Source organism: Desulfatitalea alkaliphila, from assembly GCF_022968795.1.
Taxonomy (GTDB): domain Bacteria; phylum Desulfobacterota; class Desulfobacteria; order Desulfobacterales; family Desulfosarcinaceae; genus Desulfatitalea; species Desulfatitalea alkaliphila.
Map to the genome: position 1 here is coordinate 57,672 of NZ_JALJRB010000001.1, position 115,343 is coordinate 173,014.

The 115,343-nt window shown below is 58.0% G+C and carries 94 protein-coding genes and 2 pseudogenes (1 of these 96 only partly in view); 52 read left to right on the top strand and 44 right to left on the bottom strand.

Annotated features, from left to right (window positions below):
• The 4 genes from MRX98_RS00225 to MRX98_RS00240 form a co-directional block, all read right to left on the bottom strand.
• A protein-coding gene (locus MRX98_RS00225; RefSeq protein WP_246901985.1) for an SDR family oxidoreductase crosses the window boundary here: on the bottom strand, positions 1-985 show its 5' portion. 110 nt of this gene lie to the left of the window's left edge; the window shows 985 of its 1,095 coding nt (coding positions 1-985); it begins with the start codon at positions 983-985; its stop codon lies beyond the left edge, outside the window.
• The gene (locus tag MRX98_RS00230) at positions 982-2,814 is read right to left on the bottom strand and encodes an AMP-dependent synthetase/ligase (protein WP_246901987.1); all 1,833 of its coding nucleotides are present in this window, start codon (positions 2,812-2,814) and stop codon (positions 982-984) included. The genes MRX98_RS00225 and MRX98_RS00230 overlap by 4 nt, the downstream gene beginning before the upstream one ends.
• Before the next feature lie 7 nt (positions 2,815-2,821).
• Positions 2,822-3,970, bottom strand: coding sequence for an adenine nucleotide alpha hydrolase family protein (locus MRX98_RS00235; protein ID WP_246901988.1), 1,149 nt, complete (start codon positions 3,968-3,970; stop codon positions 2,822-2,824).
• Between the two features lie 113 nt (positions 3,971-4,083).
• Positions 4,084-5,385 carry an N-acyl amino acid synthase FeeM domain-containing protein gene (locus MRX98_RS00240; RefSeq protein ID WP_246901990.1) on the bottom strand — a complete coding sequence of 434 codons (1,302 nt, stop codon included), beginning with the start codon at positions 5,383-5,385 and terminating at the stop codon, positions 4,084-4,086.
• 343 nt (positions 5,386-5,728) lie between these two features.
• Between MRX98_RS00240 and MRX98_RS00245 the strand changes: the two genes are divergently transcribed.
• From MRX98_RS00245 to ligA, 3 genes are all read left to right on the top strand, one after another.
• Positions 5,729-6,391: a response regulator gene (locus MRX98_RS00245; RefSeq protein ID WP_246901992.1), complete on the top strand. Its 663-nt coding sequence runs from the start codon at positions 5,729-5,731 to the stop codon at positions 6,389-6,391.
• Between the two features lie 128 nt (positions 6,392-6,519).
• On the top strand, positions 6,520-8,241 hold the full coding sequence (gene polX / locus MRX98_RS00250) for a DNA polymerase/3'-5' exonuclease PolX (RefSeq protein ID WP_246901994.1): 1,722 nt from the start codon (positions 6,520-6,522) through the stop codon (positions 8,239-8,241).
• Between the two features lie 56 nt (positions 8,242-8,297).
• The gene (gene ligA, locus MRX98_RS00255; RefSeq protein ID WP_246901996.1) at positions 8,298-10,346 is read left to right on the top strand and encodes an NAD-dependent DNA ligase LigA; all 2,049 of its coding nucleotides are present in this window, start codon (positions 8,298-8,300) and stop codon (positions 10,344-10,346) included.
• A 99-nt stretch (positions 10,347-10,445) separates the two neighbouring features.
• Here ligA and MRX98_RS00260 read toward each other — a convergent pair whose 3' ends face one another.
• Together MRX98_RS00260 and MRX98_RS00265 are read right to left on the bottom strand one after the other, a co-directional pair.
• Positions 10,446-12,083, bottom strand: coding sequence for an ABC1 kinase family protein (locus tag MRX98_RS00260; protein ID WP_246901997.1), 1,638 nt, complete (start codon positions 12,081-12,083; stop codon positions 10,446-10,448).
• Between the two features lie 286 nt (positions 12,084-12,369).
• Complete coding sequence (locus tag MRX98_RS00265; protein ID WP_246901999.1) at positions 12,370-12,573, bottom strand: hypothetical protein; 204 nt, start codon at positions 12,571-12,573, stop codon at positions 12,370-12,372.
• 305 nt (positions 12,574-12,878) lie between these two features.
• Here MRX98_RS00265 and MRX98_RS00270 point away from each other — a divergent pair, with 305 nt between their 5' ends.
• Together MRX98_RS00270 and MRX98_RS00275 are read left to right on the top strand one after the other, a co-directional pair.
• Positions 12,879-13,787, top strand: coding sequence for an ABC transporter ATP-binding protein (locus MRX98_RS00270; RefSeq protein WP_246902001.1), 909 nt, complete (start codon positions 12,879-12,881; stop codon positions 13,785-13,787).
• Positions 13,784-14,575 (top strand): ABC transporter permease, encoded by a 792-nt coding sequence (locus MRX98_RS00275; protein WP_246902003.1) that lies wholly within the window; start codon positions 13,784-13,786, stop codon positions 14,573-14,575. Before MRX98_RS00270 ends, MRX98_RS00275 begins: the two co-directional genes overlap by 4 nt.
• Positions 14,576-14,668: 93 nt before the next feature.
• Here the strand turns inward: MRX98_RS00275 and MRX98_RS00280 are convergent, their stop codons facing one another.
• The 5 genes from MRX98_RS00280 to MRX98_RS00300 form a co-directional block, all read right to left on the bottom strand.
• Positions 14,669-15,208 (bottom strand): YIP1 family protein, encoded by a 540-nt coding sequence (locus tag MRX98_RS00280; RefSeq protein WP_246902004.1) that lies wholly within the window; start codon positions 15,206-15,208, stop codon positions 14,669-14,671.
• Between the two features lie 34 nt (positions 15,209-15,242).
• Positions 15,243-17,411 carry a heavy metal translocating P-type ATPase gene (locus MRX98_RS00285; protein WP_246902006.1) on the bottom strand — a complete coding sequence of 723 codons (2,169 nt, stop codon included), beginning with the start codon at positions 17,409-17,411 and terminating at the stop codon, positions 15,243-15,245.
• An 89-nt stretch (positions 17,412-17,500) separates the two neighbouring features.
• A complete protein-coding gene (locus MRX98_RS00290) occupies positions 17,501-18,832 on the bottom strand; it encodes a glycosyltransferase (protein WP_246902011.1) in 1,332 nt (443 codons plus the stop codon).
• Positions 18,833-18,840: 8 nt separating this feature from the next.
• On the bottom strand, positions 18,841-21,099 hold the full coding sequence (locus tag MRX98_RS00295) for a hypothetical protein (RefSeq protein ID WP_246902016.1): 2,259 nt from the start codon (positions 21,097-21,099) through the stop codon (positions 18,841-18,843).
• A gap of 114 nt (positions 21,100-21,213) precedes the next feature.
• Positions 21,214-21,780, bottom strand: coding sequence for an HdeD family acid-resistance protein (locus tag MRX98_RS00300; protein WP_246902018.1), 567 nt, complete (start codon positions 21,778-21,780; stop codon positions 21,214-21,216).
• Positions 21,781-22,065: 285 nt separating this feature from the next.
• Between MRX98_RS00300 and MRX98_RS00305 the strand changes: the two genes are divergently transcribed.
• The 7 genes and pseudogenes from MRX98_RS00305 to MRX98_RS00335 all read left to right on the top strand — a co-directional run bounded on the left by MRX98_RS00305 (position 22,066) and on the right by MRX98_RS00335 (position 29,923).
• Positions 22,066-23,709 (top strand): alkaline phosphatase family protein, encoded by a 1,644-nt coding sequence (locus MRX98_RS00305; RefSeq protein ID WP_246902534.1) that lies wholly within the window; start codon positions 22,066-22,068, stop codon positions 23,707-23,709.
• Between the two features lie 224 nt (positions 23,710-23,933).
• Positions 23,934-24,599 (top strand): DUF5752 family protein, encoded by a 666-nt coding sequence (locus MRX98_RS00310; protein ID WP_246902019.1) that lies wholly within the window; start codon positions 23,934-23,936, stop codon positions 24,597-24,599.
• Between the two features lie 79 nt (positions 24,600-24,678).
• Positions 24,679-24,996, top strand: a pseudogene (locus tag MRX98_RS22230) (hypothetical protein); the annotation flags it as partial.
• On the top strand, positions 24,944-25,399 hold the full coding sequence (locus MRX98_RS00320) for a glycosyltransferase (protein ID WP_425523864.1): 456 nt from the start codon (positions 24,944-24,946) through the stop codon (positions 25,397-25,399). The pseudogene MRX98_RS22230 and the gene MRX98_RS00320, both read left to right, overlap by 53 nt.
• A 58-nt stretch (positions 25,400-25,457) precedes the next feature.
• Entirely contained in the window at positions 25,458-25,772 is a 315-nt protein-coding gene (locus MRX98_RS00325) for a hypothetical protein (RefSeq protein ID WP_246902024.1), read from the top strand.
• Between the two features lie 184 nt (positions 25,773-25,956).
• The gene (locus MRX98_RS00330; RefSeq protein WP_246902026.1) at positions 25,957-27,186 is read left to right on the top strand and encodes a cation:proton antiporter; all 1,230 of its coding nucleotides are present in this window, start codon (positions 25,957-25,959) and stop codon (positions 27,184-27,186) included.
• A 10-nt stretch (positions 27,187-27,196) separates the two neighbouring features.
• The gene (locus MRX98_RS00335) at positions 27,197-29,923 is read left to right on the top strand and encodes a cation-translocating P-type ATPase (RefSeq protein WP_246902028.1); all 2,727 of its coding nucleotides are present in this window, start codon (positions 27,197-27,199) and stop codon (positions 29,921-29,923) included.
• Between the two features lie 49 nt (positions 29,924-29,972).
• Here MRX98_RS00335 and MRX98_RS00340 read toward each other — a convergent pair whose 3' ends face one another.
• Both MRX98_RS00340 and MRX98_RS00345 read right to left on the bottom strand, forming a co-directional pair.
• On the bottom strand, positions 29,973-31,169 hold the full coding sequence (locus MRX98_RS00340; RefSeq protein WP_246902030.1) for an AI-2E family transporter: 1,197 nt from the start codon (positions 31,167-31,169) through the stop codon (positions 29,973-29,975).
• 294 nt (positions 31,170-31,463) lie between these two features.
• Entirely contained in the window at positions 31,464-32,216 is a 753-nt protein-coding gene (locus MRX98_RS00345) for a PRC-barrel domain-containing protein (RefSeq protein WP_246902032.1), read from the bottom strand.
• A 309-nt stretch (positions 32,217-32,525) separates the two neighbouring features.
• On the opposite strand from MRX98_RS00345, the gene MRX98_RS00350 reads away from it, so the two are divergent.
• From MRX98_RS00350 to MRX98_RS00385, 8 genes are all read left to right on the top strand, one after another.
• A complete protein-coding gene (locus MRX98_RS00350) occupies positions 32,526-32,837 on the top strand; it encodes a hypothetical protein (RefSeq protein WP_246902034.1) in 312 nt (103 codons plus the stop codon).
• A 59-nt stretch (positions 32,838-32,896) separates the two neighbouring features.
• Positions 32,897-33,076, top strand: coding sequence for a hypothetical protein (locus MRX98_RS00355; protein WP_246902036.1), 180 nt, complete (start codon positions 32,897-32,899; stop codon positions 33,074-33,076).
• A 65-nt stretch (positions 33,077-33,141) separates the two neighbouring features.
• The gene (locus MRX98_RS00360) at positions 33,142-33,456 is read left to right on the top strand and encodes a BON domain-containing protein (RefSeq protein ID WP_246902038.1); all 315 of its coding nucleotides are present in this window, start codon (positions 33,142-33,144) and stop codon (positions 33,454-33,456) included.
• Positions 33,457-33,630: 174 nt separating this feature from the next.
• Entirely contained in the window at positions 33,631-34,632 is a 1,002-nt protein-coding gene (gene gap, locus MRX98_RS00365; protein ID WP_246902039.1) for a type I glyceraldehyde-3-phosphate dehydrogenase, read from the top strand.
• A gap of 404 nt (positions 34,633-35,036) precedes the next feature.
• Complete coding sequence (gene kaiC, locus MRX98_RS00370) at positions 35,037-36,515, top strand: circadian clock protein KaiC (RefSeq protein ID WP_246902041.1); 1,479 nt, start codon at positions 35,037-35,039, stop codon at positions 36,513-36,515.
• A gap of 1 nt (position 36,516) precedes the next feature.
• Positions 36,517-36,840: a circadian clock KaiB family protein gene (locus MRX98_RS00375; RefSeq protein WP_246902043.1), complete on the top strand. Its 324-nt coding sequence runs from the start codon at positions 36,517-36,519 to the stop codon at positions 36,838-36,840.
• A gap of 134 nt (positions 36,841-36,974) precedes the next feature.
• Positions 36,975-38,252, top strand: coding sequence for a PAS domain-containing sensor histidine kinase (locus MRX98_RS00380; protein ID WP_246902045.1), 1,278 nt, complete (start codon positions 36,975-36,977; stop codon positions 38,250-38,252).
• A gap of 416 nt (positions 38,253-38,668) precedes the next feature.
• Positions 38,669-39,064: a class II SORL domain-containing protein gene (locus MRX98_RS00385; protein ID WP_246902047.1), complete on the top strand. Its 396-nt coding sequence runs from the start codon at positions 38,669-38,671 to the stop codon at positions 39,062-39,064.
• 127 nt (positions 39,065-39,191) lie between these two features.
• Here MRX98_RS00385 and MRX98_RS00390 read toward each other — a convergent pair whose 3' ends face one another.
• Positions 39,192-39,950 (bottom strand): TVP38/TMEM64 family protein, encoded by a 759-nt coding sequence (locus MRX98_RS00390; RefSeq protein ID WP_246902048.1) that lies wholly within the window; start codon positions 39,948-39,950, stop codon positions 39,192-39,194.
• 294 nt (positions 39,951-40,244) lie between these two features.
• On the opposite strand from MRX98_RS00390, the gene MRX98_RS00395 reads away from it, so the two are divergent.
• From MRX98_RS00395 to MRX98_RS00420, 6 genes are all read left to right on the top strand, one after another.
• Complete coding sequence (locus MRX98_RS00395; RefSeq protein WP_246902050.1) at positions 40,245-41,339, top strand: sulfurtransferase; 1,095 nt, start codon at positions 40,245-40,247, stop codon at positions 41,337-41,339.
• Positions 41,340-41,341: 2 nt separating this feature from the next.
• Positions 41,342-41,869, top strand: coding sequence for a YeeE/YedE thiosulfate transporter family protein (locus tag MRX98_RS00400; protein ID WP_246902052.1), 528 nt, complete (start codon positions 41,342-41,344; stop codon positions 41,867-41,869).
• Positions 41,869-42,420 (top strand): YeeE/YedE thiosulfate transporter family protein, encoded by a 552-nt coding sequence (locus MRX98_RS00405; RefSeq protein WP_246902054.1) that lies wholly within the window; start codon positions 41,869-41,871, stop codon positions 42,418-42,420. The genes MRX98_RS00400 and MRX98_RS00405 overlap by 1 nt, the downstream gene beginning before the upstream one ends.
• Positions 42,401-43,030 carry a hypothetical protein gene (locus tag MRX98_RS00410; protein ID WP_246902056.1) on the top strand — a complete coding sequence of 210 codons (630 nt, stop codon included), beginning with the start codon at positions 42,401-42,403 and terminating at the stop codon, positions 43,028-43,030. The genes MRX98_RS00405 and MRX98_RS00410 overlap by 20 nt, the downstream gene beginning before the upstream one ends.
• Positions 43,031-43,116: 86 nt before the next feature.
• Positions 43,117-43,881 carry an ABC transporter ATP-binding protein gene (locus MRX98_RS00415; RefSeq protein WP_246902057.1) on the top strand — a complete coding sequence of 255 codons (765 nt, stop codon included), beginning with the start codon at positions 43,117-43,119 and terminating at the stop codon, positions 43,879-43,881.
• Positions 43,862-44,782, top strand: a complete 921-nt coding sequence (locus MRX98_RS00420) for a SufB/SufD family protein (protein ID WP_246902058.1) — start codon at positions 43,862-43,864, stop codon at positions 44,780-44,782. The genes MRX98_RS00415 and MRX98_RS00420 overlap by 20 nt, the downstream gene beginning before the upstream one ends.
• A 157-nt stretch (positions 44,783-44,939) precedes the next feature.
• Here MRX98_RS00420 and MRX98_RS00425 read toward each other — a convergent pair whose 3' ends face one another.
• Positions 44,940-47,117 (bottom strand): bifunctional alpha,alpha-trehalose-phosphate synthase (UDP-forming)/trehalose-phosphatase, encoded by a 2,178-nt coding sequence (locus MRX98_RS00425; RefSeq protein WP_246902059.1) that lies wholly within the window; start codon positions 47,115-47,117, stop codon positions 44,940-44,942.
• A gap of 411 nt (positions 47,118-47,528) precedes the next feature.
• On the opposite strand from MRX98_RS00425, the gene MRX98_RS00430 reads away from it, so the two are divergent.
• The 3 genes from MRX98_RS00430 (at position 47,529) to MRX98_RS00440 (ending at position 52,183) form a co-directional block, all read left to right on the top strand.
• Positions 47,529-50,255: a cation-translocating P-type ATPase gene (locus tag MRX98_RS00430; RefSeq protein ID WP_246902060.1), complete on the top strand. Its 2,727-nt coding sequence runs from the start codon at positions 47,529-47,531 to the stop codon at positions 50,253-50,255.
• Positions 50,256-50,703: 448 nt separating this feature from the next.
• On the top strand, positions 50,704-51,150 hold the full coding sequence (locus tag MRX98_RS00435; RefSeq protein WP_246902061.1) for a universal stress protein: 447 nt from the start codon (positions 50,704-50,706) through the stop codon (positions 51,148-51,150).
• Positions 51,151-51,250: 100 nt separating this feature from the next.
• Complete coding sequence (locus tag MRX98_RS00440; protein WP_246902062.1) at positions 51,251-52,183, top strand: L-lactate dehydrogenase; 933 nt, start codon at positions 51,251-51,253, stop codon at positions 52,181-52,183.
• A gap of 266 nt (positions 52,184-52,449) precedes the next feature.
• Here the strand turns inward: MRX98_RS00440 and MRX98_RS00445 are convergent, their stop codons facing one another.
• Both MRX98_RS00445 and MRX98_RS00450 read right to left on the bottom strand, forming a co-directional pair.
• Positions 52,450-53,214 carry a TraR/DksA family transcriptional regulator gene (locus tag MRX98_RS00445; RefSeq protein ID WP_246902063.1) on the bottom strand — a complete coding sequence of 255 codons (765 nt, stop codon included), beginning with the start codon at positions 53,212-53,214 and terminating at the stop codon, positions 52,450-52,452.
• 60 nt (positions 53,215-53,274) lie between these two features.
• Complete coding sequence (locus MRX98_RS00450; protein ID WP_246902065.1) at positions 53,275-53,583, bottom strand: isoamylase early set domain-containing protein; 309 nt, start codon at positions 53,581-53,583, stop codon at positions 53,275-53,277.
• A 200-nt stretch (positions 53,584-53,783) separates the two neighbouring features.
• On the opposite strand from MRX98_RS00450, the gene MRX98_RS00455 reads away from it, so the two are divergent.
• The gene (locus tag MRX98_RS00455; protein ID WP_246902066.1) at positions 53,784-54,071 is read left to right on the top strand and encodes a sll1863 family stress response protein; all 288 of its coding nucleotides are present in this window, start codon (positions 53,784-53,786) and stop codon (positions 54,069-54,071) included.
• A 17-nt stretch (positions 54,072-54,088) separates the two neighbouring features.
• Here MRX98_RS00455 and MRX98_RS00460 read toward each other — a convergent pair whose 3' ends face one another.
• Together MRX98_RS00460 and ppsA are read right to left on the bottom strand one after the other, a co-directional pair.
• A complete protein-coding gene (locus tag MRX98_RS00460) occupies positions 54,089-54,499 on the bottom strand; it encodes a CBS domain-containing protein (RefSeq protein ID WP_246902067.1) in 411 nt (136 codons plus the stop codon).
• Between the two features lie 354 nt (positions 54,500-54,853).
• Positions 54,854-57,247, bottom strand: a complete 2,394-nt coding sequence (gene ppsA / locus MRX98_RS00465; protein ID WP_246902069.1) for a phosphoenolpyruvate synthase — start codon at positions 57,245-57,247, stop codon at positions 54,854-54,856.
• 377 nt (positions 57,248-57,624) lie between these two features.
• Between ppsA and otsB the strand changes: the two genes are divergently transcribed.
• The gene (gene otsB / locus MRX98_RS22125; RefSeq protein ID WP_246902071.1) at positions 57,625-61,683 is read left to right on the top strand and encodes a trehalose-phosphatase; all 4,059 of its coding nucleotides are present in this window, start codon (positions 57,625-57,627) and stop codon (positions 61,681-61,683) included.
• 77 nt (positions 61,684-61,760) lie between these two features.
• Here the strand turns inward: otsB and MRX98_RS00475 are convergent, their stop codons facing one another.
• From MRX98_RS00475 to MRX98_RS00505, 8 genes and pseudogenes are all read right to left on the bottom strand, one after another.
• Entirely contained in the window at positions 61,761-63,476 is a 1,716-nt protein-coding gene (locus MRX98_RS00475) for a transketolase (RefSeq protein WP_246902073.1), read from the bottom strand.
• 63 nt (positions 63,477-63,539) lie between these two features.
• Positions 63,540-64,217: a 6-phosphogluconolactonase gene (gene pgl, locus MRX98_RS00480; protein ID WP_281432146.1), complete on the bottom strand. Its 678-nt coding sequence runs from the start codon at positions 64,215-64,217 to the stop codon at positions 63,540-63,542.
• Positions 64,218-64,328: 111 nt separating this feature from the next.
• Positions 64,329-64,910 carry a glucose-6-phosphate dehydrogenase (NADP(+)) gene (locus tag MRX98_RS00485; RefSeq protein ID WP_246902077.1) on the bottom strand — a complete coding sequence of 194 codons (582 nt, stop codon included), beginning with the start codon at positions 64,908-64,910 and terminating at the stop codon, positions 64,329-64,331.
• Between the two features lie 6 nt (positions 64,911-64,916).
• Positions 64,917-65,378: an NADP(+)-dependent, decarboxylating phosphogluconate dehydrogenase gene (locus MRX98_RS00490; RefSeq protein WP_281432137.1), complete on the bottom strand. Its 462-nt coding sequence runs from the start codon at positions 65,376-65,378 to the stop codon at positions 64,917-64,919.
• 16 nt (positions 65,379-65,394) lie between these two features.
• Positions 65,395-65,685: pseudogene (locus MRX98_RS22235) on the bottom strand (NAD(P)-binding domain-containing protein); the annotation flags it as partial.
• A gap of 26 nt (positions 65,686-65,711) precedes the next feature.
• The gene (locus MRX98_RS00495) at positions 65,712-66,182 is read right to left on the bottom strand and encodes an RpiB/LacA/LacB family sugar-phosphate isomerase (protein WP_246902078.1); all 471 of its coding nucleotides are present in this window, start codon (positions 66,180-66,182) and stop codon (positions 65,712-65,714) included.
• A gap of 64 nt (positions 66,183-66,246) precedes the next feature.
• Positions 66,247-66,855 carry a lytic transglycosylase domain-containing protein gene (locus tag MRX98_RS00500; protein WP_246902080.1) on the bottom strand — a complete coding sequence of 203 codons (609 nt, stop codon included), beginning with the start codon at positions 66,853-66,855 and terminating at the stop codon, positions 66,247-66,249.
• A gap of 151 nt (positions 66,856-67,006) precedes the next feature.
• Positions 67,007-67,438 carry a hexameric tyrosine-coordinated heme protein gene (locus tag MRX98_RS00505; protein WP_246902082.1) on the bottom strand — a complete coding sequence of 144 codons (432 nt, stop codon included), beginning with the start codon at positions 67,436-67,438 and terminating at the stop codon, positions 67,007-67,009.
• A gap of 467 nt (positions 67,439-67,905) precedes the next feature.
• Between MRX98_RS00505 and MRX98_RS00510 the strand changes: the two genes are divergently transcribed.
• The 3 genes from MRX98_RS00510 to MRX98_RS00520 are packed head-to-tail and all read left to right on the top strand — an operon-like array spanning position 67,906 to position 70,015.
• Complete coding sequence (locus tag MRX98_RS00510) at positions 67,906-69,093, top strand: ferredoxin reductase family protein (RefSeq protein WP_246902084.1); 1,188 nt, start codon at positions 67,906-67,908, stop codon at positions 69,091-69,093.
• A gap of 20 nt (positions 69,094-69,113) precedes the next feature.
• A complete protein-coding gene (locus MRX98_RS00515) occupies positions 69,114-69,470 on the top strand; it encodes a c-type cytochrome (protein WP_246902086.1) in 357 nt (118 codons plus the stop codon).
• Between the two features lie 50 nt (positions 69,471-69,520).
• Entirely contained in the window at positions 69,521-70,015 is a 495-nt protein-coding gene (locus MRX98_RS00520) for a ferritin family protein (protein ID WP_246902088.1), read from the top strand.
• A gap of 166 nt (positions 70,016-70,181) precedes the next feature.
• Here the strand turns inward: MRX98_RS00520 and MRX98_RS00525 are convergent, their stop codons facing one another.
• The 3 genes from MRX98_RS00525 to MRX98_RS00535 form a co-directional block, all read right to left on the bottom strand.
• Positions 70,182-70,679 carry a hypothetical protein gene (locus MRX98_RS00525; protein WP_246902090.1) on the bottom strand — a complete coding sequence of 166 codons (498 nt, stop codon included), beginning with the start codon at positions 70,677-70,679 and terminating at the stop codon, positions 70,182-70,184.
• Entirely contained in the window at positions 70,676-71,587 is a 912-nt protein-coding gene (locus MRX98_RS00530; RefSeq protein WP_246902092.1) for a baeRF7 domain-containing protein, read from the bottom strand. Before MRX98_RS00530 ends, MRX98_RS00525 begins: the two co-directional genes overlap by 4 nt.
• Positions 71,588-71,723: 136 nt before the next feature.
• On the bottom strand, positions 71,724-73,010 hold the full coding sequence (locus MRX98_RS00535; protein ID WP_246902094.1) for a class II D-tagatose-bisphosphate aldolase non-catalytic subunit: 1,287 nt from the start codon (positions 73,008-73,010) through the stop codon (positions 71,724-71,726).
• Between the two features lie 271 nt (positions 73,011-73,281).
• Here MRX98_RS00535 and MRX98_RS00540 point away from each other — a divergent pair, with 271 nt between their 5' ends.
• From MRX98_RS00540 to MRX98_RS00565, 6 genes are all read left to right on the top strand, one after another.
• Positions 73,282-75,333, top strand: a complete 2,052-nt coding sequence (locus MRX98_RS00540) for an OmpA family protein (RefSeq protein ID WP_246902095.1) — start codon at positions 73,282-73,284, stop codon at positions 75,331-75,333.
• Between the two features lie 138 nt (positions 75,334-75,471).
• On the top strand, positions 75,472-76,056 hold the full coding sequence (locus tag MRX98_RS00545; RefSeq protein WP_246902097.1) for a hypothetical protein: 585 nt from the start codon (positions 75,472-75,474) through the stop codon (positions 76,054-76,056).
• Between the two features lie 45 nt (positions 76,057-76,101).
• Positions 76,102-76,554 carry a PaaI family thioesterase gene (locus MRX98_RS00550; protein ID WP_246902099.1) on the top strand — a complete coding sequence of 151 codons (453 nt, stop codon included), beginning with the start codon at positions 76,102-76,104 and terminating at the stop codon, positions 76,552-76,554.
• Positions 76,555-76,717: 163 nt separating this feature from the next.
• The gene (locus tag MRX98_RS00555; RefSeq protein ID WP_246902101.1) at positions 76,718-77,029 is read left to right on the top strand and encodes a hypothetical protein; all 312 of its coding nucleotides are present in this window, start codon (positions 76,718-76,720) and stop codon (positions 77,027-77,029) included.
• Positions 77,030-77,153: 124 nt separating this feature from the next.
• Positions 77,154-78,287: an MFS transporter gene (locus MRX98_RS00560; protein WP_246902102.1), complete on the top strand. Its 1,134-nt coding sequence runs from the start codon at positions 77,154-77,156 to the stop codon at positions 78,285-78,287.
• A 51-nt stretch (positions 78,288-78,338) separates the two neighbouring features.
• Positions 78,339-79,187, top strand: a complete 849-nt coding sequence (locus MRX98_RS00565; protein WP_246902104.1) for a class I SAM-dependent methyltransferase — start codon at positions 78,339-78,341, stop codon at positions 79,185-79,187.
• A 167-nt stretch (positions 79,188-79,354) separates the two neighbouring features.
• On the opposite strand, the gene glnA is transcribed toward MRX98_RS00565, so the two are convergent.
• From glnA to MRX98_RS00595, 6 genes are all read right to left on the bottom strand, one after another.
• Positions 79,355-80,767: a type I glutamate--ammonia ligase gene (gene glnA / locus MRX98_RS00570; protein WP_246902106.1), complete on the bottom strand. Its 1,413-nt coding sequence runs from the start codon at positions 80,765-80,767 to the stop codon at positions 79,355-79,357.
• Between the two features lie 258 nt (positions 80,768-81,025).
• Entirely contained in the window at positions 81,026-81,364 is a 339-nt protein-coding gene (locus MRX98_RS00575) for a P-II family nitrogen regulator (protein WP_246902108.1), read from the bottom strand.
• A 41-nt stretch (positions 81,365-81,405) separates the two neighbouring features.
• Complete coding sequence (locus MRX98_RS00580; protein ID WP_281432138.1) at positions 81,406-82,701, bottom strand: ammonium transporter; 1,296 nt, start codon at positions 82,699-82,701, stop codon at positions 81,406-81,408.
• A 39-nt stretch (positions 82,702-82,740) separates the two neighbouring features.
• Positions 82,741-85,371, bottom strand: a complete 2,631-nt coding sequence (glnD, locus tag MRX98_RS00585) for a [protein-PII] uridylyltransferase (protein ID WP_246902110.1) — start codon at positions 85,369-85,371, stop codon at positions 82,741-82,743.
• Positions 85,372-85,747: 376 nt separating this feature from the next.
• On the bottom strand, positions 85,748-87,148 hold the full coding sequence (locus tag MRX98_RS00590; RefSeq protein WP_246902112.1) for an ammonium transporter: 1,401 nt from the start codon (positions 87,146-87,148) through the stop codon (positions 85,748-85,750).
• Positions 87,149-87,194: 46 nt separating this feature from the next.
• A complete protein-coding gene (locus tag MRX98_RS00595; RefSeq protein ID WP_246902113.1) occupies positions 87,195-87,533 on the bottom strand; it encodes a P-II family nitrogen regulator in 339 nt (112 codons plus the stop codon).
• 397 nt (positions 87,534-87,930) lie between these two features.
• Here MRX98_RS00595 and MRX98_RS00600 point away from each other — a divergent pair, with 397 nt between their 5' ends.
• Together MRX98_RS00600 and MRX98_RS00605 are read left to right on the top strand one after the other, a co-directional pair.
• Positions 87,931-89,412, top strand: coding sequence for a metallophosphoesterase (locus tag MRX98_RS00600; protein WP_246902114.1), 1,482 nt, complete (start codon positions 87,931-87,933; stop codon positions 89,410-89,412).
• Between the two features lie 139 nt (positions 89,413-89,551).
• A complete protein-coding gene (locus MRX98_RS00605; RefSeq protein WP_246902115.1) occupies positions 89,552-90,286 on the top strand; it encodes a lysophospholipid acyltransferase family protein in 735 nt (244 codons plus the stop codon).
• Here the strand turns inward: MRX98_RS00605 and glnE are convergent.
• Positions 90,267-93,206: a bifunctional [glutamate--ammonia ligase]-adenylyl-L-tyrosine phosphorylase/[glutamate--ammonia-ligase] adenylyltransferase gene (glnE, locus tag MRX98_RS00610; RefSeq protein ID WP_246902116.1), complete on the bottom strand. Its 2,940-nt coding sequence runs from the start codon at positions 93,204-93,206 to the stop codon at positions 90,267-90,269. The two genes, MRX98_RS00605 and glnE, sit on opposite strands and share 20 nt — an antisense overlap.
• Before the next feature lie 511 nt (positions 93,207-93,717).
• On the opposite strand from glnE, the gene MRX98_RS00615 reads away from it, so the two are divergent.
• The 6 genes from MRX98_RS00615 to purF all read left to right on the top strand — a co-directional run bounded on the left by MRX98_RS00615 (position 93,718) and on the right by purF (position 105,431).
• Positions 93,718-94,848 (top strand): class II glutamine amidotransferase domain-containing protein, encoded by a 1,131-nt coding sequence (locus MRX98_RS00615; RefSeq protein WP_246902117.1) that lies wholly within the window; start codon positions 93,718-93,720, stop codon positions 94,846-94,848.
• On the top strand, positions 94,812-96,446 hold the full coding sequence (locus tag MRX98_RS00620; RefSeq protein WP_246902118.1) for a glutamate synthase-related protein: 1,635 nt from the start codon (positions 94,812-94,814) through the stop codon (positions 96,444-96,446). Before MRX98_RS00615 ends, MRX98_RS00620 begins: the two co-directional genes overlap by 37 nt.
• Before the next feature lie 330 nt (positions 96,447-96,776).
• On the top strand, positions 96,777-99,137 hold the full coding sequence (locus tag MRX98_RS00625) for an FAD-dependent oxidoreductase (RefSeq protein ID WP_246902120.1): 2,361 nt from the start codon (positions 96,777-96,779) through the stop codon (positions 99,135-99,137).
• Positions 99,138-99,408: 271 nt separating this feature from the next.
• The gene (gene carA / locus MRX98_RS00630) at positions 99,409-100,551 is read left to right on the top strand and encodes a glutamine-hydrolyzing carbamoyl-phosphate synthase small subunit (RefSeq protein ID WP_246902122.1); all 1,143 of its coding nucleotides are present in this window, start codon (positions 99,409-99,411) and stop codon (positions 100,549-100,551) included.
• Positions 100,552-100,765: 214 nt separating this feature from the next.
• Positions 100,766-103,999, top strand: a complete 3,234-nt coding sequence (gene carB / locus MRX98_RS00635; protein WP_246902124.1) for a carbamoyl-phosphate synthase large subunit — start codon at positions 100,766-100,768, stop codon at positions 103,997-103,999.
• Complete coding sequence (gene purF / locus MRX98_RS00640; protein ID WP_246902126.1) at positions 103,986-105,431, top strand: amidophosphoribosyltransferase; 1,446 nt, start codon at positions 103,986-103,988, stop codon at positions 105,429-105,431. The genes carB and purF overlap by 14 nt, the downstream gene beginning before the upstream one ends.
• A gap of 35 nt (positions 105,432-105,466) precedes the next feature.
• Here purF and MRX98_RS00645 read toward each other — a convergent pair whose 3' ends face one another.
• Positions 105,467-105,976 (bottom strand): bacteriophage T4 gp5 trimerisation domain-containing protein, encoded by a 510-nt coding sequence (locus MRX98_RS00645; protein ID WP_246902128.1) that lies wholly within the window; start codon positions 105,974-105,976, stop codon positions 105,467-105,469.
• A 794-nt stretch (positions 105,977-106,770) separates the two neighbouring features.
• Between MRX98_RS00645 and MRX98_RS00650 the strand changes: the two genes are divergently transcribed.
• Both MRX98_RS00650 and MRX98_RS00655 read left to right on the top strand, forming a co-directional pair.
• The gene (locus MRX98_RS00650) at positions 106,771-107,334 is read left to right on the top strand and encodes a cyclic nucleotide-binding domain-containing protein (RefSeq protein ID WP_246902129.1); all 564 of its coding nucleotides are present in this window, start codon (positions 106,771-106,773) and stop codon (positions 107,332-107,334) included.
• The gene (locus MRX98_RS00655) at positions 107,334-108,350 is read left to right on the top strand and encodes a radical SAM protein (RefSeq protein ID WP_246902131.1); all 1,017 of its coding nucleotides are present in this window, start codon (positions 107,334-107,336) and stop codon (positions 108,348-108,350) included. Before MRX98_RS00650 ends, MRX98_RS00655 begins: the two co-directional genes overlap by 1 nt.
• A gap of 97 nt (positions 108,351-108,447) precedes the next feature.
• On the opposite strand, the gene MRX98_RS00660 is transcribed toward MRX98_RS00655, so the two are convergent.
• Both MRX98_RS00660 and MRX98_RS00665 read right to left on the bottom strand, forming a co-directional pair.
• A complete protein-coding gene (locus tag MRX98_RS00660; RefSeq protein ID WP_246902133.1) occupies positions 108,448-109,470 on the bottom strand; it encodes a KamA family radical SAM protein in 1,023 nt (340 codons plus the stop codon).
• A gap of 21 nt (positions 109,471-109,491) precedes the next feature.
• On the bottom strand, positions 109,492-110,529 hold the full coding sequence (locus tag MRX98_RS00665) for a DUF933 domain-containing protein (protein WP_246902135.1): 1,038 nt from the start codon (positions 110,527-110,529) through the stop codon (positions 109,492-109,494).
• A gap of 311 nt (positions 110,530-110,840) precedes the next feature.
• On the opposite strand from MRX98_RS00665, the gene MRX98_RS00670 reads away from it, so the two are divergent.
• Positions 110,841-111,974 (top strand): PAS domain S-box protein, encoded by a 1,134-nt coding sequence (locus tag MRX98_RS00670; protein WP_246902137.1) that lies wholly within the window; start codon positions 110,841-110,843, stop codon positions 111,972-111,974.
• 29 nt (positions 111,975-112,003) lie between these two features.
• On the opposite strand, the gene MRX98_RS00675 is transcribed toward MRX98_RS00670, so the two are convergent.
• The 3 genes from MRX98_RS00675 to MRX98_RS00685 form a co-directional block, all read right to left on the bottom strand.
• Positions 112,004-112,291: a hypothetical protein gene (locus MRX98_RS00675; protein WP_246902139.1), complete on the bottom strand. Its 288-nt coding sequence runs from the start codon at positions 112,289-112,291 to the stop codon at positions 112,004-112,006.
• Positions 112,292-112,301: 10 nt separating this feature from the next.
• Complete coding sequence (locus MRX98_RS00680; protein WP_246902140.1) at positions 112,302-113,186, bottom strand: exopolyphosphatase; 885 nt, start codon at positions 113,184-113,186, stop codon at positions 112,302-112,304.
• Between the two features lie 276 nt (positions 113,187-113,462).
• Positions 113,463-113,771, bottom strand: a complete 309-nt coding sequence (locus MRX98_RS00685; protein ID WP_246902142.1) for a hypothetical protein — start codon at positions 113,769-113,771, stop codon at positions 113,463-113,465.
• A gap of 324 nt (positions 113,772-114,095) precedes the next feature.
• On the opposite strand from MRX98_RS00685, the gene MRX98_RS00690 reads away from it, so the two are divergent.
• Entirely contained in the window at positions 114,096-114,410 is a 315-nt protein-coding gene (locus MRX98_RS00690; protein WP_246902143.1) for a hypothetical protein, read from the top strand.
• Between the two features lie 29 nt (positions 114,411-114,439).
• Here the strand turns inward: MRX98_RS00690 and map are convergent, their stop codons facing one another.
• A complete protein-coding gene (gene map / locus MRX98_RS00695; RefSeq protein ID WP_343217714.1) occupies positions 114,440-115,330 on the bottom strand; it encodes a type I methionyl aminopeptidase in 891 nt (296 codons plus the stop codon).
• Positions 115,331-115,343 lie beyond the last annotated feature (13 nt).

Consider the following 115,343-nt stretch of genomic DNA (forward strand, 5'->3'; position numbering starts at 1 on the left):
GCCGTTCCTTGAGGTAGGCGAAGAAAAAGGGCAGCGCGTCCAAGCGACGGCGATGGCGGCGGGTGACCATGGGGCGTGCCAGACGCAACAACCCCTGGTAGAGGGGCAACGGCACCTGGCGCAGCGGCGGCAAACGGCGTCCGTGGGCGGCGAAACGGCTGCGCACTCGCCGAATCAGGTGGGTCAATGGTACGGCACCCGCGGGTCCGGCGCAGGCATGGAGAATGGGCGGTGTCGGCGGAGCCGTGCACAGGGCCGTTTCCAGCACCGCCGCCACATAATCGCACGGTATGATGTCCAGCCGCATGTCGCCGACCTTTGGAATCCAGCCCATGGTCCGCGCACCGCTGAGAAATTCGCACAAATGGTAAAACACTTGAAAGGTGCCGGCATGGCCGCTGCGGGAATCGCCCACCACCATGCTCGGCCGGATGACGGTAATGGGCCGGCGGGCGTCGCCGGCGGCCCGCACCAGCTGCTCGGCCTCGGCCTTGGCGGCCTCGTAGGTGTTGCGGAAGACACGCGGCCGGGTCAGCCAGTTCTCCGGGACCTCTCCGGTCATGTGTCCGGCCACGCCCACGGTACTGACATAGGCCAGCGGCGCACGTCCCCCCATGGCATCCCTCAGGGACAAGATGCGGCGTGTCATGCCCAAGGTTTCGTCACGGGCGGCGGCCAGCGGCAGATTCATGCGCACATTGCCGGCGCAGTGCACCAGGTGGGTGCAGTGGCCGACGATGTGGGCATGATCCGCGGCGGACAGCCCGAGACGCGGCTGCTGCAGGTCCCCTGCCACGGCATGAATGCGATCCGGCGCCGCATTGATGCGGTACTGGGCCAGCAAATGGACCATGCGGGCTTGCGCCGCGGAGGGTGTCGCCGCCCTCAGCAGCAGGGTGATGCGGGCATCGCCGACGGCCATGCGTTGCAGAAAGGCGCTGCCGACGGCACCCGTGCCGCCGGTTAAAAAGTAATGGGCCGTCACTTGTCGCCGACCTTTCCCGTCCGTTGCCCGGTCGGTTCGCCCGGCGTGGGTATGGTGCCGGCAGATGCATCGAATCGCTGACCGGCGTCCATGGGGGATGCATCGCCACGACGCCGGTAGAGGGGCTCCAGCACTCCGGCATATTTTTCCAAGACAAACATGCGCCGTAATTTCATATTGGTTGTCAGCTCTCCGGTCTGGTGGGTGAACGGTTGCTGCACCACCGCGATGTCCACCGGCCGGCAGTAGACGGGCAGATGGGCACAGGCCTGCCGCGCCGAATTGCGTAAATGATCCAGCGCGCCTTGTGTCCCGTTGTGGGTTTGCTGCAGGCGTTGCCAGCGCTCCGAAGTCAGGTTGAGCAGCGCCGTCACATAACGGCGATCCGCCCCGGCGGCCACGGCGAAATCCACATCCTCGATGGTCTCCAGGGCCGCCTCGATGGCCGCCGGTGTCACCTTGCGCCCCGTGGAAAGCTTGAACAGATCGGCCTTGCGACCGGTCAGCCACAGATAGCCATCCGCGTCCAGACGGCCCAGGTCGCCGGTTCTAAGGAAACCATCATGGGTCACCGGGATCGCCTCGGCCGCGACACCGATACCCTTGACCAGGATCTCGCCATCGGCGGCCAACCGAAGGGTGTTTTCGGACAAAGGCCGTCCGACACTGCCCAAACGAATGGCGCCGGGCACATTCATGGCCATGGGGACAATGTTTTCGCTAATGCCGTAGGCCTCCAGAACAGGCCACCCCAAGCCCTCGAAGGCTTGGCTCAATGCGAGCGGCATGGCGGCCGATCCACTGATGCCGTATCGCAACCGGTCCCCCATGATATTGCGGATACGACGCAACACCAAGCCATCGGCCAGCCGGTGCCGCCATCGCAAAAGCGGTGTCGGCCGCTCCCCGCGCGCCAGGGTTTGCCGGTACCGCCGCCCCGTGCGCACCCCCCATTGCACCAGGGCACGCTGTGGGAGGGCCATATGGTCGATGCGCCGCTGGATGCCGTCCATCAATTTTTCGTAAAAGCGTGGCACGGCGGCAAAGATGTGGGGAGTGATCCGCGGCACCGCCTCCATGATGGCAGCCGGCGCCGGCACCATGAACGCCTTCCAGTTCATTGCCACCGCGCAGAAATTGATAATGCGCTGGAAAGGATTGGCCAAGGGCAACCAGCAAGCCGTATGGGCCTGTGCGGGCAGTTCATCGAAATGGCGCACAATGGCTTTTACGGCCGCAGCCAGTTGGCGATGCCGATAGGAGAACGCCTTGGGACGGCCGGTGGTGCCGGAGGTCAGCAGAATGGTGGCGACGGCATCGGGGTCCACCTGCACCGGCAAAGCATCGGCGGCGGAAGCCGGTAAACGGTCCAGGAAATGCAAAGGTGTTTGCGAGCGGGGAGGCGCCCCATCTTCATGTTGGACGACGATCCGGCGCAGGCGGCGGCAGGCCTCGGGGGAGAGTTGTTGCAAGCGCTCCATGCGGTCGACGAACAACAGGGTGGGCCGGCAAAGGGAAAAGATGTCGTCGATACGGGCAGGCGGATCGTTCAAGTCCAGACCGATCACCACGCCCCCCAGGCGATACACGGCATGCTGCAATCGCTCCCACTGCAGGCCGTTGGGCATCAGGATGGCCGCCCTGTCGCCGGCGGCCAGGCCCAGCGCCTGCAACCGCAAAGCCAGATCGCCAACGGCGGCTTCGAAGGCGTCCCAGCGAACAGGGCGCCACCGGCCATCGTCGCCCTTTTCCATGAAGGCCGTATCGCCGGGCGTCGCCCGAACCCGCATCGCCAGCAGCGCCGGTATGGTTTCCCAATCCCAACCCATATCTCTTTCAGCGCCCGCCTTTGAGGCCCAGATCGGCGCGTTGCAGTGAAAGCCGGTCCAGGATTTCGTCGATGGATTTTCCTAAAAAGCGGCCGCTGCGGGCAGCGTACTCCATGGTCTCGAAAAGGTGCAGCCAATAGGTCCTGTCCGCCTGGCCCCGGCGCACCATGGCGGCGAACTCCGGCTCGAAGGAGGAGTAGCCCAATTGCACCATGTCGACGATGCCCATCAGGGGTATCAGCTGGTGGTTGGTCATCAAGGGGCTTTCATCCCCGCGGGGCATCAACCCCAAGCGCCCCACCTCCTTTTTGATGAAGGTCTCGGGCAGGTCCCACACCTGGAACGGAAAGACCATCTGCGGTCGGCGATCCGAGGGCCAGGCCGGACCGTTCCACCAGTAGTGCATTTCCTCCTCGTCGAAGACGTCGCGCAAGCGGATGCCGGCCACCGCTTCCCGCGGCCGGGCCTCGTCCGCCGGGTCGGTGAGGAAGTCGTCGAGCCCCAGAATCTGCTCCAGTTGTGTCGGCGAAAGCCCCCAGAAGATATAGGGGATCTCCATGCGGGCGGCCAGGTTGCGCGCCAGGTCGGAAAAGAAATCGCCATCGAACTGATCCACCGTGCCGGCGCACCCCTTTGCATTGAGATGGGTAATGGCGTAGCGAAACATTTTCTCCATGGTGGCCGCCCGTGGTCGCAGCATCAGATGATCCACATCAAAGCGACGAATGAGTTCACGAACGTTTTCCATGGCCACCGGGCTCATGAACGTATTGTCCACGGTCACGGCCAATATGCGCAGGGCCGGGTATGTTTGGCGCAGTCGGTGCAGCATGTAGCAGCTGTCCTTGCCGCCGCTGAACAACAGCATGATGTGGTATGCCGGGTCCTGTTGCGCGATGCGCTGTTGGATGAGCGCATCAAAGGCCCGCGCCATTTCAGCCTTGTCGCGCTTAACGGCCGCGGGGGGCGTGCTATTCGTCTCACGGCAGTAAAAACAGATGCCACCCACCAAGGGCGTATAACTCTCCGGCAGAATGCAACGGCGGCAGCGAGGGGTCAGCAAATTGCGCACGAACAAGCGGTAGAACGGCCAAAGATGACGAATGAAAAACTCCAGCAGGCGAACTTCACGAACAACGTGATCGGCGGCAAGCATGAATGACAACTCCTATGGGATGAAAGCAATGCAGCGAGTATACCCCTGCGCGGTCAAAAGCCAAACCAAAAACATGCACCCATCAATCCGTAACCCTGCCCACACCGACGGCGTCACGCCATCTGCGCCAGCGGCTCCGCGGATGCGTCGGCGCCGCCGGATGTGCCGGCCTCGGCCATGCGGGCCATGCGATTTTCCATATAGTCAATGAATCGATGCCAGTCGGTATCGGCCGAAACCACGCGCAGGCCGACGGTGGCACCATTGCGCCAGCGGCAATCGGCCACCACGCGCGCCCGTTTGCTGCGCCCCACGGCCACCTCCAGCAGCGAGCGGTCCAGATAGCGCAGGGGCATGTCGGCACGCAGGCGCAGGCCTGCACGAGACGCATCCAGCACCGGCAACACACTTCCCTCTCCCGAACAGCCGACGATTACGGCGTTGCAGGTCACATCAAAACGCCGATGGCCCCTGTCGCGCGCCGTTTCGGCGAACATGTGCCGGGGCCAGACCGACGCATAGGCTTGTTCCTGGTAGATATGACGCAAAATGCCCACCTTGCGCGAATCGAGATGGCAGAAGAAATCGGTGCACTGGTTGAAAAAGTAATTCATGATGTCGGGACTCATCACCGGATCCATCGCCGTGTAGTAGCGCCGCTCGGGAAAGCGGAACTGGCGCTTTTCCGCAAGGCTGTAAGGCCCGAAGAAAAATTGATAGATATTGCGACGCTGCGGGCGGCCGGCGTATATCCGCTGGAAATTCTGCTCCAAGTGCATCAAGTCCAAGGTGGCGCACACCCCCGGTGCGTTGTTGGCGAAAGAATAGGTGCGCACGGTGGCGGCGGGGATGCGCTTGAAGGCCAGAATCGATTCGTAAAGGGTGATGCGATTGGGATTGACCACGATCACGAAACGGTCCAGCCCGAAGAAGTACATGCTGTAGTGCAACATGTACTTGAACAGGTGAAACATCACCTCTCCGGATCGGCCCCGGAAGCGCGGGTTGATGGCCAAGGACGAAACCTCGCCCAGACGCTCGCCACGGGCGCGACAACCGGAAAAATCGGCGACCGCATCGGCCGGCAAACCAAAAGGGCCGTCCCGAATCACCGATATGGTGGCGACCACCTCCTCCTTGCATTTGGCCAGCAATGTGGTCGTTGACGGCAGGGCGTGATAATCGGTGACCCGTCGTCCACTGATGTGGGGTTTGCTGAAGCCCTCCTTAACATAAGCGTCATGCAGCAATTGAAACGCCTTGTCCAGATCGGACCGGCTGCGGGCGATTTCAAAGACCAAGCCGCGGGACAATGGTTTCAAATTCAGGCGGGACCGGAAAACACGGTCCCGCAGCACCTTGGGCGATCGACGCAGCGCTGTGAACATGACCTTGCGCATCATCTTCCATACCATGGAAAAGGCACCTCCTTTTCGATGTGTTCAAACCCAAACACACACCATCCACCGTGCCCGAAAAGGCGGGCCCGGCAACACCGAGGAGCGCGACAATACAAGTTCAGACCAGAAGCCTGCTGTTCAGAATCAGTGCCGAAGGAAGGGAGCAGCAAAACAACAGGTGCGCGACACACCGCAGTTTTGCCACCCACAACGCACTATGCCACAGCCCGTATTGAGGGTCAATGGTCTTGCGCTCCAAGGAGGAGAACGTCCCCTTTTCCCTGAGCTTCTTTGTTTACAAAATGGCTGAAACCGCTTAGAATGCCTTGAGAATCACAACGAACAACGGAGCATGCCGATGAACCCGAAAACCAAGGTTGTCATTGCAGAGGACCACCGTCTTTTCAGGGAAGGATTGAAATCGATGTTGACATCCCATGGAGCGCTCGAGGTGGTCGCAGAAGCGCGGGATGGCCTTGAAGCAATAAAAACCGTGAGAAACTTTTTACCGGATCTTTTAATCCTGGATCTTTCCATGCCGCGACTCGGCGGCATCAGTGTTATCAACGAGGTATCCACCCTGTTTCCCGAAATCAAGATATTGGTGTTGACCATCCACGAATCGGATCAACATGTGCTGGAAGCATTCAAGGCCGGCGCCAAAGGTTACTGCATCAAGGATGCCAGCCGCCAAGAACTGCTGCTTGCCATCGACAGCGTGTTGGAGGGAAAGACATACATTAGCCCCGGGATAGCCGATGACGTCATGGAGGGGTATCTTGAAGGGCGACAATCCATGAAAAAAACGACCAAATGGGACACTATTACACAGCGGGAAAAGGAGGTACTCAAACTCCTGGCGGAAGGCCACGCGAACAAAGAGATCGGAGATTTACTTAACATCAGCGTCAAAACCGTCGAAAAACACCGCTCCAACCTCATGGGCAAGCTGGACTTGCATCATGTGGCCGCTTTGACCGCTTATGCTATTGAAAAGGGATTGGTCAGTCCCAAGGTATAGCAGCTGACGCCACTGCCCTGTAACGCCCGCGCCGATAGCGCGCAAATGAACGCCCCCCTCCCCCTTGTTTTGGCTCTCTGCGATACGAAGGACGCTTGCGCTTAGGGCGCGCGAAAAATGGATTTGAAATGCCCACCCAAAATGCTCATATCGCGCACATATTCAATAAACTAGCCGATCTTCTTGAAATCGAAGGGGCCAATCCGTTCAGGGTCCGTGCGTACCGCAATGCCGCCCGGAAAGTTGCAAATCTCGGCCGCAGCGTATCCGATATGGTCATAGCGGGTGAGGACCTGACGGCATTAACAGGAATCGGCAAGGATCTTGCCGACAAGATCAGGGAAATTGTCGAAACCGGGCGCCTTTCGCAATTGGAAGAAACCGAGGCCAAAACTCCGGGTGAATTGAGTCGTTTGATGCGCATCGCTACCTTGGGCCCTAAGCGGGTCAAAACGCTTTACCAGGAACTGGGCATTACTTCCCGCGAAGCATTGAAAGATGCGGCCGAAAAGGGCAAGGTTCAGGAACTGGAAGGCTTCGGCAAAAAAAGCGAGCAGGTGATCCTCGAGGAGCTCCGCAGGGCAAATCGGCAAGACGATGCACGCATCAAATTGTTTGAAGCGGAGCAGGCGGCGACGAACCTGACCACCTTTTTGAAAAAGGCAAAGGCGATCAAGGCAATCACCGTTGCCGGCAGTTTCAGACGCAAAAAGGACACCGTGGGCGATTTGGACATCCTGGTGACCAGTAAGCGAGGATCCGGGGCAATGAAACATTTTTTGGCTTACGATGATATCCACAAGGTGTTATCGCAGGGGAAAACGCGCTCCACCGTGGCATTGCGGTCGGGTCTGCAAGTGGATTTGCGCGTAGTGCCCGAAGTGAGCTACGGTGCCGCACTGCACTATTTCACCGGATCCAAAAGCCACACTGTCGCCATTCGCAAATTGGGGGTCAAGCAAGGATATAAAATCAACGAATACGGCGTCTTCAAAGGCGACAAGCGAATAGCGGGCAGAACCGAAAAGGAGGTATACGCAAAAGTGGGGCTGCCCTACATTGAACCGGAGCTGCGTGAAAATCAGGGAGAATTGCAGGCGGCCCGAAAAGGCCGGTTGCCCGAACTGGTGGCATTGAAAGATCTGCGCGGCGATTTGCACAGTCACACCATCGCCACGGACGGTCAAAGCAGTCTCGAGGAGATGGCGCAAGCCGCCAAACGTCGCGGTTATGAATACCTGGCCATCACCGAACATTCGAAGAAGGTGGCCATGGCCAGGGGATTGAATGTCGAACGACTCGCCGGCCAGATTGAAGCAATCGACCGCCTTAATGAAGAACTCGAAGGGATCATACTGCTCAAAGGGATCGAGGTAGATATCCTCGAAGATGGTTCACTGGATCTTCCCAATGATATCCTGAAAAGGCTCGACCTCCGCGTCTGTTCTGTGCACTACAACCATCGCCTGTCTCGGAAAAAGCAGACGGCCCGTATTATCCGGGCCATGGACAATCCCTATTTCAATATCCTCGCCCATCCGACGGGGCGTCTGATCAACGAGCGCAAACCCTACGCGGTGGATCTGGAAAAGGTCATGACCGCGGCTATCGAACGGGGGTGCTTTCTGGAAATCAACGCCAATCCGGACCGGTTGGATTTAGCCGATCGCTATTGTCGCATGGCCAAAGAGATGGGGCTCAAGTTGGCCGTCTCGACGGATGCCCACAGCCCCGCCAATCTGGACTTCATCCGTTTCGGGGTCGATCAGGCGAGACGAGGGTGGCTTGAGGCGGACGATGTGATCAATACCCGCGGCTTGAGCGAACTCAAAGCCATGATGAAGCGCTAATAGGCCGCGGCATCACCCCGGACCGGATGTTCCCTTTCGGGCCAAGGAGTTCGGCAATGGATTACAAAAGAAACCCGCCTGAAACGTTCAAGGATGTCGACGCCATGAGCGGGGAGGAGGCGCAACGCGAGGTCAAGGCATTGCGCGAGGGGATCGAATTTCATGATTATCGCTATTATGTGAAAAATCAACCCGTCATCGCCGATGCCCTTTATGACAAACTCTTCCGGCGCCTTCAGGAACTGGAATCGGCTTTTCCGGAATTGCAGTCCGAAACATCCCCCACCCGGCGTGTGGGTGCCGCAGCGGTCAGCCGATTGAAAAAAATCAACCATTGCGCTCCCATGCTCAGTCTCGACGCAGGCCTGGAAGCAGCCGACGTCGCCCGCTTTATTGACTTCGTGCGCCGAAATGTCGGGGATGAAGAGACAGCGTTTGTACTGGAGCCCAAGTTCGATGGCTTTTCGGTGGAGATCGTCTATGACCGCGGCGTTCTGAAATACGGCGCCACACGGGGGGATGGACAGGCGGGGGAAGACATCACCCACAACTTGAAAACCATTGCCGCCGTCCCGTTGCGTTTACAGCGGAGAAACGACGCTCCGGACACCCTCTCTGTGCGCGGAGAGGTATTCATGCTCAGAAAAGGTTTTCAGCAGCTCAATCGACGGCGCATCGAACAGGGGGAAGCGCCTTTCGCCAACCCGCGCAATGCGGCGGCGGGGACCATGCGCCAACTCGATCCCAAGAATGTGGCCGGAAAACCGCTGGATATTGTCTTCTATGAAATTCTTTCTACCGACGGTGGCATGCCGGCCACCCACTCGGAAATGTTGAAACAACTTTCCGAATGGGGCCTCAAAACATATGATCGCAACCAAAAAGTTCGCTCCCTGGAGCAGATCAAGTCCTATCGAAACAACCTGGCCGAAGAAAGGGCCCATATCGAGTGGGACATCGACGGCCTCGTGATCAAGCTGAACGATTATGCGCAACGCGAGCGCCTGGGGGTGCGCCACCGGAGTCCGCGCTGGGCATTTGCCTGGAAGTTTCCGCCCAAGGAGGAGGTGACGACCCTCGAGGATATTGTCGTGCAGGTCGGTCGTACCGGTATACTGACGCCCGTAGCGCTGCTCGCACCGGTGGACGTGGGGGGCGTTACGGTCAGCCGGGCGACGCTGCACAATGAGAGCGAAGTCAAAAGGAAAGATGTCCGGCCGGGTGACCAGGTCCGCATTGCCAGGGCCGGCGATGTGATCCCGGAGGTTGTGGAACGTGTCGATCGGCCGGGAAAAGCACGTGGCGATCCTTTCGCCATGCCGAGTCAATGTCCGGCCTGCCATGGGCGTGTCCACAAGGAAGGAGCCTACCATTTCTGTTCCAATCGGTTGCAATGTCCCGCGCAATTGATCGGCGCCATTATTCATTACGCGTCGCGGCCCGCACTGAACATCGACGGGTTGGGGGAAAAAACCGCGGCGCAACTGGTGCATAGAGAACTGGTCAAAGACATTTCCGATCTCTACCGTCTCACGGAAGCCGATTTTCTAAAGTTGACCGGGTTTGCTGAAAAATCGGCCCGTCAACTTCATCAGGCGATCCAAGCCCGCACCCGCCCCGGGTTAGACCGTTTTATTTACGCCCTGGGGATCCGACACGTTGGACAGCGGATCGCACGCATCCTGGCGGAAACATTCGCGCATTTCGACCGATTGGCGCGCGCCGATCGGTCGGAGCTGGAAGCCATTGCGGAGATCGGACCGGAAATCGCGCAAAGCGTGACGTCCTTTTTCGGGCAGGATGACAACCGACAGGTACTCGCGCGTCTCGAGCAGGCCGGGGTGCAGGTGGTCGGCACGACGGATGCGGGGCGATCCCGACCTTTGGAAGGCAAAACCTTCGTTTTCAGCGGCAAACTGGATGAATACACCCGAACGGAAGCCGAGGCAAAGGTGGCGGCTTTGGGTGGACGTGCCACTTCCAGCGTAAGCGGCAACACCGATTACATGGTGGCAGGACACGATCCTGGAAGCAAATACGAGCAGGCCCGCAAACAGAACATCCCCATCATCGATGAAGATGGGTTCAAAAAGCTCGTCTCGTAGCAATTGATTTCGACGACCTCATGTTGTCCCGCGACTACAGTTCCATGCCGGCCTAAGCTCGGAGCAAACCGGCCTGGCCATTTTCACTTGTAAACAGGATCACCGGTTGCGCAGAATATCGTAAACCACCCACAGGGCCATCAAACCGGCGAACAGGTAGCCGATCAGGCCCAACAAGGAATATCCGGCGACCTTGGGTGGCAGTTCGGTCACCAGCAGCAGGGACGAGCCGATGATTGTGGCGCCGGCGATGATGCCCAGCGTCAGACGGCTGAAGGTTTTTTCGAGCGTCAGCCGCATATCGCCGAGGTTGTGGTGTTCGAATCGCAACCGCAGTTCACCGCGTTGCATCTTTTCCACCACCTCCGCCACTTGACGGGGAAACTGGATAGGGGAAGTGACCAGTTTGAAGGCCATGGACTGAAACCGTTGCCAGATGCGGGTCGGTTTGAAGCGGGCCAAGGCCAACCGCCGCAGGTGAGGCTCGATTTCGGCGATAATGTCCAGTTTGGGATCGATCAGCCGTGCCGTGCCTTCGGCGGTGACCAGGGCTTTGATCATCAAATACAGGTCCAGCGGCACCTGCAGGCGGTGCGCGCGCAGCAGGTCGCTGATGTCCAGCAGCAACATGCCCAGGTTGATTTCCTCCACCGCGGCGACGCTGTGCATGTCGAGCAACTCCATCACATCGATCTGCAGGGATCGGCGGTCAATGTTCATCGGCGCACTGTTGAGCGTCAGAATGGCATCCACCAGATCGTCGCTGTCCCTGCTGACCACGGCGCCGATCAAATCGATCATATCATTGCGATCCTTGGGTGTCAGACGTCCCACCATGCCCCAATCGAGAAGTGCGAGTGTCTCGTTGCCCATGATCAGCATGTTGCCGGGGTGGGGATCGGCATGGAAAAATCCGTTCTCCAGGATTTGTCGGATCGAGGCCGCCAAACCGATGCGGGCCAAATGCGGCGCGTCCGCTGTAACGCCATCGCCCGGCCGCCATCCTTCCACATGATCCATGACCAGCACTTTTTCGCTGCTCAGTTCGCGCACCACCGCCGGTATGAAGATGCCACGCAGATCCATGTGCTGCTCACGGGCAACATTCATGTACCGGGCTTCACGCAGGAAATTGAGCTCCCGGTCCAGGGTTTTGCGCAGCAAGTCGACCATACCCGGCAAATTGTAGATCTGCAGGCTTTCCACACGTTCATGGAGACGCCGCGCGATGAAGTTGAAGATGTCCAAGTCGCGATCAATATCGGCGCGGATGCCGGGCCGCTGTATTTTAAGGGCCACGACACGGCCGTCGGCCTGCAGCACCGCCCGGTGCACCTGTGAAAGCGACGCCGAGGCCATGGGCTGCCGCTCGCATCGGACGAACACATTGTCCACCGGAAGTGGCAGGTTTTCCTCGAGAACCGCCCGCATTTTCTCCCAATCCACGGGGGCGGCATTGTCCTGAAGCCGTTCCAGCTCTACGATCAAAGAGCGGGGAAGCAGATCGGAGCGCAGGCTCATGACTTGACCGAATTTGACGAATGTGGGGCCCAATTCCTCGAAGGCCATGCGGATACGTTCATAGGGGCTCAGCCCTTCGGGCACTTTGGTCACTTTTTGCGCGGTGCGTTTGCCCGGCAGGTGCAGAAAGCCCATGACGTCTTCGAAACCGTATTTGACAAAGGCGCCCACGATCTCTTTGAAGCGTAATGGACTGATGGTCGGCGTAAGATTCATATTACCTGACATAAGCCATTTCAGCCCGGCACTCCAGGCGAAACCATCGGGAAGAAGGGGTGTTGCAGCAGCGCGAGGCACCCACCACGGAACCTGAGTATCGGATGACGTTCTTCGGGCACAAAATTCCACCCACCACCCCCTGTGAGATTGCCGCCCAAGCCATGGGGTGTCATGAGATCATGCGATATTGCTATGCCGGATCCTTATGGAATGTTTTTGTGGTCTTGTGCCGCACGATCGCCCCTTCCAAATGTCAAACGACGAACATCGAGATCGCATTGCATCAGGAACCCGTCTTGATTTCACAGCTCTCCGTCAAATGGGAACGGAAGAAGTAAAAGGCCAGGACAAAAAAAGGAACGGCGATGAATAACCCGATGTAGGGCAAGATGGTCAACCCGAGGACCACCATCCCCAAGCCGAGCAGGCAAAAGACAATGCCGATGGCTGCCTTTGAAATCTTCTCCGGCATACAATTGAAACGCATAATACCTCCTTTTGGCTTCCAAAACGAACGCGCGATACTTGTGACATATTAAATGCAAATCGAGGTCGGCACCATAGGGCATTTCCCTTATCTGTGCAGCCGGATAAGCGTATTTTTGCATCGATATCGCGTGGCACACCCTTGGCAGCTCGGTGAACGCCGTTTTTGACAAGCATAAATGGGCAACCGGCGGGAGGGGACGAAGGAAAAATCCTGCCGGTCAATTGCCATCGCATGATTAATGGATTAGTTTATCGATAATTTATAGCATTGATGGCAACACCATTACCTCGCAAGGATGCCGTATGCATATTATAGAGGCCATAGGCGTGGTAAAACGGTTCGGCGATCTGACCGCGGTGGACGGCGTACATTTTACCGTCGAAAAGGGCGAATTCTTCGGTTTTCTGGGTCCCAACGGGGCAGGTAAAACATCGGCCATTCGCATGATTTACGGCTTTTCTCCGGTGACCAGCGGGCAAATGAAGGTTTTTGGTTTGGATATCGTCACCGACTGGCGCCGGATCCGATCAGGGCTGGGGATCTGTCAGCAGGAAAACACCCTGGATCCCGATTTGACGGTGGAGCAAAACTTGCTGCTTTATGCTCGCTATTTTGAGATGAACAAACACAAGGCCCGGGAGCGGGCCGAGGAACTGCTCCAATTTTTCGCCCTGACCAACAAGCGTCATGCCAAGGTGATGGAATTGTCGGGCGGCTTGGCACGACGGCTGCAATTGGCCCGTGCGATCATGGCCGAACCGGCACTGCTCATTCTGGACGAACCGACCACCGGGCTCGATCCCCAGTCCCGCCATCAGATGTGGAACCGATTGACGGCACTCAAAAAAAAGGGGCTGACCATGCTGTTGACGACACACTATATGGATGAAGCCGAGAGCCTGTGTGATCGCCTGCTGATAATGGACAACGGACGAATCATCGCCCAAGGCCGGCCGCGGGATCTGATTGTCGAACATGCAGCCGAGAATGTCATCGAAATCGAGGGCGCCGATGAACAGCTCAGAACCTATGTCAAGGATCACGATGTCAAGCATGACGACCTGGGTGAACGCATGATCGTCTACGCCGCAAGCGATGGTAATCTGGAAAACGATATACGCGACCGATTTTGCATGGACGCCTGCCAATTTCGCGCGGGCAATCTCGAGGATGTCTTCCTGCGACTGACCGGAAGGGAACTTCGCGAATGAGCCGAATTCAACTGTCCGCCATCTCGCCACGCTTCCGCCACATCTGGTTTCGGAATCTGATCACCTACCGCCGCATCTGGCAGGTGAACTTTATCGTGCCTTTGCTCGAACCCGGTTTTTACATCCTCGCCTTCGGACTGGGGTTTTCGGGGCTGATCGGCGGGGTATCGTATGCCGGTTTGGATTTGGCCTACACCCGCTTCATGGCACCGGCCCTTGTGGCAACGGCCTGTATGTGGAATGCTTTCTTTGAAACCACCTATACGTCTTTCGTGCGCATGTACTACCAAAAGACATTCGACGGCATTCTGGCAACGCCCATCAGCCTGGAAGAGATCATCGTGGCCGAGATCGTATGGGCCGCATCCAAAGCCGCAGCCGCCGTGTCCTTGATGCTGATCGTGCTGATCCCCATCGGTTACGCCAACTTTCCGGGCGCTCTGGCCTGCATCCCCCTGGCCTTTCTGGGTGGGCTGGCTTTCGGCGCCATCGGTATGTTCTTTACCGGCATCATCCCCACCATCGACATGTTCAATCTGCCCATCTTTTTGTTCATCACGCCGATGTTTCTCTTCTCGGGCACCTTCTTTCCGGTGTCCGGCATTCCGGACTGGGCCGCTATCTTCACCCTCATCTTTCCTCTCTATCATCTGGTGGAACTGACCCGCTTTTTCTGCATCGGCGCCATGGAATCCAACCCCGTTCTCAATGTCACCTACCTGGTGCTTTTCACGGTGCTCTTCACCTATTTGGGGCTGTTGATGATGAAGCGCCGACTCATCAATTAGCAACTTTGTGATCCATCCGTTCACGGCCTGAGAATGTGGGCGGGTTCCTGGCAGGACGGGCATCAAGCCCAGCCGGGTGCCCGATGCATGGTGTCAAGCGCCGGCCGCTTGCCCGCCGGTGCCGAAGATCGCGACGAACAGGGCCATCAGGGCGATTTGGATAATCCAGCCAATGACGCACACGCCAACGGCCCTGAGCGTGCTCTCATAATCCAAAGCCTGCCGGACAGCGATCACCATGGCCACCAGCATCCAGATGCCGGCGATGAAAAACACCAGCGTCATCAGGCCTGGAATGACACCCACGACACGGATCAGGCCCGGTGCACTGGAAAAACCGATGGTGCGCAGCAATTGGCCGTAATCGGCCCGGGTCCGGGGCGTCGGCAATACCTTGGTGCCGATGAGGTAGGTTAAAAAAGCCCAAACGAACCAGCCGATCAGGGCACCCAGAATGCCGCCGATAAATGCGACACCACCTCCCTGGGACAACGAACCGATGCCTGCGGCCACACTGGAAAGGACGACGACTCCCATGGCCTGGGCCATGGCCGAGGGATCAGCTTCAACCTCTTCGTACAACGCGGCATCCAGTTTAGCTGCGCGTAACAAGCGATTGAGAAAATTGTTCATGCAAACCTCCTTCGGTTTAGGCACCAGCGCGGGTTTATAGTTCGAGGCGTCTCAACAACTGCGCGTTGATCGCCACGATCACCGTAGAAGCGGACATCAGGATGGCGCCCACCGCCGGAGCGAGCAAAATCCCGGCCCACGCCAGCACGCCCGCCGCAAGGGGAATTGCCACGATGTTGTATCCGGCGGCCCACCAAAGGTTCTGAATCATCTTGCGGTATGTGGCCCGGCTGAGCTTTATGAACCGCGCTACGTCGCGCGGATCGTTTCTCACCAGAACCACGTCGCCGGCCTCCACCGCCACATCTGTTCCCGCGCCGATGGCGATACCGATATCGGCCGTTGCCAAAGCCGGCGCGTCGTTCACCCCGTCCCCGACCATGGCTACCCGCCGTCCGTCTCGCTGCAGTTCCTTTATTTTGTAGGCCTTGTCATCCGGCAGCACCTCCGCGAATACGGTATCGATGCCCAGCTTTTTTGCAACGGCCTCAGCCACGGCCCGGGAATCCCCCGTCAGCATGGCAACGGTCATGTTTTCTTTCTGAAGATCTCTCACCGCATCAACGGATTCGGGACGTATGGCGTCGGCAATGGCAAACACACCGCGCACACGATCGCCTTCGATCAGATAGACAACGGCCTGTCCTTCATCCGAAAAACGCTTCACAGCATCTCTAATGTCATCGGGAGGATCGATTGAGAATTTTTTTAATAAGGCGGGACCTCCGACCTTCAGGTCGCGCCCCTCGACACGGGCTTCGACACCGTGACCGGGAATGGCATGAAAATCCTCGGCACCCGGAACCTGCAACTCCGATTCCCGGGCACTTTCGCTCAAAGCGCCGGCAATCGGATGCTCCGAATCATGCTCCGCGGCCGCGGCCAAACGCAGGGCTTCGTCAGCATCGACGCCTTCCGCCGTCACAACGTCTATTACCCGGTGTTCTCCCAGCGTCAGGGTGCCGGTCTTATCGAAAACAATCACCTGCAGATTTCTCGCTTGCTCCAGTCCCCGCCGGTCACGAACGAGCAGGCCGCCGTGGGCGCCCAACGTTGTCGATATGGCGATCACCAAAGGGATCGCCAGTCCCAGTGCATGCGGACATGCAATGACCAGCACGGTGACCATTCGGGTAATGGAAAAGTCCAGCGACGCGCCGAACGCCAGCCATCCGGCAATCGTCAACCCGGCCGATCCGATGGCCACCAGCGCCAGGTAATAGGCCGCGCGATCCGCCAGGTCCTGGGAGCGCGAACGCGATCCCTGGGCTTCTTCCACCATGCGCATGATACCGGCAAGCGCTGTTTCTTCTCCTGCTTCGGACACCTCAACCCGCAGCGATCCTTCGCCATTGGCGGTACCGGCAATCACATGATCCCCCGCCGTTTTTTTTACGGGCTTGGACTCACCGGTGATCAGGGCTTCGTTGACGGCGCTTTTCCCATCCTGGACAATGCCGTCCACCGGAATGTTCGCACCCGGACGCACCATAACGAGGTCTCCTTCCCGCAACTCCTCAATCGGCACCTCCTCGGTACGATCTCCGTCAAGCAAACGCTCCGCCGTATCGGGCAACAGTTTGGCCAGCTCTTTGAGCGCTCCCTTTGCCTGAAAAATGGAGCGCATCTCGATCCAGTGGCCAAGCAGCATGATGGTCACAAGCGTTGCCAGCTCCCACCAAAGCGGTTGGCCCTCAAAGCCCGACAGTACCGCCACGCTGTAGAAAAAGGCAACACTGATGGCCAGTGCAATAAGGGTCATCATTCCCGGAAGCCGATCGGAAAGCTCGTGGAACGCGCCTTTTAAAAATATCCAGCCGCCGTATATGAAAACAATCGTTCCAAAAACGGCCGGTATCATACCGGCGCCCGGAAATACCGGCGCGCGGTAACCGAACCATTCCTGGAGCATGGGCTCCCATATCAGTGCCGGGATGCTCAGAATCAGACACACCCAGAACCGGGTGCGAAACATGGCCACGTCGTGACCGGCATGTTTGTCATGACCGTCATCGTGCGCATCATGGCCGCCATGCTCGCCATGGCCGTTGTGACCGTGATGTTTGTCCTCTTTCTTTTCCTTGGCGGCAGACGCATGATCATGACCGGACCTGTCGTGTTTGCCCGATTGATCTTCGCCCCGAGAATCATCCGAATCCTTATGGGAATGTGTTTTACGTAAGTTCAATACAGCCTCCCGCAAGAAATGGCGTTAAGAATGGCCTCTTGATCGGGCTGATAGCGCCACAAGCGACACGTTGCCTGCATCAACCAGCGTTTTCAGGAAACCTGTCAGCAGGGTGGCCCCTGCCCTTCCGGATCCGCTTCATCAGCGCCTATGTTCTTTGAATCCGATGTACCCACCGTGATAACGGCTCTGGCTTTTTCAACCAATAAGCCCCATTCGATTTCCAGCGCTTTGAGCAGATTGTCCCAGCCCATGATTTCCTTATCCCGGGACATATTTCGGCCAGGAAAGGCCTGCAAAGTGATTTGATATAGGTGTTCCAGAGTTTTGGCGCTCTTTGCGCGGGAGAAATGAGCAGCTGTTTCTTTTACGCCGCTGTTCCATTCTTCCAACGTTCCGGTGTCACGGTATACTTCACTGAGAATTTGCGCAAACTGTTCAGCAGATGTGTTCCCATCCAGCAGCCGGCCGTTCTTTTTATCAATGACCACTTCGCGGGCACCGGAAGCATCCAGGGCGATCACGGGAACGCCTGCCGCCATTGCTTCTGTCAGTACCATGCCCTGGGTCTCGGTTTTGGATGCAAACACGAAAAGATCAAACGCGTCATAGGCGTCGGCAAGATGGCTACCGGTCAGGGCACCGGTCATGATCAGCTGTTTTTGAACGCCCTCATGTTCGCAGATCCGCCTTATCGCATCATTGGACGGCCCCTCTCCGGCAACGACAAAAACCGACCCGCGGTGTTTCTTTAAAAAGATCGCCGCTGCCCCGGCCAAATATTCCAGGTTCTTCTCAGGGGCCAAGCGGCCTATATGTCCAAGGACAAATGTATTGGTGGCGATGCCGTGCCGCTGCCGAAACAGTTCCCCTCCGCCGGCGGCAAAAAAATCCGGATCGACGCCGGTGGGAATGACGGTAACGGGCGCATCGACCCCGCGATCCCGGATCAAATGCCGAATGCTTTCACTGGGTGCGATGACGTGGTCACAGTGATTGGCATAGCGTGTGGCGAGTTCGATGACAAAGCGTTTCATGGCGGGTGAATCGACCGGCGTATAATGGGTATAACGCTCGTAGAGCGTGTGATGGGTAAAAACCAACGGAAGATTGCATTTTCGCGCCATGCGCATGGCCGTGTCCCCCAACAGGAAGGGATGATGGCTGTGAATGATATCCGGTGCAAATGCATTCATTTTTTCAGAAACGATCAGCGGCAAGGGAATCCGGACGGAGAAATCACTACCGCTAAAATTCTGGATGGCGGGCAGTCGGACAACATCACTTTCTTTGTCGTCGGTTTTCTGCTCGCCGGCATCGGTATAAACCGGGGCCATTATCAATACCCGATGCCCCATTTTCCGGAGATCCCGCTTAAAACAAGATACGGATCTGGCGACCCCGCCCACATGAGGCAGGTAGGTATTGGTGAACATACATATTTTCATTGCCTCTCCAGTTCATAAGACTCCGTCCTGTCGGCTGTTTTCCGTGCGCGATAACCCGGCACCTGGATGATGATATCGGGCCGCTGATTTCTCCAGGAAGCGTCCAGGGTCAGTACCGGTTTTGGTTTTTCGCAATCGATGGACAGTGAAACGTCTCCGTAAGGGGTCGGAGAAGGGCCGTATGAAATGGACTGGCCGGCGGCCATCCATTCCGGAAAAATACCGGACCCGAGAATCAGGTGCTGATCCTCTTCGCGCACGAACAGATTGCGAATCATCATAATCCATTCGGCGGCCGCCCAGCCGTGCTGGCCGTCCCCCATGCATCCGCCCCGGGTTCTGGGATGTATCGCCTCGGGCCACTGACCCGTTGGAGATGCCAGATCCGCGATGGTCCGGATTAAATCTTCGTACCGCGCATCATCATTCCTCAAAAGGGTTTGCGCCAGGGACAGGGTCAGATAAGCATTGATGCCCGAATGAATCATATCCTGAAAAAATGCGCCTTCATGAAAACAGTTGCGCATTAAAAATTCCACGGTATTCAATATGCGCCGATCGCCCTTTTTTGCGAGTTGCAGCGGATAATCCGCGACAAGGCTGCCGATGGCGCCGGCATCCATTCGACGGTAAGGCGAAGCGGGCAAGCCGCCTTTGGACATATGATCAGGAATTCTGTTGATGCTGCTTGCAATCGCCTTGTCGAAATCCGCGGCATACCGCATGTATTTTTGCCGGTGGTCCTCATCGCCATAGTGGCCCGCCAGACGCGCAGCAGCATTGAAACCGGCCAGGCCCCAGAAATCGTCCCAGAAATAATAGTCATTGGGCCCGAAGTGTTCCGCGGAAAAGCCCGCCGGAAGCAATCCATGGTGGCGATCGGATGGATGTTTCAGCAACCGTTTTTTCTCAATCCAGTCCGCACCCCGCAATATCGGCTTCAACCAGCTTTCAGGCAACGGCCGGCCGGTCAATTCGAAAAACCGCCACATGATCCAGAGCACCTGGCCGTTTGAATCCCACTCCCCCTCCTGGGACTGAAAATAACCGGACATTTTCTGTTTAGCGGGAAAGGTGCCGAGCAATTTTGCCGCGCGGTCGGTAAAACCGGACACCAGAAGCGCATGCAGCATAAAACAGGCATCCCGGAACCAGAAACGGTTATAGGTATAGGGCCCCGGGACCACTTCATTGGATGACAGCAGGAGCAGGGTTCGCATGGCCGCCTGATACAAAAATTGAATCTGTTGATCCGGAATGGACAATTGCGCCTTCGCGCCGGTGACATTTTCCCAGTTCCGTCCTGACTGAACAATGGCGGAATAACGGGCGGGCGTCATTTCAGTTGCCAGCGGAACGTGGATCTCCAGGGATTGCCGGCCCTGCGTCGATACCGGAAACACGGCGGCAGCAGTTGCCATACCCACCCTACATGCAATTCGGGCCTGATCGCCGCAATGTTTCAAATGGTGTACCACATCGCCGTTCTGATAGTTTGAAAAGACCACATTTTCGGGCGTCTTTGAAAACAGCACAAGGGTTTTCTTGTTCACCCGCCAGGCGGAAGCGTCTTTGATGTGGTCCACGTTCTCAATGAACTGGATCCCTTCGGGATTATATGGCCGCAATGCCACGACCAGCCATCCCCCGGGACCCGTTTCCACTTCCAGTAGGATTTCAAGGACAGGACGGTATGGCGTTGTGAGCAAACGAGTGCGTGAAGTGATTCGGTTGCCGGTTATGCCGCATGTGGTCGTTACGGTCAGCTCATCATCCATCTCCAACTGCTGATCCGCATGATCGGCTTGAGAGGGAAACAGCGATTTCCCCTCAGGGCTGATGATCCAGAAATCAAGAGACCAGCCGTCCGGGATCGGCGTCACCAGTCCTCTTGGATCGATAATGGGATATACGGCCAGATCCGGATGGCCCACACTTGTCCAGTTCCGGTGGGTCAGGTTGACGTGGGAAAAGGAAAATGCCCTGGGAATAAAAGATTGATCGTTGGGATTGAATTGTTTTTCCACCCAGAAAGGCCAGATCCAGTCGAGGTTGTGTTGAATGGCCCGCGTGTTGATCAATCCCCTGGCATGAAACAATATACCCGCCCGCAAGAGCTCAATGGGTTCGGCAATTTCGGACGGCTGGGCAAAACTTCGCATTTTCGCGAGAATGTCCAAGGGGTTGATTACCCCGTAGCGCCGGGCAGCGACCTGCACCAGATAATTCCATGGTAGCCATTTAAATAAACGCATGATCCTGACTATAAACGTATTGGATGCATTGTCGGTATAAGGTGAATCCTGTATTTTGCTTCAGGATGTTTCTGCATTTTCGATTGGCGCCCGATTTTTCCTTCCAGGAGTCAATCATATAAGACTTGTCAGCCTGCTGCCCACGGCGAGCAGGGCAACACCCGAGAATATCAGGTCAATGCCGAGAATCAGGCCAATGGCCCATAACGCAGTGCCGGGCAGACCGATAAGAATGATCACCCCCAACAATATCGACATCAGGCCACTGAAAAGAATCCATCCCCAACCGGGCCGATCGCGCCATGCCAGGGCGGATTGAATCTTCAATATGCCGAGAAATATGAAAATGATACCCAGTATCCCCGTCAATGCAAACGCACCCCTGATAGGATAGGCAATAAACGCGAACCCCGATATCAGGAAAAGAACGGACAGTAGGATTTCCCACGTTACGGACCGCCATTTGCGAATGGTGTTGGCATGGGTCAAGTTCAAAACACCGGCAATCAAGAGCACCATGCCGATGAGAATCTGAACGGTTATGGTGGCGATGTGGGGAAGAATGACAGCAAGCAACCCGATGATCACCATCACCACTCCGATGGTTTTGAACCATTTTGCCATCGCCCCTATGTTTGACCTTTCAATCTCTGTAAATCGGACCAATGTTTCACTGCTCATATACAAAGCCTCCTCTCATGTATTGGTTCATGGTTTAACGCTTCGGGTATCATCTCAAAGCAGCACATCTATTATTTCAACAATTGGATCACTGAAACCGCATAAGGTAAATGGGGGCAAGCCGGTATTTTTGATCCAAAAGCCATTCTTCGGATCGCCGGCCATATCCATGGCCATTGTGCGGGACAAGGTTGCCCAAAATAAGCAACAGCCTTTATTCATCGGCTGGATAAATTCTGGTAAAAGGTTTGAGAGGTAAAATAGGAGAAAGAGGTATTGGGCTTTGTGAAAACAGATTGGAATGGCAAATTCGGCTTCTTGAACAAGCTTCGAGAGCGACTTTCAATCGGCGGCTGGTCTTTCCGGCTTTTGAACCGTCCGCAGCGCATTGAAAAAAAGGAGAATCCTGGCGTTATTCTTCTAAAAATCGATGGGCTCGGGTATGAGCTCTTTGAAAAAGCCCTGGCAAAAAAACGGCTTCCCTTTATCCGCCGGCTTATGCAAAACGCGTCGGTTTCCGTCAAACAGTTTTATTCAGGCATGCCCTCAACCACCCCGGCCGTTCAGGGAGAACTGTATTACGGGGTTAAAACAGCGGTGCCGGCCTTTGAATTTTTTGATCGTGAAAAAGCGGCCGTGATGACCATGTATACACCCTGGGCCGCCGATGCCACAGGGCATATGCTTGAAAAAAATGGGGAGCCGCTGTTGCGGGGGGGTACATCTTATTCCAACGTTTATGCAGCCGGCGCAAATGAAGCACGCTACTGTGTGCAAACAATGAACATGGATTCAATTTTGCGGGCAACCAATCCGATCAGGCTGGCGGCTATCCTTTTTTTTCACACAGGCAAAATTCTTCAGATGCTGGCTTATGCATTTCTGGAATTATTGCTTGCCGTAACGGATTTCTTCCGGGGCCTCATCGAGAAACAAAATATCATCAAGGAATTGAAATTTATTCCAACCCGCATTGTGATCTGCATTGTGCTGAGGGAGCTGATCCGATTTCGTGTAAAACTCAATATTGCCAGAGGGGTGCGCATCGTTCATGCCTCATTTCTTGGTTATGATGAACAGGCCCATCGCCGGGGGCCGGATTCACTTTTCGCCCTTAGAACGTTGAAAGGGATTGATGAGGTGATTAAGGATATTTATCAGACCGCCGAAAAATATGAAGGTAGACAATATCATATTTTCATCTACTCGGATCATGGGCAGGAACGGGTCCGAAGCTATGAGCAGCATGCAGGAAAGCCGATCCAAACCGCCTTAGGGGCCATCCTTTCAACAGTAGGGTCTATTGCCGATATTTCGGCGCCCGCTTTTCAAGAACAGCCCGTTTCCCACCATTATCAACGTGCACTGCGTCTTCTCGGCTTTAGATCCCGACAACGGACCAACGGGGAGAATGAAGCTTTTTCGATCCAGGATATCCATATAACCACCAAAGGACCCATCGGGCATATCTATTTCCCGGCCGCGATGACCGATTCACAAAAAACGACCATTGCAGAAAAACTGGTAAGGGAAGCCAGAGTGCCAATGGTCCTGACGCTCCTGGGGAATCGGGTGAACGCCTTCACCCGATCCGGCCAATTTGACCTGTTGACGCAATATACCCTGATTTTCGGAGACAAGCGGGAACATCCTTTTGCACGGCGGGTAGCGGCCGACCTGGGCCTTTTATGCCGCCACTCCCATGCCGGGGACCTCGTGCTTTCCGGATGGGGCCGCAAAGACCCACCTGTCTCATTCGCCATAGAAAACGGCGCTCATGGCGGTCCGGGTTCAAAGGAAACCAGAAGTTTTGTCATCCTTCCTCCGGTGATCCATTTCCCGGGGGATGTCCTCAGACCTCTGGATCTACGCAGCCAGGTGATGAGTCTATCCGACAGTTCCGAGTTTGATGGATATGCTGCAAAATAGGTCTTTAATGAATCCGGTTATGCACAAAGTCCAAGTTGGGACTTGCCCCTAGCCCGCTTCTTACCCAACTTGGGCTTTGTGCATAACCACTTTCTATAATACACCCAAATTTGCGATGGAATAAAGGCGAGACCTCATTCCAAACATGGCCCGTTGTCAGTATATTAAGAGGACGCATAACCCATTTGCGAACCGTCGATCGATCAAACCAGCGGAGTACCTTCATGAACCCTTTTACCGTAACCGACTGTTCCCTGATCGTCATGGCCACCGGAGAAAGCGCCCGCAACCTCAGGGAGCTGTTGGACCGCATTCAACGCCTGGATGACTATGCCATCATCTATTTTCACTTCTGGGACGGATTGCTGCGCCCTGATTTTGTAGACCCTGAGTATCAGAACGACTTTGCCTCCTGGGCCTACCATGACCTGCACGACCGGCGCCTGGCCGAACGGCTCTCGGTCTTGAATCCGGGGGCCTTCGACACCATGGAACCGTTGCGCGAACGCGTCATTGAAATCATCGAAGACCGCATGGACGAGACGGGCTTCGACCCGCGCATGGATGCCGAAAACCCGTTTTTTTTCATGCGATCTCAAATCATCCTGTTCGATACGCGCATAGCGCTGCACCAGCCGGTGGATCTTGCTCAACATATGCACCAAATACCGCTGGGCAGTATCTTTTACCATTTTATCGACGCCCGCCGGCGGACCGATTCGGGCCGGAATGATTTTACCGAGTGGCTTTGGGGATGGGGAGACCACTACGGTCCGCTGGCTGAAGAAATCGCCACCATCGATCCCTATTTTAAAAGCCTTTATGAACTCAGAGAACAGCTTGCCGACGTGGTCCGGACCCACGAGAAAAGGACCTTTGCCGATGGATAAAATGCTCGACCAATACGCGCCGGTCGTCGGAGAAACGGTGATCGATCAGTTGCACCAGCTGGCCCGCCCGCTCAAAGGCATGCGGGTGATTCACGTCAACTCCACCCGTGAAGGTGGCGGCGTGGCGGAAATTTTACACCGCTTGATTCCCTTGAAGCAGGAGCTGGGAATCGACGTCGGATGGGAAGTCGTGGCTGGAAAAGCGGCATTCTACCAGTGCACGAAGAAATTTCATAATAGCCTGCAGGGCATGCCCCAGGAGATCGACGATGAATTGTTGCATCAATATGAATCGACCAACGCCCGCAACTACGAACGATTGGCCGATGTATTGACCGAGGCGGATGTGGTGTTCATCCACGATCCGCAACCGGCGCCCCTGCTCAATTTGTGCACCGGACGAAAAGGCAAGTGGGTATGGCGCTGCCACATCGACGCGAGCCAACCGTATCGCCGACGTGGTGCTGCAAAAATCACTCAAAGAAGGCTTTGGTCTTACGGTGGCCGAAGCCATGTGGAAAGCCAAACCGGTCATCGGCGGCGATGTGGGCGGCATTCGCATTCAAGCGGTCAATCATCAGACCGGTTTTCTGGTGAACACGCCCGAAGGTGCGGCTTCGCGGATTCGTTACCTGCTCACCCACCGGGAGCGACTGCTGGAGATGGGGCGCAAAGCCAAACGGTTCATCCTGGAAAATTATCTGCTCACCCGGCATCTGCGTGAATATCTTTCAGTGATGTTGTCGATCCGCTCCAAGGAGCACAAACGCATCGATTTGCGTACCGCGCCCACCGAATAGAACGCTTCTTACGGATCGGGCATCCTTTCATTGAGAATCAAGGCTTAAGGAGCAGCCGATGCAATTGATGCGCCTGTTGCGACATCGCCGTCAAACCCGACGTATTGGTCCGGGCCTTGCCTATACGCAGCCCGGCGACGTGGCGGGTATCCGGGCGGGCGAGCCCGGCCGGCCACCCATTCAAGAGCCGCCCGACAGGCCGAAGCAGCCGCCGGTGGAAGAGCCTGAAAAACCACCTGAAAATCCCCCACCGCCCGACTTGCCGCCGGAAGGTGATCCCACACCCGAACCGCCGCCCCCGGTCGAAGATCCGCCCCCTAAAGCGCCCGACCGGGAACCACCCGAACCCCCGGTGCGGCGGGTGAGCTCATGATAACCGATCAAACCGCCGCGCACATGGGCCGAGTGCATTCGATCCGGGGCAGTATTGTGGGCGTGCGTTTCGATCGACGTCATATTCGCCCCCCGCTATTCCCGCACACTGATGCTGCTGTTTTCGGGCGTGGTGATCGATTGCCGGAACGCCTGGTACGGGATCGACCGGGAAAGCCGTCACGATGATGAGCGACAACCTTTTTATCATTCTTGTTTTAATGACCGGTGCGGTGATTGTGCTGAACCTGCTGGTCAAATCCGGTCTCCGGCGAATCAACCTGCCGCCGCTGGTTGGGTACCTGTGCATCGGCTTCGGATTGGGATGCCTGCAAAATGTCGGAGGGGTGCCGGGCACTCCGATGGACGAAATTTTTACTTTTCTAGGCAAAGCAGGATTGGTGGCGCTGCTTTTCCGGGTTGGGCTGGAAAGCGATCTGGGCGCGCTGCTGCACCAGCTTCGTGAGGCCAGCATAGTGTGGTGGGTCAACTTCTCGTTCAGCGGGATACTGGGTTACGGGTGCGCCTATTACCTGTTGGGTTTGCCTATGATCGCCAGCCTGGTCGTGGCAACCGCGTTTACCGCCACCAGTGTCGGCGTTTCCGTGGCGGTGTGGCAGGACAATGGCGCCCTCTCCTCACCCGACGGTCAATTGCTGATCGATGTGGCTGAACTGGACGACATTTCGGCGGTCGTGCTGATGGCACTGCTGTTTGCATTGCTGCCCGACTTGAAGCAAGGCGCTTCCGAAAGCGGCTGGGCGCCGGCCCTGGCCCGGCAAACCGCTTTCTTTTTGGTCAAACTGATCGGATTCGGGACGCTGTGTTATCTGTTCTCCCGGTTTGTGGAACGGCGCATGACCGCCTTTTTCCGTTCATTGGAGAGCCGGCCCGATCCCATGCTCTCCATTGTGGGCATTGGATTCGTAATCGCGGCACTGGCCGCCTGGTTCGGTTTTTCACTGGCCATCGGCGCATTTTTCGCTGGCCTGGTGTTCAGCCGCGATCCGCAGGCCGTTAAAATGGAATCCTCCTTTTTGCCGGTCTATGATTTGTTGAGCCCGTTTTTTTTCATCGTCATCGGTCTGCACATTGATCCCGGGGTATTGCGCGTCGCGGCCGGCTTGGGGGTTGTGCTGGCCCTGGCCGCCGTGGTCAGCAAATTGGCGAGCGCCGGCCTGCCCGTGTTCTTCACACGGGGCGGCCGCTCGGCACTGCTGATCGGCGCCAGCATGGTTCCCCGGGCCGAAATCAGCATGGTCATCATGGAAAATGCGCGGGCCCTGGGAGACTGGGCCGTTACCGCCCCGGTCTTTGCGGCCATGGTGTGCGTCACCCTGGTGACCTGTGTCGCCGGCCCGCTGGTGGTGCAGTCCATGCTGACGCGGGGCTTGCACCAAGCAAAGGTGAAATGAATCTATTTTGATGAACAACGAACAAAGATTCCGTAACGATTATCATGCCCGAGCGGTCGCATCGGTGGCCGAAGCGTTGTCCGTGGACATCGATCAAGGGCTCACTTCCGGACAGGTCACCCAAGCACGCGACCAATACGGCCGCAACCAACTGCGCGCGGCCAAGCGGCGCGGCGCGGCCCAAATCCTCCTGGATCAGTTCAAAAGCGTGGTCATCATCGTACTGGTCATCGCCGGCGCCACGGCCTTTACTTTTCGCCACTGGGCCGAGGGCATCGCCATCGCGGCAGTGCTCCTCGTCAACGGCGCCATCGGCTTTTTCACCGAGTTCAAAGCGGTACGCTCCATGGAGGCGCTGAAAGCCTTGGGCGGTGACACCATCCGGGTTCGGCGCTCGGGCGACACCCTGGAGATCGACGCGGCCGAACTGGTGCCCGGCGACATGGTCATTCTGGAAGGCGGGGACCTGGTGCCGGCCGATATACGCCTGATCGAGGCCAACAATTTGAGCGTCAACGAATCGGCACTGACCGGCGAATCGGTCGCCGTGCAGAAGCAGACCGAACCCGTGAGTGCCGATGCGCCGCTGGCCGAGCGGCTGTGCATGCTGTTTAAAGGCACGACGATCACCGACGGTTCGGGGGAAGGCATCGTCACGGCCGTCGGCATGCAAACCGAGTTGGGCCGCATCGCCGACCTTACCGAGAGCGCCGAAAAAGAAGCCACGCCATTGCAACAGCGGCTCGATCGCCTGGGACGCCGTCTGGCCGTATTGACCCTGTTTACCGCGGCGATCATCGCCGGTATCGGTCTGTTGGCCGGCAGAGACCCGCGCCAAATGATCGAAACCGCCATTGCCCTTGGCGTTGCCGCCATCCCCGAGGGGTTGCCCATCGTGGCCACCATCGCCCTGGCCCGGGGGATGCACTTGATGGCCCGTCGCAACGCGGTCATCAAAAAGCTGCCGGCCGTGGAGACGCTGGGCGCCACCAGAGTCATTTTTACGGACAAAACCGGGACTTTGACCGAAAACCGCATGACCCTGCAGCGGGTGGTGACGCCGGAGGGCGACTTCACACTGGATGGGCCGGACCCTAAATCCTCGGCGGATCGCGAATCGCCGGATACAGACCGATGGAACCACCCGCTACTGCGCCGCGCACTGGAAGTGGGGGTGTTGTGCAACAACGCCGCCATACGCGATGCGGACGAGGATAACGAGCCGGAAGAAGAGCAGGGCGATCCGACCGAAGCGGCCTTGCTGCGCGCCGGATTCAAGCTGGGCATGCAACGCGAGACGCTGTTGAAAGAAAAACCGGAGCGGCGCGAAGAGCCGTTTGATGCCGACCGGATGATGATGGCCACCTTCCACCAGGGCGGCTCGGGAATGGAGGTGGCGGTCAAAGGCGCGCCCGGACGTGTTTTGAACGTTTGTGACACAGTGGCCACCGTCAATGCCGATGCGTTGGATGCTGCTCCCCTCAAGGAGGCACAGCGGCGCGAATGGGCGCAACGCGCGGAACAGCTGGCCGGTGAGGGCCTGCGAATGCTGGCCGTGGCCGACAAGATGGCCGCGGATGAAAAGGAGCAACCCTATGAACATCTGCGCTTCCTGGGATTGGTGGGGTTGTTGGACCCAGCCCGCGAGGACGTGCGCGCCACCATCGAAGAGTGCCGGACAGCCGGCATTCGCGTGATCATGGTCACCGGCGACCAGCCTGCCACGGCAGCGGCCATCGCCGTGGAAACGGGTTTGGTTACGGAAGATGCGCCTCATGTGGTTCACGGCAACGACCTGGCGTCGCCGGACCGACTCACCGACGCGCAACGCAAAGAGGTGCTTGACACGAACATTTTCGCCCGCGTGAGCCCGGCGCAGAAGCTGCACTTGATCCAATTGATGCAGTCGGCCGGTGAGACCGTGGCCATGACCGGAGACGGCGTCAACGATGCACCGGCCCTGAAAAAAGCCGATATCGGTGTCGCCATGGGCCGGCGCGGTACCGACGCCGCCCGCCAGGTGGCCGACATGGTGCTGCAGGACGATGCCTTTGCCACCATTGTGGCGGCCGTTCGCTACGGCCGCATCATCTTCGGCAACATCCGCAAATCGGTGATGTTCATGCTGTGTACCAACGTGGCCGAAGTGATCGCCGTGGTCGCGGCGGCGGTGGCCGGTGGGTTCAGCCGTCTGCCGATCCCCTTGCTGCCGTTGCAGATCCTCTATCTCAATGTGTTGACCGATGTGTTTCCAGCCCTGGCGCTGGGCATGGGGGCGGGGGATCCGGATGTGATGCAGCGCGATCCCCGGCCGCGCGAGGAGCCGGTGCTCAAGCGGGAGCACTGGCTGGCCGTGGGGGGCTGGGCCCTTTTAATGGCGGCCTGTGTGCTGGGCGCCCTGAGCCTGGCTGTATACCTCCTTGAATTCGAAACGCGACGGGCGGTGACGGTCTCATTTTTGACGCTGGCCTTCGGCAAATTGTGGTTCGTGTTCAATTTGCGCACGGCGGGCTCGCGGCTGTTCGACAACGATATTGTCAAAAACCCCTTTATCGCGGCCTCCCTGGCCCTGTGCGCCGCCCTTTTGCTGGCGGCGGTCTACCTGCCAGGCCTCTCCGGCGTGCTCAAAACAGAAGGTGTTGGAAAATCGGGCTGGCTGCTGGCTCTGGGGATGAGCCTGGTGCCGTTCCTGTGGGGACAGATACGCAGAGGGTTTCAAACGACCCATACAAAATAAGGCCGATAATCACAGAAAGACGAACCCATCGTCGGGGTATATTTTGTGATCATTGAGATTTTTGACCGGCTTTTTCTTTTTGGCGATAGGGTTCCCACACATATTCAAGCAGCAGCACCTTGGCCACCCCGGCCGCGGGAACGGCGATGATCAGACCGCCGATGCCGAATTGTGAGCCCACCACCAGGGCAAAAAGAACGACCAGCGGATGCAACCCGGCGCCTTTGCCCACAATTTTGGGTTGCAACAGCCAGCCTTCCACGGCCTGAATCGTGGCGAACAAACTCACCACCGCCGCCAGGGCGGCGATCCGGGTGCTCCATGTTTCGCCGCCCGACAGCAAGACGATGAGCACGGCCGGCGTCAAGCCGATCGACGGGCCGAGGTAGGGAATGAATCCGCCGATACCCGCCAGGGTACCGATGAGAATGGCATATCGTTGCAGCGCGCCGAAACCGATGAAGCCGATCAGAAACAGCCCCACTGCAAAAACGCTGCCCACAATGGCCGCCACGATGAGCTGACCGCGTAGAAATCCGCCCACGGTCACATCGATTCTATCGATGGTCTCGAAGGTGCGCTCACGCCAGCGAGCGGGCACCAACCCTTGCAGGAAGGGACGAATGCGATGCCAATCGAGAATCAGGTAGAAGTTGATCACAATCACAAATACGAAAAACAGAATTACGTCGGCCATCCAGCGAAAACCGGCCAGCAAGCCGCTGGTCAATTGTCCGGCGGCCAGTATGCCGCCCGAGGCGACGCTTTTCAGGGCTTCCAGGAAAGGATCGACCGCACCGGCATAGTCGAATTGCACTTCGTTGAGCCGCTGTTTGACAAAGGCAACCGTGCTTTCATCAACACCGGGAAACTTTCTTTCAGACAACCATGCCAACACTGCCGGAATGTTATCCTGCAAGGTTTCAAACAGGTCCTTGATTTGAATCAGTATCACCGGCAGCAGGTAGGCGACCATTCCCAGAAACAGCAGGGCGATCAACGCATAAAGAACGAACGCGCCCAAAAAACGCCACATGCCCAGTCGTCGCTGCAGGACCGACACTATCGGCGCCAGAAGGTAGGCCAGCAAAAGAGCCGCCAAAAAGGGGCTCAAAGCTCTGAGCAGAATCGCCAGCCACTCCCTGAGCAAATTGAACGTATGAAAACCGGCTATAACGACGGCCAACAGCCCCAAGGTCAAGACGATCCGGCGCAATAGCGTATCTTGGAAGTGAAATCCGCTCATGATGACATGGTCCGCAGCAGTGGTCGAACATCCGCCCGTTTGACGCAGAAGCTTAAAGCAAACGGTCCGTGGGATCCTTATCAGCTCTTGCCGCCGACATCGACGCTCGCCGGCTGCTCGCCGGCTGCTTGCCTGCCGGTGACGGAAGGTGCGGTCTCCGGACCACTGCAAGACATCTCCTCCTTAAAGCTTGACGTTCAACTTATCGACCCGGCGCTGGATGACGCCTCCCGGCGTCTCTTTGTTTTGCTCGATCCGTCTCATTGCCCTTCTTGTTTAATCAGTGCTTCCTCCTTACTTCCAATATTTGGGCCGGCCGTAAAAATCGTAGAGCCGCTCTTCATACTCGCGGTTGACCGGCGCGGCCGAATCGTAGGGGGGGCTGTTTTTGACCGCCTCCACCGACAGATTCACTTGCACCTTGCGATGGAGCCACTCCACCAGTTGCACCCACATAGGGCTGATCAGCACCTTGCGGCCCGGCAGCCAGTTGCGCGTATCGACCACCAGGTAGCGCAAGGTCCACATCTCGTCGTCCAGAATGAAGTCCTCCACATGGCCCACGCGGCCATCGTCGGCATGAAGGTCATAGCCGATCACCTCCTTGGCCGAACGCAGGTGGATGTCGAGGTCCTCGGCCTCCTTTTCGAGCCGCTTGTCATCGATCATCGTTTGCACCTCCGGGTAAAGCGGCGCCTCCAGAGCCCCCCATGTGTTGGGTCCGATCCAGTAGGGAGGATAGCCATAGTAGCGGGCCAGTTGCTTTTCGTATTGCCGGCTCACAGGTGCCGCTTCTTCCACGCCGGGGGCCGCCTCGATCTGCTCCGTGCTCAGACGAACCGGAAAGGCCTTGTCCCTCCACCTCGGTTCGCCCAGGGAAATGGGGGAGATTAAAACCCGTCGGCCGGGCAGCCAGGTGCCCGTGTCGGCCACCATGTAGCGCACCGTCCAGAATTGGTCATCGAACAAATAATCCTTGGTACGTCCGATCTCCCCGTCCTGGGCGTGCAGATGGTAACCGAGTGTTTCGCTGATACTGCGTAGCATGTTGCCACCTCCTTGGTTCAGTGCCGTGCATTGCCGGTGCCGGCGCGTTGCATGGGCATGTGCTGGCACCACCCGAAAAATGGCGCATCCGCGCCCCCTGGTAAATACAGCCTGACAGGTACTTTGCCGATCTGCGGACCCTATTGAAGGCCGCTGCGCCAATACATGCCTTTGGTCTGCATTTTACCGGCAAGCCCCCATTTCGCGCACAAGCAGTGTGGCATAATATGATGCCGAAACACTGCCTACCGCCCCTTTTTGCGCGGCGGTGCGAAACTACCACCAGTGATACCGAAAGGAGACCATGACATGAGCATGCCGAAAGACGAACTCAGGACCGAGATGGAGACGGCCTGGAACACCTACTTGGATTCTCTGGAAAAATCCCTGGAAAAGGTGGCTGCCGACATCCAACAGACATCCGAGATGGCGGACCAATGTACCGATGAGTGGTGCCAGGCAACCCAACACTACCTGGACGACATCGGCAATGCACTTTTTTCCATCAGCGAACCGCGCTGGGCCGATGTCGAAACCGCCAACCGCATCAAGGCATTGAAGCGCAGGGTGTATGACCTGTACGCCGACTACCGCAACGTCTATCGCAGCGCCGTCACCTGATACGGTGCCATTGCCGGCCGTTTCCGCAACGCATGCAATTTGAACGGAACGTTCAACGGTTGCAATCGATCAAGTCCACGGTCAAGGCAAGGGCCGAGAAAAAGACCGCGTCGGGAAGCGGCCAATACGGCGAGGGCATCCACGAGGCGATTGTGGATATCGTCAAGGCCATGAAATCGAGCATGAAGGGCGGAGTGCAAGGAAAATGGCTCAAGGTCAAGAAGATTTTTGACAAGTAAGTTGAACATCGCCGCCTATGCGGGGCAACACATGAACGAATTACATTCAGAAAGGATTGCGGACCATGAACACCAACAAAAGCGTCGTTCACTACCTGGTTATCGTGCTGCTGGTTCTGGGGTTGGCAGCGTGCGCATCGACACCCAAACAGTCCGGAGCCGGTGAGTACGTCGATGATACGGTCATTACGACGAAAGTAAAATCCCTGCTTGCCGCCGATGATTTTCTCAGGTCATTCGAAATCGGCGTGGAAACCTACAAGGGTACCGTCCAATTGAGCGGTTTCGTGAACACCCAGGATGCCGTCAACAGTGCGGGTGAGATTGCCGCCAGTGTCCAAGGGGTCGATTCCGTGAAGAACAACCTGATTGTGAAGTGATGATCGTCATCACTTTCCATGCGAAGTTACGTCACACCCTTAAGGGGTCGGCTATCGAAACAGCAAGGCAGTTGCAAGCCGTGCGACCGTCGCCACCCGCAGCCTTGCGATGCTGACTGAACATTTCACATCCAGCCCGGCCCGGTCCGGACAGCTTTACAGGAGGCAAACAAAATGAACAAAGTCGCAATCAACGGATTGGGCCGAATCGGCCGGGCCGTTTTGAAAATTCTAATCGACACGCCGGACTTGGAACTGGTGGCGATGAATGACCTGCAGCCTGCGGACAATCTGGCCTATCTGCTCAAATACGACTCCGTTTACGGGCGCTACGACCTACCGGTGCAAGTCGGCCCCAACCATCTGTCGATCGGTGAAAAAAAACTTCGGCTGTTCGGCAAACAAGATCCGTCCGAACTGCCCTGGCATGAGCTGGCTGTGGACATCGTGTTCGAGTGCACCGGCGTATTTCGCCGTCGGGAGCAGATGCAGCAGCATTTGAAGGCGGGAGCAAAGCATGTGATTCTATCGGCGCCCGAAAAATCGGGTGACGTCGCCACGGTGGTCCACGGTGTCAACCGGCCGGACGGCAATCCCGACCTGATCAGCTGTGCCAGCTGCACGACCAATTGCATCACGCCGGTGGTCGAAGTGCTCGGCCGGCGCATCGGCGTGCGAAAAGCCACCATGACGACGATTCATGCCTATACCAGCAGCCAGTCGATCGTGGACGGGCCCAAGAACAAGTGGCGCAGGGGGCGCGCCGGTGCCGCCAACCTGGTACCCACGTCGACGGGGGCCGCCAAGGCAACGGCCAAGGCGCTGCCGCAATATGACGGCATATTCGACGGGGTCGCCGTCCGCGCACCCGTGGCCGTCGGTTCCATCGTCGATATCGTTGCCGTTACCGAACGGCGGACCGACAAAGAGGAGATCAACGCCATATTCCGCGAGGAAGCCGGTTCGCAACGCTATGAGGGCATCCTGGGGGTATGCGAAGATCCGATTGTTTCATCGGATATCATCCAGGATACGCGCGCTTCGATCGTCGACCTGACAATGACCCAGGTGGTGGACGGCGATCTGATCAAGGTGATGAGCTGGTACGACAACGAATGGGGATACAGCGCACAGATGGTTCGCGAGGCCCGGCGCATGGCCCGCCTGCCCACATAATACAATCCGGTTGTGCACAAAGCCCAAGTCAGATTGGAACCGGGCAAAAGCAACATCGGGATCGAAATTGTAATCGGTTGCTTCCTGTGGTGGGATTACCCTGATCGTCCATCATCACGACGCTCCTTTTGTGGTTCTATTATTCAGAGGATGAAAGATGAATCACAACCTACCCGCTTTATGCGACGGCGGACATGGGGCACAATCCCTATTTGCTGCGGCGCAGTTCCGTATCCGCATATGCGCCGATCCGGCAGTGCTTCACAGTCGGAGCAGCGAAAAACCCAATAAATTCATTTAAAAACATTGACCAGGGGCAGGGGGGATGATAAATTGTTGCTTGATCCCTCGCCTCCCGTATCAATAGACAGTTTCACTTAGAAAATAACATGCAGGGTCCTCCGATGAACGATTTTTCCTCCGGGAACGGAATCATACAGGCCATACCTAAGTTGAAAACGGGCAACACCAACCTCGACGCGGTGCTCCAGGGTGGGTTTCCCAAGAACCGACTGAGCTTGATCAGCGGCGGGGCGGGTACCGGAAAAACCCTGTTGACCCTCGAATGCGTATATCGCAAAGCCTTGACCGGAGAATCGGCGGTCTTCGTCACCTTCGAAGAGAATGCGGCGGTTTTGCGGGAAAATGCCGCCGCCTTGGGTTGGAACCTGGCCGACCTTGAAGCTTCGGGCCGCTTTTTCATCCAGGCGGTGGATACCCCCATAACGGTGATCCGAAGTGGTGAATTCGACGTACAAGGGCTGCTGGCGATGCTGGACAGACGGCTCAAAACCGTCGGGGCAACCTGGCTGGCCATTGACGCCATCGATATGTTGCTGCGCATTTTCGACCAGGATGTGTTGGAACGGGAGCAACTCGGATTGCTCTGCAATTGGCTTGGCAAGCGGGAAGTGACCACACTCCTGACGGTCAAGGCCATGACTTCGGGTGAGAAGGTCTATCCTTATCTCGACTTCATGGCCGACTGCGTGCTGCACCTCGACCAGCGTATGGACGGCGAAGTGCGCACACGACGCCTGCGGGTGAATAAATACCGGGGGTCGGGATTTTTGAGCAACGAATACCCTTACGTCATCGACTCTCGCGGCGTGCGGCTGGTACCGGTGTCCTGCATGGCTTTGAACCACGTTGCCTTGAGAGACCGCATGAGCAGCGGTATTCAAAATCTGGATCGCCTACTGGGGGGCGGCTTTTTCAAGGGGAGCACTATTCTGTTCTCCGGTCCCAGTGGCGTGGGTAAAACCTTGCTGGCATCGACTTACGCCCGCGCGGCCTGCCGCCAGGGCGAACGGGTGTTGTACATCAGCTTCGAGGAGTCCGCCGACAGTCTGATCAGCGGCGGACGCAACGCGGGCCTCGAACTGCAATCCCTGGTCGAAAAGCAACTCCTGCATATTATGCCCATCATGCCGGAATCCATGGGGACCGAGCAGCACCTGTTCCATATCCTGGATGCGATAGAGCGATACTCCGTTGAACATGTCGTGCTGGATGCCATTTCGGCCTGCCGTCGCATGGGAGCCCCAAAAGCCGCCTTCGATCTGCTGCTCCGCCTGGTCAACCATTGTAAAACCCAGGGCATCGCCTGTGTGTTCACCAACCAGGCCCTTTCGACCGGCGGGCATCATGAAATCAGCGGTGTCGGCCTCTCCTCCCTGCTCGATACGGCCCTGGTGATGAGATACGTGAAAGCGCGCGACGAACTGCAGCGGCGGCTGCTGGTGTTCAAGTCCCGCGGTTCGGCGCATTCCAATCGCTATCATGAGCTGCGCATCACCGACGAGGGCATCGTGATCTCGGACCCGCGCCCGGACACGGCGGGAGACCACGGATCCAATCCCGTAAAACCGACGGAGGCATGATTTGACGCTAAGGGATGCATCGGATACCACCGGCAGCCGCACACCTTCTCCGCGGGTCATTCTGTTCGTCGCCGGGAGCGAGCGCAATTCGCGGATGGCCAGGGAGAACCTGAAGCGCATTTGCGAAAGCGACCTGCACGATAAATATCAAGTGCGCATCGTCGATGTGCTGGTAGACGTTGAAACCGCACTATCGCACAATGTCCTGCTTACCCCCTGCTTGCTGATTCAATTTCCGGAACCGGCCATTATGATCGTCGGCAATCTAAGCGATGCGGCGGCCGTGCAGGACGCTTTGCATTCCGACCCCGAAACTTCGGAATAATCGACTGTCGGTCCATTTCGCTAACGCTTTGGCGTTTGCCGCTGCTCCTTGCCGCAGATTTTACAATGAAGGCATCGGCATTAAAGCGATACCGAATACTACGCCGACATGAACGCCAAACAGGCAGGTTTGCCATGAAGGATAGAGACCGGTCCCTGAAACAGTCGGTGAAAAACGCCGAATCGCACCTCCGGGCGCTGCAAAACGAGGAGGTGGATGCGGTTGTCGGCCGCAAGGGGCTTTCGTTGCTGCGCTTGCGTGAAGTCGAGGAACAGTTGCGCGTAAGCGAAGCCCGTTACCGGGGGATCGTGGAGAGCCAGCGGGAAATGATCGGTCGTTGGACACCGCACCGCAATCTGACTTTTGTCAACGATGCCTACTGCCGTTTCTTCAATCGAACCCGGGACCAGGTGATCGGGCGACACGTTTTTGACGAGGTGGTCGCCGAAGACCTGCCAAGAATGGAAGCGGCCTTTTCCGGTTTGAACAAAAAGGCACCTTATGTCGATATCGAGTACAGGGTCCGTGCGGCAGGCGGGATCCGCTGGACCTACTGGACCCATCAGGCCCTCTTCGATGCTGACGGACGGTTGACGGAGGTGCAGTCCATCGGCAGGGATATCAGCCAGCATAAGCATCTCGAAAATCAATTGCGCAACAATCACGCCAGACTCGAAGCGCGCGTGCGCCAGCGGACCGCTGAACTCCAGCGCCAAAAAATGGCGTCGGAAGCGCTGAATGACAAAATCAGGCGGTTGATCCGCAAAACCTTCGAAGCCATGGAAAACGAACGGCGCCTCATCGCCAAGGAACTGCACGATGGCATCGGCGCCAGTCTGGCGGCCATCAAATTCAGCATCGAACAGCGCCTGGTTGAGATGGACGATCTGCCCCCTTCGGCAAGTCTTTCGTTTGAACATATTCTGTCATATCTCGTGGACACCATCAAAGAAACCAAGAGGATCTCCCGGGGATTGCGCCCCACAACCCTGGACGATTTAGGACTCTTGACAACGATCAGAAACCATACACATCAATTGCGCAAAATCCATCCCCATATTCACTTCGCCGAAGACTTTGGCATCGAAGAGACGGATATCCCCGAACACCTCAAGATTGTCATCTATCGTGTGCTGCAAGAAGCATTAAACAATGCCACACGCCACAGCGGCGGAGACACCATCCAGATCATCCTTGAAGAAAGCAAAGACGACTGTCTGCTGCTCACAGTGCGCGACAACGGCCGTGGTTTCGACATGCATGCCCATTCCCTTGTCAACGAGGAAAACTGGGGTTGCGGATTGCAGAACATGCGGGACCGAACGGAGATCTGCGGCGGTAAGTTCGACATCGAATCCTTGCTGCATAAGGGAACCCTTGTGCGTTTCGTATTTCCCTGCGATACCGAATAGGCCAACTTTTTCTGATTTTTCGAAAACCATCGGACCTCTTCTCGCCTTTTTCTTTTCACCCTTTCCGGCCAGGGCGTTTCTGGAGAGATGCCCATCGCTCTCCTCTGCGGCGCGGTCGGGCAACACGCCATCAACCGTGATTTCACCTTCTTTTTCGGCAACATCGCCCGCAGGACACCATTCCCCCATGACGGTTCAGATTCCGCCGGCATAACGAAAAGCGGCCTTTTGTGGCTTATGGCCGCATCATCGGCCGGGCCATCATATAGGAATTTGGAATCTACCGTAGCCGGGTCAGTCAAATAGGGTGGAAGCTGTATTCCTAAATGTGCGCCTTTCCTTTTATAAACAAGCAACAATAGGGGCGTTCACAAGGAAACCAACGACAATGGCAACAATGACAAGGAGGTACAAGCATGGGGAAAATGGGCGAAATGTATCAGACAGCGGATTGGAAAAGCGAGAAACATGTTCCGGTGATTGAATGCCCGGACACGGTTCAAGCCGGGGAAATATTCAATGTCACCCTTTCGCTGGGCAAGGAGGTGGCGCATCCCAACACCGTGGAGCACCACATTCGCTGGATACGGTTGTTCTTTAAGCCTGACGATGACAAATTTGTTTATCATGTGGGCAGCTATGAGTTTGCAGCGCATGGCGAATCGGTGGCGGGTGCCGATCAAGGACCGGTGCATTGTCATCACGCCGCGGTGGCCGGCATGCAAATCAAGAAGTCAGGGGCCCTGCTGGCGACGGCTTATTGCAACATTCATGGGCTGTGGGAAAACGCCAAGCCGATCAAGGTGGCATAGGTCTGTCCTCATAGTATCGAATGGAACGAACCCTAAAATAACCGCCGGCGTCCAAGCTCGGCGCGCGTATTGCGCCGATCCGAACGCCGGCAATTCCATTGGACTTGTACCGGGTCAAACGGCCGATCTATACTTTGCCGCCCATCGAGCCCGGTGGTGCATTGCGTTTTTTCTCTCCTGGAGGATCGGGATACTCCTTCGGCGCTTCGACATCGGATTGGTTCATTTCCTTTTGTCGTTCCTTGGAAAAGGGGTCGATATGCCGCCGCTTTTTCACCCAGTAGCGCAGGCCGTAACCCAGCCCGATGAGTAACAAAACAAGCAAAACCCACCATAAATGTCGTCCTTCCAAAAATTCACCGACGACAACAATCGGGATGCCCAGCAGCGCCTGCGCGGGCAAACCGATGGCGATATAGTATAAAAAGGGAATGCCCGAGAGGGAGAGCAGATAATTTTTCATGGTGTAGGAGAGCCCCGGAACGACCATGAACAGAATGCTAGGCCATACAAACCCGCTTTCCGGCAATTGAGGCATCCGGTGAGCGGCTTTGAACAGATATCTCTCGAGCACAGGACGCAGCAGGGAGTTTGCAACAAGGAAGGTCATCAAAAGATGCGCCGCCATTCCGACGGACATGATGAAAAGGCCGGTCGCGACATCGAAATGGGTCCCCAGCAGCAACAAGAACACGGTGATGGGAAACCCGATCAACGGCAAGACAAGATAGAGCCCCAAAATAAATGCCACGTGGGTCTTGTCATTGACAATGCCCTGCCACAGTTCATCCAGGTCCCCGGCGTTCAACCACACAAGAGTGGCGACAACGGCGAGCAAGATCATCAAAGCCGCGATGGTACGTTTGGATGGGACAACAGGATGCATGCGCTGATTCCGAACGGCCTTACAAGCCGAAACCGTGTTGCAAATCGTGACCGGTTGGGTGACCGGTTGATAATTGATATTAAGGCACAAATGGCGCTTGAAAAATCAGTTTCGAAGGGTATTTTTACGGTCACAGCATTCTATTATCGTGTATTTTCACCCTCCCTCTGTCTTCTGCCACATAAAGATTCCCATATCCCGTATCTTTCAAATGGGTAAAACCACCCATTTACCCGACCAGGGCCTGCAGCGTAGAATAAATACAAATTTACACAATGGACGGAGGAAATTTCCATGGAAACAACCCACAGATTAAGGTATGCCATCCTGGCGCTGATTCTGTTTCTAAGCCTTTTGTGGTCCTTGGCTTCAGCTTCCCAGCAGGAAAACAGCTATCCCAACTCCCGATTTATCGCACACCCCCAGTGGCTCAAGGCCCATCTGGAGGATACAGATCTGGTCATTGCAGATGTACGAACGGATGATCATTTTGACGGCGCACTGATCCCCGGTGCCATACGACTTCCTTGGTCCAAGTTCCGGTTTAATGATATCGGCAATGATGTGGCCACGACTTTCATCGGTATTGCCCAGGCCCAGGATATCCTTGGCCGTCACGGCATTACCCCGAAAGATACCATCGTTCTTTACGACTCGGTAGAACGGGATGGAGGCGCCACCGCATCCTATGTTTTCTGGGTCCTGGATATCCTGGGACATGAAAACAAAAAGATTCTCGTGCGTGGCATCGATGGATGGAAAGATGCCGGGTATGATCTGGTCACCACGCCTCGTGAAACCAAGCCGCTGCTTTATCAGGCGCCAGCAAAAAAAATACAAAAACAACAGCTTATTACCGGTAATTTCGTTTACAAGCAGCTCGGCGATTTCTGTTACCAGATCATCGATGTACGCTCACGGGAGGAATATATGGGTGAAAAGGGTACCAAAGGACTCGACGGAACCCCATTGAAACTGGGGCATATCCCAACAGCTGTAAACATCAACTATCAGAATGCATGGACGGATATGGAGACAAAGGCGGTTAAATCCTATGCCCGGCTCCAGAATCTTTACGCAGGCCTGGATGCATCCAAGGCAGTGATTGTTTACTGCAATTCAGGAAGACGCAGCGCCTTTTCCTATTTTATACTTCGTTTGATGGGATTTGAAAGGGTGTACACCTATGAAAAGTCTTGGAAAGAGTGGGGGAATCCGGACAGATTTTTTCCAGTGGAAACCAGGGAAAACAAATTGGCAAGCAGCATGCTGCCCACTCCTTCAACAGCAACCCGGACCGTCTCAAGCCAGAAATCTTCCGAAGCATCATCAAGCGACGGATCCGGTTCAGGTAAACCTGCAGGCGGCTATATTTCATGCGGAGGTTGATCATGGAAAAAAAGAATATCTCCACCGCCTATTGGCCGTGGCTTCCGGCTGCATTTGCCCTGGCCGGCATCATTGTATTTATTTTTGCGACATTCGGGCCACCGGCCTCTTCCAGTGGTTTTGTCAGCACAATTAAAGGGGCTGTCCAGACGGTGGCACCGGAGTATGTTGAAAACAAGACCCATTACGCGATGATGCCTGACACCGGTTCGTGGCTCTTTGCCTTCGTTCTGGGAATGGCCATGGGTGGTTTTATCGCCGGCCGTACAGGCCGAATACCGGTAAGAGATATACCGGAAATATGGGAAAAACGATTTGACAGCAGCCGGACCAGAAGATTTGCAGCCACCTTTGTCGGTGGTTTCATCATACTTTTTGCCGCCCGACTGGCAGGCGGCTGTACTCTGGGCCTTTTTATTTCCGGATCATCACAGCTGGCTGTCAGCGGATTGTATTTCGGGGCGCTTATTTTTGCCTTTGCCATGGTCACCGCACGCCTCGTATACGGCAGAACTGGAAAGGAGGAATAATGGGCTCGGAAATATGGCTGGGGTTATTCTCCGGCATTGCCTTTGGGTTTGTGATCCAGCGTGTCGGCGCGACCAATGCAGATAAAATGGCCAAAGCACATTTGATGCTCCAAGGTGGCATTCCCAAATTCATGCTCATGGCGATTATCCTTTCAGCCATAGGACTTTTGGGACTTGAAGCCGCCGGTGTAGCCAATACCCGGGTGCTGCCAACCAGCCTGGTGGCCACTGGAGTGGCAGGCATTTTGTTCGGTATTGGCTGGGGATTTTGCGGATACTGCCCGGGGACCACCTGGGCTGCAGCAGGAGAAGGGCGGATGGATGCTGTTTTTGCGCTTATCGGCGGACTTGCCGGTGCTGCAGTTTTTGCCCATCTGCACGGCTATCTGGTGCCATTGCTGTATGACCCCTTCAATGTAGGCCAGATCACCCTTGCTGACTGGACAGCAAGCAGACCTGCTGCGGTTATTCTGCTGGTTTCAATATTCGGCCTATGCATAGGCGCCATCAATTTTTTGTGGAAGGAAAAAAATGACGGCCGAACACAATAATACCTCTGTTCTCATTCTGTTATCCCTTGTTGCATTGGCTATCATCTGTTCCGGATGTCCCGCACCTCAGAAAGATAGGCATACAAAGCTGGAAGTCCCCAAGGGATATGTGCCCCGGCTTGACATCCAGCTAAAAGACCGGCTGCTGGGATTCGGTCCCTTTGTGGGATATTATTTCAAACCGGAAAACCCAAAGGACCTGACACGGCTTTCTTTTGTCTGTTACAATGAAGATTCTTTTTACACCCATGACCTGCCGGAAAACGCCCTCTTGTTTGAAGGGGATGCGGTATTGACACAGCTTGTGGACACGAACTTTCGTCTGCCTTCAGATGACCGGATCAATCCGGTTTTTTTTGGGGACGCACCCCGGGAATGGGTGAATGAACGCCCCCGCCCCCAAGACGAATACCTTCATTTTCATTCCTGCTATGATGGGTTGGGTCCTGTACTTGCAGGATACTGGATCCGACATGAAGGCAAAGCTTCCTTTACCTATGACATGGGCGGCCGCGTTGGTCCAGACAGCCCCCTTTACCACAAGGTCAATCCCGGTATCGACAAGCATTTTGCAAAAATTATAGAATTTGATGCAGGCCCGGAACCATGACAGCAACAACCATTGGCCTTACATCGATCTGTTGCCGGAAAAAATATTATAGAAAATGACACCAATTAAAGACAAAGCGAGTAGCCATGCTGGAATTAAAAGATATTTCGTTTAGAACCCCGGAATCCGGTGCCGGTACACAAAGTCCCGCCGATCGGACCATTATTCAGGATTTGAGTTTCACTTTTGAACCCGGCAGCTTTTACGCCATTACCGGGCCCAACGGTTCGGGCAAAACCACCCTGGCCAAGCTGATTATGGGAATCAATGAACTCACGTCAGGAAGCATAATTTTTAATGGATCGGACATCAGTAATCTCTCCATTCATGAACGATCCAATGCCGGCATTGTTTATGGCTTTCAGCACCCGGCCCGATTCAAGGGAACTACCTTTCGGGACCTGTTATCGATTGCCGCCGGATCTGATGACGAGGATAAACTCGTTGAGATCATTTCGCGGGTGGGCGTCTGCTCCCTGGACTTTCTGGACAAGTCTGTGGACAGCAAACTGTCCGGCGGGGAAATTAAAAAAATCGAACTGGCCACGGTCATTGCGAAAAACCCAAAAGTGGCCATCTATGATGAACCGGATACCGGCATTGATCTTTGGACCATCGGTCCCATGGTGGAACTGCTCAAGCGCGAACAGAAAGACAACAAAACCACCACCATTGTGGTGAGTCACAACAAAGCATTTCTTGAGGCCGCCGATACGCTTTTGCTGATCAGGGAGGGCAAAATCGGATATTCCGGTGATCTGGCCGGTGCCTTGCCGATACTGGAGGATTTGAGTGTCTGTACGTTCAATGAATTATGCCGAGGAGAAGATAATGCTCAATGCTATCGATAAACAGGTGTTAAAGGAAGTCGCGGATCTTGAAGGAATCCCCAAAGGCGCTTATAACATCCGGAAAAACGGCGCGCTTCTGGGGCGCGAGGTCTCCGCCAATATCAATATTGAAACCAATGAAAAAGGCGATGGCATTATCATTGATATCAAGCCGGGTACGGTGAACGAGTCGGTTCATATTCCGGTTATTCTATCCAAGGCCGGCCTTCATGACACGGTCTACAATACATTTATTGTGGGGGAAGGGTCCGATGTTACCATTATTGCCGGATGCGGGATTCACTGTGGCGGCAAAGAATCCGAAGGACATTCCGGCATTCATGAATTTCAAATCAAGGCCGGCGCAAAAGTCAAATATGTGGAAAAGCATATTGCCATTGGTGCGGGCACGGGCCGCCGCATTTTAAATCCCACCACAAAAGTGTTTATGGCGGAAAACGCCCAGGCGGAAATGGAACTGACTCAGCTGGGCGGGGTGGATGAGGCCAAGCGCTTCAATGATGCCAAAATCGGCGCAGGCAGTGTGCTGCTCATCACCGAACGGGTGATGACCGAAGGGAACCAGACGGCTGAATCCAGAAATGAAATCGAACTGGCCGGAACCGACAGCAAGACGAATATCGTCTCCCGTTCCGTTATAAAAGGCGATTCCGCCCAAGATTTTTACGTCAACCTGACGGCATCCGCCAGATGTTACGGTCATATTGAATGTGATGCCATCATTATGGACAACGGCATCAATCAGACGGTCCCGGCCCTGCGCGCGCTTCATCCGGATGCCGAGCTGACCCACGAAGCGTCTATCGGCAAAATCGCCAATGACCAGTTGATGAAGCTCATGAGCCTCGGACTCGATTACAATGCGGCGGTTAACCGGATTATACAAGGATTTTTAAGATAGTCGCTCAACCTTCGACAATGGATTGAACTGAGGAAAAGGCGAAAAACAGCTGGACATTTTCCCGCTGCTCAACCGGCGGTTGCCGCAACCGACCCGTCGTTTCGAAGCGACGGATGGTTCGTGAATGCGGCATGGACGGGGCTGTGAAGCACCTGAATCATTCGGTCCGACGCACCGGGTGATAAACCAGGAACCGGGCCAACAGTTGCTGCATGGCTTGGGGAGAAGATACGCAATAGCGCGCCGCCGTATCGCCCGGCCCGACCTTGATGCTCAAATCCCCTTCGCCTGCGTGGTCGAACATGGTTTCATCGGTTTCGTCATCGCCGGCATACAGGGCGTGATCAAAAAGAAGCGAGGGTTTCAGTTGACTGCAAACCACCCCTTTATTGATGAAGATGGAATGGACTTCAACAATCTTGCGGCCGTGATGAATACGCACCGGCAGATTGGAGAGCATCTCCTGCAGTTCGACGACCAGTTGCTGGGCTTTCCAGCCACCGAACTCCGGTTCGGCATTCACATAGTGCCAGACCAGCGAAGCCGCTTTTTGTTCCACAAATGAGCCGGGTGTCGTGTCGGAATATTGCAACAGGATGTCGAGGACCCGCTCTTTCCACTCCAGGTCGATCCCGGGTATAACAGGCGCCCATGTTTCGGACGTGGGCGGACGGTAGTAATATCCATGCTCGGCGATCAAATGGAAACCATAACCGTCGAACCACTGGTCCATATCTTCGCGCATTCGTCCGCTGAGCAGAAACACCGTCAGATTGGGAACGTGCGCCATCCGGTCGAACAAATCATGGAGCCTTCGAGACGGATAGGCATCCGGAGGGTTTTTGCGCAAGTCGCTCAATGTACCGTCGTAATCGAGAAAGAACGCCCAGCGGCCTTCGGCGGCCAAGGGGGGGAAGTATTGCGGATCGATCGTCCGGGCGCCTGCCCCTTTTTCGACGGATTTGTCAACCCCGGCCAAATCAGCGATAAAATCCCCGGCCCAACGCTGGGCATTGTAGCGTAGAATTCGGCGGCGCATGGGCGCGAGACGCTTCTGCCGCTCTTCGGGTGTGCGGTTAAGGGCGTTTTCCAGGGCGCGGGCCATCTGCGCCGTGTCGTAGGGATTGACAATGGAAGCTTGGGGCAGCTCCTGGGCGGCGCCGGCGAATTCGCTGAGAATCAACACCCCGTCGCCGTCGGGTTTGCAGATCAGGTACTCTTTTGCCACCAGATTCATACCATCGACCAAGGGCGTGACCATCGCTACATCGGCCAACGTATATAGCGCACAGAGGCGACTGAAGTTGACGGACTGGTGTATGAAGTGCACTGGTATGTTGCCGATACTGGCAAAATTGCCGTTGATCCGGCTCACTTTGTGTTCGATCTCGCGGCGAAGCGCCTGATAGGCCGGAACGCTTTCCCGGGAGGGCACATTGATAAAAATGAACACCACATCCTTGCGGCCGGTGCGCTTCAAAAATGCCTCGATGGCTTCAAGCCGTCTGGGTACGCCCTTTGTGTAATCCAGCCGTTCCACCCCTATAACCACCTTTTTGCCGGCGTAAGCCCGACGGTATTCCTCAAGATGGCGCGAATAAGCCGCGGAGGTCATCTTTTGCAGAAATTTATCGGTGGGTATGGAGATCGGATAAACGCCGATGGTGACATCGTGACCTTTGCCGGCGATGGTGTTGATCCGAGATTCACGTCCCAGCAGGCGCAGTACTGTGCTGCGAAAATGGCGCAGGTATCCTGAAGTGTGAAAACCGATGAGATCGGCTCCCAGGAGCCCTTCGAGCAACTCCTGCCGGTTCGGGTGGCAGCGGAAGATTTCATAGGAAGGAAACGGCGTGTGCAGAAAATAACCGATGCGCAGGTCGGGCCGCAATTCATGCAGCAGTCGCGGCAAAAGCATCAGGTGGTAGTCATGCACCCAGACCAGGGCATCCTTCTCGGCCAGTTCGGCGATGTTCTCAGCGAATACAAAATTGACTTTCTTATAGGCTTCGAACCAGTTGTGGTCGAAACGGCTATAGCTGGGCAAATAGTGCAGCAGCGGCCAAAGGCTAGAATTGGAAAAGCCGGTGTAATAGGCCTCGATATCTTGCTGCGATATAAACAGAGGGTGGTAACCGAACCGGCTTTTGAGCTCCTCGGCCAGTTCCCGTTGCCGCCGCGGGCTGTCCACCGGCCCACCGGACCACCCCACCCACATGAAATCGTGCGTTTTACGATAGCCTTCCAAGGCGGAAACCAGTCCGCCCGAGGATGGCTTGATGGTATTTGCGATGGTCACCGGCAATCGGTTCGATACATTGATCAATGCTACCATTTTTCAGCCTCCATGGATCATCATAGGCTCACCTGGATGCCGAATCCATTGGTGCGATCCCCTATTTCGAAGGCTTCCAATCTGTATTATCGGTTCCCGACGTAACCATAAACCCGCCAGACGATTCAGCCAGGCTCCGGGGCAAGTTACCGCCAACCCGGCCAATCCTTTCCTCCTCTCTCTTCATCTGAACATCCGGCCGGCAAATCCTGCTAAAGATCCTGCCGTTAAGTACATCTTTGCGCAGCATCATCTACATAAATTCCCGGCCGTAATTCAGGAATGTACCTGATTTATAAAGATAAGGATAACTTCCTAAAATATGTAATGATACGATTAAAATCAGACAAAACTAATTTCCGGCAACCATTTTCAGTTCGAAAGTTTTTTCGACACAAGGAGCTCTTGTAAATGGTTAAAGAAACACAAACGATTGGGAAACAAAATAATCGCGGCGCCGTGCCCTGGCATGCGATGACCGACGACGAGGTATTGTCGTCGCTCGGCGTGGATGATGGCGGACTGACCGAGGATGAGGCAGCCCGGCGAACGGAGAAATACGGGCCAAACAAACTGGCTGAAAAGAAACAGGCGGGCCCCCTGAAACGTTTATTCCGCCAGTTCCAGAACGTGCTCATCTATGTTCTGCTGGCGGCGGCGGTCTTCACGGCACTTCTCGGGCAGTGGGTTGACACCGCGGTTATCGTGGCCGTCGTCATTATCAACGCCATCATCGGCTTTGTTCAGGAAGGCAAGGCCGAAAAAGCCATGGAAGCCATCCGCGGCATGCTCTCTCCAAAAGCAACGGCCCTGCGCGAAGGTGGCCAACGCGAACTGCCGGCGGAAGAACTGGTTCCCGGTGACATCGTGCTGCTCGGCTCCGGCGACCGGGTTCCGGCTGACATGCGGATCATTTTCTCCCGCAACGCACAGGCCGATGAAGCTATGCTCACCGGGGAATCCGAACCGGTTGACAAGCGGGTCGATCCTGTTGATGAGGATGCCCCCATCTGCGATCGAGAGAACATGGCCTTTTCCGGCACGGTCTTGACAAGCGGCCGGCTGCGCGGCGTGGTGACCGCCACCGGAGAGCATGCCGAGATCGGACGCATCAGCGAAATGGTCTCCAAGGTCGAAGATATCACTACGCCACTGGTTCGCAAAATGGACCGCTTCGGTCGGGGGTTGTCTGTTTTCATTGTCCTGCTGAGCGCCGTTATTTTTGTCATAGGATACTTTTTGCGCGGTTTCGGCTTTACGGAGATGGTGATGGCCGTGGTCAGCCTGGCGGTGGCGGCCATTCCACAAGGTCTGCCGGCTATCATGACCGTTACCCTGGCGCTGGGAGTGCAGCGGATGGCCCGACGAAACGCTATTATACGTCGGCTGCCGGCTGTGGAAACCCTTGGCTCGGTTACCGTCATCTGCACGGACAAGACCGGTACTCTGACGCGAAACGAAATGACCGTGGTCAAAATTGCCGTCGCCGATCGCATGTACTCTGTCAGCGGCATCGGGTACACACCGGAAGGCCAAATCACCGTCGAAGGCGACGAAAAATCCAAGATATCATTGGAAGAGCACCCCTGGATTACCGAGCTCGCCCGGACCGGGCTTCTGGCCAGTGAAGCCCGACTGCGGGAGGATAACGGCAGCTGGACCATCGACGGCATGCCGACGGAGGGGAGTATCGTCGTCCTGGCCCGGAAGGCAGGCATGACTCGCACGGACGAGCAGGAAAAGCGCCCCAGGCTCGACCTGCTCCCTTTCGAATCCGACCGCCGATACATGGCCACTTTGAACAAGGATCCGGATGCCGGTCCCATCCTCTGTGTCAAAGGAGCTCCCGAGCGCGTTCTGGACATGTGCACCCGGCAGCGGAGCAAACAAGGCGACACGCCGATCGACCGGAATGCCTGGATTGAAAGACAGGAAAAACTTGCCGGCACTGGGCACCGGGTGCTGGCCCTTGCAACCCGGCCCATGAATGGGACCGAATCGATCCAGGAGCAGGACATTACGGATCTGACCTTGCTCGGACTGGTCGGCATTATCGATCCACCCCGCGAGGAAGCCGTCGATGCCATAAAAACATGCCGGAAAGCAGGCATCCGCGTCAAGATGGTTACAGGAGACCACGCGTTGACGGCCCGCAGCATCGGGGATTCCATGGGAATCGGTGACGGCGAACATGTGCTCACTGGAAAGGACCTGGAGCAGATGGACCAGGAAGAGATGGTGCGCCAGGTCAATCAGCACGACATCTTTGCCCGGTCCAGTCCGGAACATAAGCTGCGAATGATTGAAGCCCTGCAGTCAAAGGAGCAAATCGTGGCCATGACCGGAGACGGCGTTAACGACGCGCCGGCGCTCAAACGCGCTGATGTCGGGGTATCGATGGGGATCAAAGGATCCGAAGCGGCCAAGGAAGCTTCCGAGATGGTGCTCGCCGACGACAATTTCGCCACCATCGAGCGTGCGGTCGAAGAGGGCCGGACGATCTACGACAATCTGGTCAAAGTAATTCTTTTCGTGCTTCCCACCAACGGCGCCGAAGCGCTCATGATCATCAGCGCGGTGATTGTCCTTTTTGAAGTCATGCCGATCACACCTTTGCAGATTTTGTGGGTCAACATGGTCACTGCCGTAACGCTGGCCGTTTCCCTGGCTTTTGAGCCCCCGCAAGCCTGGATCATGCGCCGACCGCCGCGACCGCCCGGCGAGCCAATCATTTCCCCGTACCTGTTCTGGCGGATCATATTTGTGGCGGTGCTCATCGCCACGAGTTCCATCCTGTTGTTCAATTATATGCGAGCTGCCGGCGCGAGTCTTGAGGCAGCCCGGACCGTGGCGGTCAACACCCTGGTTGCCGGCCAGATGTTCTACTTGTTCAACAGCCGCTTTATCGAACAGTCTTCATTAAACCTCCAGCGGCTTTTGGCCAACAAAAAGGCCCTTGTTTCGGTTGTCGTCCTTGCGGCCCTGCAGTTTGCCTTTACCTACCTGGCGCCGATGCAGCAGCTGTTTGGAACGGCCTCCATTTCCATCTTTGAATGGGGATGGTGCATTGCCGCCGGAGCAGGTGTTTTTCTGATTGTCGAGACAGAAAAAGCGATCAAGCGGGGCATGCGGACATAGGGCTCACCTGCCTGTATTCGCAAAATAGCGATAATCATGCCTCACATACGAGAAAAGAATGATCGGGAGGATAAAGCCGTCGACTTCAGCCCTGGTTGCTCGTTTTCCCCTGGAGGGATGGTACCGCTTCTACCCATATTTTAAAATGGAAATACAGGATTCGACCCATTACATTCCGGGTATCGCTCCCCTATGATTTTTAATCATCCCGGTTACCGAATACCGCCCCGGCTGTTTCAATAGGCAGGTCCGATGAAGTCTTTATTAACCGTAATACCAGGAAAGGAGGCCGAAAATGGTGAAGCCGACAAATCACCATTATCATTTCGAAGATCAGAAGAAATATACAAGCGAACCGTGCTCAGCCACTTTCCCGCATTCGAAGCAACAGGACCGACGCTGAGCGAACATGCAGACGAACAACGAAAACCGAGCAAGGAGACCATTGATGCAAATCAAGAAAATTCTATGGCCCACGGACCTGTCCGGAAACGCCGAACAAGCCCTGCCTCTGGTGGAATCCCTGTCAAAACTTTATTCGGCTGACATTCACGTGCTCTATGTCATCGAGGAACTAGCGCGTCATGAACCCTGGTACGGCGAATTCGACAACGCTCATATAAATAAAATCCTCGAATGGGAAAAGGAAAAAGCCGGTGAGCGGCTTGACCGGATCTGCGATCAGTATTTGAAGGGATGCCCGCTCTACATCAAAGAGACCGCCATCGGCGATCCGGCCGAGGAGATACTCGCGTTTGCCCGGAAACAAAAGATCGATATGGTTGTAATGTCAAGCCGCGGCAGAAAATCCCGGTTCGATTTCGGTAGTGTGGCGGAAAAAATGGTTAAACATTCACCGGTTCCGGTTACCATAGTACCCTATGTCCAAAGCTGAGCGAACATACCGGTTTTTCGATTCCATCCCGTCAATACCATTCATCCGCCATACTACAGATGGTGAACAGATTATCAAGCTGTAACTCGGAGGTGTTTTTATGAAAGTCGGTATTGTGGGAAGCGGATTTGTGGGCAGTTCGGCCGCCTATGCAATTGTACTGCGGGGCGCTGCGGCGGAAGTGGTGCTAGTGGATCTAAACGCAAAATTGGCCCGGGCCCAAGCAGATGAAATTCTGCATGCGACACCGTTTGCTTGGCCTGCAAAGATCGGCGCAGCCGATTACCCGCAACTGGCCGGTGCGCAGCTCGTAGTCCTGGCTTGCGGGGTAAGCCAAAATAAAGGTGAGCGCCGGATGCAGCTCCTGGAAAGAAATGCCGACATTTTCAAAGAGGTTGTGCCGAAGGTTCTCGACCATGCCCCTGAAGCGGTCCTGCTGGTTGTATCCAACCCGGTCGACGTAATGACCCAGGTGGTTACTCAGATCTCCAGGCTTTCACCGGGGCGAGTGATCGGCTCCGGGACCATTCTGGACACGGCACGTTTCCGCACCCTTTTGGGTGAATATCTTGGTGTGGCCGCCCAGTCCGTTCATGCCTATGTTTTGGGTGAACACGGCGACTCGGAGGTGCTCATTTGGTCCAGTGCCCACGTCGGCGGCGTTTCACTTGTTGATTTCGCGGCACAATCCAAGAAAGGCATTGAAAAAGACGTCAAGTCCCGAATCGACCGGGCGGTTCGCGGAGCAGCCCATCACATTATCGAAGGCAAAGGTGCGACCTATTATGGGATCGGCGCCGGGGTTGCACGAATTGCCAAAGCGATTCGCGGCGACGAGCGGGCGGTCCTGACGGTATCCACTCTGACGCCCGAGATCGAGGGCATCGGTAACGTAGCGCTTTCCATTCCCAGGGTCGTGGGCGCTGAAGGCGTGTTGATGGATCTTTGTCCTGTGCTCAGTGATGAAGAACATGCAGCCCTTCACAATAGTGCAACCATTCTGAAAAAAGCGGCGGCAGACATAGGGTACTGAGAATCCGTGACAAACGGTCCGGAAGGGAATCCGGGGCCGTAAGGAGATAGGAGGTCGGCCGGCAATGGGGCGATGATTTCCGAAAACGTGCAGAGCAGCGCAACGCTGAAGCCGGACGTTAGCTGTAACGCTTCGATCAACCGGGCGAATTGCTGTTGATAGGTCCATGGTTCGGAAACGTACCAGAGAACCCCTGAAGACCTCCGGCCGACTTTGTTCTTGGCCGTCAAACGCAGGCGTGTAAACGGAGGCATTTCCCGCGGGGATCAGGTTCCGCGTTCATCCTCGGTCACCATTCGCTCGGGAGGAACGGTGGGCTCATCGTCCTCCAAAGACCCGTATGGATCATCCCGCGAAGGCTCTCCCTGCATGGCGGTCTCCTTTTCAAATGTCTCTTGATCTGTTTCTTCCGCCCCATAGCGTTGTTTATCCAATTCTTCTATATTGATACGGTCGATGACATCTTCGAACCCCAAATCTTCCTGGATGGTCTCCAACACGATTTGATGCTCACGCTCGGTCGGCAGGCTGCCGGCCAGGAGTATCGTGCCCCCGTTGCAGAAAACCTCCAGCTTATCGGTATCCATATCGTGCCTGGCGTCAAATTCATCCCATATGGTTTCCACCACCCGGGCGTCGGACATGTTCTCTGAAGGCGGCGCCTCGCCCTCCGGGACTTCCTCCGTTTTTGCCTCAAGTTTTTGCGCACATTTTTTACACATGGGTGTCCAGGGAATCGCTTGCAGGCGTTTGGGCGAAATGGGCTTCTCACATATCTCGCAGCGACCGTATGAGCCGCTGCTGATAGCAGTCAAAGCTTTGTCGATTTGCTTGAGCTCAGCGTATGCCCGCTCGTCGATGCGATGCACCCCTTCGGCCAGGGTGTCCTTGTTCGCCATCTCCTGAAGTTCGGTTTCGCGCCCCTGCAAGGCGCTCCGCGAAGATTGCAGCGAACCCCTGAAAGCAAGGATTGCACTGCGACGTTCCAACATTTTTGCCTGGAGCATTTTCATTGTCTCAGTATCGATCATATTCGTCCCCCTTGATTGATCCTTTTTGCCTGTCAACCCATTCGAAGTCTTTCATGCAATCTAGAGAACAAGCACGGAATTGACGCAGCCGGCGAAGGGGGTCGGTGCGGTACCGTCTGCTTCCGCTTCGTTTTGCCAGATACCGTCATCCCACAGATAACGAAACTCGTACTGGCGCCCCTTTTCCAGATCCATGGTCAGACTGAAGGCCCCGTTTCTAAGTTTTTTCATGGGTGCCGCAACAGCGGACCAACCATTAAAATCACCCACCAGGTGAGCATTGCGCCCGGCGCGGTCGGGGTCGACGGAAATCATGAAGGTGACTTTGCACACGGGTCTGGTTTTCAGGTACTGTCGTTTGATGCTCATGAGGGATCTCCTTTGGATCGATAACGTTTCACGAAATAGGTGCTGCAATGGTTTCAAGTACAGGCTTTACCCCATTGCAAAAGGATCGTTAAACCATGAAAATGCCTAATATCATGATCGTTTGTCACAAAATGCGTCAAGGTATGCGACACACGTTTGCCCCTGCCGTTCAACGCAATCAAGAAAAAAGGAGATCCAATATGAGCACGAAAAAGGCTTACGAAGACAAACTTCAGGCACAGCTGGACGAATGGCGTGCGCAGATCGATAAGCTAAAGGCCAAAGCGGACAAGGCAGAGGCCGATACGAAACTTCGATTCAACGCTGAAATTGAAGCGCTCAGGTCCAAGCATGATGCAGCTAGCGCAAGACTCGCTTCGCTCCGAGAGGCCGGTGATGACGCGTGGCAGAATCTCAAGTCGGGAATCGATATGGCGTGGCATACCCTTGGCAGTGCGGTGAACGCCGCTACTGAAAAATTTAAATAGACAACCTGGTTTTGAAATCACCTTGCCAAAGCCTTCAACACCTCTTTGGCCATATGATCATCAGCGTGAGCCGCCAGGTCATTCAGAGAGATAATGCCGATGAGCTGTTGCTTGTCATTGACCACCGCCATACGCCTGACGTTTTTATCGGCCATGGTTTTAACGGCGTTTTGAACATCGTCCTCTTCATTACAAGCCAGAATGCCTTCGGTCATCGCGTTGACCACCGAAGTGGCTTGCGTGTCCAAGCCGAGTGCCACTGCGCGCACGGTGATATCTCTGTCGGTGATAAACCCGACGGCTTCGTCGTTCACCACCACGGGAAGATCGCCCACATTGAGATCCTTCATCCGCTCGGCGGCTTCCTGTATGGTGCTATTGGATTGTATGACGGCAACTTCGCTGCTCATTACTTCTTTGACCTTCATGTCGGTCTCCTTTCGTTGTGCTATTTCACTTTAAATTGCGGCTTCGTCCTACTCCCTTCAAGTGGATCGTTGCCAGGCCTCATTATGTCGCGGCCCTGAATTTTGAGAGTCATAGCCGTTTCTTTTAAGCGCAATCTATATTATGCGGCGCTTCGAACCAATGGGGTCTTGCCACTATTATGAGGTGGAATGCAGGGTATCTTCCGCTGCAGGCCGGATTCTCGCCGGGCATGCGACGCCTGACGCTGTTGAAAGAAATACCGGGGCGACGCGGGGTGGAGCCGGGCGTCAAAGGCGCCCGAAGGTGTTTTGGACGTTTGTGACATTGGCGGCCTATCGACATCGACACCCTCATCACGACTGCTTGTCCGCTTCGGCTTCGGCCACTTGGTAGATGACGTCCACCACACTGTCCGGGTTGAGGGAAATTGAGTCGATGCCTTCCCGTACCAGGAAAGCGGCAAATTCAGGATGATCGCTGGGTGCCTGTCCGCAGATGCCCACCTTACGCTCGGCTTCGTGGGCCATGCGGATCAAGTCACGAATTTGGAGACGCACCGCCTCGTTCTGCTCGTCGAACAGGTGGGCAAGATCAGCGGCATCGCGATCCACCCCGAGCACCAATTGGGTCAGGTCATTGCTGCCGATGGAAAAGCCGTCAACGTGTTCGGCGAACTGGTCGGCCAGAATGATATTGGCGGGAATTTCAGCCATCACATAAACCTGCAATCCATTCTCCCCGCGTACCAGCCCGTTTTCGGCCATCACTTCCAGTACACGCCGCAATTCTTCGACAGTGCGGCAAAAGGGAATCATGATGACAATGTTGTCCAGGCCGATGTGCTCGCGAACCTTGCGGACAGCTCGGCACTCCAGGGCAAAACCGTCACGGTAGCGGTCGTTGTAATAGCGCGAGGCCCCCCGGAATCCGAGCATCGGGTTGCTCTCTTGGGGCTCGAAATCCTGACCGCCGATCAGGTCGGCGTACTCATTGGTTTTAAAATCGCTCATGCGAACCACCACCTCATTGGGATAGTGCGGTGCGGCGATCCGGGCGATGCCCAAAGCCAGGTGATCGACGAAATAGTCGGACTTGTTTTCGTAGCCGCGGGTCAATTCGTCAATTTGTTTGCGGGCCTGCTTGTTCGAAAGGGTATCGTAATGTACCAGCGCCATGGGATGGATCTGAATAATGTTGTTGATGATGAATTCCATGCGCGCCAGCCCGATGCCGCTGCACGGAAGCCGCCACCAACGCAGTGCCGCGGCCGGGCTTGCGACGTTCATCATGATGCGGGTGCGGGTGTCGGGCAGGTGTTCCAGATCGATTTCCTGCTGCTCGTAGTCCAGAATGCCGTCATAGACGTACCCTTCGTCCCCTTCGGCACAGGAAAGGGTGACTTCCTGTTCGTTCTCGATCACATCGGTGGCGTCGCCCGTACCGACGACTGCGGGGATACCCAACTCGCGGCTGACAATGGCGGCATGGCAGGTCCGCCCGCCGGCATTGGTGACAATGCCGACAGCTTTTTTCATAATCGGCACCCAGTCGGGATCGGTCATCTCGGTGATCAGCACGCTTCCCTCCTCGAAGCGCCCGATATCCTCGGCCTCCATGATTAGGCATGCCTTGCCGGCCGCAATGGCCTGGCCGATGCTCAAACCGACCACCAGTTCTTCGCCTTTTTCCTTGAGGGCGTACCGCTGGAGGGTACCGGCTTGTTTGCGCGACTGGACGGTTTCCGGCCGGGCCTGAACGATATAGAGCTCGCCGGAATCGCCATCCTTGGCCCATTCCATGTCCATGGGTGTATTGTAGTGACGCTCGATCACCACTGCCCAGCGGGCCAGTTGCACAATTTCTCCGTCATCGAGCACGAAGGCGCGGCGTTCGGCTTTGGAGGTGTCCTTGTTCCGGGTGGTACGGCTGCCGCCCCGGGTGTAAACCATTTTCTTTTCCTTGCTGCCCAGGCTCTTTTCGATAATGGGAACGTTCGCGGTATCGCTCAAGAGAGGCTTGAATACGCGATATTCGTCAGGGGTTACCGTCCCCTGCACAACATTTTCGCCCAGCCCCCATGCGGCGTCTATGACGACCAGGTCCGGAAAACCGGTCTCCGTGTCGATGCTGAACATCACACCCGAACCGGCCCGGTCCGAGCGCACCATTTTCTGCACCCCGACCGACAGCGCCACTTTCATATGATCGAATCCTTTTTCTTCTCGATAGCTGATGGCGCGGTCGGTGAAAAGCGATGCATAACATTTTTTGCAGGCCTCGAGCAGCTCATGGCTGCCGCTCACATTCAAAAATGTCTCCTGTTGCCCGGCAAAGCTCGCATCGGGCAAATCCTCGGCCGTGGCGCTACTGCGCACAGCCACATCCACCGTTTGTTCATCATATTGTTCACACAGCTTTTCGTAGGCGTCGTTGACCGCCGCGGCGACATCCTCGGGAAATTCGGCACGGCTGAACAGGCTGCGGATTTCACGGCCGGCCTTGTCCAAGGCAATATCACCCGCCTCCAATGCCTTGAGAAGCGAGCGGAGATCGCCCTGCATATCGTTGTGTTCGATGAACGCCCGGTAGGCGTGGGCCGTGGTGGCGAAACCGCCCGGCACCCGGATCCCTTCTTCCTTGAGTTTGCCGATCATTTCCCCGAGTGAGGCGTTCTTCCCACCCACGCTCCCGGTGTCCTCGGCGCTCAGCGTTTCAAACCGGCGTGTAAAGGCTTGATCGGACATCATCTTTTACCCCCTTTCATCAACAGATGGACCACCATAAATATTCGAGCATCCCGTGCCAATACGGTACAGACCCCATATTGCCCTGTGGCGTGCGCAGGCGGCCGCTATGGATCGATCTTGCGTCAGACATCGGATTGGCTGCGCTTCCAGCGCTTCTATCGATTGTGACGGCGGATGGTCTCATCGCGCACTGAACAATTCAAGGGAAATCCATAATGCGAATACAGGACACACCCCATTGGGGAAAAGAGCGTTTCCAATTACGCTGTACGCCAAATGGTCTTCTGCCCCATCCCAAGCCACCGGCACACCGGCGGTCGGATCGCTCGGCCGGCAGCCCCGCGGGCGCGAAAACCCACACGCAGGGAGGTTGAATCGTGACCGACTTTCATACGATATCCACCGAGGGCATCGACGCCGTCATTTTCGATCTGGACGGTGTTGTTACCCACACGGCCGCACTTCATGCGCGCGCGTGGCAGGAGATGTTCAATGCATTTCTTGACGATCGCCGTCGGCAGGACAACAGGAATTATCCGCCCTTTGATATCAGCAGGGACTATCTGACGCTGGTCGATGGGAAGCCTCGCTATGACGGCGTCATTTCTTTCTTGCGATCGCGAGATCTGGAATTGCCTTTTGGTGATCCGACGGACGAACCGCACAGGGAGACGGTCTGCGGTCTGGGAAATCGCAAGAACGAAATATTCGGACGCCTATTGCGGGAGCAAGGCGCCGAAGTCTACCCATCCACCATCGATCTGATCCATAAGCTCAAAAGCGACCACATCAAAATCGGCCTGATGACTTCCAGTAAAAACGGGCGGGCCGTGCTGTCGCGTGCAGGGCTCTCCGACTTGTTCGATGCCGTGGCGGACGGTACCGATGCGCAGGCTCAGGAACTGGAAGGCAAGCCCGCGCCCGATTTGTTTTTGTTCGTGGCGCGCCGACTCGATGTCGAACCAAAACGTACAATCGTTGTCGAGGATGCCCTGTCCGGGGTGGAGGCCGGGCGGCGCGGCAATTTCGGCATTGTCATCGGCGTGGACCACGGCGATCAGGCCGAGGCATTGCGTCGCAACGGGGCCGACATCGTGGTCAAGGACCTCGGCCAGATACACTTGGAACGGGGGCGTCAGGAAACGGACGCGCCGCCGCTGTCTTCGGCCCTGACACATTTCAAGAATATTCGCCGGCGCCTCTCGGAAAAGGAACCGGTGGTCTTTCTGGACTACGACGGCACGCTCTCTCCCATCGTCCAAAATCCCGAGGATGCCGAGCTCTCCGAAGATATGCGCGCGGCGGTTGCCGCACTGGCACGGGTGTGCACCGTGGCGATCGTCAGCGGCCGCGATCTCGAGGATGTTCGCCGACGCGTCGGTTTGCCCGAACTCTACTATGCGGGCAGTCATGGTTTCGACATCCGCGGCCCTGAAGAGGGGAAAATCACCCACCGACAGGGCGAGGATTTTCTGCCTCGAATCGACGCGGTGGAGACGCTGCTGCGCGATAAGATCCGCGGCATTCAGGGTGCGCAGGTAGAGCGCAAGCGCTTTTCCGTGGCCGTCCATTATCGCAAAACACCCGACGCAGAACGGTCGCGGGTCGAAAAGGGTGTTGCGGCGGCGCTGGCTGAGGTACAGGAGCTGCGTGTCTCCAGCGGCAAAAAGGTGTTTGACGTACAACCGGATCTGGATTGGCACAAGGGCAAAGCCGTACGCTGGTTTATCGACGAAGCGTTGAAGCTGGAGCGCGCCAGGGTCCTGCCCATTTACATCGGCGACGATATCACGGACGAGGACGCCTTTGCCGAGTTGAGGGGCGAGGGCATCGGGATCGTGGTCGATCTCGACAACCGTGACAGCCAAGCCGGCTATTCACTGAAAGATACGGAAGAGGTGCGTGGGTTCCTCGTGCTGCTGACCGAAACGTTGCAGCGGTTCCAATCCTGGCGGTTGCGCTATCGCGGATTCGATCCGGACAACGAGGGGCTGCGAGAGGCGTTGTGCACGCTCGGCAACGGCTATTTTTGCACGCGGGGCGCATCGGCCCAGGCAAGCGCCGACGGCACGCACTATCCGGGCACCTACCTGGCCGGCGGGTACAACCGCCTCCAAACAGAGATCAACGGACATGTCATCGAAAACGAGGACCTGGTCAACATCACCAATTGGCTGCCACTCGATTTTAGAATCGAAGATGGACCGTGGTTTGCCATCGAAGCGGTCGATCTGCTCGATTATCGGCAAACATTGGATATTCGTAAGGGAGTTTTGCATCGTCATTGGCGCTACAAAGATCAGGATGGCCGTATTACACGTGTTCACGAGCAGCGCCTGGTCCACATGAGCCAGCCCCATTTGGCGGCACTGAAGTTGTCGGTGGCCCCTGAAAACTGGTCGGGTCGTCTCTCCTTTCGTTCCGCGCTGGACGGTCGGGTGACCAACAGTGGCGTTGCGCGATACAACGCGCTGAACAATTCCCATCTGCGCCCCTTGGGCGCCGAGCAGACGGACGCAGAAACCATAATGCTCGAAAACATCACCAGCCAGTCGGCGCTGCGCATCGTCATGGGCGCCCGCACCCGCTTGTTCAAAGGGGACAGCCCGCTTGCGCCGGAGCGCCGCACCATGATTCAGGATGACTACGTCACCCAGCTGGTCACACTGCAAGCGGTCGAGGGCACCGCGGTGAGCGCCGAAAAAGTGATTGCCTTACACACATCGCGCGACACCGCCATCGCGGCGCCGGAGTTGGAAACGCGCAATGCGCTGTCGGCCGCCGGCGACTTCGATACGTTGCTGGCGGATCAAACCAGAAGTTGGGAGCTTCTGTGGCGGCGGTTCAGTATAGCGCTCTATCATGACGCGGGAACCGAAAACGACGATCCCATCGCCATGATCGCGCATCTGTATATCTTTCATTTGCTTCAAACCAATTCCATCAATACCATGCAAATGCAACTGGATGTGGGGGTGCCCTCCCGGGGTTGGCATGGCGAGGCCTATCGGGGGCACATTTTCTGGGACGAGCTGTACATTTTTCCGCTGCTGAACTGGCGATTGCCGCAATTGACCCGCCGTCTGCTGCTGTACCGTTTTCGACGGTTGCCGGCAGCCCGTGCGGCGGCGCAGTCGGCAGGCTTCGAAGGGGCGATGTACCCCTGGCAAAGCGGCAGCAACGGACGCGAAGAGAGCCAGCGGCTTCACCTCAATCCACGCTCGGGCCGTTGGGTGCCGGACCACAGCCATTTGCAGCGGCACGTCAATATCGCCATCGCATACAATTTATACCACTATTACCAGGTATCCGGCGACATGGAGTTCATGGCATTTTATGGGGGCGAGATGATGGTCGAAATCGCACGCTTCCTCGCGAGCCTGTGTCAATTCAACCCCGCGATCGAACGCTATGAAATACACAACGTGATGGGCCCCGACGAATACCACGAGGCGTACCCGGATGCCCGGGAGCCGGGACTGAGCAACAATGCCTACACCAATGTCATGACGGTTTGGGTACTGGATGCCACCATGCAGGTTCTGGCGCTGTTACCGGAAGATGCACGCGAAGAGTTGGGTATCAAGCTGCGGTTGCGCGAAAACGAGTTGGCCCGTTGGAAGGATATCTCCCACCGGATGCGCGTCGTCTTTCACGGCGAGGGGATCATCAGTCAGTTCGAGGGATATCAGGACCTCAAGCCGCTGAATTGGGATGCCTATCGAAAAAAGTACGGGGACATCCAGCGCATGGATCGCATTCTGGAGGCGGAAAACGACAGTCCGAACCGTTACCAGGTGTCCAAGCAGGCCGATACGCTGATGCTTTTCTACTTGCTGTCGGCTGAGGAGTTGTCGGAGATTTTTCAGCGCCTGGGATACGAATTCACCTACGACACCATTCCCGATAACATCGACTACTACCTCAAACACACCAGCCATGGCTCGACACTCAGCCGGGTCGTGCACGCCTGGGTCCTCGCCCGCAGCGACCGTGTCCAGTCATGGAAACTTTTCTGCCAGGCCCTGCAAAGCGATGTGTCCGACATCCAGGGCGGCACGACGCCGGAGGGCATCCATGTGGGCGCCATGGCCGGCACCGTGGATCTGCTGCAGAGAGGCTACACCGGCATTGTCACCCGCAAGGACGTTCTTTGGATCAACCCTTGTCTTCCGAAGGAATTGAATCGCTTGCGGATGCGCTTGCGGTATCGATCCCATTTGCTGGAGCTGGATATGACCGCCGTCCGGCTGAAGATCCGGTCATTGGGCCGCGCCGTCAAACCGATCCGTATCGGTTTCGACGGCAATGTACATGATTTGCCGGATTACGAAACATTGGTGTTCGACCTCAAGAAGCCCGAATTGCGGTGCGTCGGAGCATCCCCCACCGAGGATGAACTGACCCGGCGCTTCGAAGCGACGGATGGTTCGTGAAGGCTATTTATTGCGCTTCTTCAGCCGGCACGGCTAATCCGCGTTGCCCTTTGGGGAATTTTCAGGTCTCACAGCCCCTATTGCGCCCGCAATATTTCGTGAACCCGCCTGACGATTGCATTTCTGGAAATTTCTTCAATGAAAAAACGGGTTTGGGCGGCTGACCGGCGCAAGGTTTGCGTATCGAGCGGCTGCACGCTGTACAGATCGATCACACGCATATAAGTGCCTTCCGCTTTGAGCATTTCATGGGCGGCAAGGGCTTCGTGCAAGGTCACGCCGGCCGCCACGATCGTGCCGGTATCTTCATCGCTGTAGCGTGGCACACTGGATCCGCCGATGGCAAAGGACGCTTGATCGTCATAAATCACCGGTGTGGGCCCACGATGGGTTCGAATATAGACGATGCCCGGGTGGCCTGCCGCGGCTTCAACGAGTTTTTCCGTGGCGACTGCATCGGCGGGGTACAGTACGACGCTGTGCAGGATGCTGCGAAACATGGCGATATCCTCCAGTGCCATCTGGGAGGGGCCATCCTGGCCGATAGACACACCCGCATGAGATCCCACGATTTTGATGTTGGCATCGGAATATTGGCTCATGCGAATCTGATCGAACGCACGGGTAAAGAAAGCACCGAAGGTGGAAACAAAAGGCAATTTTCCCCGGGTGGACAGACCGAGGGCGGCACCGACCATATTTTGTTCGGCAATGTACATCTCGAAGAACCGTTCCGGGTAAAATTCCTTGAATGCTTTGGCCCGCGTGGAGTTGCTGACCTCGCCATCCAGGCTGACCAACTGGGGGTAACCCGGATAGATGCGTTTCAGGGCGCTGCCGTAGGCATTGCGGGTGGGCACGGCTTGGCCGATTTCATAATTGGTCTTTGTTTCGTATTCCCCCGGCAGCGGCATTGGGGGCTGTTTGTCTTCCGGTGGTTCGATGTGGCCACGAATCGATCGATCGATGTTCCCCAATCCTGCCAGGGCTTCTTGCAACTGCGCTTCATCCAGGGCCTTGCCGTGCCACCCGTCCTGGTCTTCCAGAGTGGCCACGCCTTTACCCTTGGTTGTGTGCGCGATAATCATTACCGGGCGATCGGTTTCCGCGAAGACAGCCTTGTAGGCGTCTATAATTTCCGGAAACGAATGGCCGTCGATTTCCATGGTTTTCCATCCAAAAGCGCCGACCCGTAAACTGTAGGCCGACAGGTCGTGGCCATACTGGGTTTCCCCTCTCTGGCCCAGCCGGTTGACGTCCAGTATGCCCACGAGATTGTTCAGCCCATAACTTGCGGCGATTTGTATGGCCTCCCATTGTGAACCTTCCGCCATTTCACTGTCGCCGAGCAATACATAGGTGCGATAAGGCAGGCCGTCCAGATGTTTGGCATTCAGGGCGATGCCCAGGCCGACGGACAGCCCCTGGCCCAAGGATCCCGTAGCCGCTTCCACATACGGCAACCGGGTGGTCGGGTGGCCTTCCAGGAGGCTGCCGAATTGACGATAGGTGCGCAGGTCGGCCTCGGTCAAGGCGCCGGCCGCGGCCCAAAGTGCGTACAACAGCGGCGCCGCGTGGCCTTTGGAGAAAATCAGACGGTCGTTGTTGGGATGCCGCGGCCTTGGAATATCGTACCGGAAAATTCCGCCGAAGAGCAATCCGGTCATCAATTCAACGGCCGACAGCGCCGAGGTGGGATGACCCGAGTCAGCCCTGGTTGTGGAGGTGAGAATATGATAACGCACCAAGGCCGCAAGGGCTTCCAGTGTTTGTCTTTTTTCACTTTCGGACATGATGTGAGGTCTCCTTTGCAAGGGAATTGATGGTCTCGGATAAACGCCCTGTTGCTTGAACATTCATGCCAATGCCGATGCCGCCGCCTGGTCGACCAGCCATATGCGCTCGCCCTTATGGGGGCGGATCGACTGGGCGGGCCAGTTCAGTGGATCGTAGGGCCCTTCCCGCACTTGCTTGAGGATCGGTGCTTTTTTCCGGCCGGTGACCAGAAAAACAACCAGCAGCGTTTGATTGAGCAATACCGGTGTCATCGATATGCGATGCATCGCTTCGGCCTCCGAATATACCGCCGCTGCCCAACGCTCCTTTTCCTTCAGTATCGCGCTGCCCGGAAAAAGCGAAGCCGTGTGTCCATCTTCGCCCAATCCCAGAAGTACAATGTCCAGGACGGGCATCGGACCGGATAAACGGGTGCGCAGCAATTGCTCATAGCGCTGTGCGGCCGCCGCGGGCGATCCGTCGCACTGAACGGGATGGATCTGTTGCGGTGGAACGGGAACGTGATCCAGCAATGTCCTGAAAGCCGTTAACGCATTGTTGCGATCGTCATCTGCCGGCACACAGCGTTCGTCTCCCCAATAAAATTCCATGGCCTGCCATGGGATGCGATCCTGGAACGGCGGTTGGGACAGACGCCGATAAGTCGCTGTCGGTGTGCGCCCTCCGCAAAGCACAATTCGGCATCTTGCCTTTTCGGCAACGGCCGCGGCGCTCTTTTTGGGCGAACAATTCCGCAGCCGCCAGACTCAGGAGATCCGCATCTTGAAAAATGCGAATCATCGATCGGCCTCCGCCTGGATGCGACACACACTGTTATCGTCCCGGCAATGCAGCGCCGTCGGCATTATTCAGGTGCGGCCTTCCCGGGCGATGAGCATATCCGCCGCTGCCGGACCCCATGAACCGGCCTGGTAGTTGGGAAAGTCGGTCGGCGGCATTTCATTCCAGAATTCGAGCACCGGAGACATCACCGACCATGCCGCTTCGGTCTGATCGTCGCGCAGAAATAGAGTGGTGTCGCCCTTCAGAATGTCCAGCAACAATGTTTCGTAAGCACCGGGTGAGTTTACTTTGAAGGCCTCCCGATAGTAAAATTGCATCATTACCGGTGCCAATTGCAGTTTGACGCCCGGCTTCTTGACTTCGAATCGGAGGCAAAATAGTGCAGACGGGCGGAAAAATGCTTCTCGGGCTTTCTTGTCTTCGGGACCGTTGCGTCCATTTCCTCCGATGCCACGGCACACATGGTCGCGAAACTGCGCATCGTCCATAGCACTGCGGCTGATGCCCAGCACTCTGAAGTCATTCGGCATCCATCCGTCTGCGAATAGATCGAACAGCGCTGGAACCAGCTTGCGCCGGGTCAGATCGGAACTGCCGCCGAAAATCACGAATTCAGCAGGATGAATGGTATCGCGGTCTGTCTTCATTTCTCCTCACTGTCCGGACCAATGCGCGTGGAATATTCCTTGGGCGTCCTTCCGCTCATATCCGTGGGCACCGAAATAATCCCGTTGAGCCATGATTAGATTGGCCGGCAGGCGTTCGCTGCGATAGGCATCGAAATGGGCCAGCGCTGCCATCATCCCCGGCAGGGGTATGCCCAAGTCAACCCCGGCTCGGACAACTTCGCGCAGCGCCGGCAGATGAATTTGCACCAAAGCGTTCAAGGAGGGATCCAGCAGCAAATCGGTCAGATTCGAATCCCTCTCATAGGCGGCTTGGATGGTTTCGAGAATCACTGCACGGATAATGCATCCGCCGCGCCAGATGCGGGCGACCGTGGCCGGATCGAGCTGATTGCCGTAGATGGGTGATGCTTTGCGAAGCAGCGCCATACCCTGGGCATAGGTAATCACCGCGGCGGCATAGTACCCGTCTCGGAGATGTTCCACCAAGGTCTGGCGATTCCAGATGCGGCACTATATTGCGGATCACCTCATCGACGGTTTCTCCGGCCCGCACCAGCATCAGGACAGCCCTGGGCGCACGAAGGTCGCGGCACAGGGTTTTGAGCGAGCGCGTCGTATATATTTGGTGACGCGCACTCATCATTGTGCGAAAGCGTTTTATCTTTTCTTCCGTGCGGTTGTACCCCACTACCGAAAACCCTTGCTCGGCGATATTGAGCGCCAGGTTGCGACCCATTAAGCCCAGGCCGATGATGCCGATATCGTGTTGCTGCATTTCGTTTCGGATCCCCACGTCGCATCTCCATTCTATCCGGCGCCTCAATCGATGGATATGGGGCCGTTGCCGGATGGTTCCAGTGCCGCCATTTTGCGAAGCCGCCTGCGAAAACGCGCCCGGTCCTGAAACCTGGCCGCAATAAAAGTTCTGATCAGCTCGCAGGCCAGTGCGTATCCAACAACGCGGCCGCCCAAACAGATGAAATTCATGTCGTCATCTTCCACGCCTTGCCTGGCGGAATAACAATCGGTTATCAATGCAGCCCGCACATCCGGAATCTTGTTGGCGACGATGCAGGCACCCACACCGCTGCCGCAAATCGCCACAGCGCGGTCCAGTTTGCCGGCTGAAACCGCTCGGGCAAGCGGCGCCACGATGTCCGGATAGTCGTCATCCGGATCGAGGATATGCGCACCCCAATCCTCCGCTGGACAGCCCCACTCACCGAGCATGGTCAGCAGGCGGTTTTTCAATTCATATCCACCATGATCGGCGGCTATTCCGAGACGCATGGCCCCTTTCCTCCATCTGGGAGACAGGTTGGCGCAGGCGGATATAAACCGGCCCTGGAAGGGCTTATGGTTGTGAAGCCCCCTGCTGCTGTTTATACCTTGCATACCACGACCATACCCTGCGGATGTATTGGCGCGTTTCCGAAAATGGGGGTACGCCTTCGTACTGTATAACCATACTTGCACCGGCATTGTAGGCGGCGAGCGCCAGTTCGTGATCCCCGTCGAACCGCTGCAGCATTTGTTTCAGGTACCGCACCCCGCCATCCACGTTCTCCTGCGGGTCGAAGCTGTCCAAGACGCCAAGGGCTTCGGCGGTGTGCGGCATCAGTTGCATCAAACCTTGAGCCCCTCTATACGAAACCGCCCGGGGATTGTAACGCGATTCGGTGTGGATGATCGCCATTACAAGGGCGGCCTCCACGTCGTACCGCCGGGCAGCGTAAACGATGATCTCATAAAAGCGGCACACCTCCTCGCTTTTATGTAAACACGCTTCTTCTTTGATTTCCTCAGGCGATTCCTTGACAGGCCGACCTTTTCCAACATGTTTTGCATCCTTCGAGATGGGGTCCGCCGTTGCCGGAAGCTTTGTGGAAGGATCAACAATGCAGAGCAGCCAGATCATTGCAAGCATTGCCCTTAGAAGAAGCGTGGATTTGCCATTCAACATTAGCGACCTCATCATCCTGGGGGAACAAAACCTTTCCTTTACATCCGGTGGGTGCCAGCATGGTCCAATCCAACCCAATTGCAAACAGCCTCGGCGATTTCCACTTGGATTCGTTTTGTCGTGACACACCACCTTTTTTCCCTCACTGTTTTCAGCGTTGATCGCGCCAGTAATTGTTTGCTGCGGCAATGGTTTGGAAATGAATGGCAATTACCTGTGATGCGGCAATCAGACTGTCCGGATCATGTGCATAGGCAGGTCGCAGCTTCTTCAATACCGTCTTGTCCGGTTGTGTCTCGGTCACGCCTTTGCGTGCAAGCACTATAGCGAGATGAAATCCTTCCTCAGGAGTGGCAACGATCAGGCTAAGGGGCGATTCGCCATTTTTCGCCCCTTTCATACCCTGCTCCGCCCCTGCCAATGGAACGACTGTAAGGCAAAGCAGCAAGATCATTCCACCTAATAGGTTTACTTTGAAAAACATTTTAACTCCTCCTTGTCTAAAATCCTCGTGGTGCGCTTTTGAATTGACGCCTGCTTTACAGTTAAATGAAACAATACGCGCGGCCTGCAGAGTTTGCAATCAGGTGCGGCTCCTATTTGAACGGTCGGATCAGGGTATTCAATCTTGCGCTTTGGATTATCCCTTTTCAATAGGTTGTCCGTATTTTAAAAGGCCGGGCGTCGCTCCCGGGAATCTTGGTGACGCGCAAATGGCGTTTGGGGCACATGCGTCACCAACCCAAGCATGGGGAATATCTCAACATGAAATACATGGAAGGCTTTATTTTCTTTCTGCCCTGGCTATCCTATCTGTGAAAAAATGCTTGAGGGCATGAATCTCTTGCAGGCGCGAGCAACGTCAAAACACTCAACCAAACAAAGGCGAGCGCTGCACGCTTCGCCGGTCCGGATTTAACAATGGCATCTGCAATAATTCTCGTTATGGTTTATGTGGCCGTCGTCTTAAGCCCACTGGCTCTGGTTGTCGTATTGCACCCCCCAATTGAACAGAGCTTCCTTTATGGTTTAGGGAAAGGCTTCGCCCTGATGGGATTGGTTATCCTTTTCCTTCAAAGCGTTCTGGCAGCCCGGTTAAAATGGGTATCGCGTCCTTATGGCTTCGACATGGTCATTCGCTACCACAAGTACATGGCCGGTGCGGCGCTATTTTTCCTTCTACTCCACCCGGTGCTTCTGGCTGCCGGCGGCGCGGGCTGGCAGTTGTTGCTGTCGGCCGAAAAACCCTCGATCATCTGGCTGGGAAGGGCCGCTTTGTTTCTTTTATTGCTCAATGCGGTGGTGAGCGTGTATCAGGGTCGTTTGAACATCAAATTCGAAAAATGGCGGATAATGCACAATGTTATCGTCCCCGTTATCTTGCTGGCGGGTTTCGTTCACGCCCGTTTTACCGGGCATGACCTGGCACATTTGTTTCCATTGCGGACCCATTTTCTGGTACTGCTGGTGATCGCATTTGCCGTATTTGTTTACCACCGGTTCATCAGGCCGGCGCGATTGGCCCGCACACCCCACCAAGTGGTGGAGGTCCTTCCGGAGACCAAAGATGTCTGGACGGTCAAGATGCGGCCGCCCGAGGGCACCAGGCATTTCGATTACCTGCCGGGGCAGTTTCAGTTCATCACCTTTCGTCGAGGGCGCGATTTGCCGGTGGAAGAGCACCATTGGACCATCTCGTCTTCGCCCACACAAAATTTCATCAGCGCCACCATCAAGGTATTGGGCGATTTTACCGCCACAATCGGCGCGACTCGACCCGGGGACGAGGCCGTGATCCATGCACCATTCGGTCGTTTTTCCTACGCCTTGCATCCAGAAGAAAAGCAACTCGTTTTTATTGCCGGCGGCATCGGGGTAACCCCCTTGATGAGCATGCTGCGTCACATGCGTGACAGCCGCAAAGACATTTCGGTTCTCTTTTTCTATGCGAACAAGAATGAAGCGGACATCGTTTTCCGCAAAGAGCTGGACGAGATCGCATCCGGAGAATATCCACGATTGCGTCTTGTGCACGTATTGGAAGAGGCCGATGAGGGCTGGCAAGGCGAAAAAGGGGTGATCGATCAGGATATGATCAAGCGTTACTGCGACCCCATCTCCGGCTTGACCTTTTATCTCTGCGGTCCTCCCGGGCTGATCGAGTCGAATTTCCACGGTCTGCAATCCCTGGGCGTCGAAGACCGGCAGATTCGCCTGGAACTTTTCACCTTTCTCTAACTGATGGATCGATTTTGCGTATGACTGTTCTCAAACGAACCTCGGCAGGGGTTATTCTAGTGCTTGCGGCCGGAGGTATTATATTCGCCGCATTGAGCAGTGACATCACTAAAGCCGATTCGGGTGCCATACAGGGCCTTAGGATATTCGAAAACAATTGTGCCGGCTGTCATTTCGCTGATCAAGAGGCGTCCAAAAGGGGACCGGGTCTCAAAAACCTTTTCGCCCGCGAAACCCTTCCCGCAACCGGTCGACCGGTGACCATCGAGAATGTTGTGCGACAGCTCAAAGAGCCGTTCAAGAACATGCCCTCATTCGTCGATGACCTGTCGGAATCCGAGATGGAAGCGGTTGCCGGCTACCTTGAAACACTGTAACCCTCCTGTTGTACCGGGAGTGATATTCGCGCGGCATGGAGAGGCATCCGATGGACCGAGAAAAATCCAATGTGGATGACAACAAGACTTATCATCAAGTGCGTGACATGCTGCAGTTCGCTCGAGCGGCCTACCGGAAATTGTCCGACTATTATGCAACGCGGCAACCCGAAATAGTAAATCCACGGGCGGCGATGCTTGTTAATTATCTGCAAGGACATGCATCAAAGATGGGAAGCGTGCTTTCCGACACGATGGCATCGATTCCGGATAACATTCTCGGCACCTTCCATCAATACGAGCCGGAATCGGTCGAACGCATATCGCCGGAAGCCGACAATCTGCACTTCGACGTCGACGCGAATCCTGACGAGATTGCCGCCAAGGCCCTTCGCTTTCATGAAATCATGCACGATTACTACGCAAAAGCGGAGGATATGGCCGACTTCAAGGAGGTCGCCGAACTTTTTCAAAGCCTGAAAACCGAAGAAAAGGAGAACCTGAAAGCGATCACACGGAACGCCGACGCCTTGCAGGACATCTGATGGCGCGCGCTTTCATCCGGATCCGCATTTGCCCGACCCCGCAGCAAAACCCTTCATGGACAAGCAGCATTTAGGCGCAGCGCCAAATCTTTTATTGTGCTTTAACGAACACGGCCGATGGGCTCATCAGTGATACAAGGGCCCGTAAAAGTTGTTTTGGCAGTGCCTATTCCAGTTCCAGCACCAAGTCAAACAGCGCCGACTGGATCTTGTCCCATCCTTCACCATCGGTCACAAGCGCCGAACCGTTGCGTGAAAATCGGTGATGTTCACACAATCCACGCAACTCAGGTCTTTTGTCCAGAAGCCGGGTCCACAGTTCCGTTTTGTCTTCGGGGCCGCAAAGCGCGCCGATGGCATCCAGAACGACCACCTTGCCATCGCCTGTAAACTGAATGGGCTCCTTATCGACGACGATCGTTAGGGGATCTGACATCCGGTTCTCCTTGCATTTTGGCATGTATGAGACTGGATTTGGTTTGATCATCGGCCATGCAGGGCCGCAATGCCATATCAGCAAACCCTCATTGCGCCCTGCGGGAGGCTGTATTTTATTTTGTGACAAGGCCCCCTCGACACCACGCATTGCCTTCGGCCTTTCCGGCGCAAAATCCGGCACACTCCCGGACATCGGGTTGCGGCGAAAGCGTTCGCCCGTTTTCAATAGCGCAATATGGCGGCGACATCCGCATCCTTTTCCGGCAATCGCCCTGAAGGCAGCGCATAAATCCTGCCGCCGTGCTGAAGGGTATAAGCTGTCGCCAGGTCGAGAAGATCATCGGCCGTCGGGTCCTCCTGTTCGAAGACCGTCACTTCATTGCGTTGTCGGTCGAATATCCCCGGCTGCCAAGCATCCAGCACCACAAAGAGCGTATCGATCTTACCGTAGGCAGCGGCGGGCAGCACGCTTTGCACCCCTGCCGCGGTGTATCCCTTGCCCGCCAGCTCATGATATTGCCGCTCCGCTTCCATTTGCTGTTTTTCCAACTCCGGGATGACAATCTCCAGCGCTTTGCCGTGCAGCTCCTCAGGCTTCAAGCCTTCCGGGTTGCCGGTGAGCTCGCCTTCCAATACATTGCCATAGGCGGTGGCTTTGCGAAACAACGGCAGCAAGTAATCGACACCGGCCAGCACAAGAGGTTCCTGCCGGCCGGCCAAAACAGCCTGCAAGGCCGGATCCACCTTCTGAAAATAGCGATACACCTCATCCTTGTGGTCATCAATGCTTACGCCATGCCCGTGAAACATGGCGGGCCGCCGGCCTGCGCCGGCCGTGGTACCATCGCTTGCACCCGTGTGCAATTGGACCTGGCGATCCTTGCTGTCGTATTGCAGGGCCGCCTCGATAGTTTGGGGCAGGCCGTCCATCTTGATCTCCATTGCGTGATGCCGGGTACAGGAAAGCAAACGCACCTGGTGCTGGCTCAAGGCCAGAATGAAAAAGCGCCCGTTGGACATGAACAGCGGTAAAAGCGGTTTAATGTAGAGCCGCCGGGACACATGAAATGTCTCTTCAAACGGCTCCGGCAAAAAGAAATGGCGAAAGAGATCCGGGGTGATAAAAACCGCCATACCTTGTGTTTTTCGTGGCTGCCCAACGGTAAAGCAGGACAGCAACCATGTGGAACCGGAAACACCGATTTTAAGATATGGCGGCAATCATTTTCATCCGAGAAAGGGAATAAAGGTCGATTCGCCCGGCTGGACATCATGAACGCAAATTAAGATCCAGATAAGGCGCCAACACCCCGTGGACCGCCGCCTTGAGGGTGGCCTGCGGATCGAAGCAGGCCCCGTCGTCCTGGTAGCAGGGGGTTGCCGATCCCTCGAGGTGCCGGTCCAGCAAGGATTGCGGTATCGGTTTATGCAAATTGTGCAGCAACCGTTGTACGGCCGCTTGGGCTTCGGGTTCGTTCCAATAGTAGCGCAGACGATCCCGCAGGCTGTGATGGCGCAGGTGCTGCATGGTTTCCGGTGTGCCTTGGTAGTGGGATTGCCAATGCCGCGGACGGCGCAGCATCAATTTCTCCATCACCTGAGGTAGGTGCGACGGCGATGGGATGTCGGTCAAGTAGGCTTCAAGACGGGCCAGGGCATAGAGCGCCCGGCGCAAGGCGAAGGTCAGACAGGGGCCGACCTTGAGCAGCGCAAAGTGATCCCGCACCAATCGGCGCAAGGCCGTCGGGGTTTGATAATCGGTGGCATGCACCTCGAACGTCATGATGCCCGGCAATCGGGCATGAATGTTGGAAAGCGCCGCTGCCCGTTCGCTGCGGTAGGCCATCACCCGCCGGTCGCCGAACTCAACCCCCGGCTGCACCACCACTGCCACCACCCGGTCCCAGGCCGCCGCCACCCCTTGGGCCGCAAAGGCCGCCTGGTAGGCGTCCAAGGTGACCTGCACCTGATCCGGGTCGGTCACGATCACATCGTCGTCTTCCGTCAAAGCGCCTCCGGGCGGCGGCACTTCATTGCCGATGACATAGAGCGGCGGCGACCTATCCTGCCGGACCGCTTCCGACTCGGCGGCCCGGCACAAGCGGGCGGCCCGCGCGGCTGTCTCCGTGACATCCAGTTGGGCGGTCGCATCGTCGGCGCACCCCTGCACCGTGTCCAAATGCAGTTTTTGGAAACCGGCCGCCACGCACTGCCGGGCCAGCAAAGCGGCCTTTGCCATGGCCTCGGTCGCCGGCAGGTGTTTCCACACATGGGGGCCCAGATGATCGGCACCGATCACGATCCGGTCAATCGGCAAGCCCGCCTCATGGGCCAAGCGTGCGAGGAAATCCGTGAAATCGGCCGGCGTCATACCGGTGTACCCACCAAAGGGGTTGACCTGGTTGGCGGTGGCCTCGATCAGCACCGTTCCCCCATGCCGCTGCGCCGCCGCCAGTGCGCATTGCAACACCAGGGGGTGAACGGAACAGACGGCGCACAAACCGGAACCGGGATTGCGCAGGTGTTGTAGCCGCAGTCGGGTCAATGGATTGATCATGGTCGCACCTCAAAAAAGAGTCTAAAAGCTCGGACGGAAAGTTGCAAGACCCTGCTGCGCCGGGCCGTCTTTGAAACCATTGCGCAATTTTGGTAACCCGCAAACCTTGACGTCGGCCAAACAGGTTATAGTATCTTAAATTATATAAGAACAAACGGTCCTGGTACGCACATTGCTTGGATCGAGAAAAGGCGCTCGAAGCGCCGTTTGTTCTTTTCTCTTGTCCAACATCCATGGACCCATCAACATTGCCTATCAATGGAGCAAAACGATGAAAAAAGCGATGATTCTGTCCCTGCTGCTCGTCCTGACCGCCGGGGCCTCGCTGGTTTTGGCCGAAACCGACGGCTATCAGATCAGAGTCTCCCGCCCGGACGCCAGGATCAATTACCAAACCCTAGATGAAGGCAAGCTGCTGGTGTCCGTCCGCGACGGCGAGGAGAATCCCATCCTGGGCTTGACCCGGGACGAGTTCGTCATCCGCGACGGCGTGAAAACGGCGCGCATCGTATCGGTGGAGCCGCTGGAAACCAGCCAGGAAGTGGGGCTGAACCTGGTTCTGGTCGTGGACAACTCTTTTTCCATGCGCTTGCGGGACGCCATCGTCCCCCTGACCCGGGCCCTGGAATCGGTCTACCGGATCGTGCGCCCCATCGACCAGGTGAGCGTGGTGGTGTTCGACGAAAAGCAGACCCTCTCGGTCAACGGTCGCCCCCTGCGCGCCAAAACGATCCAGAGCAACAACGTGGATCGCATCCGGGCGTTCATCGCCGACAGCATGCGCGGCGGTCTCACCGAGGGCACCTATCTCAACGAAGCCATTTTGGCCGGCGCGGACCTGGCGCGGCAGATGCCGGCCAAAAGCAACAAGTTCATGGTGGTCTTCTCCGACGGCGAAGACATCAACTCGCGGGTGACCCAGAACGAAGTCTCACGAGCCGTCCAGGGCATCGACAATTTCGCCATTTATGCCGTGGACTACATGCCCACCCCGACCCTGGACCCCTTCCTGCGGGGCCTGGCGGCCAGCAACAGCGGGCATGCCTGGAAAGCCGGATCGGCCGCCGATCTGGCGGTGGTTTTCGAGGCCTTCAGCTCCACCCTGTTGCATCGCTACATCGTCGCCTACCGCTTCATCGCGCCGCCCAGCGGCACGTTGACCTTTGCCGATCCGGAGTTGAAGATCGAAGAGTTGACCACCATCGACAGCGCACCGCTGCTCAACCATGTTTTCTTCGACACCGGCAGCAGCCGCATCGACGAACGCTATTTGCAATTCGAAACCCGTGACCGGACCGACGGTTTCGACGAACGGCAGTTGCGCGGCGGCCTGGAGAAATATCACAACGTTCTGAACATCATCGGCCAACGCCTGCGCGCCAACCCCGATGCCGTCATCCGCCTGGTGGGATGCAACAACGATACGGGCGAAGAAAAGGGGCGTCTCGACCTTTCCCGCGGGCGGGCCGAAGCAGTGCAGGCCTATCTGCGTTATGTGTGGGGTATCGCCCCCGAACGCATGGCCGTCGAACAGCGCAACCTGCCGGAGGCGCCGAGCAATAATCGCATCCCCGAGGGCCGGGTGGACAACCAGCGGGTGGAGATTTACAGCGATGACCCCGCCATTCTGGATACGGTGGACAGCGAATATATCACCAAGGTGAGTGACATGGATACCCTGCGGGTGGTGCCTGAAATCACTGCCGAAGCCGGCGTCGCCGAGTGGCAACTGGTTTTACAGTGCGGTGAGCGCCGGGTGCGCACCATCACCGGCGAGGGACCCCTGCCGGAGGCGTGGCAAGTACCCCTGGACAGCGACCTGCTGGAGCAGTTCGCCGCCTGCAACGCCATCGACGCCCGGGTGATCGGCAAGGACATGGAAGAGAATCCCATGGACAGCCAAAGTGCGCAACCCTTGCCGGTCAATTTCGTCCAGCGCACCCAGCAGATGGCCCAGGTGCAGGGCTACCGTGTGCAGGAGCAGTATGCCCTGATCCTGTTCGACTTCGACCGGGCGACCATCAAAGAGCGCAATGAAGTGATCGTCAACCGCATCATCCAACGCATTCGGGAGGTGCCCGAGGCGGTGGTGCTTGTGGTGGGCCACACCGACAACATTGGCAGCGAGGCTTACAACCTGCGGTTGTCCGAACGGAGAGCCGCGGCGGTGGAAAAGCAACTGCGCCAGGCGGCCCCCGAGGCCGACCGGCTGCTGGTATCCGGCGCCGGGCCCAACAAGCCGCTTTACGACAACGCGCTGCCCGAAGGGCGCGCCCTGAACCGCACCGTGACGGTGACCTTGGAGTATTTTCAGCAACAATAGAAAGGATCCGTCCGGGAAGCGCGCCTTTGCGCCCCTGTGAGGACGGACGCCTGCACAAACGATCTGTTTGACAGCCAAGGGCCCCCGTCCTACTATCGACCCATGAAAGGTTCAGGACACATAGGGGCCCTTGGCTTGTTGGCGGTGTTGCTTATTTTCGGGACCCTGGCGGCTTGTGGCAAGTCCGACGATGAAACCGCCGCCATTCGCCTGCTGATCGATGAGGGCGCCGAACTCGCGGAGAAACAGCAAATCGGCGATCTGGTCCGCCTCGGCACGGAAGATTTCGTCGCCACGCCGGGCACCCATGACGCCAACAGCGTCAAGGGTATTCTGTTCGTGGCCTTCCGGCGCTACGGGCGGTTCTCCATCCACTACCCCCGGCCCACCGTGGAACTGGATCCGGAGGGCAAACAGGCCACGGCATCCGTCTATTTTGTGATTGTCAGCAAGGAACGCAACTTGCCAGACCTGCGCGATCTTTACAACGACCCGGTGCAATGGTTGGAGGCGGCCCGCGAAAAGGCCGACCCCTACCTGCTGCAATTGGAATTGATTCAGCAGGATCGCCGATGGCAGGTGCAACGGGCGCACATCGAAAGCGCCATGCGCCGACTAATGAGCGATGCCGGCCCGTGCGCCGAAGGATCGTTGAGGGGTTATGCACCGGAAGGGGTGGGCGGATCCGGCTCAGACGCCCTCTTATTCAGGCCGGAGGCCTGACATCGCGCGGTTCCAATTTGAACAGGCAAGCAGGAAAGCACAATCATGCAGCGGAACGACGATTTTCAGCCTCGCGATCCTGAATTCGGCGAACGGGTGCGCGCCAGCTTCAACCGCCAACCCTTCATGCATCACATCGGCGCCCGTATCACCGACGTGTCCCCCGGCCGTTGCACCATTCATTTGCCCTATCGAGCGGAATTGACCCAACAGCACGGCTACATGCATGCCGGCATCATGGGCACCATGGCCGACAATGCCGGCGGTTACGCCGCCCTGAGCCTGATGCCGCCCGGCAAGGAGGTGTTGACCGTGGAGTACAAAATAAACCTGCTCCAACCGGGCCAAGGGGAGGCCATCGTCAGCCGGGGCCGGGTACTCAAGGCAGGCCGCACCCTGACCATTTGCCGATCCGACGTCTTCAACATTGTCCAGGGCGAGGAAATCTTGTGCGCCACAGCCCAGTTCACGATGATGGCCGTGGCCGAGCGCCGCTGACAGGCATCGACGCGGCCGGCGAAAAACCGCTGCCGCGACCTGGGAGGTTTCACCTGCCAATAAACCCTGATTCGGCCTGCATTGCCTTGCATGTCAGGGTGGTTACAATCTGCCAAGATCGGTCAATCGGGTGATGACAACCCACCAAAAAAAGGAGCAAGCCATGAACGTCAACGATTATTGTAAAAATGTCGAGTTGGAATTAGGGGTTTGGAAAGCGCGTTTGTTCGACCTGCAGCGTAAGTTCGACGCCCTTCCGGGCGTCGCAAAAGACAAGGTGCTCTATCAGTACGGCGATCTGGCCAACATTATCACCGAGCTGGAGGATCGCCTGGGCCAACTGCGCAACGAATGCCCCACCGAGTGGAGTCCGGTGAAAAAAGAGATCGATGCGGGCACGGTGGATCTGCGGGAAAAATACGAGCAGACCATGGAATCCATCGGCAAGGCGGCGCCCGTTTCCACACCGGGATAATCGGGTAGATGTGAAGGGCCGGGGACCATGCGGCGGTCCCCGGCCCTCGTCAATCGCCCTTTGCATCCTCAAAATCGCAAGAGGCACCGTTCCAACTTTGCGCCCTGTCTTCTCAAGCCCCCCGATGCGCATTCAATCAGCGGTATTCGCCCTGGTGACCACCGCGTTTGTGCATATATACCTGCCACAGCCGGTGCTGCCGTTGCTGGCGCAAACCTTCGACAGCGACATGGTGATGGTCTCGTTCACTGTGTCGGCCGTGATTCTGGGCATGGCGTTGTCCAATTTGCCCTTTGGCCTGCTGGCGGATCGGCGGTCCATCCGCCCGATCATTACCGTCGGCGGCGTGGCGTTGGCCTTGGGTGCCCTGGTGTGTGCCGCCGCGCAGCACTTGTGGCTGCTGATCGCCGCGCGGTTTTTACAGGGACTGTTCATCCCCGCCGCAACCACTTGCGTGGTGGCCTATCTGGCCAAAAACCTGCCGCTGGAGCGGCTCAACGTGGTCATGGGCACCTATGTCTCCGCCACCGTCCTGGGCGGCATGGGCGGCCGCCTGCTGGGTGGATGGATCCACCCGCCCCTGCACTGGCGTTATGCCTTCGTCAGCGCCGCGGTGCTCACCCTTCTGGCGACCGCCTGGGCCCTTTGCACGCTGCCGCGCAGCGATATCGGCGCCAACAAGGCCCCGGACGCCGCCCGTTTTCGCGTGTTGTTGACCCAACGCTCGCTGCTGCGCATTTATCTTTGCGGTGCCGGTGCCTTTGCCGTTTTTTCGTCCACCTTCAATTATCTGCCGTTCCGACTGGCCGGCGCCCCATTTCACTTGACCACCGAGCAGATCACCCTGCTCTATTTGGTGTACGTCGTCGGCATTTTCATAGCGCCCCTGGCCGGGCGCATCGCCAACCGCTTCGGCGCCGCCCCCGCGATGCTCGGGGGGGTGACGGTCCTGGCCGCCTCCCTGGCACTGGTGTTGGCCCCTACCCTTGCCTGCGTGGTGCTCGGGCTTACGGGTATCTGCACCGGATTCTTCACCATCCACGCAGCCGCCGTGGGCGCCTTGAACCGCCGCCTGTCAAGCGGTCAGGGACGCGCCAATGCCCTTTACGTGCTGTTTTACTACATCGGCGGCTGGTCCGGCATCACCCTGACCGGTCTGGCATACAAATTCAGCGGCTGGGCCGCCGTGGTGGGATTGTGCTGGCTGCTGTTGCTGATCCCCCTTCGCACCGGAATTATTGAAAAGGGGGGACGATAGACGGCAAGGCAACATCCCTGACAACCAAGATCAAATAAATAAGGCAATCGCATGAACCAGGACCGCCGAACACAATCCCTCAGCGACCACTACCGTCGTCCCGATCTGGCCGACATCCTGCGGGAGGCCATCGCCAAGTCGGGCAAAACCATCCGATCTTATCAAGATACGGCCGCCTTCGACGAGTTCCACATGCGCGGCAGGGAGGCCACCCGCGAATTGGCCCGTCTGGCCGACATGTCGACCGGTGACAAGGTGCTCGATCTGGGATGCGGCCTCGGCGGCCCCGCCCGGATGCTGGCCGCCGAATTCGGCTGCACCGTCACCGGCATCGACCTGATGGCGGAGTACATCGAAGCCGCAGAAATGTTGACCGACATGGTCGGGCTGGCGCACCGGGTCACCTTCCGCCAGGGTGACATGCAGGCCCTGCCCTTCGCCGATAGCCGTTTTGATGTGGTCTGGTCCCAGCACACCTTGATGAACATCGCCGACAAACCCGCCCTGTTCGAACAAATCCACCGGGTTCTCACCCCTAAAGGCAAGATAGCCCTTTACGAAGTGGTAGCCGGAAACGTGTCGCCGCGCCACTATCCGGTGCAATGGGCCACTGATCCGTCCATGGACCACCTGATCGACGGCGACACTTTGCGGGCGCAACTGGCCGCGGCGGGTTTCGTTCCGTCGATCTGGCAGGATACGACCGCCGCCTGCCGGCAATGGTTCGAAGCCATTCAAAGCCGGATGGCCGACCGGCCAAAGGACGCCCCGCCCCCCCTGGGGCTCAATCTTGTGATCGGTCCCACGACGGCGGAGAAGGCGAAGAATACGGTGCGCAATTTGAAAGAGGACCGTATTCGGGTAGTATATGGGGTAGTAGAGAAGAGTTTTAAGTGTTAAGTGTTAAGTTTTAAGTTGAAGGTATGCTGTCGATTGGATGGGGGTCGGGGGCGACGGTATGGGGGAGGTTGTAGGTGGGGTTCGGTTGCCGATTAGAGAGAGAAAAAAAGAAAGAGTAAGAGGGCCGGTGGCGGGGTTGGCCGCCACCGGTTTGATCGGATTGCGCGTTAGATGTCGTAGTAGAGCATGAACTCGTGGGGGTGGGGGCGCAGCTTGACCGGGTTGATCTCTTTCTGGGTTTTGTAGTTGATCCACATCTCGATGGCGTCGTCGGTGAAGACATCGCCCTTGCGCAGAAAATCGCTGTCGTCGGACAGGGCCTGGAGGGCTTCGTCCAAGGAGCCGGGAGCGCTGGGGATCAGGGCCAGCTCCTCGGGGGGTAGACCGTAAATGTCCTTGTCCAGCGGATCGCCCGGATCGATCTTGTTCTCGATGCCGTCGATCACCGCCATCAAACAGGCGGAGAAGGACAAATAGCCGTTGCACGATGGATCGGGGGTGCGGAACTCGATACGCTTGGCCTTGGGCGAGGCAGAGTACATGGGGATGCGGATGGCGGCGCTGCGGTTGCGGCTGGAGTATGCCAGGTTGACGGGCGCCTCGAAGCCGGGCACCAACCGTTTGTATGAGTTGGTGGTCGGGTTGGAGAAGGCGCAGATGGCCCGCGCGTGCTTGAGAATGCCGCCGATGGCGTACAGCCCCATCTGGCTCAGACCGGCGTACTTGTCGCCGGCGAACAGCGGGTTGCCCTCTTTCCAGATACTGATGTGGGTGTGCATCCCGCTGCCGTTGTCTTCGAACAGCGGCTTGGGCATGAAGGTGACGGTGCGGTTGTGGCGATAGGCCACGTTCTTGAGCACGTACTTGAACCACATCAACTGGTCGGCCATCTGCAACAGCGGTTTGAAGCGCATGTCGATTTCGCACTGGCCGGCGGTGGCCACCTCGTGGTGCTGGGCCTCGATGTCGATGCCCAGATCCTGCAGCACCAGCACCATTTCGGTGCGCAGATCCTGGAATTTGTCCATGGGCGGTACGGGGAAGTAACCTTCTTTGTGGCGCGGCTTGTAGCCCAGGTTGGGGCCTTCGTCCCGGTTGGTGTTCCAGATGCCTTCAACGGAATCGATGGCATAGGAGGCACGGTTGCTCTTGGACTCGAAACGGATGTCGTCGAAGACGAAAAACTCCGCCTCCGGACCGATGTAGGCCGTATCGCCGATGCCACTGCTCTTGAGGTAGGCCTCGGCCTTTTTGGCGATGTGGCGCGGGTCGCGGCTGTAGGCTTCACGGGTGACCGGATCGGCGATGTCGCAGATCAGCACCAGGGTCGGTTCCTGAAAGAAGGGATCTATCCTGGCGGTGACCGGATCGGGGATGACGATCATGTCGGAAGCGTGAATCGGCTGCCAGCCGCGGATGCTGGACCCGTCGAAACCATAGCCATCCTCGAAATTGCCCTCGTCCAGCTCTCCGGCGGGAATGGAGAAGTGCTGCCAAAGGCCGGGGAAATCCATGAAACGCATATCCACCATCTTTATGTTTTTTTCCTTGATCATCTTGAGGACGTCTTGGGGAGTCATAGGTATTCCTTTCTGTCGTTGCGTTTTCGCATCATTTAAGGGCTGAAAGAGAGGTCATCAATTAACCGCGGTTCAGCCGCCTCGCTCATTGTTGTTCGATACCGTCGGGGCAAAAAGGGTCAAGGGGCCGGGACCGCGTTCGAACCGAGCTCATTTCCCGGCGGCCCTTGTGTGCCGGCGCCGTTGCCGTCACCCTTTTCGCCGCCGCCATGGCGGCAAAGCTGTATCGGCACCCGACAGTGTCGGCCGTCGTCAGGATTACAGGGCATCGCTGCCGGTTTCGCCGGTGCGCACGCGAACAGCCTGTTCCACCGGGTAGACGAAGATCTTGCCGTCGCCCAGTTTGCCGGTGTGGGCGGCGGTTTTGATGGTGGTGATCACCTTGTCCACCCACTCATCCTCCACCACGATTTCCAGTTTGATTTTGGGGATGAAGTCCACCACATACTCGGCGCCCCGGTAAATCTCCTTGTGCCCTTTCTGACGCCCGTACCCCTTCACCTCGCAGATGGTCATGCCCTGGATGCCGATCTCGTTCAGCGCCTCCTTCACATCATCCAGCTTGAATGGTTTGATAATGGCTTCGATTTTCTTCATGACACACTCCTCCTCTAAGCACTATGGTGAGGCCCTGACGATCAGGCCTGAATCTCGAAGGCACGCTCGCCGTGGAAAGCGCCGTCCAATCCCGTCACTTCGCTCTCCGCATCGATGCGCAACGGTCCAACCACCAGCCGCGTCACACCGATCACCACCAAGGTGGCCACGGCCGCGTAGGCGGCGGTGCCGATCACCGAAACGAACTGGATCCACACCTGCATGGGGTTGCCGTACAGCAGGCCAACCCCATCGGGATTGACGGCCGGATTGGCGAAAATACCGGTGGCCAGCGCCCCCCAGATACCGCAAATGCCGTGCACGCCGAAGGCATCCAGCGAGTCGTCGTATCCCAGCTTGTGTTTGAGCTTGGCCACGAACAAAAAGCCCAACAAGCCGGCCACCGCGCCAATGACCAGCGCACCGCCCAGGCCCACGAACCCGGCGGCCGGGGTGATCCCCACCAGGCCTGACACGGCCCCTGAGGCCAAGCCCAGCAAGGTGGGCTTTTTTTCCGCACCCCACTCGGCGAACATCCACGCCAGGGCCCCCATGGCCGCGGAGGTGTTGGTGACCATGAAAGCCGATCCGGCCAGCCCGTCGGCCGCCAGCTGACTGCCGGCATTGAAGCCGAACCAGCCGAACCAGAGCAGGGCCGCGCCCAGGGCGGTCAAGGCGACACTGGAGGGAAACATGGCCTCCTTACCGTAGCCGATCCGCTTGCCCAGTACCATGGCCAGCACCAGCCCGGCCACGCCGGCGTTGATGTGGACCACGGTGCCCCCGGCAAAGTCCAAAGCCCCCATGGCATCCATCCAGCCGCCGCCCCACGCCCAGTGGCACACCGGCGCGTAGACCACCGAAACCCAGAGCACGGCAAAGACGATCCAGGCGGCGAAGCGCAGGCGGTCCACCACAGACCCGATCACCAAGGCCAGTGTGATGCCGGCGAAGGTCATCTGGAACATGACGAACACCAACTGGGGAATGGTGCCTTCCATGGCATCCGGACCGATACCCGCCAGCATCAAGTAGTCCAGCCCGCCCACCAGGCCGGCCTTGTCGGTGCCGAAGGCCAGGCTGTAACCCCACGCGACCCACACCACACTGGCCAGGCAGTAGGCCGCAAAGGTCATGGCATAGGTGTTGAGCAAGTTCTTGTAGCGCGACAGGCCGCCGTAGAAGAGCGCCAGTCCCGCCGGCGTCATCATCATCACCAGGGCCGTAGCCACAATGATCCAGGCCGTATCACCGGCATTGAGCTCGTCCGATGCGAAAGCGGGCGCCGCGAAACATAACATGAGCAGTAACAAGAGCTGTAGTGTTTTGCCTACCATGTAACATCCTCCTTGTTCAACCGTTAGCTGTGTATTAGATTAGTGAAGAACCGCCTTGATGGCCCGGCAAATGGCCGCCTCCTCCTCGGGATTGTCCACCTTTTCACCGTCGAAGCTGCGCACGTAAAAAGCATCCACCACCTGGTCGACCCGATTGGCGCTTTTGGCCACCCATATGTCCAAACGGCAGCGGAAGATGGCATCGGTCACCCGGAACAATAGACCGGGGAAATCCCAGGCGATCACCTCGATGATGGTGTAGAAACTGGAGCTTTCGTTGTCGATCACTACCTGCTGGGGCCGCTGCCGGGTCGCGGCGCGCATGGCCGGACGGCCATCCTCTTTGCGCTCCAGGGCGGCCGCCAGGTCGAGCCGATCTTCCAGGGCCGCCTGTAGCTGATCCGCCGCCCGCTCCCAACGCTCCGTCTCGAAAAGCGGATCGGGCGGCGGCGTGACCTCGAAAATATCCAGGGCCACGTTGTTGCGCCAGGTGAAAATCCGCACATCCAGAATGTCGATGCCGTTGAGGGTCAACACCCCGGCCAGACGGGAAAGCAGACCGGGACGGTCCTTGGCGCACACCGTGACGGTGCGGGTGCTGCCGTCCTCGGACGGGTCAATGCGCCACACGAAAGCCTTGTCCTGCTCTTTGAGGGTTTGGTAGAGCGCCATGTGCCGGGGAATATCCGCGGAGGCCGTGTACAACAGATAGCGCGGCGACATTACCTGCAACAAGGAGGCGTAATGCTGCCGCGCGGCCGGGGTCGACACCGCCTCCAGAACCCGGTCCCGCTTTTCTTCGATCACGCGGATCGCCTTGCGGGAAACCAATTCTCCCTTTTCCATCACATTTAGGGTTTTCAGAAACAGAGAGCGCATCAAGGAGGCGGTCCAGTCGTTCCACGCCTTGGGACCGGTGGCCATGGCATCGGCCACGCTGAGCAGATAGAGCATTTTGAGCCGTTCGGGCTTGCCCACCCGGCGCGCCACGCCCAGGGCGGTCTCCTCGTCGTTGATGTCCCGGCGATTGGCCGTTTCGAACAACAGCAGGTGATCCCGCACGAGAAAGGCCACCGTTTCCACATCCGCCCGCGAAAGCCCTTTTTCTTCGCAAATGCGGGCCGCGGTTTCCGCGCCGCGTTCCGCGTGGCCGCCGGCCGCTTCGGATTTGCCGATGTCGTGCAGCAAGGCGGCCCACAACAAGGGCCGCTTGTTGCGCAGTTCCTGGTAAAGGCTCGCCCCCAGCGGGTCATGATCGGATTCCCTTGCCACCACGCGGTTTTTGAGTAGTGTCACGGTCAGCAGCAGGTGGCGCGCCACCGGGTAGAGATGATACTGATCGAACTGGATACGGTTGACCACCCCTTTGAATTCCGGCATGAAAGCCACCAGAAAGCCGGTCTCCAACATGGCGTTGAGGGCATTGAAGCGGGTCATGGGCCGGGCCAGCACCTTTTCGAAATGCCCCACCACCTCCGGTGCATTGCGGAAGCTGGGCTCCGCCACCAGATGGCTGAATTCGCGCACCAGCCGGCGCGCCTCGGCGCTCAAGGGCGCCTTTTGCAGCGCGCTCTCCACAAAGATGCGTGCCAACAAAACCGGATCCTGCACCACTGCTTCGGGAGAAATAAAATTGAGCATGCCGCGGTTGAATTTCAGACCCGCCACCGTCGTTTCCAGCATCGCCTTGTTCTTGCGCTTCAGACGCTTCTTCTGGTCCAACTCGTAGATGAAAACGCGGTAGCACTGCTTGATGAACTCCATGCGACCGTGCAAATCCCCCAACAACCGCTCCACCGGCAGATGGCCGTTATACCCCTCCACCCGCATCGCCTCGGCCAGGCGGGTCTGATGCTCCAGATGGAGCTGATCGCACTTGCGCCCCAGCAGCAGATGGAGTTGATTGCGCACGGTCCACACAAAGTCCAGGGATTGGACCAGCTCCTGGTACTCCGCATTGGACAGATAGCCCGCATACTCCAGGTCGCGGGCCCGTTTGGCGCCGGACTGGATCCGTGCGATCCAGAGCATGGTGTGGTAATCCCGCAGACCGCCCTGGCCCTCTTTTAAATTGGGCTCGAGCAAATAGGCGCTGTCGCCGAAACGGTCATGGCGTACCTGGTTGGTTTCCACCAGCCAGGCGATCAACTGGTCGGGACGCACATTGATCAACCGGGTGCGCATGCGCTCCATCAAGCGGTGGTACAAGGGCGACATGCCGCACACGAAGCGGGCGTCCAGCAAAGAGGTGAACACCTCCAGGTCCTGTCGGGCCAACTGCACACACTCTTTGATGGAACGGGTGGCGTGGCCCACTTCCATGCCCATGTCCCACAGCGGATAAACGATCTCCCGCACCAGGGCCTCGGCCTCGGCCGGCACCTGCTGATCGAACAGAAACAGCAGATCGATGTCGGAATGCACGCACTGCTCGGCGCGCCCATAACCGCCCAGGGCGATCAGGGCGCAAGGATTGCGCATGATCCCCATATCGGGTCCAACGTCGCTGTGGGCGAAACTGGACATGAAATATTCATCCACCGCCGCGGCATGATCCCTCAAGAACACCGCGGCCTTGGACTTGCTCACCGTGGCGAAAAGTGCCTTGCGCCGGGCCTTGAACAGGTCCGTCGGGGTCCGGGTTTCAATGGTGTGGTTTACGGGTAACATGGCAACCTGTTTGTCCTTTGCGTTCGATCCATCGGTGCGTCGGCACCCGAATGAATCCGTTGGCCATACATCACAGCAACAGCCGTGCCAGATGCCCTCATATGAAAAATAGATAATATTTTCAGATTATAATGAACATGCGAAAACTTACAAACGAAAATAGTTAACAACAATTTTGTTATAAAAGTCCCTCCCAAAATGACACTTTTGCAATTTTATTCCGGAAAAGTATATTCGGGCATGACTACATAATTGAAGGACACCGGCGCGATCCGCCTTGGACAAAGGTCACCCCCGAAAATACAGGACCGGCCGGCATCCCCCCATGGGGATCAGCCGACCGGTCATGCCCCGATGCCGACGAATGATGGCGGTCCTACTCTTGTTCAACCGCCCTGGACAGCCCCACCGTAGCGGCTGCCGGTGCACCGGCGCCCACGGGCATCACGCCGCCGTGGGTGGAAAGCCCGAAGTCGGGATAGGCGACGCCGCCGTGTTCGGTCACATCCAGACCCTCCATCTCCTCCTCGGGCGAAACCCGCAAACCCACAAATTTGTCGATGACCTTGAACATCACGAAGGCCGTGGGGAAAGTCCACAAGAAGCAGGCCGCGATGCCCAGCAGCTGCACCCCGATAATGCCCGCGCTGGTGCCCCCCATGTTGAACAGACCGGCCGCCAGGGTGCCCCAGGCACCGCACACCCCGTGCACCGAGATGGCGCCCACCGGATCGTCGATGCGAATGCGGTCGAAAAAGAGCACCGCCAGCACCACCACGGTACCGGCCACGGCGCCGATCACGATCGCGCTGCCCGGCAGCACGTTGGCACAACCGGCCGTAATGGCCACGAGGCCGGCCAGCACGCCGTTGAGGCTCATACCCACTTCCGGCTTACCGAACTTGATCCAGGAAACCAGCATGGCCATAATGGCCCCGGCCGCCGCGGCCAAGTTGGTGTTGACGAAAATCATGGCGATGCTCTTGTCGGCCGTGGTGGTGGATCCGGGATTGAAGCCGAACCAACCCAGCCAGAGAATGAACACCCCCAGCGCCGCCAGTGTCATACTGTGGCCCATGATGGGTTTGACGGCCCCGTCACGGCCGTATTTACCCAAACGCGGCCCCAGCACCAGCGCCCCGGCAAGAGCGGCCCAACCACCCACCGAGTGGACCACCGTGGAACCGGCGAAATCGATAAAGCCCAGGTTTTCCAGCCAACCGCCGCCGTTGAACAGCCCGCCCCAGGCCCAACTGCCGAAAATGGGGTAGATCAGGGCGCTGAGCACCACACTGTATAGAAGGTAGCCCACGAACTTGGTCCGTTCCGCCATGGCCCCAGACACGATGGTGGCGGCGGTGGCGGCGAACACCACCTGGAACATCCAGAAGGCCAGCACCCAGGGATCGCCGTCCGGTGTGTAGTCACTGAGAAAGAAGCCGCTGGTGCCGAACCAGCCGGTGCCGGTGGCGCCGAACATCAGGCCGAACCCAACGGCCCAGAAGGCAATGCTGCCCATGGAGAAATCCATCAGGTTCTTCATCATGATGTTGATGGCATTCTTGGCCCGGGTGAAACCGGTCTCCACCATTGCGAATCCGGCCTGCATAAAGAAGACCAGGGTCGCCGCAATCAAAGTCCACAGGTAGTCCGCGTGCGTCTGCACCAGGTCGATGGCCTCTTTGTTGCTCAACGGCGAGGGATCGTCGGCCCAGGCCATGCAAACCCCGCCCATCAACAATGTCCCCACCAATCCGATTTTTCCCAATGCTTTCATCGTCCTGTTCCTTTCTGAATTTGTCGCTTTCGAGATCGCAAGCATGTCAAATCGCCGCCGCCCCGGCCTCGCCGGTCCGGATGCGGACCGCGGCCTCCAAAGGCAGGACGAATATTTTACCGTCGCCCACTTTGTTGGTGTTGGCCGCGGCAACAATGGCCGCGACAACCTTGTCCAGCATATCGGCGGCCACCACCAACTCCACCTTGACCTTGGCCACGAAATCCACTTGGTACTCGGTGCCCCGGTACACCTCCTTGTGACCGCGCTGACGGCCGAACCCCTTGACCTCGCTGATGGTCATCCCCGTCACGCCGAGCCCGTTGAGGGCGTCTTTGACCGCGTCCAAGCGAAACGGCTTGATGATGGCTTCGATTTTTCTCATGGTGTGCTCCTCGTCAATGGTGAATGTGCTGTGTCCAGCGCCGTGAAGAGCTATTCAGCAAAGGGTGTGCCACGGCCCCTCATGATAAATAATCGATACTATTTCAGGCATATGGAATCTATGCGGCCAATCCGTCGAACGGATAATAAAATACATATTTGTATATATATATACTGATTTTAACGTTTTTGTATTTTCGTCCATGTCACAGGTATCACCCTCCGTTCAAAAAGGCGCGGGGCGAGTGGTGCTTCGAACGACCACCGGAGTGTGGTCTTGAAGACCGGGCGCTGCAGGCTTTTACTTCTAAAGGTGCGCCCTTCGGAAGCCGATAGATCCATAGCCCTTGTGGGACGGGTCTTTTTGCATCGACCGCCAAAAAAGAGGAAAAGACGGAATGTTCATACTGGCGTTGCGGCGACAATTCGTTTTGCTGATGACCGGCTTTGCACTTTTGCTGGCGCTTTCGTGCGGCAATTCAGTCGGCCCCGCGCCGTATCACGAACAGCAGCCGCAAGCGCTCTGGTTTTCGGATTTGCATTTCGATCCATTTGCCGATGCCGATCTGGTAACCCGCCTGGTGCAAGCGGACGTGACGCAATGGTACGCCCTTTTTGCCGGCTCGGAGGAACATGCACGCACACCGTCCTCCGGCAATGGCACAAACCACTGGCTTTTGGAGTCTTGCCTGGCGCAGATGGGGATGCAGACGCCCCGACCCGATCTGATTCTCTATACGGGCGATTTTCTGACCCACCGGTTCAATGAAACATACGCAACGGTGAGTGGCGACGAGAGCGAGGACGGGCTGCAGGCATTCATCGACAAGACCCTGGCCTACATTGTATTGCGGCTTTCCCACTATTATCCACAAACACCTGTTTTCTTCTGTCTGGGCAACAACGACGCGTATGAGGATAATTACGGGGTGACCCCGGACAGTTTGTTCCTCAGCAATTCGGCTTGGACGCTGGGTCCCGGCCTGCTGAAACAGACACGCCATCTGACCCCCTTCTTTGCGACATACCCACACGGGGGTCACTTCGTAGCTCATCCTTCCACAACTGCCGGATGGCGGATCCTGTCGTTGAATGCCGTTTATTTTTCAACGCACGCGCCCAGCCATTCCGAGGCGCCTGCCGAGGCACAACTCGATTGGCTGGCCGCACAACTGGCCGAGGCGGCCGCGGTTGGCGACAAAGTCTGGCTGCTGTTGCACATTCCGCCGGGCGTGGATGTGTTTGCCACACGTATCGCCAATGGCTTCTCGGAGGGCGTGCCGGATACGATTGTGCCGCTGATGAAGGAAATGCACCTGGCGCGATTCAAGGCGTTGCTGACCCAGCACGCGTCCAGCATCACGGCCGTTCTGGCAGGCCATATCCACCGAGATGATTTCCGCTGGCTCGGCACGGAAAATGACGCCGGGGCGAGTGTATTGATCGTACCATCGATCTCCCCTGTTTACGGCAACAACCCGGCATACAAGGTGCTCGATTACGATGCCGCCACTTTTATCCTCCAGGACTGCGAGACATGGTATTTCGACATGCTTCAAGGGGATTGGCGGCACGGTCACCGCTTCAGCTGGGCATACGGCTCCGGAGCACTCGACGCGGTGCGCATGCGGCAGCTCTGGCAAGATCTGCGGGCCGACCCCGCCATGCGGGCAGAGTATATTCTTGCTTATGATGCTTTTCGCGACACTTTAGCGATCGAAAGCGATTTTCGCTTCTATTGGGCCGGGATAGGCCACATGACGTCCGCGGCCTACCGCCAGGCACTGGAGCAGTGGAATGACCCGCTGCAGGTGCCACCGGCGGCAGGCTTGATACCAGCCGCCGGGCAGGGGGACGCTTTGTTTAGACCGTGGCCCTGAACGATGGTATAGTCGGGCACTTGCACCTCATCATCGGGTGGAACCGTTCATCTTCAGCAGGACACCGCTCAATCCGGCAGGATGCTGGACAAACCATTTAAAGGTTGCCAGCTAACGGATGGAAATGCAGCCACAAACGATGAAAGCTCCCCGACCGCTTCTTGATTTGCTCACATCCCTCGGCGCATGGGTCCGCGGCTACAGCCTGTTCATTCCCCTTGGATTGTCGATTCTGCTGCTTTCCCGCTGGATGCCCGCCCGGCGGTTTTCCCCGCTGGTGCAGGGGGGATGCCGCTTGATGCTGCGGGCCGTGGGCATCCGTGTCGCTGTCAGCGGTCGGCATCACGCGCCCCGGGGCCGCGCCTGCCTGTTCATGTGCAACCATGTCAACATCTTCGATGTGTTCGTGTTGTACGGCCACATACCCGGCTATTTCCGGGGCGTGGAGTTGGACGCGCACTTCGACTGGTTCTTCTACGGCCCCATCATCCGGTCCTTGGGCATGATTCCCATCAGCCAGACCAACGGCCGCAGCGCCCTGAAGAGCCTTCAGGCCGCACGGCAAGCCTTGGCCGAGGGCACCTCGGTGCTGATTCTGCCCGAGGGGGGACGCACCCCGGACGGCCGTTTGCAACCGTTTTTCAAAGGGGCCTTCCTGCTGGCCAAACAAGCCGGCGTGCCGCTGGTGCCCATGGCCATGGCCGGCGCCTTCGCGATCAACCGCCGGGGCGGTTTCCGGATCCGCCCGGGTCGCATGGCGCTGCGGTTCGGCCGGCCCATGGACGCCGCGGTCATCGCCCGTTTGCAGCCCCACGTCCTGTCGCTCATGGTGCGCGACCGCATATCGGCGCTGATCAATGGGGATCCTGTTTGAAAAGCCGTTGCCAGAGGGCGCCGACGAAGCGCCGCGTTTGGGGAAAGCGATCATCGTCCACTTCGGCCGGCTGCCGGCCCAGATTGAAGCGGTGCACCATGGCGCGGTAGATCAGGTAGGCACGCCGCAGACCGAAGGCGGTTTCGGGATGCAAAACACCCGCTTCGCTCAGTGCCTGCAGCAAACGCACCTTGTCGGTCCAGCGGACGATCTGCGGATAGCGGTGGGCATGCTTGAGCACCAGATATTGCACGATGAACTCAATATCGACGATGCCCCCCGCCCCTTGCTTGAGGTCGAAGCGCGAGGGGCTCCGTCGCGCATGCTCCTGCCGAAGGCGGCGGCGCATGTCGGCCACCTCCTGCCGAAGCCGTTGCGGGTCGCGGCGGCGGGTTAAAATTTCGTGGCGAATGGCGTGAAACCGTTCCTGAAGCGCCGGATCGCCGCTGATGGCCCGGGCTCGAATCAGGGCCTGGTGCTCCCAAGTCCAGGCATCGCCGCGCTGGTAGTCGCCGAACCCGTCCACATGGCTGACCAGCATGCCCGAGGCGCCGCTGGGCCGCAGGCGCATGTCGGCATCGTAAAGCACCCCCGCGCCGGTGGGGGTGGTCAGCATGTGCAGCACCCGCTGCCCTAACCGGGCGAAAAACTGAGCGTTGTCCAAGCTGCGCGTGCCGCCCGCGGTGCTGCCTTGCTCGGCGGCATGCAGAAAAACCAGGTCCAGGTCGGATTGGTAACCCAGCTCCAACCCACCCAGTTTGCCGTAGGCGATGACCGCAAAACCACGTTCACATTTCCCGCCGGCCAGGCTGCATGCCGGACGGCCATATTTGGCCGCCAACTGTTGGAAGCAAAGATCGACCACCGCTTCGATCACCACCTCGGCGATATCGGACAAATGGTCGCTGACCTTCATCAGGGGCAGCACATGGGTGATATCCGAGGCGGCCACCCGCAGCACATTGACCTGCTTGAACACCCGCAGCACTTCCATCTGGTACTCCAGATCCTCCGGCGCGACAGCCGCCAGCCGCTGCGCCAACTCGGTTTCCATTTCGTGCCGCAGGGGGGGGCGGTAAAGATTGCGCGGATCGAGCAGTTCGTCCAAGAGCACCGGGTGCCCGCTGAGGAATTTGGCGATCCAGGGGCTGGCGCCCACCAACTGCACCAGATGGGTCAGGGTGGCCGGGTTCTCCAGCAGCAAGGCGAAGTAAGACGAACGCCGCTGAATGCCGCGGATCAGATCGAACACCCGACCGAGCACCAGATCCGGCTGCCGGGCCCCACCCACCGCCTGCAACACCATGGGCAGCAGCCGGTTGAGGCGCTCGCGCCCCGTTCGGTTCAATGTCAGCAAGGCGCGGTCTTCCTTGAGTCCGGCGATTTGGTGCATCACCGCAGAGGGGGACTGATACCCCAAATCGCTTAAAAGCCGCCGCGCCCGCTCTGTTGCGCCCGCGCCGTGCCAAATCTCTTCCAATTGTTTGAGGGTTTCTTTCTCCGGATCGCCGGCCACCTGCTGGTCCTTGTCCGACGCCAACAGCTCGTTGAAGTGGCTGTGGACCTGGCGCCGATGAATTTCCAACTGCGCGGCGAAGCTTTCCCAATCACCGAATCCCATGGCCGCCGCCAGACGCAATCGCGCCATGGGCTCCCGCGGCAAACTGTGGGTCTGTTGATCGGCCCAGGCCTGCAGGCGGTTCTCCGCCCGCCGCAGGAAGACGTAGGCCTGGTCCATGACCGAACCCACGAGGGCCGGAATGTAGTTTTTGCGAACCAGCACCGACAGTACCTGTCGGATGGGGCGCACTTGCAAATCCGCATCCACGCCGCCCCGGATCAACTGAAACATCTGGCCGAAGAACTCGATCTCCCGGATGCCGCCGGGCCCCAGTTTGACATGCGCTGCCAAGCCCTTGCGGCGCACCTCCCCGGCGATGCGCGTCTTCATGTCGCGCAAACTGTCGAAGGCCCCGAAATCCAGATAGCGGCGGAAAATGAACGGCCGCAGGCGCGCCAAGAGCTGCTTGCCGTCCGTTTGCGACCCGGCCACCACCCGCGCCTTGATCAGTGCATAGCGTTCCCACTCGCGCCCCTGCTCCTGGTAGTAGTCCTCCATCCGGTCGAAGCTCATCACCAGGGGGCCGGCATCCCCATAGGGCCGCAGCCGGACATCCACCCGGAACACGAACCCATCGGCCGTGGGCTTGCCGATCACCTGGATCAGATCCCGGCACACCCGGGTGAAAAACGCCTCGTTGTCAATGGCGCCCTTGTCGCCCCCCGCCGTCCGGCCATCCCGGGCATAGGCGAACAGCAGGTCCACATCCGATGAGAAATTCAGCTCCCCGGCCCCCAGCTTGCCCAAGCCGATCACCACCATCTGCTGCGCATCCCCGTGCCGGTCCAGCGGAACACCCCAGAGCGCGGCCTGCTGCCGATAAAGCACCGCCAGCGCCGTCGCGATGGTCACATCGGCAAGGGACGACAGATCGGTCAGGGTCTCCTCCAGGTCGGCCCAACCGCACAAATCGCGCAAGGCAATGCGCACCATCTCCCGCTGCCGGAAAGCCCGCAACACCTCCATCAGGCCATCTTTGGGCACAGACGCCGCCGAATCGTCCGCCCACACCGGTACGGGCCTATCGAACCGCGCCTCCCACAGTCGCGCCAACCGTTGTTCAAAACCGTCCGGCCCGCAGGCTGCGAACAGGTCCCCCCTTTCGAGCAGATCCGCCAGCCGCCCGGGCCACCGCACCGCCTGCTGCTGCGCGAAATCACTCAAGGCCAAACCAGCGGCCAGCGCATCCCTCTGCGTCCCCGGATCGGGCAGTTGCAGACCTGCCTGCGCAAAGGCCTCGCCGACGGCCTGCCAACGCCACCGGGCTTCTTCTTGCAACGGGACCGGAAGTGACTGCATGGACGCTCCTTTAAAAAAGTGGGTCGAAGGTCGGGCAACAACCTGTTGGAAGATTAGATACCAGAAAAACGGGGATGGAGCCAATAAATGGGCGTCGCCGGCGACACCGTAGCCATGTTCGGCTATTAATCAGGTCGAGTCACCGAGCACCGTTTCCCTGCGCTTGCGGTCAAAAACAATCGACAAGCCCATTGCGCGGTGATATGGGGCAAAAGCGTGGGACGCTTGGAAAATGGTTTGCCGGCAAGCACATCGGCAGGGTGGACTGCACAACCATCGCCATTTTACAAAAATGTTATTTTGGCGTCAAACATTTTACATTTTTGTATTCTTTCGACCCCGTCATCCCTCCCCTCCGCAGCCGACCGCCCCGGCAGATGCGCCGACCCGGGCTTTAAGTCGAGGTATGGCATGATTTTTGTTTCTATTTTGAATTCCGACCGGCTTCGCGCGACAATGGGCAGGCGTTTGCCAGCGAGCCGGCGGTCCGAATACAAGGAGAAAATCGACCATGTGCCGTTTGTTTGCCATTACCAGTGAAACCCCCCTCTCGCCCATGGTGGCCATGGAGGCCATGGACGTGATGCGCGAGGGTCACGATGGATCGGGCGTGGGGCTTTTCCTGCGCGATCTGTCGGGTCCCTTCGAGGAGATGAAAGATGCGCCGATTCTGTCGGGCATCTTCAGCGAGGCCGGCATCAAACGCCTGGATCGCCACATGATGGATCTGGGCTTCATGACCAAATACCGGATCTCCATCAAGGTGCCCAAGGTGCCGCCCGAGGGAACCCCGCGCCGGGACCTCTATCTGATTCGGGCCTATGAATATCCCGAGGAGTGGGACATTCTGAGTCAGGCCGACAAGGAGGACCGGCTGGTGCAGATTCGGCTGGAGCTGCGGCGCATGGGCGAGGCCGAGGAGGACATGATCGTTTTCTCTTTCTGGCCCGATGTGATCATGATCAAGGAGATCGGCGATCCGATGACCATCGCCCGTTACCTGGGCTTCGACCGCAAGGAACTGCACGCACGGATCATCATGGCCCAGGGCCGGCAGAACACCAATTACGCCATCAATCTGTACGCTTGCCACCCGTTTTTCCTGCAAGGATTCGCCTCCATGACCAACGGCGAGAACACCGCCTTCGTACCCATCCGCGAATACCTGAGTTCCCGCGGAGTACAGGGCTACGGCGGCTACCAGTCCGATTCGGAGGTGTTCACCCACATTCTGCACTACACGGTGCGCCGGTTGGGCCTCACCGTGGAAACTTACAAACATGTCATCACCCCGTTGCAGGACCGCACCATCGAGGGTCATCCCGACGGCGCGTTTCTTAAACAACTCAAACACAGCTGCCGTCGCCTGACCATCGACGGCCCCAATTGCGTCATCGGCTGCCTGCCGGACCACACCTTATTCATGGTGCAGGACCGCAAAAAACTGCGGCCCGGCGTGGTGGGCGGCAAACCCGGCCGCTGGGCCTTTTCCTCGGAAATTTGCGGTCTGGACGCCGCCATTCCGGACCGGGACAAAAGCCGGGATTTTCAACCCATGCATCTGGACACGACCATCGTCGCGCCCGATCGCCAGGAGATCGATATATGCTCCCAGACCGCCCCATTACACCAACCACGCTGAGCGTCAAAGACCTGCCCTGGCAGATCCATTGGGACAAGGACAAATGCACGTTGTGCGGCCGCTGCACGGCGGTGTGTCCGGTGCACGCCATCGAGCCGGCGGTGTTTCGCAAGCGCATGTTCAACGCCTCCCTGACACCGGGCCAGGCCCCGACCAATGTCCATCAGGTCTACCACGGCATACGCCAGCGCACCGACCCGGCCTATGCCTGCGTGGGCTGCGCCAGCTGCACCCTGGTTTGCCCCAACGACGCCATCATGCCCATGCGCAGCGACGAATCCGACAAATTGCGCTACCACATCAATCGCGGCGGCCAGCCCCGCAGCCGGGGTGGGCGGCGCAACGCGCCCGGCGGGATTCTGGACCAGATCAAGTTCATCCGCATCTCCATGCTCACCGACCCGGCCCTGGATGCCGGCCGCCACGAGTTCGAGCTACGCACCCTGCTGGGCCGGGTGCTGCCCCCCGAGGAGAACATGCGCCGCTTCAGGGAAAAGGGCTGGATCCCGCCGGTGCGCGAAATCTACCCGCTGATCATCGGCGGCATGTCCTTCGGCGCCCTCTCGCCCAACATGTGGGAAGGCCTTCAACTGGGCGTAACCTATTTGAACGAAGAGTTGGGATTGCCTGTGCGCATTTGCACCGGCGAGGGCGGCTGCCCGCCACGGCTGCTGCGCAGCCGCTTTCTGCAGTACGTGATTCTGCAAATCGCCAGCGGCTATTTCGGCTGGGACGAGATCATCCACGCCCTGCCCGAGATGGAGGTGGATCCCTGCGCGATCGAGATCAAATACGGCCAGGGGGCCAAGCCAGGCGACGGCGGGCTGCTCATGTGGTACAAAGTCAACAAACTGATCGCCGCCATCCGGGGCGTGCCCGAGGGGGTGAGCCTGCCCAGCCCGCCCACCCACCAGACCAAGTACTCCATCGAGGAGGCGGTGGCCAAGATGATTCAGTCCATGTCCATGGCCTGGGGCTTCCGCGTGCCGGTCTACCCTAAAATTTCCGGCACCTCCACCGCCCTGGCGGTGCTCAACAACCTGACCCGCAACCCCTACGCGGCCGGCTTGGCCATCGACGGCGAGGACGGCGGCACCGGGGCGGCCTACAACGTCTCCATGAACCACATGGGCCACCCCATCGCCAGCAACCTGCGGGACGCCTACCTGACCCTGGTGAAGGTGGGCAAGCAGAACGAAATCCCCCTGTTCGCCGGCGGCGGTGTGGGCAAGAACGGCAACCTGGCGGCCAACGCCGCGGCCCTGATCATGCTGGGCGCCAGCGGGGTGCAGATCGGCAAATACGTAATGCAGGCCGCCGCCGGCTGCCTGGGCTCGGAGAACGACCGTTGCAACATCTGCAACATCGGCCTGTGCCCCAAGGGTATCACCTCCCAGGACCCGCGGCTCTATCGGCGCCTGGACGTGGACATGGTGGCCCAGCGCGTGGTGGACCTGTTCCTGAGCTTCGACGTGGAACTCAAAAAAATAGTAGCCCCCCTCGGCCGCTCCACCGCCCTGCCGATTGGCATGTCGGATGCGTTGGGAATCGGGGATGCGGCGGCGGCGGAGCGTTTGAATATCAAGTATGTGGTATAAGAGATAGTTTTAAGTGTTAAGTTTTAAGTTAAGGTGTTCCACCATTATATATAAATAAATTTCAAATACTTAACATGAGAGAAAATGTGGCTGCGGTGCGAAGATAGACTTTAGACACAGGTTGAAACAATCAAGAGCGCGGGGCATGCCATCAACGCACCAAACATACAATCGGTAGCATTCCTCAACCTAAAACTTTCTTCTTATACTATCTCCGAAAGTGGTTCGATCAATGTTGATTTCGCAGCAAAACCAACAACGCACCAAACATATAATCGACAGAATTCCTCAACTTAAAACTTAACACTTAAAACTTAAAACTTTCTCATTATGAATAATAACAAATACATAATCTCAGGCAAAGACAAAGGCATCCGCATCGAATCCCGCGTCCTCGAAGAACAGATCCAGGCGGCGGTGGCGGCGGGTCATACGCGGTTGGTCGTGGAGGCCTACGGTCAGCATGGGATCGGTGGGCGGCTCTGGAGCGTGGGCGACCAGCCGGTGCACATGCAGATCACGGGGCCGGCGGGTCAGCGCATCGGGGCCATGGGATTTTCCAACACCCACATCGAGGTGCTGGGGCCCTGTTCGGACGACGTGGGCTGGCTCAATGCCGGGGCCGTCATCGTGGTGCACGGCCATGCCGGCAACGGCGCGGCCAACGCCATGGCCCAGGGCAAGGTGTACGTGGCCGGCAACATCGGCGCCCGGGGCATGACCATGACCAAGCAGAACCCGCGATTCGCCCCGCCGGAGCTGTGGGTGCTCGGGTCGGCCGGGGACTATTTCGGCGAGTTCATGGCCGGCGGCATCGCGGTAATCTGCGGACACAAGCCCCAAAACCGGGCCAATGTGCTGGGTTACCGGCCTCTGGTGGGCATGGTGGGCGGCAAGGTGTTCTTCCGGGGACCGCACCGCGGTTTCAGCCAGACCGACGCCATCCTGGTGCCCATCGACGATGCCCAGTGGGAGTGGCTGCTCGACGGTATCAAGCAATATGTGCGGGCCATCGGCCAGGAGACCCATCTGCTGCCCTTGCTCACCCAGCGGGAGGAGTGGCAGTGCCTGCGGGCGCGCACGCCCCAGGAGCGGATTTCGCGACCCAAGCGTGCCATGGCCGATTTCCGGCACGAGGTGTGGGAACAGGTATTGGGTAAAGGCGGACTGGTTGGCGATCTGACCGATCTGGACCGCGGCGTGATTCCCCTGATCACGCGGGGCGATCTGCGCCGCTACGTGCCGGTGTGGGAGAACGAACAGTACGCGGCCCCCTGCGAGGCCGGCTGCCCCACGGGCATTCCGGTCCAGGCCCGCTGGCGCATGGTGCGCGAGGGCCGGGTGGACGAGGCAGTGGACATGGCCCTGGCCTACACCCCCTTTCCGGCCACGGTGTGCGGCTATTTGTGCCCCAACCTGTGCATGCAGTCGTGCACCAAACAGTCCGCCTTCATGGCCCCGGTGGATGTAACCCAACTGGGCAAGGCCAGCGTGGCGGCCAAACGACCCGAACTGCCGCCCTTGTCGGGCCGGAAAATCGCCGTGATCGGCGGCGGCCCGGCGGGCATCTCCACGGCGTGGCAGCTGCGATTGCAAGGCCACGAGGCCATCGTGCACGACACTGCGCCGAAACTGGGCGGTAAGATCGCCGCGGCCATTCCCGCAAGCCGTATTCCCGCGGAGGTGTTCGACGCTGAGATCGAGCGGGTGCGCGGCGTGATCCCCCACGTGCACCTGCAGCAGCGGCTGACCCGCGCCGACGTGGACCAACTCATTGCCGACCACGATTTCGTGGTGGTGGCCGCCGGCGCCCAGAAGCCGCGCACACTGCCCATACCGGGCAAGGAACTGCTGGTGACGGCCCTGGATTTCCTGGCCGCCGCCAAGGCGGGCACGGCCACGGTGGGCGAACGGGTGGTGATCATCGGCGCCGGCAATGTGGGCTGCGACGTGGCCGCCGAGGCGGCCCGCCTGGGGGCCCGGCAGATCACCCTGCTGGACTTACAAAAGCCGGCCAGTTTCGGCAAGGAGCGCGAGGAGGCCGAAAAAGCGGGCGCGCGCTTTCGCTGGCCGGTCCTCACCAAAGCAATCACGGCACAAGGGGTGGAATTGGACGACGGTGAAACCATTCCGGCCGATTCGGTGTTCGTCTCCATCGGCGATGTGCCGGACCTGGACTTTCTGCCGACGGACGTGGCTCTGGAGCGTGGCTATATCAAGGTGGATCAGCGGTTCCAGACCTCCAACCCCAAAGTGTTCGCCATCGGCGACGCGGTGCGCCCGGGCTTGCTCACCGATGCCATCGGCGCGGGCCGCACGGCGGCCCGCACCATCGATGCCATTTTGGGGGGCAAGCGCCCCCCGGCGGACAAGCGCGCCCTGATTGACATCGACCGGGTACATCTGGAATATTTCGACCCCCGCATGGTGCACTACGAGGACATGCAGCAGTGCGGCACCGAGTGCGCCTCCTGCGGCCAGTGCCGCGACTGCGGCATCTGCGTGGCGGCCTGCCCCGAGTCGGCCATCCAGCGAACCGAAAGTGCCGAAGGGCGGTTCGAGTATGTGGTCGATCCCCAACGCTGCATCGGCTGCGGGTTTTGCGCAGGGGTGTGTCCTTGCGGAATTTGGAATTTGGTTGAGAATGGGCCTTTGGATCGAGAAGGCGCTGATCGAAATTGGGGTGGCTGATCGGGGATGCGGTGTAAAAGATAGTTTTAAGTTTTAAGTGTTAAGTTTTAAGTTAATGAATTCTTTCGTTTATATGTCGGGGGCGCTGTTGGGATTTTAGCGAAATCGCCATTGATCGAATTACCTTCGAAGATAGTTTACTGAGAAAGTGTTAAGTTGTTGAACAATAACAAATAAAATGATGGAACACCTTAACTTAACACTTAAAACTTAAAACTATTATTTAATTATTTCAGATACTTGAAGTGCAGCCACAATCTTTGGAATCGCTATGACAAAAGCTTTACTAGTACTTGAGGATGGTCGCACGTTTGCCTGCCGTTCATTTACCGGACCGGGAGAGGTGGGCGGCGAGGTGGTGTTCAACACCAGCATGAGCGGCTACCAGGAGGTGCTCACCGATCCGTCCTACAGCGGGCAGATGGTGACCATGACCTACCCGCTGATCGGCAATTATGGCGTCAACCCGGAGGATGTGGAGTCGGACCGGGTGCGGGTGGCGGCCTTCATCATCCGTGAATACCAGCCGAACTACAGCAATTATCGGGCCACGGAGAGCCTGGCGGACTATCTGGCGCGCGGCAACGTGATGGGGGTGGAGGGACTGGACACCCGGGCCCTTACCCGTCACATCCGCAACGGCGGCGCCCTGCGGGGGGTGATCTCCACCGCGACGGTCGATCCGGATGCGCTGGTGGCGAAAGCACGCCGGGTGCCGTCCATGGCCGGGCTGGACCTGGCCCGCACGGTGACCGGCGACACGCCCTACCACTGGGTCGATGAGCGCCCGCTGCCCATCGACGCGGCGCGCACAGCGCTGGACCAATCCATATGGCGCGGAACGGCAGTCCAAAAACGGGTGGTGGCCATCGATTTCGGCATCAAATACAACATCTTGCGCTGTTTGGCACAACGACGCATGCAGATCGTGGTGGTGCCGGCCTTCACCGATGCCGATACCATCCGTGCCATGGACCCGGACGGCATCTTTCTGTCCAACGGTCCGGGCGACCCGGAGCCGGTGGATTACGGCATCCGCACGGCGCGCGAACTGCTGGGCTTCCGGCCCATGTTCGGCATCTGCCTGGGACACCAGATTCTGGGCCTGGCCCTGGGGGCCAAGTCGTTCAAGCTCAAGTTCGGCCACCGGGGGGCCAACCATCCGGTCAAGGACCTGCGTACGGGCCGGGTGGAGATCACCTCCCAGAACCACGGCTTCGCGGTGGATACCGACACCCTGGACCCGTCGGCGGTGGAGATCACCCACATCAATCTGAACGACAACACGCTGGAGGGGTTCCGTCACCGGCAGATGCCCCTGATGGCCATCCAGTACCACCCCGAAGCGGCGCCGGGCCCCCACGATGCGCGTTACCTGTTCGATGAATTTGGTGAAATGATAGAAACGTTTTAAGTTTTGAGTGTTAAGTTTTAAGTTAAGGTGTTCCATCATTATATATTTTTCATTTCAGAGACTTAACACTTGAGAAACGTGGCTCCGGTGCGATTGCAGCAACTGTACAGTTTGAAACAAACGGCAGCGCTAAGCGTGCACCAAATTTACAATCCACAGAATGCCTCAACTTAAAACTTAACACTTAACACTTAAAACTTTTTTGAAAAGCGACATGCCCAAACGCACCGACATTCAGAAGATCATGATCATCGGCGCCGGCCCCATTATCATCGGCCAGGCGTGCGAATTCGACTATTCGGGTACCCAGGCGTGCAAGGCCCTCAAGGAGGAGGGGTACACGGTGGTGCTTGTCAACTCCAACCCGGCCACCATCATGACCGATCCGGAAACGGCGGACCGCACCTATATCGAGCCGGTGACCCCCGACACGGTGGCCAAGATCATCGCCGTGGAGCGGCCCGACGCCCTGCTGCCCACCCTGGGCGGTCAGACCGGCCTCAACACGGCGGTCAAGGTGGCGGAGATGGGGGTGCTGGAACAGTACGGCGTGGAGCTGATCGGCGCCTCCCTGGATGCCATCGAGAAGGCCGAAAGCCGCCAGCGGTTCCGGACCGCCATGGAGCACATCGGGTTGAAGAGCGCCGCCAGTGATTTTGCGTCCACCATGGAACAGGCCCGGGAGATCGCGACGCGCATCGGCTATCCGCTGATCATCCGACCCAGTTTCACCCTGGGCGGCACCGGCGGTGGAGTGGTCTACAACCCCGAGGAGCTGGAGATCGTCGCCAAGTCGGGTCTGGATGCCAGCTTCACGCACCAGATCATGGTGGAGCAGTCGGTGCTGGGCTGGAAAGAGTACGAGCTGGAGGTGATGCGGGACCACAAGGACAATGTGGTGATCATCTGCTCCATCGAAAACTTCGATCCCATGGGGGTGCACACCGGCGACAGCATCACCGTGGCCCCGGCCCAGACCTTGAGCGACCGCGAATACCAGCAGATGCGGGACGCCTCCCTGGCCATCATGCGGGAGATCGGAGTGGACACCGGCGGCTCCAATGTGCAGTTCGCCATCCATCCGGGCACCGGCGAGATGATCGTGGTGGAGATGAACCCGCGGGTGTCGCGCTCCAGCGCCCTGGCTTCCAAGGCCACCGGCTTTCCCATCGCCAAGATCGCCGCCAAGTTGGCCGTGGGCTACACCCTGGACGAGATTCCCAACGACATCACCGGCGAGACCCTGGCTTCCTTCGAGCCCACCCTGGACTACTGCGTGGTCAAGATCCCCCGCTGGACCTTCGAAAAGTTTCCCGAAACCGAGGATGTGCTCACCACCAGCATGCGCTCGGTGGGCGAGACCATGGCCATCGGCCGTACCTTCAAGGAGGCGCTGCAGAAGGGTTTGCGTTCCCTGGAAATCGGCCGCCACGGCTTGGGCGCCGACGGCCGGGACCGGGTGGAGAGCGACGGCGAATTCCCTTCCGATGAGGAGATCCGCCGCAAACTGGCCATTCCCAATTCCCAGCGCATCTTCTACCTGCGCTACGCCCTGCTGGCCGGCCAATCGGTGGAAGAGATCCACCGGCAGACCGGCATCGACCCTTGGTTCCTGCACCAGCTGCGCCAAATCGTGGCCATGGAGGGCGAGCTGGCCGGCCGGACATTGGATGAACTGGATGACGAACGATTGTTGCAGGCCAAGGCGTGGGGTTTTTCCGACATGCAACTGGCCCACCTGTTGGGCGGCGACCCCCTGGCCATCGCCCGACAGCGCAAGGCGCGGGGCATCCGACCGGTCTACAAGCTGGTGGACACCTGCGCTGCCGAGTTCCGGGCCGTCACGCCCTATTACTACTCCACCTACGAAAGCGAGTGCGAGGCGCGCCTCACCGAGGGACGCAAGGTGATGATCCTGGGCGGCGGCCCCAACCGCATCGGCCAGGGCATCGAGTTCGACTACTGCTGCGTGCACGCCGCCTTCGCCCTGGCCGACGAGGGGGTGGAGAGCATCATGGTCAACTCCAACCCCGAAACGGTCTCCACCGACTACGACACCTCGGACAAGCTCTACTTCGAGCCCCTGACCCTGGAAGACGTGTTGCACATCGTGGAACAGGAAAAGCCCATGGGGCTGATCGTGCAGTTCGGCGGCCAGACACCGTTGAATCTGGCCACGCCCCTGGCCCGGGCCGGCGTGCCTATCCTGGGCACCCACCCGGACAGCATCGACCGGGCCGAGGACCGGGAGCAGTTCCAGGCCATGCTGCACAAGCTGGGTCTGGTACAGCCGGCCAACGGCATCGCCGTGAGCGTGGGCGAGGCGCGCCGGGTGGCCGAAACCATCGGCTATCCGGTGATCTTGCGGCCCTCCTTCGTACTGGGCGGCCGCGCCATGAAGATCGTCCACACCCCGGCGGAGCTGGAAACCTTCACCCGCCTGGCCATCCTGGCCTCGCCGGGCCACCCGGTGCTCATCGACCAGTTTCTGCAAAACGCCGTGGAGGTGGACGTGGATGCCATCCGCGACGGCCACACCACCCTCATCGGCGGCATCATGGAGCACATCGAAGAAGCCGGCGTCCACTCGGGAGACTCGGCCTGCGTGCTGCCGCCGCACACCATCGCACCGGCGCTCATCGACCAGATCACCCATGCCACCAAGGCCATGGCCGCGGAGCTCGACGTCATCGGCCTGATGAACGTCCAATACGCCATCCAGGACAACCGACTCTATGTGATCGAAGTCAATCCGCGCGCATCGCGCACCGTGCCTTTCGTCAGCAAGGCCACCGGCGTTCCCCTGGCCAAGCTGGCCACCCGGATCATGCTGGGCCGCACCCTGGCCGAGATGGGCTTTACCCGTGAGGTGGTGCCGCGCCACATCTCGGTCAAGGAGGCGGTGCTGCCCTTCGACCGCTTCCCCAACGTGGACACCCTGCTGGGGCCGGAAATGAAATCCACCGGCGAGGTGATGGGCATGGACATGGAATTCGGCGCCGCCTACGCCAAGGCCCAACTGGGGGCCGGCCAGCGGCTGCCGGTGGAAGGCACGATCTTTGTCAGCGTCATGGACAGCGACAAGCCGGCCATCGTACCGGTGGCCCGCGAATTGTCGCGGCTGGGATTCACCTTGCTGGTCACCGGCGGCACCCACGCTTTTCTCGCCGCGCAGGGCATCGCCGGGGAACGGATCAACAAGTTGAGCGAAGGGCGCCCCAATGTGGAGGATGCCATCAAGAACAGCCAAGTCCATTGGGTCATCAACACCGGCGCGGGCGACACCCCCAGCAAAGATGGTTATATTATCCGTCGGACCGCCCTGAAATACGGCATCCCATACATCACCACCGTCGCCGGTGCCGTTGCCGCCGCCAAGGCAGTGGCCGCGCTGAAAAACCGGGCGCTGGAAGTGCGTTGCGTGCAGGAGTATCATGCGGATCATTGACCCCAAACCATGTCTGATCACCAACCTTGAAGAGGACCATCCGCGGGAAGCGTGCGGGATCTTCGGGGTGTACGGCCACCCTGAGGCGGCCAAGTTGTGTTATTTCGGATTGTACGCCCTGCAGCACCGCGGCCAGGAGAGCGCGGGCATAAGTGTGGTGCAGGACGGGGTGCTCAACGAATACCGGGCCATGGGATTGGTTTCGGATGTGTTCCGCATGAACCAACTGGAACAGTTGCCGGGCAACAGTGCCATCGGGCATGTACGCTACTCCACCACCGGCAGCTCGGTGCTGGCCAACGCCCAGCCTTTCGTGGTGCGCCACAGCCAAAAAGCCTATGCCGTGGGCCACAACGGCAATATCGTAAATGCCCACCAACTCAAGGCGGAGCTGGAAGAGCAAGGATCCATTTTCCAGTCCACCATGGACAGCGAGGTGTTTCTACACCTGTTCGTGCGCAACTTGCGCCTAGGCTTCGAACAGGCCCTGCTTGAGGCCGCCGCCCGACTGCAGGGCGCCTTTTCCATGGTGGTGCTCACCAGCCGCGGTGAGGTGATCGGCATCCGCGACCCTTACGGTTTCCGGCCCCTGTGTCTGGGACGGCTCAACGGCCACTGGGTGCTGGCGTCCGAAACCTGCGCCCTGGACCTCGTGCAGGCCGAGTTTGTCCGGGAGATCGAACCGGGCGAAATCGTCATCATCGACGCCGACGGTCCTCGCAGCCTGCATCTGCCCAAGGCGGACCGCGAGGCGTTCTGCGTCTTCGAATACATCTACTTCGCCCGTCCCGACAGCACCTTCATGGGCCGCAACGTCTACCAGATCCGCAAGGCCCACGGCAGGCAGCTGGCCCTGGAAGCGCCGGTGCCGGCCGACCTGGTGATGCCCTTTCCCGACTCGGGCACCTACGCGGCCCTGGGCTACTCGGAAGTCTCGGGCATTCCCTTCGAGCTGGGCATGATCCGCAACCACTATGTGGGCCGCACCTTCATCCAACCCACCCAGAGCATGCGCGATTTCGGCGTGCGGGTGAAACTCAACCCCATCAAGGAGCTGCTGCGGGGCAAGGACATCGTGATCATCGAAGATTCCATCATCCGCGGCACCACCGCCCGCACCCGCGTAAGGGCCCTGCGGGAGCTGGGGGTCAAACGGGTCCACCTGCGGGTGGCCGGGCCGGCCCACCGCTTCCCTTGCCACTACGGCATCGATTTTTCCACCAAAGGAGAACTTATCGCCGCCACCATGTCCGTGGAGGAACTGCGCCAATACCTGGGTCTGGACTCGCTGCACTACCTGAGCCTGGAGGGGCTGCTGGCCGCCACGGGGGTCGACCGACCGGAACAACGCTTTTGCAAGGCATGCTTCGACGGCTTGTACCCCGTGGCCTTCGACCAGGACTTGCGCAAAGATTGTCTGGAAGAGTGCTGACCTTGCACCCATCTTATTAGCCTGCCGCCACCGCGCTACCCGTTGAGAATGATTTTCGCGCCGCTGATGGTCACCAGGCCCGAGGCGTCGAGGGTGATGTGGCCGTTGACCCGCAGCTTGAAGTTGCCCGACACCTTGTGAGTGAAGTCGGCCGCGTTGGTGTGGGTTTCGTCGGCCTGGACCGACACCGCCCGCCCGCCGCTTTGAATGGTCAGGGTCTCCTTGCCCTCGATGACCGTCACCGAACGATTGTTGTGCACGTAAATGCGCTGGTCGTGTTTGACCTCGGTGGTCATGTCGTTTTGCACCACCTCGTTTTGATCCTTGGCCGCATGGGTGAAAAATTCCTCGGCGCCGGTCCGGTCCTCGAAGGGGATCTCGTTGAAGTTGCCCTGGCCCTTTTTGCTGGAGCTGCTTTTCAGAGTGCTGCGGGTCTTTTCGGCGGGCAAGTCCACCGGCGGCATGTTGTGGCTGTTGTACACCCGGCCGGTGATGATGGGCCGGTCCGGATCGTTGTCCAGAAAGTAAGCGGCGAAACGGTCCATGGTCCGTCGGTCTCCGGAATGCGCGGCGGCTGTCGGCGGGATTTCAGCGCACCGGTCGCACGGGGCATCCCCGAATCGTTGCATCTGTTGTTGGTTTGGTTGAAGCCTGACAAACTGCGTGCAACGGTTCCCGGACCCCGGGTGGGGGGGTCCGCTGCATGGTGCGGACGCCGTGGCCGAAGGATCAGGGTGGAGCAACGGTATCAGAGGGAAGTGTTCGAAGCCGGGGCACGCAAATTTTGCGCTTTCTTATATTCGCTTTGCCCCGGGGTGTCAACCGCAAGACACGCCTGAGGGCCCTGAAGGGCCAGTTTTAGGGCCCTGGCGGGCCATTTTTAAGTTTAAGGAATTCTATCGCTTAGGGATGGTTGGGGTTGGTGGATAACAGTGGGAGGCGAGACGGTGTGTTTGCCCGGTGAGCAAATCGGGTTGGGTGGGTTTGTCGAGGGGAATCGGGTTTGTTTAACATGGCGATGGGTGTGCGGTGGACGCCGCATTAGCGAAACACCTCTTGGCCTTCGGCCACCGGCAACCAGTTGCCGGTGCCACCCACAACTCCCCTATACACATATCTAAACGACAGAATTCCTTCAACTTAAAACTTAACACTTAACACTTAAAACTATCCCCAAGACAGACTCCGACGGCCAAGGGTTGTCGGATCAAAATCTGTTCCACTTGATTTCTACATGCGATTGCCCTTGCGGTGCTTGCACTTTGTCCTTGCATTTGGTTGTGCCCATCGCCTAAAATGCGTTGATGGCATTCAGCGCACATGAACCTGGAGATCGCTGATGATCGAATCCAAATATCTGAAAGAAAATATTGAAAATATCCAGCGCCTCATGTCCATCCAGGCCTTGCGGCACTTTGAAACCCGCAACCTGGGCAAGCTGCTGCGGCTGAGCAAGATTCGCCAATACGAGGACGGCGAGCAGATCATTCAGGAAGGGGACATGGATCCCTGGCTCTATTTTCTGCTGTCGGGCCGCATCCGCATCAGTAAAAGCGGGGAGGAGATCGGCATCATCTCCCGCAAAGGGGAAATCTTCGGCGAGATGCGCATCATCGACGATCAGAGCCGCTCTGCGTCGGTGCACGCCATCGGACCGACCGTCTGCCTGGCGGTGGACACCTCGGCCGGCAACCGCCTCAACACCTCCGACGAGAAGGAGGCGCGGCTCGATTTCCTGCTGCTGCTGTATCGCATCTTCGCCGAATACATCAGTGTGCGGTTGCGCTTGACCAATGAAGAACTGGTCAAGGCCAAAAGAGATGCCAAGAAACCCCTCGACGATCTGGAACCGGTGGATCCGTCACCACCCAACAGCCCTAAACGGCATGTCGAAAAGTTCTGATGTCCGCCCGCACCGTCCGCTTTTCCAGTGATACCGCCAATGTGTTTTTCCACATTCTGACCCAGTGCAACCTGCGCTGCCGCCACTGCTACATCAATCCCCGCGAGCACGGTACCCAACGGCTCAGCCTGGAGACCATGACCGACTGGCTCACCACCATGGCCCGCCGGGCCCCGGGGGCCAACCTGGTTTTTCTCGGCGGTGAACCCACGCTGCATCCCGACCTGGCGGCAGCCGTGCACGCGGCGGCGAAGCTGGCATACGGCTCCATCACCATCGACACCAACGGCTATCTGTTCCACGACATCCTGGACCACATCACCCCGGAACAGGTCAATTTCATCAGTTTCAGTTTGGACGGCGCCGGGCCTGAGACCAACGATCCCATCCGCGGGCAGGGGTGCTTCGCCGCCTGCACGGCCGGCATCCGCCAAGCCAAGGCCAAGGGGTTCCGCACCAGCTTGATCTTCACGGTCAGCCAAATGAATCTGGACGATTTGAAGCGCATGCCGCCTTTGCTGGACGAGCTGGGCATCGACCGTTTTTTCATCCAGGTGATCGGCCTGCGGGGCCAGTCGGCCGCCGGGCCGGAAGACAATGCGCATCATTTGCAGGTTTCCCGCGCGCAGTGGCTGGAGAAGGTGATCCCGGTGGCCCACCGGGTGGCCCGCGACAGCGGCATCGTCGTCTCCTACCCCAAGGTGTTTCTGGAACCGGATGCACCCTTCGAGTGCGCCGGCCGGGTGGCGGACAATTACTTCATCTTCCCCAACGGCCGGGTTTACCGCTGCCCCTTGTGCGAGGACTACCCGCTGCACAGCCTGCAATGGGTCGGCGACCGGCTGGAGGCCACGTCCCCCATCAACGAGGCCGACCTCTTCTCGCTGGACATCGCCGAGGGGTGCGTGATGAACAAGCTGATCCAGCCCCACAACCTGGCCTACACGCCGGAGGGCAAACCCGCCTACCAAATCGCCTGTTGCCTGCTCAAGGCCACCCTGGGCGAGGAGGGGTAATCCGACGCCATCCGACGGATCGGGTGTTGACCGGCGGCACTTTTTGCGAACCACACAAGACAGTTTTCGGCACTGCCCCCAAAGGTTCGTGAAACCTTCAGGGATAGGTGTAAATCCCACCTTGCCAGTTGCGAATCCACCACTGTTCGGGACCTTTGGCGATAACGGCATCGGGGGTCAGGGCCATCTTGCCGCCGCCGCCGGGCAGATCGACCATCATGTGGGGTACGCCCATGCCGGACAGCGGACCGCGCAGGGCCGCCAGCAGCGACAGGGCCCGCTCGACGGGCACCTGGAAGTGACGGGTGCCGGGCACCCGATCCAACATGTGGAGGCAATAGGGCCGCACCCGCAGATCCAGCAGGCGCTCCATCAGATCGGTCAACACGACGGGGTCGTCGTTGACCCCTTTGAGCAGCACCGTCTGGCTGCCGAGGGGGATCCCCGCATCGGCCAGCCGGTTGCAGGCCGTGGCCACGGCGGGGGTGAGTTCCGCCGGGTGGTTGAAATGGATATTGACATAGAGCGGGTGATAACCAGCCAGCAAAGCGACCAGTGCCGGCGTGACCCGCTGGGGCAGCACACCGGGCATGCGGGTGTGAATGCGCAGCCGGCGTAAGTGGGGCATGGCGCGCAATTCGGACAGCAGCGCCGCCAGATCGGCATCCGCGCGCATCAAAGGATCCCCGCCCGACAGAATCACCTCCTGGATGTCGGTGCGTTGCCGGATATAGGCCAGCGCACGATCCAGTTGCGGCTTGCCGTCGCGGTGCGTTTGGATCACACGCCGCTTGCGCATGCAGAAGCGGCAATGGACGGCGCACTGATCGGATACCAGCAACACCACCCGCCCCGGATAACGGTGGATCACCCGCGGAACCGGCGATTGTCGCTCCTCGGTCAGCGGGTCGTCAGCGGTGGCCGGATCATCGAGCTCGGCGGCGCTGGGGATCACCTGTCGCCCCAGGGGGTCATCGGCGGATTGGATCAGCGCGGCGAAATAGGCGTTGACGCGCACGGGAAAAAGGGCCCGCGCCCGCAGGCCGGAATCCGGGCCCCAACAGGGCGACGAACCATCGGCGGGCGGCTTGAGCAGATCGCGCCAGTTGGTTTCATCCATGGCGAACATCTCCCATGGCCGTCACACATTGAAGCGGAAATGGACGATGTCGCCGTCCCGCACTTCGTAGGTTTTACCTTCCAACCGAACCTTGGCCTGCTTGCGGGCTTCGGCGTAATTGCCTGCGGCCATCAGGTCATCGTAGGCCAGCACCTCGGCGCGAATGAATCCTTTTTTGATGTCCGAATGGATCACCTCGGCCGCATCCACGGCCGCGGTGCCGGACTGAATGGTCCAGGCCCGCACCTCGTCTTCGCCCACGGTGAAAAAGGAGATGCGGCCCAACAGCGCATAGGAAGCGTGAATCACCCGGTCCATGGCCGAATCCTGAATGTCGAAGGCTTTGAGAAACGCTTCGGCCTCATCGGGCTGCATGCGGCTCAACTCCTGCTCCAGCTTGCCCCGAATGGTCAGGCGCTGCTCACCGTCCGCCGCGGGATCGTCGGCCGGCAAGGCTTCATCCTCGTCGGGGTTGTTGTAGATCACAAGGCAGGGCTTGGCGGACAAGAAGGCAAAGCCCCTGAGCAACCGCGCATGGGCCAACTCAGGAAAGCGCCGCAAGGGGGTTTCGTTGTTCAGGTGGGCGACGCACTGTTCCAACAGGGCCAACTCTTCGGCATCCGGCTTCTTGCCCCGCTTTTGTTCCATCGCCAGGCGCTCCAGCCGCTTTTCCGCCACCACCAGATCGGCGAGCATCAACTCCTGGTCGATGGCCTGGAAATCGGCCGTCAACGACGGTGCCCGTCCATCGAGGGCCTGGACGTTGCGCACCACATGCAGCAGGGCATCGCATTCGCGCACCTGCAGCCAAACGCTCTGCTCCGCCCGGCCCTTGTCGCGGGCCGCCTCGGCAACGGCCGGCAACAGGTAGGCCACCTGGGCGTAGGTGGTTTTGCGCGGCTGATAGAGGGCCGAGAGACGGTCCACCCGCTCATCGGGTACGTGCACGGTGCCCAGCCGGCTTTCCCGCCGCTGGGCCGGATCGAGTTGCGAGCGGGTCAAAGCTTCAAATATGGTCGTCTTTCCGGCCCCGGGCAGGCCGATCAATCCCAATTTCATGACATCCCCTGTTGGCAGTGCGGCAGTCCATGACGCCCACCCGCGTCACACATCGGCACATCGAACATGGACCGAGTCCGGCAGGTGGAGAAAAGGTCACTTCTACCGCCGTAAGGTCGTCATGGCAAGGGCAAATCCCCGCCGCCGGCACCAGCCGCTTATGCGCACCGTTGCGAATTGCAGGAGACTTGCCGTCGATCCAGTAACGCAACTATTCTTTGACATCCCGGACCAACTTCGGTAGATCTGACCTCACTCACAAACAAACGACCACGCCACGCCATTGTGGTCCACCCAAAGCGGAGAGCATCATGGCGCGTCCGGCCCCGACCTTGCACCCGGAAGCCCCGCCGAACCGGTCGACGAAAGCGCCCGGCCGGCCTGACCGTCCGAGCGACCACGGCGACCAACGGCAAATCAGGCAGTTGCAGGCGCGCATCGCCCGGCTCGAAACGGCGGCGGCCAAACACCGCCAAATTCAGGAAGCGCTGCATGAAATGCAACAGCGCTATGCATCCTTGGTGGAAAACATTCCCGACGTGGTCTATTCCTTGGACGAGGAAGGCCACATCCTGACCATCAATCAAGCGGTGCGCCACTTCGGCTACGACCCTGCGGAGCTGGTGGGTCGGCCCATGGTGGATCTGATACACCCACTGGATCGCCACCGGGTGGTCCAGTCCTATTGCGAAGTGGTGGCCAAGGGCAAGGATTATTGCCGCACCCAAAAGTTCCGCATCCTGACCCCTTGCGGCGAAACCCGCTGGCTGGAAGCCAATTGCGCCATCCGCTTCACCTCCGGCGGCCGCTTCATTCTCCAGGAAGGGGTGTGCCGCGACATCACCGACAACGCCGTCGTGGAGCAGCACCTGCTTCAAACCCGGGACATTCTGGAGCAAAAGGTGCGGCGGCGCACTTCGGAGTTGCTGCAAACCAATGCGGAGTTGCACAGGGAGATCGAGGAACGGCGGGCCATGGAAAAGATCCTGCGTGATCGGGAGCGGGACCTGCAGGTGGAGAAAGCCAACCTGGAAGAGACCAACACGGCCTTGCGGGTATTGCTCAAGCGACGGGAGGCGGACAAGGCGGCCTTGCAGGAACAGGTGATGTACAATGTCAAGAAACTGGTCTTGCCCTACCTGCACAAGGTTCGCAAGGAAATCCGCGACGAAAGGCAGAAGACCTGCCTGAGCATTGCCGAGGCCAACCTGGGGGATCTGACTTGCAGCTTTTCGCGGCGCCTCTCACTTTCCTACTACGGCCTGACCGTATCGGAATTGAAAGTGGCCGATTTTATCCGCAAAGGCAAAAAAACACAGGAAATCGCAAATCTTCTGGGCCTATCGCCGCGCACAGTGGAAGCCTTCCGCCAAAGTATCCGCAAGAAACTGATGTTGCAGAACAAGAAGGTCAACCTGCGCACATTCCTCATGTCCATCAAGTAAGGGCTCGCGCGACAACGGCGATCACCGGGTCAGGCCCGTCCCAAGTGGTCGCGGCACAGGCGCTGCAGCCGTTGCAAATGCCCATGCAATTCCAGCAATTTGCCCTCCATCAGCAGGGCCAGGACGGCCATCCGGTTTTCGGCCGAACCGGCCTTGTCCAGCATGAGGTCGATCTCGTCCTGCAACGAACGGTATTGGGGATGCCGTTCCAGAAACGCGGCCCTTTCGCGCATGGCCGCCGCCAGATACTGTTGCGGGTCCCAAGGCGCTTTCGGTTTGCGTCGCCCGGGATCCGGCAAAGACAATCGGTGCGCCATGGCACCTCCTTTACGGCGCGTTGCGCAGCAACACCGCAATGATCGCTTCAATGATCGGTTCGGCCCGGTGGCGGTCGACACGACACGCCCCTGCGCCTCGATGGCCGCCACCCCCGAATTGACTGAGCAGCCGCCCCACGTTGACCCGACACCCCCGATTCAGAATACTGTGGCCGAGCTTGATCATGGTGTAGGGGCCATCCTCATACAACTTAATGTTCACCACCGCCGCAGGAAACAGGGAGTATACCAGAAAGCGGTTGCCGTCCGGTACCGGCGACAATTCACGCAGATCGGTGATGGATACGTGATCCCGCAGGACCGTATGCCGCTTGAGCACCTCCTCGTAAACCCTGTTTTGGACGATGGTCGCCTCGCACCGTCGCCGCACCCTCGGATCGGCCATCACCTGCGCGATGGGCGCCTTGCGCAGCAACGCCACCAGATGATCGCAATAGTCGGCATCCGACGCATTTCGAAAGGTGATGGTCATGGACAACAGCACGTAGGGAAAACGCTCGGGATGCAAAATTTCGTCCAAATGCAACTGGGCCGCATCGATACGGTCGGCCTGTTGCACCAACGCTTCAAAGCGATCCCCGAGCACATCCCGGTAATATTCCTGCACCAAGCCGGCGGCGGATGGGGCAAGGCGATAAATGCCCTTGTACTCGGTCTGAACGACGTTGGACACATGGTGATCGAACCAAAGGGCGACCTCTCCTTTTAGAGGCAGATTGGCCACTACATCGTGCGGTGTCAAGGGTACTTTGCCGGATTGCATGTCGGCGGGCTGCACCCACAGCACCGGCAACGCGCCGTCCAGCGCCTCTTTGAGCAGCACGGCACACACCACACCATCGAAATCGGGTCGTGTCACGATTCGTTCAACCATGGTCTCCTGCCCGGCCAAGCCGTTTTGCCTCTTCACCCGAATGGACAATATCCAACATCAACACTCACTGTGGCAAAAATTGTTCAGCGGACGCATATCTATCGGCAAAATATCAGTCAGGGCCTGGAAATGCAATATCGTGGGGGTATGACACGGTGGGTGGCCGCCCACTTTGCCATGCGCTCCAGCGGTATATATCGGCGGGGCGCCCATGGATGCGGCCCATGGATGTGGAAGGGTTGGCCGGCCGATTCCCGGTGGGGGAGTTTCGGCGTCCTACAACGCCTTGCCTTGAGGGGTCATTTTGGTCTCGATCCGGCCGCTTGCATCCAGTAGAAACAAGAGGTGCCCTTCCCGGGTTGCATAGCGCACCAGATCTTCAAAGATGATGGCCTGGATTTCAAGGGGTCGCCCCGGTGTTTTGGCCAAGTGCAGCACGGCCTGTTGCCCGGTGTCGCGATCCTTGAAAAAGGGAATGAAGGTGATGTCCGCAGCGTCGTCGTATTGCCCCAAAATTTTTTCCTCACGCCCCGGATCTTGTATCACCACATAGACCCAGGTGGTTTCCGCGATGCCATTTGCCATTACAATCCTCCTCCATCAGTGTCCGCCCGGACGGCACGCCTTGCGGATCGCATCCGCATTTTCGCGCAATCGCCGTTTGCATTCCGGCCGACTTGTTTGGGTGTCCCCAAAACCGCTGTGGTATAGCGCACAACCAACGGTGATCATTTTAAAGCGCACTTGCAACAAGGGCTTATAGGCAAATGGATGCGTGGTGTCAACATGGCCGAAAAACGCGGCAGATCGATCCCATGGCTGCGATGCACCAGATTGCACTTTACTTTTATGTCGGCCTGACTATACTGACCCCCCAATTCGGAACGCCGTTCTGTGAAGGAGCCTGTCATGGAGTTAAAACCGACAATACCCCCCGAAACCCGCCAAAGCCTGCAGCGTTTGATGCCCTACATGTCGCCGGAACTGCGCAACGATCCCCAGCGACTTGAAGCCATCTTGCTGTTTTTCAAGCTCGGTGGCGACAAACTGGCCCGGATCGTCATCGACGCCTACAACCAGACCCAACGTCTGCAAAAGGTGCAGGAACAACGCATGCGCCTGCGGGCCGAGATGCTGGATGCGTTGGAAGAGGCCGAAAAGGATGAGGATGACGATGACGACGACGATGACGCAGTCGATGACGACGACTTGAACGATTATTGAACGGATGGGGGCTCGCTCATGCGCGAGTTCTAAAGGGGAAAAGGCGTCAGGCTCTCGCAACCGTTTTCCGTCACCAGCAAGGTCTGTTCGAATTGGGCCGACAAAGAGCGATCTTTGGTCACGGCGGTCCATTGATCTTCCAGCACCAGCAACTCGTAACCCCCCAGATTGATCATGGGTTCAATGGTGAACACCATGCCCGGCACGAGGCGAATCCCATCGCCGCGTTGACCGTAGTGGGGAATCTGGGGCGGTTCATGGAAATCGAAACCCACGCCGTGCCCGACAAAATCCCGTACCACTGAACATCCCTGCCCCTCGGCATAGGTCTGGATAACCCAACCGATGTCCCCCACGCAATTGCCCGGTCGCACCATGGCGATCCCCTCTTTGAGGCTTTGGCGCGCGACCGCGACGATCTTGCGGGCGTCGTCTCCCGGGGTGCCGACGAAAAAGGTCTTGTTGGCGTCGGCATAATACCCGTTCAAGATGGTGGTGACATCGACATTGACGATATCTCCGTCCCGCAGCCGCCGCGGTCCGGGTATTCCGTGACAAATCTCTTCGTTCACCGATACGCAGGTGCTCTTGGGAAAGCCGCGGTAGTTCAGGGGGGCGGGTGTGCCGGCGTGTTCGACGGTGAACTGGTGCACCCAATCGTTGATCGCCTCGGTGGTGATACCGGGCGCGATACGGGCTTCCACCATGTCCAGGGTGGCCAGCACAAGATCTCCGGCGCGGCGGATGCCGGCCACGTCCACGGGTGTTTTGAGCCGAATCTTGGGCTTCTGGGGATGGATGCGAGGCGTCATCGACGGCTCTTTGGCCAGGCAGCACTTTTTGAACTTTTTCCCGCTGCCGCATGGGCATGGATCGTTCCGTCCAATTTTCCCGCCTCTTTCCGGTCGATTCAACCGCACGGTGAGTTCTCCA

Coding starts and splice junctions, on each gene's coding strand:
- MRX98_RS00230 (WP_246901987.1), bottom strand. CDS start 2,814: ATGGGTTGGGATTGGGAAACCATACCGGCGCTGCTGGCGATGCGGGTT.
- MRX98_RS00235 (WP_246901988.1), bottom strand. CDS start 3,970: ATGCTTGCCGCCGATCACGTTGTTCGTGAAGTTCGCCTGCTGGAGTTT.
- MRX98_RS00240 (WP_246901990.1), bottom strand. CDS start 5,385: ATGGTATGGAAGATGATGCGCAAGGTCATGTTCACAGCGCTGCGTCGA.
- MRX98_RS00245 (WP_246901992.1), top strand. CDS start 5,729: ATGAACCCGAAAACCAAGGTTGTCATTGCAGAGGACCACCGTCTTTTC.
- polX (WP_246901994.1), top strand. CDS start 6,520: ATGCCCACCCAAAATGCTCATATCGCGCACATATTCAATAAACTAGCC.
- ligA (WP_246901996.1), top strand. CDS start 8,298: ATGGATTACAAAAGAAACCCGCCTGAAACGTTCAAGGATGTCGACGCC.
- MRX98_RS00260 (WP_246901997.1), bottom strand. CDS start 12,083: ATGAATCTTACGCCGACCATCAGTCCATTACGCTTCAAAGAGATCGTG.
- MRX98_RS00265 (WP_246901999.1), bottom strand. CDS start 12,573: ATGCGTTTCAATTGTATGCCGGAGAAGATTTCAAAGGCAGCCATCGGC.
- MRX98_RS00270 (WP_246902001.1), top strand. CDS start 12,879: ATGCATATTATAGAGGCCATAGGCGTGGTAAAACGGTTCGGCGATCTG.
- MRX98_RS00275 (WP_246902003.1), top strand. CDS start 13,784: ATGAGCCGAATTCAACTGTCCGCCATCTCGCCACGCTTCCGCCACATC.
- MRX98_RS00280 (WP_246902004.1), bottom strand. CDS start 15,208: ATGAACAATTTTCTCAATCGCTTGTTACGCGCAGCTAAACTGGATGCC.
- MRX98_RS00290 (WP_246902011.1), bottom strand. CDS start 18,832: ATGTTCACCAATACCTACCTGCCTCATGTGGGCGGGGTCGCCAGATCC.
- MRX98_RS00295 (WP_246902016.1), bottom strand. CDS start 21,099: ATGCGTTTATTTAAATGGCTACCATGGAATTATCTGGTGCAGGTCGCT.
- MRX98_RS00300 (WP_246902018.1), bottom strand. CDS start 21,780: ATGAGCAGTGAAACATTGGTCCGATTTACAGAGATTGAAAGGTCAAAC.
- MRX98_RS00310 (WP_246902019.1), top strand. CDS start 23,934: ATGAACCCTTTTACCGTAACCGACTGTTCCCTGATCGTCATGGCCACC.
- MRX98_RS00320 (WP_425523864.1), top strand. CDS start 24,944: ATGTGGTGTTCATCCACGATCCGCAACCGGCGCCCCTGCTCAATTTGT.
- MRX98_RS00325 (WP_246902024.1), top strand. CDS start 25,458: ATGCAATTGATGCGCCTGTTGCGACATCGCCGTCAAACCCGACGTATT.
- MRX98_RS00330 (WP_246902026.1), top strand. CDS start 25,957: ATGATGAGCGACAACCTTTTTATCATTCTTGTTTTAATGACCGGTGCG.
- MRX98_RS00335 (WP_246902028.1), top strand. CDS start 27,197: ATGAACAACGAACAAAGATTCCGTAACGATTATCATGCCCGAGCGGTC.
- MRX98_RS00340 (WP_246902030.1), bottom strand. CDS start 31,169: ATGAGCGGATTTCACTTCCAAGATACGCTATTGCGCCGGATCGTCTTG.
- MRX98_RS00345 (WP_246902032.1), bottom strand. CDS start 32,216: ATGCTACGCAGTATCAGCGAAACACTCGGTTACCATCTGCACGCCCAG.
- MRX98_RS00350 (WP_246902034.1), top strand. CDS start 32,526: ATGAGCATGCCGAAAGACGAACTCAGGACCGAGATGGAGACGGCCTGG.
- MRX98_RS00360 (WP_246902038.1), top strand. CDS start 33,142: ATGAACACCAACAAAAGCGTCGTTCACTACCTGGTTATCGTGCTGCTG.
- gap (WP_246902039.1), top strand. CDS start 33,631: ATGAACAAAGTCGCAATCAACGGATTGGGCCGAATCGGCCGGGCCGTT.
- kaiC (WP_246902041.1), top strand. CDS start 35,037: ATGAACGATTTTTCCTCCGGGAACGGAATCATACAGGCCATACCTAAG.
- MRX98_RS00380 (WP_246902045.1), top strand. CDS start 36,975: ATGAAGGATAGAGACCGGTCCCTGAAACAGTCGGTGAAAAACGCCGAA.
- MRX98_RS00385 (WP_246902047.1), top strand. CDS start 38,669: ATGGGGAAAATGGGCGAAATGTATCAGACAGCGGATTGGAAAAGCGAG.
- MRX98_RS00390 (WP_246902048.1), bottom strand. CDS start 39,950: ATGCATCCTGTTGTCCCATCCAAACGTACCATCGCGGCTTTGATGATC.
- MRX98_RS00395 (WP_246902050.1), top strand. CDS start 40,245: ATGGAAACAACCCACAGATTAAGGTATGCCATCCTGGCGCTGATTCTG.
- MRX98_RS00400 (WP_246902052.1), top strand. CDS start 41,342: ATGGAAAAAAAGAATATCTCCACCGCCTATTGGCCGTGGCTTCCGGCT.
- MRX98_RS00405 (WP_246902054.1), top strand. CDS start 41,869: ATGGGCTCGGAAATATGGCTGGGGTTATTCTCCGGCATTGCCTTTGGG.
- MRX98_RS00410 (WP_246902056.1), top strand. CDS start 42,401: ATGACGGCCGAACACAATAATACCTCTGTTCTCATTCTGTTATCCCTT.
- MRX98_RS00415 (WP_246902057.1), top strand. CDS start 43,117: ATGCTGGAATTAAAAGATATTTCGTTTAGAACCCCGGAATCCGGTGCC.
- MRX98_RS00420 (WP_246902058.1), top strand. CDS start 43,862: ATGCTCAATGCTATCGATAAACAGGTGTTAAAGGAAGTCGCGGATCTT.
- MRX98_RS00425 (WP_246902059.1), bottom strand. CDS start 47,117: ATGGTAGCATTGATCAATGTATCGAACCGATTGCCGGTGACCATCGCA.
- MRX98_RS00430 (WP_246902060.1), top strand. CDS start 47,529: ATGGTTAAAGAAACACAAACGATTGGGAAACAAAATAATCGCGGCGCC.
- MRX98_RS00435 (WP_246902061.1), top strand. CDS start 50,704: ATGCAAATCAAGAAAATTCTATGGCCCACGGACCTGTCCGGAAACGCC.
- MRX98_RS00440 (WP_246902062.1), top strand. CDS start 51,251: ATGAAAGTCGGTATTGTGGGAAGCGGATTTGTGGGCAGTTCGGCCGCC.
- MRX98_RS00445 (WP_246902063.1), bottom strand. CDS start 53,214: ATGATCGATACTGAGACAATGAAAATGCTCCAGGCAAAAATGTTGGAA.
- MRX98_RS00450 (WP_246902065.1), bottom strand. CDS start 53,583: ATGAGCATCAAACGACAGTACCTGAAAACCAGACCCGTGTGCAAAGTC.
- MRX98_RS00455 (WP_246902066.1), top strand. CDS start 53,784: ATGAGCACGAAAAAGGCTTACGAAGACAAACTTCAGGCACAGCTGGAC.
- MRX98_RS00460 (WP_246902067.1), bottom strand. CDS start 54,499: ATGAAGGTCAAAGAAGTAATGAGCAGCGAAGTTGCCGTCATACAATCC.
- ppsA (WP_246902069.1), bottom strand. CDS start 57,247: ATGATGTCCGATCAAGCCTTTACACGCCGGTTTGAAACGCTGAGCGCC.
- MRX98_RS00475 (WP_246902073.1), bottom strand. CDS start 63,476: ATGTCCGAAAGTGAAAAAAGACAAACACTGGAAGCCCTTGCGGCCTTG.
- MRX98_RS00485 (WP_246902077.1), bottom strand. CDS start 64,910: ATGAAGACAGACCGCGATACCATTCATCCTGCTGAATTCGTGATTTTC.
- MRX98_RS00495 (WP_246902078.1), bottom strand. CDS start 66,182: ATGCGTCTCGGAATAGCCGCCGATCATGGTGGATATGAATTGAAAAAC.
- MRX98_RS00500 (WP_246902080.1), bottom strand. CDS start 66,855: ATGTTGAATGGCAAATCCACGCTTCTTCTAAGGGCAATGCTTGCAATG.
- MRX98_RS00510 (WP_246902084.1), top strand. CDS start 67,906: ATGGGATTGGTTATCCTTTTCCTTCAAAGCGTTCTGGCAGCCCGGTTA.
- MRX98_RS00515 (WP_246902086.1), top strand. CDS start 69,114: ATGACTGTTCTCAAACGAACCTCGGCAGGGGTTATTCTAGTGCTTGCG.
- MRX98_RS00520 (WP_246902088.1), top strand. CDS start 69,521: ATGGACCGAGAAAAATCCAATGTGGATGACAACAAGACTTATCATCAA.
- MRX98_RS00530 (WP_246902092.1), bottom strand. CDS start 71,587: ATGGCGGTTTTTATCACCCCGGATCTCTTTCGCCATTTCTTTTTGCCG.
- MRX98_RS00535 (WP_246902094.1), bottom strand. CDS start 73,010: ATGATCAATCCATTGACCCGACTGCGGCTACAACACCTGCGCAATCCC.
- MRX98_RS00540 (WP_246902095.1), top strand. CDS start 73,282: ATGAAAAAAGCGATGATTCTGTCCCTGCTGCTCGTCCTGACCGCCGGG.
- MRX98_RS00550 (WP_246902099.1), top strand. CDS start 76,102: ATGCAGCGGAACGACGATTTTCAGCCTCGCGATCCTGAATTCGGCGAA.
- MRX98_RS00555 (WP_246902101.1), top strand. CDS start 76,718: ATGAACGTCAACGATTATTGTAAAAATGTCGAGTTGGAATTAGGGGTT.
- MRX98_RS00560 (WP_246902102.1), top strand. CDS start 77,154: ATGCGCATTCAATCAGCGGTATTCGCCCTGGTGACCACCGCGTTTGTG.
- MRX98_RS00565 (WP_246902104.1), top strand. CDS start 78,339: ATGAACCAGGACCGCCGAACACAATCCCTCAGCGACCACTACCGTCGT.
- glnA (WP_246902106.1), bottom strand. CDS start 80,767: ATGACTCCCCAAGACGTCCTCAAGATGATCAAGGAAAAAAACATAAAG.
- MRX98_RS00575 (WP_246902108.1), bottom strand. CDS start 81,364: ATGAAGAAAATCGAAGCCATTATCAAACCATTCAAGCTGGATGATGTG.
- MRX98_RS00580 (WP_281432138.1), bottom strand. CDS start 82,701: ATGGTAGGCAAAACACTACAGCTCTTGTTACTGCTCATGTTATGTTTC.
- glnD (WP_246902110.1), bottom strand. CDS start 85,371: ATGTTACCCGTAAACCACACCATTGAAACCCGGACCCCGACGGACCTG.
- MRX98_RS00590 (WP_246902112.1), bottom strand. CDS start 87,148: ATGAAAGCATTGGGAAAAATCGGATTGGTGGGGACATTGTTGATGGGC.
- MRX98_RS00595 (WP_246902113.1), bottom strand. CDS start 87,533: ATGAGAAAAATCGAAGCCATCATCAAGCCGTTTCGCTTGGACGCGGTC.
- MRX98_RS00600 (WP_246902114.1), top strand. CDS start 87,931: ATGTTCATACTGGCGTTGCGGCGACAATTCGTTTTGCTGATGACCGGC.
- MRX98_RS00605 (WP_246902115.1), top strand. CDS start 89,552: ATGAAAGCTCCCCGACCGCTTCTTGATTTGCTCACATCCCTCGGCGCA.
- glnE (WP_246902116.1), bottom strand. CDS start 93,206: ATGCAGTCACTTCCGGTCCCGTTGCAAGAAGAAGCCCGGTGGCGTTGG.
- MRX98_RS00615 (WP_246902117.1), top strand. CDS start 93,718: ATGTGCCGTTTGTTTGCCATTACCAGTGAAACCCCCCTCTCGCCCATG.
- MRX98_RS00620 (WP_246902118.1), top strand. CDS start 94,812: ATGCTCCCAGACCGCCCCATTACACCAACCACGCTGAGCGTCAAAGAC.
- MRX98_RS00625 (WP_246902120.1), top strand. CDS start 96,777: ATGAATAATAACAAATACATAATCTCAGGCAAAGACAAAGGCATCCGC.
- carA (WP_246902122.1), top strand. CDS start 99,409: ATGACAAAAGCTTTACTAGTACTTGAGGATGGTCGCACGTTTGCCTGC.
- carB (WP_246902124.1), top strand. CDS start 100,766: ATGCCCAAACGCACCGACATTCAGAAGATCATGATCATCGGCGCCGGC.
- purF (WP_246902126.1), top strand. CDS start 103,986: ATGCGGATCATTGACCCCAAACCATGTCTGATCACCAACCTTGAAGAG.
- MRX98_RS00645 (WP_246902128.1), bottom strand. CDS start 105,976: ATGGACCGTTTCGCCGCTTACTTTCTGGACAACGATCCGGACCGGCCC.
- MRX98_RS00650 (WP_246902129.1), top strand. CDS start 106,771: ATGATCGAATCCAAATATCTGAAAGAAAATATTGAAAATATCCAGCGC.
- MRX98_RS00655 (WP_246902131.1), top strand. CDS start 107,334: ATGTCCGCCCGCACCGTCCGCTTTTCCAGTGATACCGCCAATGTGTTT.
- MRX98_RS00660 (WP_246902133.1), bottom strand. CDS start 109,470: ATGGATGAAACCAACTGGCGCGATCTGCTCAAGCCGCCCGCCGATGGT.
- MRX98_RS00665 (WP_246902135.1), bottom strand. CDS start 110,529: ATGAAATTGGGATTGATCGGCCTGCCCGGGGCCGGAAAGACGACCATA.
- MRX98_RS00670 (WP_246902137.1), top strand. CDS start 110,841: ATGGCGCGTCCGGCCCCGACCTTGCACCCGGAAGCCCCGCCGAACCGG.
- MRX98_RS00675 (WP_246902139.1), bottom strand. CDS start 112,291: ATGGCGCACCGATTGTCTTTGCCGGATCCCGGGCGACGCAAACCGAAA.
- MRX98_RS00680 (WP_246902140.1), bottom strand. CDS start 113,186: ATGGTTGAACGAATCGTGACACGACCCGATTTCGATGGTGTGGTGTGT.
- MRX98_RS00685 (WP_246902142.1), bottom strand. CDS start 113,771: ATGGCAAATGGCATCGCGGAAACCACCTGGGTCTATGTGGTGATACAA.
- MRX98_RS00690 (WP_246902143.1), top strand. CDS start 114,096: ATGGAGTTAAAACCGACAATACCCCCCGAAACCCGCCAAAGCCTGCAG.